The sequence below is a fragment of the Lysobacter sp. ISL-50 genome, assembly GCF_018612875.1.
Classification (GTDB): Bacteria; Pseudomonadota; Gammaproteobacteria; order Xanthomonadales; family Xanthomonadaceae; genus Lysobacter.
Map to the genome: position 1 here is coordinate 1 of NZ_JAGGRI010000007.1, position 114393 is coordinate 114393.

The 114393-nt window shown below is 67.4% G+C and carries 100 protein-coding genes (1 of these 100 only partly in view); 51 read left to right on the forward strand and 49 right to left on the reverse strand.

Annotated features, from left to right (window positions below; all coding sequences use genetic code 11):
- Positions 1–301 precede the first annotated feature (301 nt).
- Positions 302–1093 carry a class III extradiol ring-cleavage dioxygenase gene (locus tag J7J50_RS04600; protein ID WP_215056309.1) on the reverse strand — a complete coding sequence of 264 codons (792 nt, stop codon included), beginning with the start codon at positions 1091–1093 and terminating at the stop codon, positions 302–304.
- A 231-nt stretch (positions 1094–1324) separates the two neighbouring features.
- Between J7J50_RS04600 and J7J50_RS04605 the strand changes: the two genes are divergently transcribed.
- The 6 genes from J7J50_RS04605 (at position 1325) to J7J50_RS04630 (ending at position 8418) form a co-directional block, all read left to right on the forward strand.
- Positions 1325–2782 (forward strand): bifunctional 2-methylcitrate dehydratase/aconitate hydratase, encoded by a 1458-nt coding sequence (locus J7J50_RS04605; protein ID WP_215056310.1) that lies wholly within the window; start codon positions 1325–1327, stop codon positions 2780–2782.
- 246 nt (positions 2783–3028) lie between these two features.
- Entirely contained in the window at positions 3029–4108 is a 1080-nt protein-coding gene (locus tag J7J50_RS04610; protein ID WP_215056311.1) for an OmpA family protein, read from the forward strand.
- A 412-nt stretch (positions 4109–4520) separates the two neighbouring features.
- Positions 4521–5600, forward strand: a complete 1080-nt coding sequence (locus tag J7J50_RS04615; RefSeq protein ID WP_215056312.1) for an OmpA family protein — start codon at positions 4521–4523, stop codon at positions 5598–5600.
- Positions 5601–5874: 274 nt separating this feature from the next.
- Positions 5875–6399: a hypothetical protein gene (locus J7J50_RS04620; RefSeq protein ID WP_215056313.1), complete on the forward strand. Its 525-nt coding sequence runs from the start codon at positions 5875–5877 to the stop codon at positions 6397–6399.
- 324 nt (positions 6400–6723) lie between these two features.
- Entirely contained in the window at positions 6724–7527 is an 804-nt protein-coding gene (locus tag J7J50_RS04625) for a pseudouridine synthase (protein WP_215056314.1), read from the forward strand.
- Positions 7528–7947: 420 nt separating this feature from the next.
- Positions 7948–8418 carry a hypothetical protein gene (locus tag J7J50_RS04630; RefSeq protein ID WP_215056315.1) on the forward strand — a complete coding sequence of 157 codons (471 nt, stop codon included), beginning with the start codon at positions 7948–7950 and terminating at the stop codon, positions 8416–8418.
- Between the two features lie 132 nt (positions 8419–8550).
- On the opposite strand, the gene kbl is transcribed toward J7J50_RS04630, so the two are convergent.
- From kbl to tdh, 3 genes are all read right to left on the reverse strand, one after another.
- On the reverse strand, positions 8551–9756 hold the full coding sequence (gene kbl, locus J7J50_RS04635; RefSeq protein WP_215056316.1) for a glycine C-acetyltransferase: 1206 nt from the start codon (positions 9754–9756) through the stop codon (positions 8551–8553).
- Positions 9757–9846: 90 nt separating this feature from the next.
- Positions 9847–10905: a hypothetical protein gene (locus J7J50_RS04640; RefSeq protein ID WP_215056317.1), complete on the reverse strand. Its 1059-nt coding sequence runs from the start codon at positions 10903–10905 to the stop codon at positions 9847–9849.
- Between the two features lie 129 nt (positions 10906–11034).
- Positions 11035–12069 carry an L-threonine 3-dehydrogenase gene (gene tdh, locus J7J50_RS04645; protein ID WP_187313142.1) on the reverse strand — a complete coding sequence of 345 codons (1035 nt, stop codon included), beginning with the start codon at positions 12067–12069 and terminating at the stop codon, positions 11035–11037.
- A gap of 132 nt (positions 12070–12201) precedes the next feature.
- Between tdh and J7J50_RS04650 the strand changes: the two genes are divergently transcribed.
- The 3 genes from J7J50_RS04650 (at position 12202) to J7J50_RS04660 (ending at position 19361) form a co-directional block, all read left to right on the forward strand.
- Positions 12202–14361 carry a S46 family peptidase gene (locus tag J7J50_RS04650; protein ID WP_215056318.1) on the forward strand — a complete coding sequence of 720 codons (2160 nt, stop codon included), beginning with the start codon at positions 12202–12204 and terminating at the stop codon, positions 14359–14361.
- Between the two features lie 352 nt (positions 14362–14713).
- On the forward strand, positions 14714–16804 hold the full coding sequence (locus J7J50_RS04655; protein ID WP_215056564.1) for a S46 family peptidase: 2091 nt from the start codon (positions 14714–14716) through the stop codon (positions 16802–16804).
- 439 nt (positions 16805–17243) lie between these two features.
- Entirely contained in the window at positions 17244–19361 is a 2118-nt protein-coding gene (locus J7J50_RS04660; protein ID WP_215056565.1) for a S46 family peptidase, read from the forward strand.
- 253 nt (positions 19362–19614) lie between these two features.
- Here the strand turns inward: J7J50_RS04660 and J7J50_RS04665 are convergent, their stop codons facing one another.
- Together J7J50_RS04665 and J7J50_RS04670 are read right to left on the reverse strand one after the other, a co-directional pair.
- Positions 19615–19848: a DUF6289 family protein gene (locus J7J50_RS04665; protein ID WP_215056319.1), complete on the reverse strand. Its 234-nt coding sequence runs from the start codon at positions 19846–19848 to the stop codon at positions 19615–19617.
- A gap of 330 nt (positions 19849–20178) precedes the next feature.
- Positions 20179–20406, reverse strand: coding sequence for a DUF6289 family protein (locus J7J50_RS04670; protein ID WP_215056320.1), 228 nt, complete (start codon positions 20404–20406; stop codon positions 20179–20181).
- Positions 20407–20853: 447 nt separating this feature from the next.
- Here J7J50_RS04670 and serA point away from each other — a divergent pair, with 447 nt between their 5' ends.
- The 10 genes from serA to J7J50_RS04720 all read left to right on the forward strand — a co-directional run bounded on the left by serA (position 20854) and on the right by J7J50_RS04720 (position 34369).
- Positions 20854–22416, forward strand: coding sequence for a phosphoglycerate dehydrogenase (gene serA / locus J7J50_RS04675; protein WP_215056321.1), 1563 nt, complete (start codon positions 20854–20856; stop codon positions 22414–22416).
- 2 nt (positions 22417–22418) lie between these two features.
- Complete coding sequence (locus J7J50_RS04680) at positions 22419–23063, forward strand: histidine phosphatase family protein (protein ID WP_057942064.1); 645 nt, start codon at positions 22419–22421, stop codon at positions 23061–23063.
- Positions 23064–23196: 133 nt separating this feature from the next.
- Entirely contained in the window at positions 23197–24159 is a 963-nt protein-coding gene (locus tag J7J50_RS04685; protein ID WP_215056322.1) for an energy transducer TonB, read from the forward strand.
- Between the two features lie 60 nt (positions 24160–24219).
- The gene (gene folC, locus J7J50_RS04690) at positions 24220–25509 is read left to right on the forward strand and encodes a bifunctional tetrahydrofolate synthase/dihydrofolate synthase (RefSeq protein WP_215056323.1); all 1290 of its coding nucleotides are present in this window, start codon (positions 24220–24222) and stop codon (positions 25507–25509) included.
- A 234-nt stretch (positions 25510–25743) separates the two neighbouring features.
- Positions 25744–26862, forward strand: coding sequence for an SPOR domain-containing protein (locus J7J50_RS04695; RefSeq protein ID WP_215056324.1), 1119 nt, complete (start codon positions 25744–25746; stop codon positions 26860–26862).
- A gap of 68 nt (positions 26863–26930) precedes the next feature.
- On the forward strand, positions 26931–27788 hold the full coding sequence (locus tag J7J50_RS04700; RefSeq protein ID WP_215056325.1) for a CvpA family protein: 858 nt from the start codon (positions 26931–26933) through the stop codon (positions 27786–27788).
- A gap of 212 nt (positions 27789–28000) precedes the next feature.
- Entirely contained in the window at positions 28001–29470 is a 1470-nt protein-coding gene (purF, locus tag J7J50_RS04705; RefSeq protein WP_215056326.1) for an amidophosphoribosyltransferase, read from the forward strand.
- A 16-nt stretch (positions 29471–29486) separates the two neighbouring features.
- Positions 29487–30302: a ferritin-like domain-containing protein gene (locus J7J50_RS04710; RefSeq protein WP_215056327.1), complete on the forward strand. Its 816-nt coding sequence runs from the start codon at positions 29487–29489 to the stop codon at positions 30300–30302.
- Between the two features lie 358 nt (positions 30303–30660).
- Positions 30661–32940, forward strand: a complete 2280-nt coding sequence (locus J7J50_RS04715) for a TonB-dependent receptor (protein ID WP_215056328.1) — start codon at positions 30661–30663, stop codon at positions 32938–32940.
- 157 nt (positions 32941–33097) lie between these two features.
- Positions 33098–34369, forward strand: coding sequence for a hypothetical protein (locus tag J7J50_RS04720; protein WP_215056329.1), 1272 nt, complete (start codon positions 33098–33100; stop codon positions 34367–34369).
- Between the two features lie 51 nt (positions 34370–34420).
- On the opposite strand, the gene lpxH is transcribed toward J7J50_RS04720, so the two are convergent.
- The gene (lpxH, locus tag J7J50_RS04725; protein ID WP_215056330.1) at positions 34421–35155 is read right to left on the reverse strand and encodes a UDP-2,3-diacylglucosamine diphosphatase; all 735 of its coding nucleotides are present in this window, start codon (positions 35153–35155) and stop codon (positions 34421–34423) included.
- Positions 35156–35519: 364 nt separating this feature from the next.
- Between lpxH and gltX the strand changes: the two genes are divergently transcribed.
- Positions 35520–36917 (forward strand): glutamate--tRNA ligase, encoded by a 1398-nt coding sequence (gene gltX / locus J7J50_RS04730; protein ID WP_215056331.1) that lies wholly within the window; start codon positions 35520–35522, stop codon positions 36915–36917.
- A 60-nt stretch (positions 36918–36977) separates the two neighbouring features.
- A complete protein-coding gene (locus J7J50_RS04735; RefSeq protein WP_057942075.1) occupies positions 36978–37472 on the forward strand; it encodes a transcriptional repressor in 495 nt (164 codons plus the stop codon).
- Positions 37473–37625: 153 nt separating this feature from the next.
- Here J7J50_RS04735 and J7J50_RS04740 read toward each other — a convergent pair whose 3' ends face one another.
- From J7J50_RS04740 to J7J50_RS04750, 3 genes are all read right to left on the reverse strand, one after another.
- A complete protein-coding gene (locus tag J7J50_RS04740) occupies positions 37626–38876 on the reverse strand; it encodes an MFS transporter (RefSeq protein ID WP_215056332.1) in 1251 nt (416 codons plus the stop codon).
- A gap of 655 nt (positions 38877–39531) precedes the next feature.
- Positions 39532–40014: a MarR family winged helix-turn-helix transcriptional regulator gene (locus J7J50_RS04745; protein ID WP_215056333.1), complete on the reverse strand. Its 483-nt coding sequence runs from the start codon at positions 40012–40014 to the stop codon at positions 39532–39534.
- Positions 40015–40193: 179 nt separating this feature from the next.
- Positions 40194–42236 carry a TonB-dependent receptor gene (locus J7J50_RS04750; protein WP_215056334.1) on the reverse strand — a complete coding sequence of 681 codons (2043 nt, stop codon included), beginning with the start codon at positions 42234–42236 and terminating at the stop codon, positions 40194–40196.
- A 91-nt stretch (positions 42237–42327) separates the two neighbouring features.
- Here J7J50_RS04750 and J7J50_RS04755 point away from each other — a divergent pair, with 91 nt between their 5' ends.
- From J7J50_RS04755 to J7J50_RS04765, 3 genes are all read left to right on the forward strand, one after another.
- Complete coding sequence (locus J7J50_RS04755) at positions 42328–42735, forward strand: MerC domain-containing protein (protein WP_215056335.1); 408 nt, start codon at positions 42328–42330, stop codon at positions 42733–42735.
- Positions 42736–42905: 170 nt separating this feature from the next.
- The gene (locus J7J50_RS04760; RefSeq protein WP_057942080.1) at positions 42906–43094 is read left to right on the forward strand and encodes a 30S ribosomal protein THX; all 189 of its coding nucleotides are present in this window, start codon (positions 42906–42908) and stop codon (positions 43092–43094) included.
- A 285-nt stretch (positions 43095–43379) separates the two neighbouring features.
- Positions 43380–44027, forward strand: coding sequence for a hypothetical protein (locus tag J7J50_RS04765; RefSeq protein WP_215056336.1), 648 nt, complete (start codon positions 43380–43382; stop codon positions 44025–44027).
- Between the two features lie 103 nt (positions 44028–44130).
- Here the strand turns inward: J7J50_RS04765 and J7J50_RS04770 are convergent, their stop codons facing one another.
- From J7J50_RS04770 to hutI, 3 genes are all read right to left on the reverse strand, one after another.
- Entirely contained in the window at positions 44131–44961 is an 831-nt protein-coding gene (locus J7J50_RS04770) for a DUF6348 family protein (protein WP_215056337.1), read from the reverse strand.
- Positions 44958–46163, reverse strand: coding sequence for a dipeptidase (locus J7J50_RS04775; protein ID WP_215056338.1), 1206 nt, complete (start codon positions 46161–46163; stop codon positions 44958–44960). The genes J7J50_RS04770 and J7J50_RS04775 overlap by 4 nt, the downstream gene beginning before the upstream one ends.
- Positions 46164–46491: 328 nt before the next feature.
- Complete coding sequence (hutI, locus tag J7J50_RS04780; protein ID WP_215056339.1) at positions 46492–47760, reverse strand: imidazolonepropionase; 1269 nt, start codon at positions 47758–47760, stop codon at positions 46492–46494.
- Positions 47761–47850: 90 nt separating this feature from the next.
- Here hutI and J7J50_RS04785 point away from each other — a divergent pair, with 90 nt between their 5' ends.
- Positions 47851–49128: a formimidoylglutamate deiminase gene (locus J7J50_RS04785; protein WP_215056340.1), complete on the forward strand. Its 1278-nt coding sequence runs from the start codon at positions 47851–47853 to the stop codon at positions 49126–49128.
- A 126-nt stretch (positions 49129–49254) separates the two neighbouring features.
- On the opposite strand, the gene J7J50_RS04790 is transcribed toward J7J50_RS04785, so the two are convergent.
- From J7J50_RS04790 to J7J50_RS04805, 4 genes are all read right to left on the reverse strand, one after another.
- Positions 49255–49797 carry a methylated-DNA--[protein]-cysteine S-methyltransferase gene (locus tag J7J50_RS04790; RefSeq protein WP_215056341.1) on the reverse strand — a complete coding sequence of 181 codons (543 nt, stop codon included), beginning with the start codon at positions 49795–49797 and terminating at the stop codon, positions 49255–49257.
- On the reverse strand, positions 49794–51383 hold the full coding sequence (locus J7J50_RS04795) for a DNA-3-methyladenine glycosylase 2 (RefSeq protein ID WP_215056342.1): 1590 nt from the start codon (positions 51381–51383) through the stop codon (positions 49794–49796). Before J7J50_RS04795 ends, J7J50_RS04790 begins: the two co-directional genes overlap by 4 nt.
- A gap of 198 nt (positions 51384–51581) precedes the next feature.
- Positions 51582–53738, reverse strand: a complete 2157-nt coding sequence (locus tag J7J50_RS04800; RefSeq protein WP_215056343.1) for a DUF4082 domain-containing protein — start codon at positions 53736–53738, stop codon at positions 51582–51584.
- 458 nt (positions 53739–54196) lie between these two features.
- Positions 54197–55459: an ectonucleotide pyrophosphatase/phosphodiesterase gene (locus J7J50_RS04805; RefSeq protein ID WP_215056344.1), complete on the reverse strand. Its 1263-nt coding sequence runs from the start codon at positions 55457–55459 to the stop codon at positions 54197–54199.
- Positions 55460–55617: 158 nt separating this feature from the next.
- Here J7J50_RS04805 and J7J50_RS24665 point away from each other — a divergent pair, with 158 nt between their 5' ends.
- Positions 55618–56319: a hypothetical protein gene (locus J7J50_RS24665; RefSeq protein ID WP_251044184.1), complete on the forward strand. Its 702-nt coding sequence runs from the start codon at positions 55618–55620 to the stop codon at positions 56317–56319.
- Positions 56320–56417: 98 nt separating this feature from the next.
- On the forward strand, positions 56418–56762 hold the full coding sequence (locus tag J7J50_RS04815) for a hypothetical protein (protein ID WP_215056345.1): 345 nt from the start codon (positions 56418–56420) through the stop codon (positions 56760–56762).
- A 200-nt stretch (positions 56763–56962) separates the two neighbouring features.
- On the opposite strand, the gene msrA is transcribed toward J7J50_RS04815, so the two are convergent.
- Positions 56963–57469, reverse strand: coding sequence for a peptide-methionine (S)-S-oxide reductase MsrA (gene msrA / locus J7J50_RS04820; protein ID WP_215056346.1), 507 nt, complete (start codon positions 57467–57469; stop codon positions 56963–56965).
- A gap of 170 nt (positions 57470–57639) precedes the next feature.
- Positions 57640–58221 (reverse strand): TetR/AcrR family transcriptional regulator, encoded by a 582-nt coding sequence (locus J7J50_RS04825; RefSeq protein ID WP_057942094.1) that lies wholly within the window; start codon positions 58219–58221, stop codon positions 57640–57642.
- A 144-nt stretch (positions 58222–58365) separates the two neighbouring features.
- Between J7J50_RS04825 and hutU the strand changes: the two genes are divergently transcribed.
- Positions 58366–60036: a urocanate hydratase gene (hutU, locus tag J7J50_RS04830; protein WP_215056347.1), complete on the forward strand. Its 1671-nt coding sequence runs from the start codon at positions 58366–58368 to the stop codon at positions 60034–60036.
- 243 nt (positions 60037–60279) lie between these two features.
- On the opposite strand, the gene J7J50_RS04835 is transcribed toward hutU, so the two are convergent.
- The gene (locus tag J7J50_RS04835; protein WP_215056348.1) at positions 60280–60726 is read right to left on the reverse strand and encodes an SRPBCC family protein; all 447 of its coding nucleotides are present in this window, start codon (positions 60724–60726) and stop codon (positions 60280–60282) included.
- A gap of 254 nt (positions 60727–60980) precedes the next feature.
- On the opposite strand from J7J50_RS04835, the gene J7J50_RS04840 reads away from it, so the two are divergent.
- A complete protein-coding gene (locus J7J50_RS04840) occupies positions 60981–62405 on the forward strand; it encodes an MATE family efflux transporter (protein ID WP_215056349.1) in 1425 nt (474 codons plus the stop codon).
- A 10-nt stretch (positions 62406–62415) separates the two neighbouring features.
- Here the strand turns inward: J7J50_RS04840 and J7J50_RS04845 are convergent, their stop codons facing one another.
- The 4 genes from J7J50_RS04845 to J7J50_RS04860 form a co-directional block, all read right to left on the reverse strand.
- On the reverse strand, positions 62416–62859 hold the full coding sequence (locus tag J7J50_RS04845) for a hypothetical protein (protein WP_215056350.1): 444 nt from the start codon (positions 62857–62859) through the stop codon (positions 62416–62418).
- 24 nt (positions 62860–62883) lie between these two features.
- The gene (locus J7J50_RS04850) at positions 62884–63114 is read right to left on the reverse strand and encodes a hypothetical protein (protein WP_215056351.1); all 231 of its coding nucleotides are present in this window, start codon (positions 63112–63114) and stop codon (positions 62884–62886) included.
- A 64-nt stretch (positions 63115–63178) separates the two neighbouring features.
- Complete coding sequence (locus tag J7J50_RS04855) at positions 63179–63529, reverse strand: VOC family protein (protein ID WP_215056352.1); 351 nt, start codon at positions 63527–63529, stop codon at positions 63179–63181.
- A 199-nt stretch (positions 63530–63728) separates the two neighbouring features.
- Positions 63729–64694: a CsgG/HfaB family protein gene (locus J7J50_RS04860; RefSeq protein WP_215056353.1), complete on the reverse strand. Its 966-nt coding sequence runs from the start codon at positions 64692–64694 to the stop codon at positions 63729–63731.
- 346 nt (positions 64695–65040) lie between these two features.
- Here J7J50_RS04860 and J7J50_RS04865 point away from each other — a divergent pair, with 346 nt between their 5' ends.
- Positions 65041–66201 (forward strand): AAA family ATPase, encoded by a 1161-nt coding sequence (locus J7J50_RS04865; RefSeq protein ID WP_215056567.1) that lies wholly within the window; start codon positions 65041–65043, stop codon positions 66199–66201.
- A 166-nt stretch (positions 66202–66367) separates the two neighbouring features.
- On the opposite strand, the gene J7J50_RS04870 is transcribed toward J7J50_RS04865, so the two are convergent.
- Complete coding sequence (locus J7J50_RS04870) at positions 66368–67300, reverse strand: LysR family transcriptional regulator (RefSeq protein ID WP_251044188.1); 933 nt, start codon at positions 67298–67300, stop codon at positions 66368–66370.
- Between the two features lie 150 nt (positions 67301–67450).
- On the opposite strand from J7J50_RS04870, the gene J7J50_RS04875 reads away from it, so the two are divergent.
- From J7J50_RS04875 to J7J50_RS04890, 4 genes are all read left to right on the forward strand, one after another.
- Positions 67451–68467 carry an NAD(P)-dependent alcohol dehydrogenase gene (locus J7J50_RS04875; protein WP_215056355.1) on the forward strand — a complete coding sequence of 339 codons (1017 nt, stop codon included), beginning with the start codon at positions 67451–67453 and terminating at the stop codon, positions 68465–68467.
- 117 nt (positions 68468–68584) lie between these two features.
- A complete protein-coding gene (locus J7J50_RS04880) occupies positions 68585–69142 on the forward strand; it encodes a GNAT family N-acetyltransferase (protein ID WP_215056356.1) in 558 nt (185 codons plus the stop codon).
- A complete protein-coding gene (locus J7J50_RS04885; RefSeq protein WP_215056358.1) occupies positions 69139–69681 on the forward strand; it encodes a GNAT family N-acetyltransferase in 543 nt (180 codons plus the stop codon). The genes J7J50_RS04880 and J7J50_RS04885 overlap by 4 nt, the downstream gene beginning before the upstream one ends.
- 225 nt (positions 69682–69906) lie before the next feature.
- Entirely contained in the window at positions 69907–70626 is a 720-nt protein-coding gene (locus J7J50_RS04890) for a glycoside hydrolase family 75 protein (protein WP_215056359.1), read from the forward strand.
- 164 nt (positions 70627–70790) lie between these two features.
- Here the strand turns inward: J7J50_RS04890 and J7J50_RS04895 are convergent, their stop codons facing one another.
- The 4 genes from J7J50_RS04895 to J7J50_RS04910 all read right to left on the reverse strand — a co-directional run bounded on the left by J7J50_RS04895 (position 70791) and on the right by J7J50_RS04910 (position 75735).
- Positions 70791–71846 (reverse strand): DNA methyltransferase, encoded by a 1056-nt coding sequence (locus J7J50_RS04895; RefSeq protein WP_215056360.1) that lies wholly within the window; start codon positions 71844–71846, stop codon positions 70791–70793.
- Positions 71839–73005 (reverse strand): hypothetical protein, encoded by a 1167-nt coding sequence (locus J7J50_RS04900; protein ID WP_215056361.1) that lies wholly within the window; start codon positions 73003–73005, stop codon positions 71839–71841. Before J7J50_RS04900 ends, J7J50_RS04895 begins: the two co-directional genes overlap by 8 nt.
- Before the next feature lie 174 nt (positions 73006–73179).
- A complete protein-coding gene (locus J7J50_RS04905; RefSeq protein WP_215056362.1) occupies positions 73180–74604 on the reverse strand; it encodes a nicotinate phosphoribosyltransferase in 1425 nt (474 codons plus the stop codon).
- Between the two features lie 75 nt (positions 74605–74679).
- Positions 74680–75735, reverse strand: a complete 1056-nt coding sequence (locus tag J7J50_RS04910; RefSeq protein ID WP_215056363.1) for a bifunctional nicotinamide-nucleotide adenylyltransferase/Nudix hydroxylase — start codon at positions 75733–75735, stop codon at positions 74680–74682.
- Positions 75736–75942: 207 nt separating this feature from the next.
- Here J7J50_RS04910 and J7J50_RS04915 point away from each other — a divergent pair, with 207 nt between their 5' ends.
- Entirely contained in the window at positions 75943–76938 is a 996-nt protein-coding gene (locus tag J7J50_RS04915; protein ID WP_251044190.1) for a hypothetical protein, read from the forward strand.
- A 65-nt stretch (positions 76939–77003) separates the two neighbouring features.
- Here the strand turns inward: J7J50_RS04915 and J7J50_RS04920 are convergent, their stop codons facing one another.
- A complete protein-coding gene (locus J7J50_RS04920; RefSeq protein WP_215056364.1) occupies positions 77004–77228 on the reverse strand; it encodes an RNA-binding S4 domain-containing protein in 225 nt (74 codons plus the stop codon).
- A gap of 165 nt (positions 77229–77393) precedes the next feature.
- Here J7J50_RS04920 and J7J50_RS04925 point away from each other — a divergent pair, with 165 nt between their 5' ends.
- Together J7J50_RS04925 and J7J50_RS04930 are read left to right on the forward strand one after the other, a co-directional pair.
- Positions 77394–78386 (forward strand): zinc-dependent alcohol dehydrogenase family protein, encoded by a 993-nt coding sequence (locus tag J7J50_RS04925; protein ID WP_251044192.1) that lies wholly within the window; start codon positions 77394–77396, stop codon positions 78384–78386.
- Positions 78387–78704: 318 nt separating this feature from the next.
- Positions 78705–79094, forward strand: coding sequence for an MAPEG family protein (locus J7J50_RS04930; protein WP_215056366.1), 390 nt, complete (start codon positions 78705–78707; stop codon positions 79092–79094).
- A gap of 2 nt (positions 79095–79096) precedes the next feature.
- Here the strand turns inward: J7J50_RS04930 and J7J50_RS04935 are convergent, their stop codons facing one another.
- Positions 79097–79420, reverse strand: coding sequence for a GIY-YIG nuclease family protein (locus J7J50_RS04935; RefSeq protein WP_215056367.1), 324 nt, complete (start codon positions 79418–79420; stop codon positions 79097–79099).
- A gap of 155 nt (positions 79421–79575) precedes the next feature.
- On the opposite strand from J7J50_RS04935, the gene J7J50_RS04940 reads away from it, so the two are divergent.
- Positions 79576–80595, forward strand: a complete 1020-nt coding sequence (locus J7J50_RS04940; RefSeq protein WP_215056368.1) for a fatty acid desaturase — start codon at positions 79576–79578, stop codon at positions 80593–80595.
- Between the two features lie 283 nt (positions 80596–80878).
- Positions 80879–81193, forward strand: coding sequence for a metalloregulator ArsR/SmtB family transcription factor (locus J7J50_RS04945; RefSeq protein ID WP_215056369.1), 315 nt, complete (start codon positions 80879–80881; stop codon positions 81191–81193).
- A gap of 18 nt (positions 81194–81211) precedes the next feature.
- On the opposite strand, the gene J7J50_RS04950 is transcribed toward J7J50_RS04945, so the two are convergent.
- The 4 genes from J7J50_RS04950 to J7J50_RS04965 all read right to left on the reverse strand — a co-directional run bounded on the left by J7J50_RS04950 (position 81212) and on the right by J7J50_RS04965 (position 84676).
- The gene (locus J7J50_RS04950; RefSeq protein WP_215056371.1) at positions 81212–82297 is read right to left on the reverse strand and encodes an SRPBCC family protein; all 1086 of its coding nucleotides are present in this window, start codon (positions 82295–82297) and stop codon (positions 81212–81214) included.
- Positions 82294–83280, reverse strand: a complete 987-nt coding sequence (locus J7J50_RS04955; protein WP_215056372.1) for an acyl-CoA desaturase — start codon at positions 83278–83280, stop codon at positions 82294–82296. The genes J7J50_RS04950 and J7J50_RS04955 overlap by 4 nt, the downstream gene beginning before the upstream one ends.
- A 240-nt stretch (positions 83281–83520) precedes the next feature.
- Positions 83521–84006, reverse strand: a complete 486-nt coding sequence (locus J7J50_RS25255) for a GreA/GreB family elongation factor (protein ID WP_215056373.1) — start codon at positions 84004–84006, stop codon at positions 83521–83523.
- A 100-nt stretch (positions 84007–84106) separates the two neighbouring features.
- On the reverse strand, positions 84107–84676 hold the full coding sequence (locus J7J50_RS04965; RefSeq protein ID WP_215056375.1) for a hypothetical protein: 570 nt from the start codon (positions 84674–84676) through the stop codon (positions 84107–84109).
- Between the two features lie 208 nt (positions 84677–84884).
- Between J7J50_RS04965 and dbpA the strand changes: the two genes are divergently transcribed.
- Positions 84885–86285 (forward strand): ATP-dependent RNA helicase DbpA, encoded by a 1401-nt coding sequence (dbpA, locus tag J7J50_RS04970; RefSeq protein WP_215056376.1) that lies wholly within the window; start codon positions 84885–84887, stop codon positions 86283–86285.
- A 75-nt stretch (positions 86286–86360) separates the two neighbouring features.
- Here the strand turns inward: dbpA and J7J50_RS04975 are convergent, their stop codons facing one another.
- Entirely contained in the window at positions 86361–86513 is a 153-nt protein-coding gene (locus tag J7J50_RS04975) for a hypothetical protein (RefSeq protein ID WP_215056377.1), read from the reverse strand.
- A gap of 15 nt (positions 86514–86528) precedes the next feature.
- Between J7J50_RS04975 and J7J50_RS04980 the strand changes: the two genes are divergently transcribed.
- Positions 86529–87440 (forward strand): SGNH/GDSL hydrolase family protein, encoded by a 912-nt coding sequence (locus J7J50_RS04980; protein WP_215056379.1) that lies wholly within the window; start codon positions 86529–86531, stop codon positions 87438–87440.
- A 248-nt stretch (positions 87441–87688) separates the two neighbouring features.
- On the opposite strand, the gene J7J50_RS04985 is transcribed toward J7J50_RS04980, so the two are convergent.
- The gene (locus J7J50_RS04985) at positions 87689–88084 is read right to left on the reverse strand and encodes a DoxX family protein (RefSeq protein WP_215056380.1); all 396 of its coding nucleotides are present in this window, start codon (positions 88082–88084) and stop codon (positions 87689–87691) included.
- Positions 88085–88276: 192 nt separating this feature from the next.
- Complete coding sequence (locus J7J50_RS04990) at positions 88277–89476, reverse strand: glycoside hydrolase family 64 protein (RefSeq protein ID WP_215056382.1); 1200 nt, start codon at positions 89474–89476, stop codon at positions 88277–88279.
- 561 nt (positions 89477–90037) lie between these two features.
- Here J7J50_RS04990 and J7J50_RS04995 point away from each other — a divergent pair.
- The 3 genes from J7J50_RS04995 to J7J50_RS05005 all read left to right on the forward strand — a co-directional run bounded on the left by J7J50_RS04995 (position 90038) and on the right by J7J50_RS05005 (position 94715).
- The gene (locus tag J7J50_RS04995) at positions 90038–91447 is read left to right on the forward strand and encodes a M1 family metallopeptidase (protein WP_215056384.1); all 1410 of its coding nucleotides are present in this window, start codon (positions 90038–90040) and stop codon (positions 91445–91447) included.
- A 411-nt stretch (positions 91448–91858) separates the two neighbouring features.
- Positions 91859–94309 carry a TonB-dependent receptor gene (locus J7J50_RS05000; protein WP_215056386.1) on the forward strand — a complete coding sequence of 817 codons (2451 nt, stop codon included), beginning with the start codon at positions 91859–91861 and terminating at the stop codon, positions 94307–94309.
- A 28-nt stretch (positions 94310–94337) separates the two neighbouring features.
- Positions 94338–94715, forward strand: a complete 378-nt coding sequence (locus J7J50_RS05005; protein ID WP_215056387.1) for a TfoX/Sxy family protein — start codon at positions 94338–94340, stop codon at positions 94713–94715.
- A 233-nt stretch (positions 94716–94948) separates the two neighbouring features.
- Here the strand turns inward: J7J50_RS05005 and J7J50_RS05010 are convergent, their stop codons facing one another.
- Complete coding sequence (locus tag J7J50_RS05010) at positions 94949–95833, reverse strand: LysR substrate-binding domain-containing protein (protein WP_215056388.1); 885 nt, start codon at positions 95831–95833, stop codon at positions 94949–94951.
- Positions 95834–96256: 423 nt separating this feature from the next.
- Here J7J50_RS05010 and J7J50_RS05015 point away from each other — a divergent pair, with 423 nt between their 5' ends.
- Both J7J50_RS05015 and J7J50_RS05020 read left to right on the forward strand, forming a co-directional pair.
- Complete coding sequence (locus tag J7J50_RS05015; RefSeq protein WP_215056569.1) at positions 96257–97162, forward strand: DMT family transporter; 906 nt, start codon at positions 96257–96259, stop codon at positions 97160–97162.
- A 172-nt stretch (positions 97163–97334) separates the two neighbouring features.
- Positions 97335–98231 carry a cyclase family protein gene (locus J7J50_RS05020; protein ID WP_343222433.1) on the forward strand — a complete coding sequence of 299 codons (897 nt, stop codon included), beginning with the start codon at positions 97335–97337 and terminating at the stop codon, positions 98229–98231.
- A 132-nt stretch (positions 98232–98363) separates the two neighbouring features.
- Here J7J50_RS05020 and J7J50_RS05025 read toward each other — a convergent pair whose 3' ends face one another.
- Positions 98364–99266 (reverse strand): LysR family transcriptional regulator, encoded by a 903-nt coding sequence (locus J7J50_RS05025; RefSeq protein ID WP_215056389.1) that lies wholly within the window; start codon positions 99264–99266, stop codon positions 98364–98366.
- A gap of 82 nt (positions 99267–99348) precedes the next feature.
- Here J7J50_RS05025 and J7J50_RS05030 point away from each other — a divergent pair, with 82 nt between their 5' ends.
- Positions 99349–99999: an NAD(P)-dependent oxidoreductase gene (locus J7J50_RS05030; protein WP_215056390.1), complete on the forward strand. Its 651-nt coding sequence runs from the start codon at positions 99349–99351 to the stop codon at positions 99997–99999.
- 223 nt (positions 100000–100222) lie between these two features.
- Here the strand turns inward: J7J50_RS05030 and J7J50_RS05035 are convergent, their stop codons facing one another.
- From J7J50_RS05035 to J7J50_RS05045, 3 genes are all read right to left on the reverse strand, one after another.
- Entirely contained in the window at positions 100223–101194 is a 972-nt protein-coding gene (locus J7J50_RS05035) for an aldo/keto reductase (protein ID WP_251044195.1), read from the reverse strand.
- A gap of 133 nt (positions 101195–101327) precedes the next feature.
- Entirely contained in the window at positions 101328–102239 is a 912-nt protein-coding gene (locus tag J7J50_RS05040; RefSeq protein WP_215056391.1) for a DUF72 domain-containing protein, read from the reverse strand.
- Complete coding sequence (locus tag J7J50_RS05045) at positions 102236–102661, reverse strand: VOC family protein (RefSeq protein WP_215056392.1); 426 nt, start codon at positions 102659–102661, stop codon at positions 102236–102238. Before J7J50_RS05045 ends, J7J50_RS05040 begins: the two co-directional genes overlap by 4 nt.
- Positions 102662–102780: 119 nt before the next feature.
- On the opposite strand from J7J50_RS05045, the gene J7J50_RS05050 reads away from it, so the two are divergent.
- On the forward strand, positions 102781–103131 hold the full coding sequence (locus J7J50_RS05050; RefSeq protein ID WP_215056393.1) for a GFA family protein: 351 nt from the start codon (positions 102781–102783) through the stop codon (positions 103129–103131).
- Positions 103132–103165: 34 nt separating this feature from the next.
- On the opposite strand, the gene J7J50_RS05055 is transcribed toward J7J50_RS05050, so the two are convergent.
- The 5 genes from J7J50_RS05055 to J7J50_RS05075 form a co-directional block, all read right to left on the reverse strand.
- Entirely contained in the window at positions 103166–103390 is a 225-nt protein-coding gene (locus tag J7J50_RS05055) for a hypothetical protein (RefSeq protein ID WP_215056572.1), read from the reverse strand.
- A 13-nt stretch (positions 103391–103403) separates the two neighbouring features.
- Complete coding sequence (locus J7J50_RS05060; protein WP_215056394.1) at positions 103404–105755, reverse strand: FdhF/YdeP family oxidoreductase; 2352 nt, start codon at positions 105753–105755, stop codon at positions 103404–103406.
- On the reverse strand, positions 105752–106678 hold the full coding sequence (fdhD, locus tag J7J50_RS05065; RefSeq protein ID WP_215056395.1) for a formate dehydrogenase accessory sulfurtransferase FdhD: 927 nt from the start codon (positions 106676–106678) through the stop codon (positions 105752–105754). Before fdhD ends, J7J50_RS05060 begins: the two co-directional genes overlap by 4 nt.
- A 46-nt stretch (positions 106679–106724) precedes the next feature.
- Complete coding sequence (locus J7J50_RS05070; protein ID WP_215056396.1) at positions 106725–108407, reverse strand: OFA family MFS transporter; 1683 nt, start codon at positions 108405–108407, stop codon at positions 106725–106727.
- 261 nt (positions 108408–108668) lie between these two features.
- The gene (locus tag J7J50_RS05075) at positions 108669–108812 is read right to left on the reverse strand and encodes a hypothetical protein (protein ID WP_215056397.1); all 144 of its coding nucleotides are present in this window, start codon (positions 108810–108812) and stop codon (positions 108669–108671) included.
- 337 nt (positions 108813–109149) lie between these two features.
- Here J7J50_RS05075 and J7J50_RS05080 point away from each other — a divergent pair, with 337 nt between their 5' ends.
- The 3 genes from J7J50_RS05080 to J7J50_RS05090 all read left to right on the forward strand — a co-directional run bounded on the left by J7J50_RS05080 (position 109150) and on the right by J7J50_RS05090 (position 112494).
- Complete coding sequence (locus J7J50_RS05080) at positions 109150–110235, forward strand: substrate-binding domain-containing protein (RefSeq protein WP_215056398.1); 1086 nt, start codon at positions 109150–109152, stop codon at positions 110233–110235.
- Positions 110236–110450: 215 nt separating this feature from the next.
- Entirely contained in the window at positions 110451–111101 is a 651-nt protein-coding gene (locus tag J7J50_RS05085; protein WP_215056399.1) for a hypothetical protein, read from the forward strand.
- On the forward strand, positions 111091–112494 hold the full coding sequence (locus tag J7J50_RS05090; protein ID WP_215056400.1) for an XVIPCD domain-containing protein: 1404 nt from the start codon (positions 111091–111093) through the stop codon (positions 112492–112494). The genes J7J50_RS05085 and J7J50_RS05090 overlap by 11 nt, the downstream gene beginning before the upstream one ends.
- Before the next feature lie 377 nt (positions 112495–112871).
- Here the strand turns inward: J7J50_RS05090 and J7J50_RS05095 are convergent, their stop codons facing one another.
- Positions 112872–114393: the 3' portion of a DUF885 domain-containing protein gene (locus J7J50_RS05095; protein WP_215056401.1), read on the reverse strand. The gene runs 323 nt beyond the window's last position; the window shows 1522 of its 1845 coding nt (coding positions 324–1845); the start codon falls outside the window, past its right edge — the gene reads right to left on this strand; the stop codon is at positions 112872–112874.

Consider the following 114393-nt stretch of genomic DNA (forward strand, 5'->3'; position numbering starts at 1 on the left):
TCAAAAGCCACGAGTGCGTAGCCGACGCAGGCAGGTGCCACATTGGGCATCCTGCCCAAGGTGGCACCCGGCGCACGTCCATGTGCGCCGCCCTTCGGGTGTCCATCGGTCTCGCGAGTAACAAGCGGCGCCGGGCAACGGCTAAAAGCAAAGCCGGAGCAAAGCGAAGCAGAAGCAGAGCGAAGCGGAAGCAGAGCGAAGCCGAGGCCAAGCAAATTCGAAGCAGAGCCAAAGCTAAGCAAAGCCGAAGAAAAATCTCGGCAACGGCAACGGCAACGGCAACGGCAACGGCAACACCGCCTCAATCGAACGCGAACGCATCCAACGCCAACGACCCCATCTCATGCGAACGATGAATCGTGCGCGCGGTCGGCGCATCGCCCGCGGCGCCCAGCGCCACGAACAACGGCATCAGATGCTCGACAGTCGGATGCGCATGACGCGCGTTCGGAGCCCGGTCATGCCAGTCGAGCAAAGCCTCGCGATCGCCCGCTGACAACTTCTCGTGCATCCACGCGCTGAAATCGGCCGCCCACGACGGCATCGGCGCGTCGCGCTGGCTCCAGTCCAGATCGCCCAGGTTGTGCACGAAGCCGCCCGAGCCGATCACCAAGACCCCTTCGTCTCTCAGTGCCGCCAGCGCTTGCCCCACGGCATAGTGTTGAGCCGCCGTCCCATACGGCATCACCGACAAGGGCACCACCGGAATGTCCGCATGCGGATACATGCGCCGCAACGGCACCCACACGCCATGATCCAGACCGTGGTTGTCGCGCAGCTTGGCGTTGAGGCCGGCGTCGCTCAGGCGCGCGGCGATCTGTTCGGCCAGGCGCGGCTGGCCCGGCGCCGGGTACTGGATCTGGTACAGCGGCGGCGGAAAGCCGCCGAAGTCGTGCACGGTGTGCGGCTTGTGATGGCCGCCGACCATCGGCCGGTCGGTCATGAAGTGCGCCGAGGCGATCACGATCGCGCGCGGCCACGGCAATTGCTGGCCCAGCGAATCCAGGAAGCGCCCGGCGGGCGAATCCTCCAGCGCCAGCATCGGCGAGCCGTGGGAAAGGAACAGGGTCGGAAGACGGGTCGGGATGTCCATGCACTGAAGGGTGATCCTCGCCCGGACGATTTCCAAGTTGAGCCGGCGCGCAGGATCGTTCTGTTGTTGCGACTAATTCGCAACAACGGGGCTGATTGTTGAGTTTCGGGACGATGCGCCACGCAAGCTGAAATTTGCCTGCAAGCGCGCACCGGAAATCCGTCGTCCCGCCGCGAGCCCGCGGCCTGGCAAAATAGCGGGCTCACTCACCCGTCCGCAGGCCCCGTGCACATGAGCCACTTCGACATCCGTTCGACCGTCCGCCCCGATCCCGACAAGCCGATGGTCGATATCGCCGACTACGTCGCCGATTACCAGATCGATTCGAAGGAAGCCTTCGACACCGCCCGCTACATGCTGCTGGACTCGCTGGCCTGCGCCGCATTGGCGATGGACCATAAGGAATGCCTCAAGCACCTGGGCCCGCTGGTTCCGGGCGCGCAGATGAGCGGCGGCGCGCGCGTGCCGTACACCTCTTATGAGCTCGACCCGGTCCAGGCCGCGTACAACATCGGCGTGCAGATCCGTTGGCTCGACTTCAACGACACTTGGCTCGCGGCCGAATGGGGCCATCCGTCGGACAACCTCGGCGCCATCCTCGGCGTCGCCGACTACCTGGGCCGCAAGGCCGAGGCCGAAGGCGGCAAGGCCATGACCGTGCGCGACGTGCTCGGCCATGCGATCAAGGCGCACGAAATCCAGGGCGGCTACGCGCTCAAGAATTCGTTCAACCGGGTCGGCCTGGATCACGTGATCCTGGTGCGCCTGGCCTCGACCGCGGTCACCACCCAGATGCTGGGCGGCAACAAGGAAGCGATCGTGACCGCCGTGTCGCATTCGTGGATCGACAACGGCGTGCTGCGCACCTACCGCCACGCGCCGAACACCGGCCCGCGCAAGAGCTGGGCCGCCGGCGACGCCTGCCGCCGCGCCGTCACCCATGCCCTCAACGCCGTCAAGGGCGTGGTCGGCTACCCGAGCGCGCTGTCGGTCAAGACCTGGGGCTTCTACGACATCGCCTTCAAGGGCAAGCAGTTCGAGTTCGAGCGCCCGTTCGGCAGCTACGTGATGGAGAACGTGCTGTTCAAGATCAGCTTCCCGGCCGAGTTCCACGCCCAGACCGCGGTCGAGTGCGCGATGAAGCTGCACGGGCAGGTCAAGGACAAGCTGGACCAGATCGAGCGCGTCGAACTGGAAACGCAGGAAGCCGGCGTGCGCATCATCGACAAGACCGGCCCGCTGGCCAACTACGCCGACCGCGACCACTGCCTGCAGTACATGGTCGCCGTGCCGCTGATCTTCGGCCGCCTGACCGCCGACGACTACGTGGACGCCATCGCCGCCGACCCGCGTATCGACGCCCTGCGCGACAAGATGACGGTCAAGGAGAACGAGCAGTTCACCAAGGACTACTTCGACCCGGACAAGCGCTATATCGGCAACTCGGTGCAGGTGTTCTTCAAGGACGGCTCGTCCACCGAAAAGGTGTCCATCGACTTCCCGATCGGCCACCGCAAGCGCCGCGCCGAGGGCATCCCGGTGCTGATGGCCAAGTTCGAAGCCGCCGTCCGCGCCAAGCTGCCGGCCGCCCAGGCCGACCGCCTGCTGGCCCTGGCCAACAACCCGGCCGAGCTCGAAGCCCTGCCGGTGACCCAGTTCATGGCCCTGTTCGCCCAGCCGGCGAAGTAAACCGGCCGGTCATTCGCACTCGAGAAGTGCAGTTCGTTGCTGAACGGGCTGCCTTCTCAAACCTGAATGGATTGCGACTCAATCCCAGAATTCATGGAACCGAATCGAATGTTAGACGGTTGTTAACACCGCTTTCACGTTGGCAAACCTACTCTCTCGCTCGATGGCGTCATCCAGGCAGCCGTCCTGAACGGTAGAAACCTCGCAGACGCGGTTTCCATATTTTTAGAACCAGGAGCTACAACAATGAATAAGAAACTCCTCTGTGCCGCCTTGCTCGGTGGCCTGAGCATTGCGCAGGTCGCCAGCGCCCAGGATTTCGACGACCGTTGGTACATCACCGGCGCGGCCGGCATGAACATCCAGGACAACGATCGCGGCACCCGCAACGCTCCGTTCGGCGCCATCGGCCTGGGTAAGTTCCTGAACAAGAATTGGTCGCTCGACGGCGAGCTGAACTATCAGAACCCGAAGTTCGACGACAACCAGGACGCCAACTGGAGCCAGTACGGCATCTCGCTGGACCTGCGCCGCCACTTCGTGACCGACGGCCGCAACTGGAACCCCTACATCCTGATGGGCCTGGGCTACCAGCGTTCGGAAGAGGAATATCTGCTTCCGTCGGTGCTGTCGCCGGGCAACCGTAAGGACGGCAACCTTGCCGCCAAGGTCGGCGTGGGTATCCAGGGCGACCTGGGCCGCGTCGGCATCCGCACCGAGCTGGCCTACCGCGCCGACTTCGACGACAGCAGCGTCGCTGCTCCGAAGGAAGACTGGTTCGGCGACGTGCTGGCTTCGGTCGGCATCGTGATCCCGCTGGGTCCGGAACCCGTCGCTGCCGTAGCCCCGCCGCCGGCGGTGGAAGTCGGTTGCGCGGACAAGGACGACGACGGCGACGGCGTCAACAACTGCGACGACAAGTGCCCCGGTTCGCAGGCTGGCCAGACCATCGGTCCGGACGGCTGCGCGGTGCCGGTCACCATCGACCTGAAGGGCGTCAACTTCGACTTCGACAAGGCGACCCTGCGTCCTGACGCGGTGTCGATCCTCAACGAGGCCGCCGAGATCCTGAAGCGTTACCCCGACCTGAAGGTCGAAGTCGCCGGTCACACCGACCTGTGCGGTAAGGATGAGTACAACCAGAAGCTGTCGGAGCGTCGCGCCAAGGCTGCGTACGACTACCTGACCAGCAATGGCGTGGATGCCGGCCGCCTGACCGGTCCGGTCGGCTACGGCGAGAGCCGTCCGCTGGAATCGACCCCGCAGACCTTCCCGGCCTGCAAGAGCGAAAAGAACCGCCGCACCGAGCTCAACGTCCAGAACTGATCGGACGAGCGGCGAGTGCGGGCCGTTCGCGGTCCGCACTGCAACACACTTCAGAAGCCCGGTCTCGCGCCGGGCTTCTTTTTATGTTTCATGCGCGGTCGTAATCATTTTCGAAAATAAGACTTGCACCGCATTTTGTTTCCAAATATCGACCGTTCGTCGGGCCGAGTGAACCGCAGTGGGCGTATTGCGTGCGGACGCGTTACACACAAACCGACTTGCATTCGACTGAACTACGTTAAGTGGTATTAACAAACTTGCTGAGCGTGTATGATCCCCCCGCCAGTGACCGCGGTGCTAGGCCTTGCCAGTGCTGAAAGTGTCTCTGTCACAAGAGTCAGCGCCGCAGAAGACTGTCCCGATCACACAGTCCCGATCACCCCCCGTTCCGATCGATCTGAAGGAGTTACACATGAAGATTCGTATGTTGAGCACCGCCCTGTTGGCGGGCTTGGCTTTCTCGCAGGCTGCCAGCGCGCAGGATTTCGACGACCGCTGGTACGTCACCGGCGCCGTCGGCATGAACATCCAGGACAACGACCGCGGCACCCGCAACGCTCCGTTCGGTGCGATCGGCCTGGGCAAGTTCTTGAACAAGAACTGGTCGCTCGACGGTGAGCTGAACTATCAGAACCCGAAGTTCGACGACAACCAGGACGCCAACTGGAGCCAGTACGGCATCTCGCTGGACCTGCGTCGCCACTTCGTGACCGACGGCCGCAACTGGAACCCCTACATCCTGATGGGCCTGGGCTACCAGCGTTCGGAAGAGGAATACCTCCTGCCGTCGCTGCTGTCGCCGGGCAACCGTAAGGACGGCAACCTTGCCGCCAAGGTCGGCGTGGGTATCCAGGGCGACCTGGGCCGCGTTGGCATCCGCACCGAACTGGCGTACCGCGCCGACTTCGACGACAGCAGCGTCGCTGCTCCGCAGGAAGATTGGTTCGGCGACGTGCTGGCTTCGGTCGGCATCGTGATCCCGCTGGGTCCGGAACCCGTCGCTGCCGTGGCTCCGGCCCCGGTCGTGGAAGCTGGTTGCGCGGACAAGGATGACGACGGCGACGGCGTCAACAACTGCGACGACAAGTGCCCCGGTTCGCAGGCTGGCCAGACCATCGGTTCGGACGGCTGCCCGGTGCCGGTCTCGATCGACCTGAAGGGCGTGAACTTCGATTTCGACAAGGCGACGCTGCGTCCGGATTCGGTGGCCATCCTCAACGAGGCCGCTGAGATCCTGAAGCGCAACCCGAGCCTGCGCGTCGAAGTCGCCGGTCACACCGACCTGTGCGGTAAGGATGCGTACAACCAGAAGCTGTCGGAGCGTCGCGCCAAGGCCGTGTACGACTTCCTGACCAGCAATGGCGTCGATGCCGGCCGTCTGGCCGGTCCGATCGGCTACGGCGAGAGCCGTCCGCTCGAGTCGACCCCGCAGACCTTCCCGGCCTGCAAGAGCGAAAAGAACCGCCGCACCGAGCTCAACGCTCAGAACTAAGCGGCAAGCGCGGGCCGTTCGCGGCCCGCACTGCAAGACCTGGAAGCCCGGCCTCGTGCCGGGCTTCTTTTTGTGTCCGCCCGCGCGGGGCGACGGACGGTTGCGCAATCGCCGCGCGCGCTTGCGCCGCGCAATTGCGGCCGCGTCCAGGAAACGCCGATAAGCGCCTGATTTTGTGGGTTGTCCGATCCCGCCGCCGCGCCTACACTGGCGCGCATCGTACAAAACGCGCGTAGTGGCTTCGCCTTCGCGCCGAACCCGGAGAAAGAGCCCCATGCGCCGATTGCTTGCCGCCACGTCGTTGATCCTGATCGCCGGAGCGGCGCAGGCACAGAGCGCCGCCAACTGCGCATCGCTGACCGCCTCGCGCGCGCAGCCGGTGCAGCCCACGCTGATCGCGCCGATCGCGCCGGAACTGGTCGCGCCTTCGCATCAGCTCGGCGCGCCGACCGGCGTGCTCTCGCAGGCCTTGGACGAGGCGCTGTCGGTCGATCAGGTGCTGCTGCGCATTCGCCTGGACGGCTGCAACGTCGCCAAGGCCACGCCGGCGTCTTCCGGCATGCCCTCGGCCAACGATCCAGCCGCGTACAAGCCCAAGACCGAATTCGACAACACCCCGTGGCGCTTCGACATGAGCCAGGGCGGCAAGCGCATGACCGCCGATGAGTTCAGCGCCTGGATGAAGGCCAAGGGCGTGCGCGTGGCCAAGGGCAGCGGCACGGCCGCCGCCGCGCCGGCCCCGGCCGTCGAGCCCGTACCGGCGCCGGCGCCGGCCGACGACAAGAAGAAAAAGAAGTAAGCCTCGCCGGCGACGGCGGACACGGACGGTCGCGGGCCTTGCTCGCGGCCGTTTTGTTTTGTGGGGCGGCGGCGTCATTCGGTGGATCGGCGCGCGAGGCGGCTCTGCGGCCGCGGCGGCTGCGATAATGCCGTGGCGAGTTCGGTGTCGCCTTGCGTGGCCGCGGATGGCGCGCTGCGGTGCCGGCAGTCTGTGGGCAGCGGACATCGACGCGAATGGATGCCATCGCTCGGCGCGCATCGGATTCGAGCGATGCTTCGCCCTTTGATGATCGCGACCCGATAACGTCCCGCCTGGCCGGCACCGCGCGGACGCGATCGCCCGATGCTTCGGCAGCCGCCGCACACAACACCAAGCCACATCGCCTCAGGATCGCGCCGCTTGAACAAATCCCCGCCCCGATACGGCCTGGCCCGCGTGCTGTCCAAGCAGGGCCTGTGCTCGCGCAGCGAGGCGGCGAAGTGGATCGCGGCCGGGCGGGTGTCGGTGGACGGCCGGATCGTGCGCGACGCCGAATTCCCGATCGTGCAGGGCCGCCATCGCATCCGCGTGGACGAGCAGGCGCTGGACGCCGCGCCGCGGCTGTATCTGATGTTGAACAAGCCGCGCGGCCTGGTCACCACGGTCCAGGACGAACGCGGCCGCGACACCGTGTACCGCTGCCTGGACGAGGCCCGCATCGACGGCGCGCCGTTGCCGTGGCTGGCGCCGGTCGGACGGCTCGACAAGGCCAGCGAAGGCCTGCTGCTGTTCTGTAACGACCCGCAATGGGCCGCGCGCATCACCGACCCCGAACACGGCCCGGACAAGACCTATCACGTCCAGATCGACGCGATCCCGAGCCCCGGGCAACTGGCCGCGCTGCACGCGGGCATCAGCGAAGACGGCGAAGACGGCGAACTGCTGCGGGCCAAGTCCGCGACGGTGCTGCGCAGCGGCGAGAAGAACGCGTGGCTGCAGATCGTGCTGGATGAAGGCCGCAACCGGCAGATCCGGCGCCTGCTCGCCGGGTTCGACTTGAACGTGTTGCGGTTGATCCGGGTGGCGATCGGCGACCTGCAGTTGGGCGAATTGCCGAAAGGGCAGTGGCGTGTGCTGGACGATGAGGATTTGCAACGCCTGCAATGATCCGCCGGCCGCGCGCGCCCGCCGCGCGATGATCGCGACAGCCACGTGAAGATGCCCGCTTCGAACGGAGCCAGCCGCAACGAATTCCGCGACCTGCTTCCGCGCAGCGGAAATTCGACCGCGATAACGGTCGGCATCGGGGATGGGGTGTAGATTCGGCCGCGACCATCAGTCGCAATCGCCGGCGTGGACATTCCGCCGGCATGCAACACGGACGTGATTCGTTTCGACAAGGAGGTGCAGCGCCGGCCCGGGTTCGCCCGCGCGTGGAGGCCGACATCGAACATGCATACCACCACGGCGCCGCGTGCCCCGCGCGGCGACATCGTCTTGTTCAAATGGAGAAACACGATGTCTTATGGAACCGCGACTCTCACGACCCCGGCCCCGCGCGCTGACCGTATCGGCCTGATCGCAGGCATGAAGCTGCTGTTGTTGTCGCTGTTGATGATGTTCAGCAGCGGCGTATTGGCCGATCCGACCGCGGCCAGTCAGTCCTTGAGCATGGCCAAGCAACGCTTCGAAGTGGTCAAGCTCGATCACCAGATCGCCAAGCTGCAGCTGCAACAGGGCAATACGAACGCCGCCCGGACCAGCTTCATCATGGAACAGATCGAGGCGGCGGGGTTGACCGCGAACCTGATGCGGCTGTTGAACGACAACCAGGACACCTTCGATCGCGGCTTGTATCGCGACGGCAACAGCCAGCAGCGGGCGATCACCTTCACCTCCATCGCCAAGCAGCACTGCCAGGTGCTGGAAACCCAGCTGATGGTCCTGAGCATGCAGCCGACTTCGCAGATCGACCTGATCATGGCCGAGATGTCGATGACGCAGCTGACCCAGGATCTGCGCAACATCGAACAGGCGATGGCCGATGCGCAGCGATAAGCAGCGTAGCGACCGCCGTTTCGGCTGATCGCGGATACCGGCGCGCGCCGCACGGCTGCTGCCGCTGCGGCGCGCTTCGGTGATTCTGATCCGTTCGCATCGGCCGCATCCTTGCAGTCATCGACGCTGCGCTCAGGCCTTGATGACCCCAAGCTCGCGCCCGATCTTGATGAACGCCGCGATCGCGCGATCCAGGTGTTCGCGCGTATGCGCCGCCGACATCTGCGTGCGGATGCGCGCCTGGCCCTGCGGCACCACCGGGAAGAAGAAACCGATCGCGTAGATGCCTTCTTCGAGCAGGCGCGAAGCGAACTTCTGCGCCAGCGGGGCATCAAACAACATCACCGGGCTGATCGGGTGCACGCCGGGCTTCACGTCGAAGCCGGCCTTGCTCATCTGCTCGCGGAAATACGCGGTGTTCTGCGCCAACTGCTCGCGCAGATCGCCGGCGGCCGACAGCATTTCGAACGCCTTGATACCCGCGGCCACCACGTGCGGCGGCAACGAGTTCGAGAACAGATACGGACGCGAACGCTGACGCAGCAACTCGATCACTTCCTTCTTCGCCGTGGTGAAACCGCCGAGCGCGCCGCCCATGGCCTTGCCGAGGGTGCCGGTGAAGATGTCGATCTTGTCCATCACGCCCTTGACCTCGGCCGAACCGCGGCCGCTGGCACCGAGGAAACCGGTGGCGTGGCATTCGTCGATGTGCACCAGCGCGCCGTACTTTTTAGCCAGCGCGGTGATTTCGTCGAGCGGGGCGATGAAGCCGTCCATCGAGAACACGCCGTCGCTGGTGATCAGCTTGGTTTTGCAACCGGCGGCGTCGGCGGCCTGCAGCTGCTTTTCCAGGTCGGCCATGTCGCAGTTGGCGTAGCGGAAACGCTTGGCCTTGCACAGGCGCACGCCGTCGATGATCGAGGCGTGGTTGAGCGCGTCGGAGATGATCGCGTCGTTCTCGCCCAGCAGCGGCTCGAACAATCCGCCGTTGGCGTCGAAGCAGGCGGCGTAAAGAATCGTGTCTTCGGTTCCGAAGAAATCCGAGATGGTTTTTTCCAGCTGCTTGTGAAGGTCTTGCGTACCGCAGATGAAGCGCACCGAGGCCATGCCGAAGCCGTGCGTGTCGAGCGCGTCTTTCGCCGCCTGGATCACGTCGGGGTGATCGGCCAGGCCCAGATAGTTGTTGGCGCAGAAGTTCAGCACGGTGCGGCCGTCTTCGAGCGTGATTTCCGCCGACTGCGGGCTGGTGATGATGCGCTCGGACTTGAACAGGCCCTGGGCGCGGATTTCGTCCAGGGTGTCGGCGTAGTGCTGCGTGAGGCTCGGTGCGTCGGACACGGGCGGCATTCCGATGAGGGGAAGGCCGCCATTCTAGTCCAGTCGTCCGCGCGCGACTTTGCGCCGGCGCGGCGGCGCGGATTCAGGCGGTCACGGTTTGGCGCCGGCGCCGGGCCCGGGATAATGCTGCTGCAGCCACTGCGACCATTGCTTGTTCAATACCGGCAGGCTGGCGGGCAGGCCGTATTGCGCGCCGTCGCGGCCCAGCCAGTCTTCCAGGCTCTTGCCCGCGGCGAGGGATTCGGCCAGCGCCGTCAGCGTGCCGCGCTGGCTGTTTTCGCGCAGGAAATCGATCCAGACCTGGGTCTGCGCGTAATAGCCGGCCATGCGCAGGAACATCGGATTGCTGTCGATCGAGAAACTGATGCTGACCCGGTTGGCGTCGGAGCCGGAATTGAGCTCGTCGGGCAGGTTCGGTTCGGTCAGGCGCGGATGCGGCGCGTTCAAGAACGCATCCAGCGGCTGGACCTGCGCGTTCTTGAGTTCGCCAGCGGCCATCTGCGCGAACATGGCGCGGCGGCCTTCGGTCGTCGGCGCCGGTTCCATCAGCATCGCCACGCCCTCGTCGAGCCAGTCCGGCGCCGGGCCGCCGTAGCGCAGATGGTCGTGCGCGAACGATTCGCGCGGCCAGAACGCGGCGATGAACAGATGGTGGCCGACCTCGTGCTGGATGGTGCCGGAGGTATCGCCGGCGATGCGCTTGGCGAAGTCGTTGGCGTAGCCGCGCGAGGCGCTCACGCGGGCGTTGGGATGTTGCTTCTTGTACTGGCGATGGATCTGCTTCTGGATTTCCTGGCGCATGCTGGCGGCGCTGACCCAGGGCAGCACCCACAGCGCGCCGTGTTCGCGCAGCGCCGCGGTGGCATCGTCGGGCAGGGCCTGGTCGTAGTCCAGCGCGACGATCGCGCCGACGCTGGCCTTGCGCGAGAACACGCGTTCGAACTTGGCCGCCGCCTGGCGCGCGGCGTCGGCGAACATCGCCGCCTCGGCGTCGTCGCCGGCATAGAACCAGCCGTGTTCGGTGGCCACGCAGCGCAGGGTCTTGGGCAGGTTGTCCGGCAGCGCGGGGCAGGGCGGCGGGGCTTGCGCGAACACCGGCGAGACGGCGGCGAGCAGGGCGCAAAGCGGTAGCGACAGCGACAGGCGCATAACGATCCTTGTTGAGGTTCCGCGCGCAGCATGCCGCAATCCCGGGCCGGGATCACCCCTTGCCGCCGGCCAACGAAAAGGGCGGCCTCGCGGCCGCCCTGGTCGATCGTGCGATCGCGTCGCGAGCGGTCAGTTCCAGCTCAACACGACCTTGCCCGCCTTGCCCGCTTCCATCAGGTCGAAGCCCTTCTGGAAATCGTCGATCGGCAGCTGATGGGTCAGCACCTTGCCGAGCGGGAAACCGCCGAGCACCAGCTGGGTCATCTTGTACCAGGTCTCGTACATCTTGCGGCCGTAGATGCCGTGCAGGGTCAGGCCCTTGAAGATGATCTTGTCCCAGTCCGCGCCCGCGCCCTTGGGCATGATGCCGAGCATGGCGATCTTGCCGCCGTGGTACATGCAGTCGAGCATGTCGTTGAACGCGCGCGGGTTGCCGCTCATTTCCAGGCCGACGTCGAAGCCTTCCATGTGCAGGTCGGCCATCACGTCCTTGAGCGACTGGTTGGCGACGTTGACCACGCGGGTGGCGCCCATGTCGGCGGCCAGTTTCAGGCGGAAATCGTTTACGTCGGTGACGACCACGTTGCGCGCGCCGATGTGCTTGCAGATGCCGGCGGCGATGATGCCGATGGGGCCGGCGCCGGTGATCAGCACGTCTTCGCCGACCACGTCGAACTCCAGCGCGCAATGCGCGGCGTTGCCGTAGGGATCGAAGAACGCGGCCAGCTCGCTGGGGATCTGGTCCGGGATCGGCCACAGGTTGCTGGCCGGCATGACGATGTATTCGGCGAAGGCGCCGTTGCGGTTGACGCCGATGCCGGTGGTGTTCGGGCACAGGTGCTGGCGGCCGCCGCGGCAGTTGCGGCAATGGCCGCAGACGATATGGCCTTCGGCCGAAACGCGCTGGCCGGGACGGTAACCGACCACGCCGGGGCCGAGATCGACCACGCGGCCGACGAATTCATGCCCGATCACCAGGCCGGGCTTGATCGTGCGCTGGCTCCACTCGTCCCACAGGTAGATGTGCAGGTCGGTGCCGCAGATCGCGGTCTTTTCCAGCTTGATCAGCACCTCGTTCGGGCCGGGCACGGGCACCGGCACTTCTTCCAGCCAGATGCCCTTGCCGGCTTCGCGCTTGACCAGGGCCTTCATCATTTGCGTCATGGGACTCGATTACCTAGGGGCCGCGGCCGCGCCGGGCGGGAGGGAAGCGCGAATTATACGCCGCGACCCCGCCGGGGTTTGCCCGCGCCGGGCGGCTTGGCCTATCGTCGCGGCTTCCCGAATCCGTACGGAATGTCCATGCGCCCCCGTGTGTTAGCCCTGTCCCTGGCGCTGTGCGCCACCGCCGCCCAGGCCGATGAAGGCATGTGGATGCCTTCGCAATTGCCCGACATCGCGCGCCAGCTGCGCGCGGCCGGGTTCAAGGGCGATCCGAGCGATCTGGCCGAGCTGACCCGCGCGCCGATGAACGCGGTGGTCAAGGTCGGCGGCGCGACCGGTTCGTTCGTGTCGTCCGAGGGGCTGGTGCTGACCAACCACCACGTCGCCTTCGGCGTGATCCAGTACAACTCCAAGCCCGACCGCGACCTGATCGGCAACGGTTTCGTCGCCGCCGACCGCGCCGCCGAGCTGCCGGCCAATCCGGATTTCCGCGTGCTGGTGACGACCGGTTTCGACAAAGTCACCGATCGCATCCTCAAGGACGCGCGCGGCAAGCACGGCCGCGCCTACTTCGACGCGGTGGACGCGGCGACCAAGGCGGTGGTGGCCGAGTGCGAACGCGAAGCCGGTTATCGCTGCAGCGTCGCCAACATGTACTACGGCACCGATTTCTATCTGATCCGCCAGCTGGAGCTGCGCGATATCCGTCTGGTGTACGCGCCGCCCAACAGCATCGGCAACTACGGCGACGAGGTCGACAACTTCGTATGGCCGCGCCACAGCGGCGATTTCACCCTGCTGCGCGCCTACGTCGGCAAGGACGGCAAGCCGGCCGACTACTCGCCCGACAACGTGCCGTACACGCCGCCGGGGCATCTGCAGATTTCCACCGACCCGGTGCGCGAAGGCGACTACGCCATGCTGGCCGGTTATCCGGGCGTGACCTTCCGCCACCGCATGGCGTCGGAGTTCGCGCAGCAGATCCAATGGCAGCTACCGTCGCGGGTGGCGCTGTACGGCGACATGATCAAGACCATCGACGCGGCCAGCGCGAGCGATGCCGAGGCCAAGGTGCGCTACGCCGCGCAGGTCGCCGGTTTCAAGAACACGCTCAAGCGCGCCCAGGGCGAACTCGACGGCCTGCGCCGCAGCGACGCGGTGCGCGTGCGCGGCGCGGACGAGACGGCGATGCTGGCGTGGCTGGACACGCAGGCCGATGCGAAAGCGATCCGCGCCGATATCGACGCGGCGCAGAAGGTGCTCGATGCCGGCGCGGCGATGCGCGATCGCGATCAACTGCTCAGCGCGATCCGCGGCATGCCGCAGTTGCTCAACGCCGCGTTGACCGTACAGCGCCTGGCGCAGGAGCGCGCCCAGCCCGATGCGCAGCGCGAGTCGGGCTATCAGCAGCGCGACGAAGCGCTGATCGCCGGCAAGCTCAAGCAAGTGCAGCGCCGTTACGCGCCGCAGGTGGAAAAGGCGCTGCTGCTGGAGCTGCTGAGCCAGTACAAGGCGCTGCCGAAAGCGGCGCGAGTGGCCGAGTTCGACCGCGTGTTCGAAGGCGAGGATCGCGCCTCGCTGCAGCGCAACCTGGATGCCTTGTACGCCGGCACCAAACTCGGCGAGGAAGCCGCGCGCCTGCAGGCGATGAACGGCGACGCCAAGCAACTGCAGGCCAGCGACGACAGCCTGCTCAAGGCCGCCGCCGCGCTGCTGCCGGCGGTGCTGCGGATCGAAGAGGAAAACAAGAGCCGCGAAGGCGAGCTGCTGCGTCTGCGTCCGGCCTACATGCGCGCGCTGATCGCGTTCCGCAAATCGCAGGGCCGCGCGGTGTATCCCGATGCCAACTCGACTTTGCGCGTGAGCTTCGGCGCGGTCAGCGCCATGGACCCGCGCGACGGCGTGCGCTATCGCCCGCTGACCACGGTGCAGGGCATCGTCGAGAAACACACCGGCGTCAAACCCTTCGACGCGCCGCAGGCCTTGCGCGATGCGATCGCCAAGGGCGATTTCGGCAGCACCGTCGATGCCGAGCTCAAGACCCAGACCGTCGATTTCCTGACCAACCTCGACACCACCGGTGGCAATTCCGGCTCGCCCGTGCTCGACGCCAACGGCAAGCTGATCGGCCTGAACTTCGACAGCAACTGGGAAGCGGTCAGCGCCAGCTGGATGTTCGATCCGCGTTACAAGCGCGCGATCCACGTCGATATGCGCTATCTGCGCTGGCTGCTGGCCAAGGTCTATCCGGCGCCGCAGCTGCTGCGGGAAATGAAGCTGCCGGCGCAGTGAGCCCGTTCGCGGCGGCGGCCCGGGGACGGGTCGCCGCCGCGCGGATTTGTGATGCGCCGCACTCCCGAGCCGTATTCATCGCCGCGCCACGCCGCTTTTCGGCACGAAAGCCCTTTCTGATAAGGGCTTCGCGCCATCCGGGGGCAAGTGCGTTCGTGGCGGGGGCGGCATGATCGGGCTAGACTTTCCGGCCGATTTTGTTCGAGTCCAGGGCCGGGCCGATCCGTCCGAACCGATTCATCGCCATTCATTGGGTAAGGGGAACACGATGCGCTACACCGTATTAGCCGCCGCGGTCGCGGCAGGGACGCTGGCACTGGGCGTCGCGACCACGGCGCGCGCCGTCGAAGGCATGTGGGTGCCGCAGCAATTGCCGGAGATCTCCGCGCCGTTGAAGAAGGCCGGGCTCAAGCTCAACGCCAAGCAATTGGCCGACCTGACCGGCGATCCGATGGGCGCGGTGGTCTCGCTGGGCGGCTGCACTGCCAGCTTCGTGTCCCCGCGCGGCCTGGTGGTGACCAATCACCACTGCGCCTACGGCGCGATCCAGCTCAACTCGACCGCGCAGAAGAACCTGATGCGCGACGGCTTCAACGCCGCCACGCCCGGCGAAGAATTGTCCGCTGGCCCGTCCTCGCGCATCTATGTGCTCGACTCGATCCAGGACGTGACCGCGCAGGTCAAGAGCGCGATCGACGAAGTGGTCGAGCCGATCGACCGTACCCACGCGCTGGAGACGATTGAAAAGCGCCTGATCGCGTCGTGCGAAGCGCAGGCCGGCTACGGCTGCGAGCTGTACAGCTTCTTCGGCGGCACCACCTACCGCCTGTTCCGCCGCATCGAGATCAAGGACGTGCGCCTGGTCTACGCGCCGCCCGGCAGCGTCGGCAACTACGGCGGCGAAGTGGACAACTGGATGTGGCCGCGCCACACCGGCGACTTCTCGTTCTACCGCGCCTACGTCGGCAAGGACGGCAAGCCGGCCGAGTATTCCAAGGACAACGTCCCGTATCAGCCCAAGCGTTACCTCAAGCTCGCCGACAAGCCGCTGGGCGAAGGCGACTTCGTGATGGTCGCCGGTTACCCGGGCCGCACCAGCCGCTACGCGCTGGCCAGCGACTTCGACGCGACCGCGAACTGGACCTATCCGACCACCTCCGCGCACTACAGGAACCTGATCGCGCTGGTCGGGGAAACCGCGAAGAAAGATCCGGAAATCGGCGTGAAGTACGCCAGCTCCGTGCGCGGCTGGCAGAACACGATGAAGAACTACGACGGCCAGCTGGAAGGCTTCAAGCGCATCGGCGCGGCGCAGAAGAAGCGCGCCGACGAAGAGGCCGTGCTCGCATGGCTGCGCACGCGCGGCGCCCAGGGCGCGCCGGCGCTGGCCGCGCACGACAAGCTGGTGACGCTCGGCGAAAGCGCCATCGCCCATCGCCAGCGCGATTTCGTGTTCGGCCAGCTGCGCCGGGGCGGCGCGATCTCGGCGGCGAGCCAGCTGTATCGCTTCGCGCTGGAGCGCGACAAGCCCGATGCCGAGCGCGAGCCCGGTTATCAGCAGCGCGATCTGCCCTCGGTCAAGGCCTGGCTGGAGCAGATGGACCGCCGCTACGACCCGCGCATGGACCGCGAGCTGCAGGCGTACTGGCTGCGCGAATACGTGAAGCTGCCGGCCGGCGAGCGCGTGGCCGAACTCGATCGTTGGCTGGGCGGTTCCGACGAGAAGGCGATCAAGCGCGGCCTGGACAAGCTGGCCAAGACCAAGTTGGGCAACGCCAAGGAACGTCTGGCCCTGCTCGACGACAGCCGCGCGAGCCTGGACAAGAGCAAGGACCCGGCGATCCAGTTCGCCAAGGCCTTGATGCCGGCGGCGCTGCGCCTGGAGCAGGACGCGAAGATCATCGAAGGCGAGACCCTGACCGCGCGTCCGGCGTATCTGCAGGGCGTGATCGACTATCGCAAGAGCAAGAAGCAGTCGGTGTACCCGGATGCGAACTCGACCTTGCGCATCACCTTCGGCAACGTCAAGGCTTACACCAAACTCGACGGCAGCAAGCAGGCCGCGTTCACCAAGCTGGAAGAAGTCGCGGCCAAGGCCACCGGCCAGGAGCCGTTCGACGCGCCCGCGCCCTTGCTGGAAGCCATCGCCGACAAGCGTTACGGCGGCCTCGCCGACAAGCGTTTGAAGTCGGTGCCGGTGAATTTCCTCTCGGACCTGGACATCACCGGCGGCAACTCCGGCTCGCCCGTGCTCGACGGCGAAGGCAAGCTGGTGGGCCTGGCGTTCGACGGCAACTGGGAATCGGTGAGCTCGAACTGGCTGTTCGATCCGACCATGACCCGCATGATCTCGGTCGATCAGCGCTACATGCGCTGGATCATGCAGGAAGTGTCCCCGGCGCCGCAGCTGCTGACCGAACTGGGCGTGCCGGCGAAGAAGTAAGCGCCGCCGCATCGCGCGACAAGCGAACGCCAGCCGGATTTCCGGCTGGCGTTTTTGTTTGCGGACACCGGGTCGTTACTGCGCACAACAATCGCTCACGCCAATGCGTCCTCCATTTCACCGTGCTGTTCCCCCCCTTTGAAAAAGGGGGGCAGGGGGGATTCAGCTCTTCCTGCAAACGCTAACGAAATTTTAGCGTTACCCCTCCACACCCCCACAAAAACTGAGCGCAAGCTAAAACCCCACCCGCCATCCCCATGCCGATCCGGCCAGCTCTCGCTTCCGCCATGGCGTTCACAGATTTCAACGGGCTAGACTCGACCTCCCGCGGACCCAGGACGTTTTGATGCGATACACGGTGCTGGCCAGAGCCATGGCCATGACAGGGACGTTGCTGTGCGCGCTGGCCTGGCACGAGAGCGCGCAAGCGGTCGAAGGCATGTGGACACCCCAGCAATTGCCGGAACTGGCGTCCCAGCTCAAGCAGTCGGGCGCGCGCGCCACGCCCAAGCAACTGGCGCAATGGGCCGATCCGAAAGGCGATCCGCTCGGCGCGGTGGTGCCGCTGGGCGGCTGCACCGCCAGCTTCGTCTCGCCCAAGGGCCTGCTGCTGACCAACCACCATTGCGCGCTCGGCGCGATCGGGCTCAATTCCACCCCGCAACGCAATCTCTCGCGCGACGGCTTCAAGAGCGGCACCAACAACGAAGAAGTCTCGGCCGGGCCGAACGCGCGCATCTTCGTGCTCGACTCGGTCCAGGACGTCACCGCCAAAGTGCAGGCGGCGCTGAACACCGCCGCCGATCCGCTGGCGCGGATCGCCGCGCTGGACGCCTTGGAGCGGCAGTTGGTCGGCGATTGCGAAAAACAATCCGACTACGGCTGCCGCCTGTACAGCTACTCCGGCGGCAACCGCTACGAATTGCAGCGCAGCCTGGAAATCCGCGATCTGCGCCTGGTCTACGCGCCGCCGGAAGCGATCGGCAATTTCGGCGGCGAAAGCGAAAACTGGATGTGGCCGCGCCACAGCGGCGATTTCGCCTTCTACCGCGCCTACGTCGGCAAGGACGGCCGGCCGGCGCCGTATGCCATCGACAACGTGCCGTATCAGCCCAAGCGCTGGCTCAAGATCGCCGACAAGCCGCTCGGCGCGGGCGATTTCATCATGCTCGCCGGCTTTCCTTCGCTGACCAACCGCTACGCCATGGCCGACGATTTCCAGGCCAACGCCGAGTGGACGTATCCCACCGTCGCCGCGCACTACAAGCGACTGGCCGCGCTGATCGATGCGGAAAGCCGCAGGAATCCGCAGATCGCGAGCAAGTACGCCACCACCCTGCGCGGCTGGCAGGGCGCGGCGAAGAATTACGAAAGCCAGATCGAGAGCATTCGCCGCGCCGGCACCACCCAGATCAAGCGCAACGAAGAAACCGAGCTGCTGCAATGGCTGCGCGGCAAGGGCGCCGCCGGCCAGGCCGCGTTGGCCGCGCACGCGCGGCTGGTCGAGCTGGGCCAGCAGGCGCGCGAGCAACGCGATCGCGATCTGGTCCTGGGCCAGTTGTCGGCGACGGGTTCGCTGGCCGCGGCTTCGCAGTTGTATCGCTCGGCGATCGAACGCGCCAAGCCCGAGGCGCAGCGCGAGAACGGGTATCGCGACCGCGATCGCGTCGCCTTCGAAAACGGCCTCAAGCAGATGGACCGGCGCACCGATCCGCGCATGGACCGGCAGTTGCAGAATTACTGGCTGCACGAATACGTCAAGTTGCCGAAAGAGCATCGCGTCGCCGCGGTCGATACATGGCTGGAGGGCGACGACGAAAAGTCGATCAAGCGCGCGCTGGACCGCATCGCCAAATCGCGCTTGAACAATCCCGAGCAGCGCGCCAACTGGCTCAAGACCGATCGCGCCGGATTCGAGCAGAGCAAGGACGCGAGCAAGGACGGCGCGATTTCCTTCGCGGTCGCGATCATGCCGACCTTGCTGCAGATGGAGCAGGAAATCCGCGGCCGCGCCGGCGAGACCCTGCTGGTGCGGCCGGTGTACCTCAAGGCGCTGGCGGATTTCCGCAAGAGCGTGGGCAAGGTCGCCTATCCCGACGCCAACGGTTCCTTGCGCGTCAGCTACGGCACCGTCACCCCGTACACGAAGGACAACGGCGTGCGCCAACTGCCGTTCACCCGCGTGGATGAAATCGCCGCGCGCAACACCGGCGCCGCGCCGTTCAATGCGCCGCAGGCCTTGCTCGATGCGGTCGCGGCCAAGCGCTACAGCGCGGCGCTGCTGGACAAGCGACTCGAATCGGTGCCGGTGAATTTCCTCGCCGACCTGGACATCAGCGGCGGCAATTCCGGATCGCCGGTGCTGGACGGGCAGGGCAAGCTGGCCGGCATCGCGTTCGACAACAACTGGGAGTCGGTGAGTTCCAGCTGGCTGTTCGATCCGGCGGCGACCCGCACGATCTCGGTCGATCAACGCTATTTGCGCTGGATCTTGCAGGAGGTGTTTCCGGCGCCGCGGTTGCTGGCGGAGATGGGGGTGCCGGCTTCGGGGAAGTGATTGGCTTTTAGCGGGAAGTGAGGAGTGAGGAGTGAAGAACGAGGCGTGAGGAACGAGTTGCGACGCAGGCGACGAAGTCTCTTGTGGGAGGGGCTTCAGCCCCGATGCTTTTCGATCCGAGTTCTGAGCACCTTCCAGCCCTGAGCGAAAAGCATCGGGGCTGAAGCCCCTCCTACAAAAGACCTCGTGCAGCATTTATTCATCGCAAAAGATGGGCCGGCATTGCCGGCCCATTTTTTCTCGCGGGTTTCGATCAGTCGCGCGGCGGCGGGCAGATCATGTGGCCCGAGCTGTACTTGGCGGTGCGCACACCCGACTCGGTGAGCACGCCGGCGCAGCTCAGCTCGGCCTGGCCGACGACATTGCCGGCGGCGTCGTAGTAGAAATAAAACTCGCCGATTTCATCCGGGCCCGGCGGACGGGCGAGGGCGACGGTGGCGACGAGGGCGGCGGCGAAACCGATACCGATGGCGAAAGACTTACGCATGGCGAACTCCTGTCTCTAAGTGGCGAAAGCGGGATGTCCGTTGCGGCGAAGGCCGCGATGCGGACGGTGGCTGGTTCGATAGCGCGGCGCGGCTCGCGTCCGGCGTCGCTCACGTCGTGGCGAATCGCGCGGTGCGGCTATCGTTCAAGCCGGTGTTGCGTTTGCTGCTACGGCTGCATCGTGTGCATCAGGCGACGGGGCGTTGCGGACCGGTCTGGATCGTGCCGGACTGACCGGTGTCGCGACGCGCTCGAACGCGCGATGCGCGGAAGCGACATTTCGGACCGGCATCGCGCGCTGCGTCAGCAATGCGGCGCCGATCCGCGCCGATCACGGTTCCGGATCGCAGATGTAGTAGCCGACGCCGTAATTCTTGGTGGCCTTGCCCCAGAACTCGGTCGTGCCGTCGCAGTGGATGGAGGATTGTCCGACCACCGAACCGTTGGCGTCGTAGTACGTGTAGATCTGGCCCGGACCGGTGGGACCGATCGCGGCGACCGCGGCGCCGACCGCGGCGATCGCCGCCAAGCCGAGCGCCAGAGCGAGTTTCTTGCGCATGATGACGTTCTCTCTCTCGAAGGTGCCGGCAGATCGCCGGCGCCACGAAACTAGGACGCAGTGCGTGATTACTCAACGTGACAAGTAACACCTGAACGTATCTTTGTGACGACGTTCCGTCGCTGGCGTGACTGCATATTTGAGTTGCATGCGGCCGGCAATCGAAATCGCTCGATCGGGACAATCGCGACGCCGTCGTCGGCGCCGCCATCGCCGCTTGCCAAGCGCGACAGCGCTGCCTTAGTCTTCGCGGGCAGTCGCGGATTCCCATGCCAGCCGGCCCCGTCTCCCGACCCGTGTCAGATGCCGCTTCGACGCGGCGCCGCCCAAGGCGCTCCCGCCCCGTTCACCCTCCAGGTGCCCAGGCCGGAACGACCGCCAGGCGTTCTTACCCGCAGTGCCGGCCCGCAATGTCTCCCGTCTGATCCTTCACGACCTGGAGCTGCGATGAAAGTGCTGGCTTGCGATGGCATCCACGAAGACGGTCTGGCCCTGTTCCGCGATGCGGGCTGGGAAGTCGTCGTGTCCGACCCGATCAAGGAACCCGCCGCGCTCGCCGCCGCGCTCAAGGACGTGGACGCGATTTTGGTGCGTTCGGCGACCAAGGTGCCGGCCGAAGCGCTGACCGACGCCGCGCAACTGCGCGTGATCGGCCGCGCCGGCGCCGGCGTGGACACCATCGACGTCGATGCCGCCACGCAGCGCGGCATCGCGGTGATGAACGCGCCCGACGGCAACACCCTGGCCGCGGCCGAACACGCGATTTCGCTGCTGTTCGCGCTGGCCCGCCACATCCCGCGCGCCGACGCCGGCATGAAGGCCGGCGAATGGCCGAAGGCCGGGCTCACCGGATTCGAACTGGAAGGCAAGAAGCTCGGCGTGATCGGCCTGGGCCGCATCGGCGGCACGGTCGCGCGCAAGGCGCAGGGCATCGGCATGGAAGTGGCCGCGCACGATCCGTTCCTGCCCGCGTCCGCCGCCGGCAAGGGCAGCGTGCCGCTGAAGACGCTCGACGAACTGCTGGCCTGGGCCGACGTGGTCACCCTGCACATCCCGCGCACGAAGGAAACCACCAACCTGCTGTCGGAAACCAGCATGCGCGCGATGAAGAAGGGCGCGTACCTGATCAACGCCGCGCGCGGCGGTCTGGTCGATGAAGCCGCGTTGCTGGCGCTGATCGAAGAAGGCCATATCGCCGGCGCCGCGCTCGACACTTTCGTCACCGAGCCCTTGCCGGCCGACTCGGCGCTGCGCGGCAATCCTAAATTGATCCTGACCCCGCACCTGGGCGCATCCACCAGCGAAGCGCAGCAAGCGGTCAGCACGATCCTGGCGCGGCAGATCATCGATTTCGTCGCCACCGGCGCGGTCGCCGGCTGCGTCAATCTGCCGCCGCTGACCGCCGAAGCCGCGCGCGAAGTCGGCCCGTGGATTCCGCTGATGTCGTCGCTCGGCCGCCTCGCCGCGCGGCTGGTGCCGGCGCCCACGCGCCTGGACATCACTTACGCCGGCCGCACCGAAGCGCTGGACACGCGGCCGCTGTCGCGTTTGCTGGTCGCCGCGTTGCTGGGCACCGCATCGGGCCGCGTCACGCCGGTCAACGCCTTGCAGGAAGCGGCCGCGCGCGGTCTGGTGGTGTCGGAAACCCTCGGCGGCGACGGCGACGGTTTCGATCGCCTGCTCAGGCTGCGCGTGGTCGGCGAAGACCGCACCCGCGAGATCGAGGCCACCTTGCATCGCGGCCCGCGCGTGGTGCGCCTGGACGGCGTGGAAATCGAATTCGATCCGCAGGCGCACGTGCTGCTGCTGCGCAACGAAGACCGGCCCGGCATGATCGGTGTGGTCGGTTCGACTCTCGGCGCGGCCGGCGTCAACATCGTCAACTTCGCCCTGGGCGCGGCCGGCGACGGCCAGGCGCGCGCGGCGATCACGGTCGATCGTCCGGTCAACGACGAACAGCTCGCCGCGCTGCGCGCGACCCCGGGCATCCTTTCTCTGGCACAGGTGTAAGCATGCGAATTTTGTTAGCCCGTCACGGCGAGACGCCGTGGAATGCCGAAGGCCGTTATCAGGGCCAGGAAGACATCGCCCTGTCGCCGGTCGGCGAAACCCAGGCGCGCGCGCTCGGCGCGCGCCTGCGCGAAGTCTCGATCACCCGCGCGGTGGCCTCGCCGCTGTCGCGCGCGCGCCACACCGCCCAGTTCGCGCTCGGCGAAGAACGCGCATCGATGCTCAAGCTCGATCCGGGCCTGATGGAAATCGCCCACGGCACCTGGGAAGGCCTGCTGGCCAGCGAAATCCGCGAGCGCGACGGCGACCGCCTGCGCGCTTGGCGCGATACGCCGCACGAAGTGCTGATGCCCGGCGGCGAATCGATCGTGCACGTGCTCGATCGCGCCTGGCCGGCGTTCGCGCGCGCCTGCGAAGGCTTGCAGGCCGACGACACCTTGCTGGTGGTCGCGCACGACGCGGTCAACCGCGTGCTGCTGTGCAAGATCCTCGGCATTCCGCTGGCCAAGCTGTGGACGTTCCGGCAGGCGCCGACCACGTTGAATCTGCTCGAAGGCGACGATGTCGATCATCTGGACGTGGTGCGGCTCAACGATTGCAGCCATCACACGGCGTTGTTCGGCGAGGCGGTGCATCGGGCGTTGTGACAGGGGCTTGCGTGCAGACCGGTTTTAGTTCGGGGGTCGGCCGAAGCCGCGGCGTCTCGATTCGCGCCCTCACCCTGCACGGCCGCGCTTGTGGTGCAATACCCGCCGCCGCAGGACGCGGCGCAGAGCGGGGATGGCGGTGTTCGAATTCGCATGCAGGTCCGCGGTGTTGCTGGCCGCGCTGTTCGCCGCGCCGGTATCGGCGCAATCGATTCTTCCTGGCGGCGGCGTCGCGCCGATGCCGTCGGGCTGTCCGAGCGGTGGGCAGTCGATGCCGCCGCCGAAGTATCCGACCGAGATCTACGGCGCCACCGGCACGGTGACGCTGGTGTTGGATCTCGACCGCTGCGGCCAGGTCGATCAGCTCTGGGTCGAGACCGATTCGGGTTACCAGGCGCTCGACCGCGCCGCGATCGAGACCGCCGTGAAGTGGCGCCTGACGCCCGAGTTTCGCGACGGCGTCGCGGTGCCGTCGCGGGTGCGCATACCGGTCGAGTTCGCCCCGCCTTCGCCGCAGCAGATGGCCGACTATCTGGCCCGCGCGCAGGCCAAGTGGGACTTGGTCTGGCCCTTGGCCCAGGTGCCCGAAGTGGCCGCCGCGCGCGACGGCAGCGTCGATGGTTTCGTGCCCGACGCCTCGCCGATGGACGAGGGCAGCGCGACCGAGTTGCTGTCCCTGATGGACGGGGCGCGACGCGAAGGCCGCGAAGTGCCCGGCGGCGAGCTGGGCTGGCCGGCGGTGCGCGTCAGCAACGACCGCGGCGCGTTCCAGTGGCTGTTGATCGAGGACAGTCATCCGGCCGCGCCCTCGCTGATCCGCCAGCGTCTGGTCAGCGACGGCAAGAAGTCGTTCTACGCCAGCCGTATTTTGTGTGGCGCGGCCAAGCCATCGGCCTGCGCGAAGCTGGAGCGGATGGTGCGCAATTGGCCGCGCCAACAACCGGGCGATCCGCTGCCGCAGACGTGGTCCGCGCCGCTGTCGTTGCCGCCGCGGCGCACTCCGTCGCAGCATCCGCTCGGCCGCTCGCGGCTGGTTCCGGAAGATCCCAAGCACCCCACCGATCCGGCGGCGCGTCCAGTGTGGCAGCGCGGCTGAGGCTTGGTCCGCCCGCGCCGGCCGAGCAACAGTGCCGGCGTATCTGCGAGAATTCGCACCATGCAACGCACTCTCGCCGACTGGCTCTCCTACATCGAACGCATCCACCCCAAGTCCATCGACATGGGGCTGGAGCGCATCCGCATCGTCTGGCAACGCCTGGGGCTGCAACGCCCGGGCCGCGAGGTGATCACCGTCGGCGGCACCAACGGCAAGGGCTCGACGGTGGCCTTCATCGAGGCGATCGCGCGCGCCGGCGGCCGCACGGTCGGCGCCTACACCTCGCCGCACCTGCTGGCCTATAACGAACGCATCCGCATCGACGGGCGCGACGCCGCCGATGCCGACATCGTCGCCGCGTTCGACGCCATCGAAGCCGCGCGCCTGGGCGGCGGCGAGGATGCGCAGATCGCGCTGACGTATTTCGAATACGGCACCCTGGCCGCGCTGTGGCTGTTCGAACGCGCCGGGCTGGATCTGGCGATCCTGGAAGTCGGCCTGGGCGGGCGCCTGGACGCGACCAATATCGTCGATCCCGACGTGGCGGTGGTCACCACGGTCGATCTGGACCATCAGGATTACCTCGGCGACGACCGCGAAAGCATCGGCTTCGAGAAAGCCGGCATCGCCCGCGCGTTCAAGCCGCTGGTGCTGGGCGACGACGATCCGCCGTCGAGCGTGTTGCGCCATGCCTACGCGATCGGCGCCTCGGCGCTGCGCGCGGGCTGCGATTTCTTCTTCGAGGCCGACGACGACGGCGCGCATTGGCGCTGGCGCGAAGTCGGCTACGAAACGCAGCTGCCGATGCCGGCGCTGAGCGCGCCGGTGCAGTTGCGCAACGCCGCGGTCGCGATCGCCGCGCTGCGCGCGCTGGAGCGCGCGCCCAGCGACGAGGAAGTGGCCGCGGGCATGGCCGCGGCGCGGGTGGCCGGACGGTTGCAGCGTTTCGAACGCGGCGGGATCGAAATCCTGGTCGATGTCGGCCACAACCCGCAGGCCGCGCGCGCGCTGGCGGCGTGGCTGGCGGCGCAGCCGGCGCGGCGCACGCATGCGGTGTTCGCCGCGCTCGGCGACAAGGACGCGGCCGGCGTGGTCGCGGCGCTGGCCGGGCCGGTCGATGCCTGGCATCTGGCCGGTCTGGCCGACAGCGGCCCGCGCGGAGTGAGCGTGGAGGCTTTCGCCGAACGCCTGCGCGATACCGCGGCGGGCGAGGGCAGCCGTCATGCCGACGTCGGCTCGGCGCTGGCGGCGACTACCGCGCAGGCGCGGGCCGGCGAGCGCATCCTGGTGTTCGGCTCGTTCCACACCGCTGCCGCGGCGTTGGAGTGGCTGGCGGCGCATCCGGACTGAGTCATCGTCTGTGCGCTGGCGGAAGCGGCGCGAGCCGCAACCACGCCCAGCGTTTCGCGGCGTATCCGAGCGGCCGCGATCGCCGCTCGCGCCTGTCCTGCCTCGACGAATCGCAGCGCCGCAGCGCACCGATTTTCTGAACGCATCGCTCCGGCCCACCGGCGTACACCGGCTCGATGCCCGCGCGAGGGTATAATTCGCGCCGGTAACCGGCCTGCGAGTGATCGAGTAGCGATGGAACCTGCCCTGAAACAGCGATTGATCGGTGCGATGGTGCTGATCGCACTGGCGGTCATCTTCCTGCCCATGCTGATCAAGGGCCCCGCGCCGCAGAGTGGCGCGTCCGATGTTCCGCTGACCCTGCCCGACCAGCCGCAAGCCGGCGATATCGAAACCCGCGAACTGCCCCTGGTCACCCCCGGCGACGCGCCGCAGGGCGGCATGGTCGGCATGGAGCATCCGGCCCCGGCCGATGCCGGCGCGCCGCCGGCCGGCGACGGCCAGACGCTGCCGACGGTCGATACCGCGGCCGGACGTCAGGACACGATGATGCGTCCGTCCACCGCCGGCGGCGATTACGCGGTGAGTTTCGGCAGCTACGCCAGCTCCAGCGACGCCGACCGGGTGATCGCCGCGCTGCAGGCCGCGCGACTGCCGGGGTATCAGGAAACCGCCGCGGGCGCCAACGGCCGCACCGTGTACCGGGTGCGGATCGGGCCGTTCGCGACCCAGGCCGACGCCGAAGCCGCGCGCCTGAGCTCGACCAAGGTCCGCAACGACATCGGCGCCAAGGTCGTGGTGCTCAACGCCGACGCGGCCGATCTGGCTTCGCCGGCGGCCACGCCCAGCAAGCCCGCGACCCCGCCAGCCAAGCCGGAACCCACCAAGCCCGCGCCGCCCGTGGCCCAGGCCAGCAAGCCGGAGCCGATCAAGCCCGAGCCGACCAAGCCCACGCCCGTCAAGCCCGAACCGGCCAAACCCGCGCCGCCCGTCGCCCAGGCCCCCAAGCCCGCCGCGACCAAGCCGGTCAAGATCGAACCGCTGCCGGCCGAAACGCCCAAGCCGGCGCCGGTCGCGGCCAAACCGGCCGAGCCGGCCAAGCCCGCCGCCGCCGGCACCGGCTTCGCCGTCCAGCTCGGCGCGTTCGGCAACGTGGATGAGGCGAACAAATTACGCGACCGCGCGCGCGCGGCCGGTTTCAGCGCATTCGTCGAACAGGTCCGCACCGACAAGGGCACGCTCAACCGCGTGCGCATCGGTCCGGTGGTCAATCGTGCCGATGCCGACAAGCTCAAGGCCCAGGTCGCGGGCAAGCTCGGGATCGGCGACGCCCTGGTCAAACCGCATCCGTGAGCGCGGACGGCGGGTGCAGGCGGGGCTGCCAGTGAGCGGCGGCCGGACACACTAGGGAGCGGGGTGCTATGACGGCTGTGGATTGGGGATTGCTGATTATCGTCGGCCTGTCGGCGCTGCTGGGCATGGCCCGCGGTCTGATCGGCGTGGCGGTGTCGCTGGCGGCGTGGTTGCTGGCCGGCGTGGGCGCATTCCTGTTCGGCGGCGACGTCGGCCGCAGCCTGACCGACGGCCACCTGGGCTGGGGCGCCTACCTGGGCGGCTACGCGTTGAGCTTCGCGGTGATCTGGGTCGGCGTCGGCCTGATCGGCATGGTGATCCGGCGGGTCGCGCATTCCTACGGCCTGTCGGAGATGGACCGGCTGATGGGCCTGGGCCTCGGCGCGGTGCGCGGGGTGATCTTCGCCTGCATGGCGATGGTGTTCGCGGCCATGACCACGCTGCCGCGCGAACGCGCCTGGCGCGACTCGGGCCTGGCCGCGGTGCTGATGCCCGGCGCCCAGCTGATGCGCAGCGCCTTGCCCGACGCGATGGCGCGCAAGGTCGATCTGGAAGGCCGCGGCACCTCGCTGCAGGCCACGGTCCAGGCTCAGGCGCAGGATCTGGAAAAGAATCTGAAGAGCAAAGTCCCGGGCGGAGCGCTGCCGGGTGGTTTCACCGACGCCATGGCCGGCAGTCTGGGCGGCATGGGCCGCGGCAACGCGCACGGCAACGCCCAGGGCGATCCGCGCGAACCGATGGGCGTATTGCCCGAACCGGTCGATGAGCAGCAATCGGGCGACCTGTCCGGCCTGACCGGGCTGCTGCCCGGCGCGATGCGCGATTTGCTGCCCAAAACCGGGCAGAACCGCGCCGAAGGCAACCAGATCGAGGGCGATCCGGCCCAGGCCGACGACAAGCGGCGCGACGACAAGCAGGTGCATTGATCCGATCCAGCCATCGCCGCCGCCGCAACGCTACATCGCGCGCGGCGCCATCGAAATCCGGTTTCGCGCCCCGATACCGTCCGCTCACGACGGCGGCGCTACGTTCTCAAACGGCCCGCTGTCACCGCGGCCACTGCATTCCCGGTCCGCAGCGGCGATAATTCGCCGCCGCGGCCACGCGGCACTTTCGACACTCAGGCAGGACCAGCGCTATGTGCGGCATTCTCGGTATCGTCGGCAACACGGATGTCGCCGCTCAGCTCTACGACGGACTCACGGTGCTGCAGCATCGCGGCCAGGATGCGGCCGGCATCGCCACCGCCGACGGCGCGCGCCTGCGCGTGCACAAGGGCAACGGCCTGGTCAGCGACGTGTTCGACGAAAAGGCCATGCGCCTGCTCGAAGGCCGGGTCGGCATCGGCCACTGCCGCTACCCGACCGCGGGCAGCGAGGGCTCCGACGAGGCGCAGCCGTTCTACGTCAACTCGCCCTACGGCATCGCCCTGGCCCACAACGGCAACCTGATCAACACCGACACCTTGCGCCGCGAAGTGTTCGAACAGGATCGCCGCAACGTCAACACCGAGTCCGACTCGGAAGTGCTGCTCAACGTGTTCGCGCACGAGCTCGACCGCCAGCGCGTTCTGACCGCCGAGGCCGCGTTCGGCGCGATCGAAGGCGTCAATCGCCGCTGCATCGGCGGCTACGCGGTGGTCGCCACCGTGCTCGGCCTGGGCCTGATCGCGTTCCGCGACCCGCACGGCATCCGCCCGCTGGTGCTGGGCAAGCGCAACACCGGCGGCCAGGACGAGTACGCGGTCGCGTCCGAATCGGTGGCGCTGGACCTGCTCGGTTTCGAACGCCTGCGCGACGTGCGCCCGGGCGAGGGCATCGTGATCAACGCGCGCGGCGAGCTGTTCTCGCGCCAGTGCGCGCAACCGCGCCAGCACGCGCCGTGCATCTTCGAATACGTGTATTTCGCCCGTCCCGACTCGATGATGGACGACGTCTCCGTGCACAAGGCGCGCATGCGCATGGGCCAGACGCTCGGCGAGAAGATCCTGCGCCTGCGTCCGCAGCACGACATCGACGTGGTCATCCCGATTCCCGACACCTCGCGCGACTCGGCCCTGGAAATCGCCAACACCCTGGGCGTGAAGTACCGCGAAGGCTTCATCAAGAACCGCTACGTCGGCCGCACCTTCATCATGCCCGGGCAGGGCGAGCGGGCCAAGTCGGTGCGGCGCAAGCTCAATCCGATTCCGCTGGAATTCCGCAACCGCGTCGTGCTCCTGGTCGATGACTCGATCGTGCGCGGCACCACCTCGCGCCAGATCGTGCAGATGGCGCGCGACGCCGGCGCGCGCAAGGTGTACCTGGCCTCGGCCGCGCCGCCGGTGCGTTTCCCGAACATCTACGGCATCGACATGCCCTCCACCGACGAACTGGTCGCGCACGGCCGCACCGACGAGGAAGTGCAGACGCTGCTGGGTTGCGACTGGCTGATCTACCAGGACCTCGACGCGCTGGAACAGGCGGTGTCCGGTCCCAAGCACCGCATCGATCATTTCGATTCGTCGTGCTTCAACGGCGAATACGTCACCGGCGTGGAGTCGGGCTATTTCGAGCGCATCCAGCAACTGCGTTCGGACGAAGCCAAGAAGACCCGCCGCGCCTCGTAAGCGCGGGCGCGCGGCCATGTCGGATTCGAATTCGCTGTTCGACGCCGCGCGCGCCTGTCTCGATGCCGCCACGCCGCAGGCCAAGGTCGAACTGACCTTCGCCTGCGCGCAGGCCTACGCGCGCGGCGAGCTGGGTATTCCCGACGACGCGCCGGCGCCCGAACCCATCCGCATGCCCGGCCGCCCCGCGCGGCCGGCGCTGGTGCATCCGCGCGAGTTGCCCAAGCGCGGCTTCGGCACCGCCGAGGGCCGCGCCGCGTTCGTGCACGCGATCGCGCACATCGAATTCAACGCCATCGACCTGGGCTGGGACGCGGTCTATCGCTTCCGCGGCCTGCCGGCGCAGTTCTACGCCGACTGGGTCGGCGTCGCCAACGACGAAGCCCGCCACTTCAGCCTGTTGCGCGAGCGCCTGCGCGAACTGGGTTTCGACTACGGCGATTTCGATGCCCACAACGGGTTGTGGGAAATGGCCGAGAAGACCGCGCACGACGGCCTGGCGCGCATGGCCCTGGTGCCGCGCGTGCTGGAAGCGCGCGGGCTGGACGTGACGCCGGGGATGATCGTGAAACTGCGTTCGCTCGGCGACAGCGCCACGGTCGCGATCCTGGAAACGATCCTGCGCGAGGAAGTCGCTCACGTCGCCGCCGGTTCGCGTTGGTATCGCTGGTATTGCGAGCGCGCCGGCATCGACCCGGTGCCGCGTTTCCGCGAACTGTTGGCCGAATATGCGCGCGCGGTGTTGTACGGGCCGTTCAACTTCGAAGCGCGCAGCGCGGCGGGGTTCGACGATGAGGAACTGCGGATGCTTGAGGCGTTCGTGGCGCGCTGAAGGCGTGGCGGCGGAGGCAATCCCCCACGCGGTGGTTTCCCGGCTGTCTTGAGCTTGCGCAACGCGCCGCCCCCTTTTTCAAAGGGGGCGACATGACGCTGTGTTCCTGCAGATCGAACGCCGCCAGATCCCACCCCACAGCCTTTGCTGCTCCCCCCTTTGAAAAAGGGGGGCAGGGGGGATTTGCTCTTTCAGCCCCGCAAACCCCACCTCCCAGTCGATCAACTGACGCCGATCTGAAATACCCCTTTCACACGCCACCCACAGACTTCCGGGCTTCGCTCTCAAGCCGCCCAAGAGTGATTAAGCGCAGCGGATTCTGCATCGCACGCGGCGGCCACTCACCAATGGAAGTCCCATGACGACGAAGACGACGCTCCTCGCCGCCTCGATTTTGCTGTGCCTGCATGCCGGAAACGGCCTCGCCGCAGAACTCGCGCCCAACACTCCCGACGCCAGCGCCGCCGATGCGGGCGCCGCCACCGGCACCGCCGACGCCGCGCGCGACGCCACCACGCTCGACGTGGTCTCGGTCGTCGGCACCGGCCAGACCCGCCAGGTGCAGGCGCTGGGCAAGGCCGATCTGCAGCGCGAAGCCGCCGGCACCAGCCCGCTGAAGGTCATGGCCAAGCTGCCCGGCGTGCACTTCCAAAGCTCCGATCCCTGGGGCAACTACGAGTGGTCCAGCAAGCTCAGCATCCGCGGCTTCTCGCAGCAGCAACTCGGCTTCACCCTCGACGGCGTGCCGCTGGGCGACATGAGCTACGGCAACCACAACGGCCTGCACATCAGCCGCGCGATCACCGCCGAAAACCTGTCCGGCGCCGAACTCTCGCAAGGCAGCGGCGCCATCGACACCGCGTCCTCGGGCAACCTCGGCGGCACGCTGCGCTTCTTCAGCGCCGATCCGTCGGCCGATTTCGGCGTGCGCCTGGCCCAGACCATCGGCAGCGATTCCACCAGCCGCAGCTACGTGCGCATGGACACCGGCGATCACAACGGCTTCAGCGCCTACCTGAGCGGCGTGTTCCACACCACCGACAAGTGGAAGGGCGAAGGCCCGCAGCGCAATACCCAGTTCAACGGCAAGTTCATCTACGCCGGCGACGATTTCAAGATCACCGGCTACGCCGACTCCTCGCGTCGCCGCGAAACCGACTACGCCGATCTGTCGCTGGAATCGGCCAAGCGCCTGGGCATGGATTGGGACAACTACGCCAAGGACTGGCAGCGCGCCATCGACGCCGCCAACGGCATCTTCCGCGGCGGCGTGACCAGCCTGGACGATGCGTATTACATCGCCCGCGGCGTGCGCGACGACGATCTGGCGTACCTGAGCGGCGAATGGAACGTCAATCCGGACCTGACCCTGGCGGCGACGATCTACTACCACAACAACGAAGGCCAGGGCCATTGGGCGACGCCGTATTCGAAGTCGCCGACGGTTCCGATCCGCATGCGCACCACCGAGTACGACATCGAGCGCACCGGCTTCATGCCCAGCCTGAGCTGGCAGATCGGCAATCACCGCCTGCAGGCCGGCCTGTGGCTGGAGAAGAACGATCACGGCGTGCAACGCAACTTCTACGATCTCAGCGCGACCGAGCCGCCGGACGACATCTTCTTCTACCGCAATCCCAGCCAGCGCGTGTTCCGCCAGCGTTTCGACACCGACACGCGCATGTACTACGTGCTCGACCACATGGAGTTCATCGACGGCCGCCTGGCCATCGACGCCGGCTTCAAGGGCCTGAAGGTCGAGACCGACGGCAAGACGCTGATCGGCGGCGCCAGCCGCGCCAGCGGCAAGCTGGTGTCGGAAGACAACTTCCTGCCGCAACTGGGCGCGCGCTGGCAGCTCAGCGAGCATGAGGAAATCTTCGGCTCCTACAGCGAAAACCTGTCGGCGTTCCGCACCGGCGTCAACGGCCCGCATTCGACCTCGCAGGCGGCGTTCGACGCGGCGGTGAAGACGCTGGAACCGGAATCCTCCAAGACCCTGGAAGCCGGCCTGCGCACCAGCCGCGACCAGATCGAGGCATCGGTCGCGGTGTATCGGGTCAACTTCGAGAACCGCCTGCTCGCGATCGCGCGCTGCGCCGGAATCGTGGGCTGCGCGTCCAGCTTCGCCAACGTCGGCGACGTGGAAAGCCGCGGCGCGGAAGTCACCGTGCTGTGGAAGCCGATCGCCGGCCTGAGCTGGTACAACTCGCTGGCCTTCAACGATTCGCAGTACGAGTCCGATTACCTGGACGGCACCACCCTGGTTCGTACCAAGGGCAAGCAGGTGGTGGATGCGCCCAAGCGCCTGTATGCGACCGAGATCCGCTGGGAGCAGGGCGGCCTGTCGCTGCAGCTGGGCGCCAAGTACACCGACAAGCGCTACCTGACCTACCTCAACGATTCCAAGGTGTCCGGTTTCTGGGTGGTGGACGCGTCGGCTTCCTACGAGTGGAAGGATGTGTCCTGGGCCGATTCGTTCAAGCTGCAGTTGAACATGACGAATCTGTTCGACAAGGAATACTTCGGCAGCATCGGCACGAACGGTTTCGTCGCCTCCGATCCGCGCGGCTTGAACTACACCGTGCAGTCGGGCGCGCCGCGCCAGGCGTTCCTGACCGCGGAAGTGCGCTTCTGAGCCAGGCCGCGGGCACGCGCGCATGAGCGAACTCGCGAACGCCCGGGCCCGTGCCCGGGCGTTCGCGTATGCGGGTTTTGTGCCTTCGAACCCCCTCGTTCGGCAAGGCGCAAATCGCTAGCATGGACGCGGGGAAATTATCGGTGACGGGGCGACCATGGGTCTGGGCTTCCAAGTCAGCAGCACGCCGTGGAAGCGGCGCATGTGGGCCAAGCCGAGTCTGCGCGCGCTGGAGCGCGAGCTGCGCCGCACCTACCTGGACGCCTTGCCCGAAGGCGTGTTGCGCGAGCGCCTGAGCGTGTGGGAACGCGAGGGCGGGGTGACCGCGTCGTGGCATCCGGCCGAGGAAGGGCTGTCGATCGATCTGCATCCCGACGGGCGGATGACCGCCTGGGCCAAGACCAACACGGTCGGGCCGGGCTATCACGCGTTCCTGGTCGAGCTGCTGGACCTCATCGCCGCGCAATGGGGCGTGCGCTGGAACTGGGATGAAGCCGCCGCCGCCGCCGAAGGCGACGAATGCGGTTACGCGCTCGCTCGCGACGCGAAGCATCTGCAGGCGCAGATGGCGGGTTGGCTGCATACCGTTGCCGGCGTGCTGTTCGAACATCGCGACGCCGAGAATCTGTTCCTGTGCATGCCGATCGGGCCGCTGCCGCGCCTGCCGGGTTTCGTCGGTTCGCCGATGGGAATCTGGAGCGAATCGCGTTTACGCCAGATCGCCGAAAACCGCGACGCCGCGGCCGCGGCCGCGCCGGATTTCTTTCCCTGGTGGACGCCGGGTTTCGGCGCCGATTTCTGGAGCGGACTGGCGCGGGTGGGCGTGTGGTGCGACGTGGCCTGGGTCGGCCCGCGCGATCAGAACGAGCGCGACACGCTGCGCCGCGTGCTCGACTACGATCGCCGCGCGGCCGCGCTGGACCCGGCGCATGCGCTCGACGCCTCGCTGCGCGACGAACTGCATTGGCTGCTCGATCGCGGCGCCGAGATCGAACTGCCGCATCGCGAAGGCCCGGGCTACAAACGCCTGCCGACCCGCCATTCCCTTTACGGCGGGCCGTGGAGCGTGGAAGTGCCGGGGCATTTCATCGAGCATGTGCTCAACGACGGCAACAATCTGCAATACGTCGGCGACCGGCGCGCGGTCTATGTCAGTTCGCTGAGCATCACCTCGGCCGACGCGAGCCTGCCGCCGGCCGCCGAACTGCTGGAAACCGCCGGCCGCGGCGAACCGGCCGACCTGAGCTGGACCCAGGACACGATCATCGCCAGCGCGCGCTGGGAAGACGATCCCGCCGATTCGGCGCGGCATCTGTACGCGGCCTTCGCCGTCGATGGGCAACTGTTGTTGCTGACCATCAGCAACGAGATCGGCGCGCCGCGCGATTGGGCCGAAGCGGTGGCGCGATCGGTGCGGCGGCCGGAATAGCGCGGGGTGTCGGAAGGCCGCGCGCGGGCAGCGAGCGCGCGGCCGCCGGCCTCAACTCAGGTTCTGCAACTGCATCGCGTCGCGATCGACCCGCAACACCGAGCCTTGTTCGTACCAGTCGCCGAGCACGATGCGCTTGCGCGCGCGGCCGCCGACCTCCAGCGTGTGCACCGCCGGGCGATGGGTGTGGCCGTGGACGATCGTGTCGATGCCGTAGCGGGCGAAGGTCTCCGCGACCGTGGCCGGCGCGACATCGGTGATGGTTTCCATGCGCCCCTGATCCTTGAGCCCGGCCTGATGCGCCTTGCTCGCCGCGCGTGCCTGCTGCGCGAAGGCCAGCCGCGCCGCCAGCGGCTGGGCGAGGAATTGCGCCTGCCACAGCGGATGCCGGGTCTGGGCGCGGAATTGCTGGTAGGCGACATCGTCCGTGCACAGCAGATCGCCGTGGCCGATCAGCACCGGCTGGCCGTACAGCGAAATCACCGACGGATCGGCCAGCACGCGCATGCCGGCGCGCGCGGCGTAATCGGCGCCGAGCAGGAAATCGCGATTGCCGCGGATGAAGTACACCGGCACGCCGCTGTCGGCCAGCGCCTTGAGCTCGCGCGCGACGAAGGCGCCGGTCTCGGACGGATCGTCGTCGCCGACCCAGGCCTCGAACAGATCGCCCAGGACGTAGAGCGCATCGGCGCCGCGCGCTTCATCGCGCACGAAACGGCCGAACAGCTCGGTGATCTGCGGGCGCTCGGCGTCGAGGTGGAGATCGGAGATGAAGAGGGTCGTCATGGGGATAGTTTAGGACAATCGAATAGGCCGAATCCCACGGAACCGGCCGGGGCGAGCAAGCCCGCTGACAAAGGCTGCTAGGTGACGGGAGCGCTTGTTGAGCCCCTCTCCCGCTTGCGGGAGAGGGGTTGGGTGAGAGTGCGCGGCAAGTGGTGAGGTTTCGTGTAGGAGCATTCGCGCCTATGGCGCTCATCCCCTCACCCCAGCCCTCTCCCGCGAGCGGGAGAGGGAGCGAAACGGTTGTTTTGGCTACTCATAGGACCCGGGTCGTTTCGCTCGCACACACCCCGCCTCGGCTCGTTTCCCGCCATCCCCACGGCCACTCCGCTAAAATGCCCGATTCCCCGATCCACCCGAGCCCCGCATGACCCGCACCCGCTTCGCCCCCAGCCCCACCGGATACCTGCACATCGGCGGCGCGCGCACCGCGCTGTACTGCTGGCTGGAAGCGCGCCGCGCGGGCGGGCAGTTCATCCTGCGCATCGAGGACACCGACCGCGAGCGCAGCACCCAGGCGGCGATAGACGCGATCCTGGAGGCGATGGACTGGCTCGGCCTGAGCTACGACGAAGGCCCGATCTACCAGACCCAGCGCCTGGAGCGTTACCGCGAGGTCGCCGAGCAGATGGTCGCGGCCGGCACGGCCTACTACGCCTACGAGACCCGCGAAGAACTGGCCGCCGCGCGCGACGCGGCCCTGGCGGCGAAAGAGAAGCCGCGTTACAACGGCGCCTATCGCGATCGCAACGAGCCTTACCGGGACGATCCGAACCGGGTCATCCGCTTCAAGAATCCGCTCGACGGCACCGTGGTGTTCGAGGACAAGGTCAAGGGCCGGATCGAGATCGCCAACAGCGAGTTGGACGATCTGGTGATCTTCCGCGCCGACGGCTATCCGACCTACAACTTCGCCGTCGTCGTCGATGATCTGGACATGCGCATCACCGATGTCGTGCGCGGCGACGATCACGTCAACAACACTCCGCGCCAGATCAACATCTATGCAGCGCTGGGCGCGCCGGTGCCGCATTTCGCCCATCTGCCGATGATTCTCGACTCCGAGGGCGCCAAGCTGTCCAAGCGCACTGGCGCGGCCGACGTCATGCAGTACCGCGACGAGGGCTATCTGCCGCACGCGCTGCTGAACTATCTGGTCCGCCTGGGCTGGTCGCACGGCGATCAGGAAATTTTCTCGATCGAGGAAATGACCCGGCTGTTCCAACTGGTGGACGTCAACTCCAGCGCCTCGCGCCTGGACGCGGCCAAGCTGGGCTGGATGAACCAGCAATACCTCAAGAGCGACGATCCGGCCGAGGTCGGCAAGCACCTGGAATGGCATCTGCGCCAGCAGGGCCTGGACCTGGCCGCCGGCCCGGCGCCGGCCGACGTGGTGATCGCGCTGCGCGACCGCGTGCAGACCCTGAAGGACATGGCCGAGCGCGCGGCGGTCTGGTATCGCCCGCTGCAGACTTACGACGAGGCCGCAGTCGCCAAGCACCTGAACGCCGCCGCGCAGGCGCCGCTGAGCGAGGCGCGCGCGCGTCTGGCCGCGCTGGCGGTGTGGAGCGCCGACAGCGTCTCCGCGGCCCTGCACGAGGCCGCCGAAGCGCTGGGACTGGGCATGGGCAAGGTCGCCCAGCCGCTGCGCGTGGCCATCACCGGCACCCAGGTCAGCCCGGATATCTCGCATACGGTCTACCTGGCCGGGCAGGCCCAGGCCTTGCAACGTATCGACGCCGCCCTTACTAAGATCCCTGCGTAGGGGGTTTCGCGCCGGCCCCGTGCCGGCGCCAGGACCCGCGCCGCGAACGAGGAGCCCGCCATGAGCACCAGCCACGCCTGCACCGACCCCCAGCACCACGTCCACGACGGCACCGCCTTCGTGCAGGAAGTGGAGCGGGCCTGCGAGCAGCGCGGCCTGCGCCTGACGCCGATCCGCGCGCACGCATTGCGCCTGATCGCCGACGCCGGCCGGCCGATGAAGGCCTACGATCTGCTCGATCAGATGAAAGCCACCCACGACGCCGCGGCGCCGCCGACCATCTACCGCGCCCTGGATTTCCTGCTCGAACACGGCTTCATCCACAAGCTGGCGTCGATCAACGCCTTCGTCGGTTGCCATCATCCCGGCGGCGCGCAGCACGCGGTGCCGTTCCTGATCTGCGATTCGTGCCAGTCGGCGACCGAGCTGGAGGACGAGCGCATCGTCGATCTGCTCGAAGCGCGCGCGCGCGCGCTCGGCTTCGTGCCGCAGGCGCAGACATTGGAAGTCCATGGCATGTGCGCGGATTGCGTTCAGGCCAAGGCGAACGCTTAGCCGCTCGCGAAATCTGCAGAGCTGTTGTGGGAGGGGCTTCAGCCCCGATGCTTTTCTTTCAGATCGCATCGCCGGAACGAACAGCATCGGGGCCGAAGCCCCTCCTACAAAAAAACCCGCGTTTTCGCGGGTTTTTGTTTGGAGCCGGATGCCTCAAGCCGGCGCCAGCGCCGCGCGCGGCACGCGCGCCTCGCGGATCGGCAGATTCGCCGCCGCGGCCAACAGCGCCAGCGCGATGTCGGCGTACCACATCCAGGTGTAATCGCCGAAGTTGGCCATCGCCAGACCGCCGAGCCAGGCGCCGAAGAAGCCGCCGATCTGATGCGAGAGCAAGGTGAAACCGAACAGCGTGCCCAGATAGCGCGGCCCGAACAATTTGCCGACCAGTCCCGCGGTCGGCGGCACCGTCGCCAGCCAGGTCACGCCCAGTCCGGCGGCGAACAAGTAGAACGTCAGCGGCGTCGGCGGCGACATCAGATAAATGCCGATCAGCGCCGCGCGGCTGGCATACATCAACGCGAGCAGATGCTTCATCCGATAGCGCTGCCCGAGCCAGCCCGCGGCCAGACTGCCGCCGATATTGAACAGGCCGATCAGCGCCAGCGCCATCGCCGAAACATTGTCCGACAGCCCGCACAGAGCGATTTCGCTGGGCAGGTGAGTGACCAGGAACGCGATGTGGAAGCCGCAGGTGAAGAAGCCCAGGTGCAGCATCCAGTAACTGGGCTCGCGCACCGCGATGCGCAACTGCTCGCGCAGGCCGATCCCGGGCGGCGCGGCCGCGACCGCGGCGCCGGTGGGCGTCGCCGATACGCGCCGGCGCAGCGGCCACGCCAGCGGCAAGGTCGCCAGCGCCGCTGCCGCCAGCGTCCACATCGCCGCCATCCACCCCGCCGCGGCGATCACCGCCTGCACCAGCGGCGCGAACAGGAACTGCCCGAGCGAACCGCCGGCGTTGATCATGCCCGCCGCCATCGAGCGTTTTTCCGCCGGCAAGCTTTGCGCGGTCGCGCCGATCAGGATCGAAAAACTGCCCGCGCCCGCGCCGGCGGCGCCGAGAATGCCGAGGGTGACCATCAAGCCCCATTGCGACGACACGAACGGCGTCAGGCCCATGCCGGCCATCAGCAAAACGCCGCCGAACACCAGCACGCGCCCCGGCCCGCGCTGATCGGCGAGCGCGCCGAACACCGGCTGCACCGCGCCCCACACGAACTGGCCGATCGCCAGGGCGAAACTGATTTCGGCGATGCCCAATCCGGTGCTGTGGCCGATCGGCTTGATCAGCAGCCCCTGCGATTGGCGGATGCCCATGGTGATCATCAGCATCGCGGTCGCGGCGAGCAGCAACGGCCAGTAAGAGACGGGTTTTGGGCCGGGTAACGCGGTGGCGGTGACGCTCATTGGAGTCTCGGCGGCAAGTGGGGCGGCGGGAGGGGAGGGAGTTCGGTGATGCGGTCGATCGGAGAGCGGTTATCCACGTGCGGCGTTGGACTGCACTGACTGCGGCGAATGCGGATGCCCCATGTCGTCATTCCCGCGAACGCGGGAATCCAGCGACCTTCGTGCGAAAGATTTCGAAGCCGCAACGCTCCTGCTCTTGCCGTCATTCCCGCGAACGCGGGAATCCAGGGCTCTTCGCGCGAAAGACTTTGAAGCCGCAGCGCTCCCGCTCTTGCCGTCATTCCCGCGAACGCGGGAATCCAGCGGCTTTCGTCTACATGCGACAGACGACGGTGTGAGCCTGCACTCCCCCACCAAAGCGAGGGCATAAAACCTCAAGCGTTCTCGCTCGAAAGTCCCTGGATTCCCGCGTTCGCGGGAATGACGGTAACCAGGCGGCGACGCCATCGGATTGGCCAGTGCGATCATCGCGGACCCCGCTGGAACTGCGAAGCAGCAGCGCTCCCGCTTTTGCCGTCATTCCCGCGAAGGCGGGAATCCAGGGCTTTTCGTGCGAAAGAATACGAAGTCGCAGCGCTCCTGCTCTTGCCGTCATCCCCGCGTTCGCTGAAACGACGGCACCCAAACACCGACGCCATCGCAGCGTCCAACACCATCACCGCGAACCCCGCTGCGCCGACGCCGCATCCGCCTGCAACTGCACGATCGCCCGATCCAACTGCGCATGCAGCGCCTCGATCCCGTCGTGTCCCAGACCTCGATCGATCTCGTCCTGCACCACCCGCCACAGCGGCTGGGCGCGTTCGATGACGGCGCGGCCGCTGTCGGTGATGCGCAGGCGGCGCTGACGCGCGTCGGCGCCGGGTACCGATTCGATCCAGCCCGATGCGACCAGCGACTTGAGGTCGCGGCTCAGGGTGCTGCGGTCCATACCCAACTCGTGCGCGACCTCGCCCAACGGGCGGCCGCGGCCGCCGGTGCGTCGCAGGATCGAGTACTGGTTGAGGTTGACCCCGGCCGGCGCCAGCGCCTGGTCGTAGCGCTGGGTCATCAGCCGCGCGAGCTTGCGCATGCGAAAACAGGTGCACACGCTCGGCACGGCGTTCTCGGCGCGGATGGTTTCGTTGATCGTGCTCATTGTGTGTATATACACCTATTTCGTCCGCAACCGCAAACGCCGGCGCGAAGGCCGGCGTCTGGGGCCGCGGGGAGGGCGCTACCGGTCGACTTGGAGAGAGTCGGAACAACCCCGCGTGCAATCGGTGGGCGGCACGGAAACGATGGGGCCGGGCGAGGCGCCGCCCGACCCCGCGCGGATCAGAAGAACACCCGCACGCCGAAGTCCACGCCGCGGCCGGGCAGCACCACGGTGTCCTTGAGGAACGAGGTGTGCACGCGCGCGGTCTGGTCGGTGAGGTTGGTGCCGTCCAGGAACAACTCGTAACCCAGGTTGCCCGAGTCCCAGTGATAGGCCAGGTGCGCATCGACCAGGGTGTAGCCGTCGGTGGGGGTTTCGTTGACCGCGACCTTGTCCTGCTTCATGTAGCGCGTCGCGCCCAGCGAAGCGCGCCAGCTGTCGGCGTCCCAGCGCAGCTCGCCGCCGATCCGGCCCGGCGCGATCCGCGGCAGATTGCCGCCGCCGTTGTCGAGCTTGGCGCGCACGGTGTCGCCGAACACGCGCACGTCGAACTTGCCGGCGGCGCCGTCGAACAGATGCGCGATCGCTTCGCCCTCGAACCCGGTGAACTTGGCATCGGCCTGGCTCCACTGGCGCACCGGGTTGTCCTCGACCGTGGCGCCGGTATCGACCAGATAGATGAAGCCGTCGAACTGGGTCTGGTACGCGGCCAGCTTCGCCTCGAACATCGAGCCGTGGTAGTGCAGGCCGACTTCGAACTGGTTGGCGCGCTCCTTGCGCAGATTCGCGTCGCCGATCTCGAACGACGCCGTCGCCGCGTGCAGGCCGTTGGCGAACAGTTCTTCCTCCGCCGGCGCGCGTTCGGCGCGATCGACGTTGAAGGTCAGGCGCCAGGCGTCGCTGAACTTCCACAACACGCCGGCCGACAGGCTCAGCGGGCTGAAGCTGCGCTTGGCCTCGCCCTGCGGCGAGCTTTCCACGCGATCCACGCGCGCGCCCAGTTCGAGCTGCAGCTGATCCCACTTGCGCTGTTCGGTCAGGAACAGGCCGGCGGCGCGGGTCTTGGTCTTGGGAATGAAGGCTTCTTCGCCGATCGCCTGGAACGTGCGCTCGAAACCCTGCACGCCCAGCGCGCCGACCCAGCCGCCCAGCGGCTTGTGGGTGAGCTCGAAACGGCCTTCGGTGGCGTCGTTGAGGAAACGCGTGCCGACCTCGCTGCCTTCGAATTCGGTGTGTTCGTACTCGGTGTTGGCCAGGCTCGCGCGCAGGCCGCTGAAGATGCCGAATTCCTGGTTGATGCCGCCCTTGAGCTCGAAGCGGTTCTGGCGCATGTCGATATGCACCGGCGATTCGCCTTCTTCTGCATTGCCCGGCTCGCCGGGATTGCCGTACTTGTCTTCGTAGCGCGCGGCGGAGAAGCCCAGGAAGCCCATATCGCCGACCAGCGAGGCACCGAGCGCGCCGGTCTTGGTATCGACGAAGCTGTTGCGCTGGCGGCCGAGCGGGGTTTCGTAGTCATCGTTGTTGCGGTACACGCCGTCGGCATGCAGCACCAGCGCGCCGTCGGCGCCGCTGGCATCGACGCGGGCCATGCCGGTGACGCCGTCGCTGACCGTGCTGCGGCGCACTTCGGCGCGGCCGGAGACGGTTTCCTCCAGCGGCTTCTCGGCGATGCGGCCGTCGACGATGTTGACCACGCCGCCGATCGCGCCGCTGCCGTAAAGCAAGGTGGCCGGGCCCTTGAGCACTTCGATCTGGTCGGCCAGGAACGGCTCGACCGCGACGTTGTGGTCCTGGCTGACGGTGGACACGTCCTGGCTGGCGAGGCCGCCGGTCATCACCCCCACGCGCGGGCCTTCCATGCCGCGGATGATCGGCCGGCCGACGCCGGCGCCGAAATTGGAGCTCTGCACGCCGGGCAATTTGCCGACGGTTTCGCCCAGGGTGGCGCCGCGCGCTTCGTCGAGCTTTTCGCCCGACAGCACTTCCACCGGCTGGGCCAGTTCTTCCGCGCTGGACTGCAGGGGCGTGGCCGTGACGACGACCGCGTCCAGGCTGGTAGCCTTGTCGTGCCGGGTGTCGCTGGGGTTGCCGGGAGAGGTGCCCTGGGCGGCGGGGGGCGCGTCCTGCGCGGCGGCCTGGGCGAACGGCAGGGCGAGGGTCAATGCGATGGCGAGCGCGCTACGGCGGACACGACGGGAGTTGGCGATGGGCTTGGGCATGTCGAATTGGCAGATTCTGAACTGGCGGGGGCGGTTGAAATGTTATAGAGTAACAATACCTGATTGACAACCGTCCCAGAAGTCATCCCCCATGCCTTCATTCCTACGTGGCCTGCTCGACCGTATCGGCGCCTTCGGCTCGCTGGCCTGCGCCGTGCATTGCGCTGCCCTGCCGTTGCTGATCGCCGTGCTGCCCTCGCTGGGCATCGCCGTATGGTTCGGCGACGGCTTCGAAATGGGCTTCGTGATGTTCGCGACCCTGCTGGGCAGCTTCAGCGTGATTTCCGGCTATCGCCGCCACCACGCCATGCGCGCGCTGTCCCTGCTGATTCCGGGCCTGGGCCTGCTGTGGGTCGGCGTGCTGTACGCGCCGCTGCACCACGCGCTGCTGCCCCACGCCATCACCATGTCCTGCGGCGGCGTGCTGGTCGGGCTGGCGCATCTGACCAACCTGCGCCTCAACCACGGCCATATCCACGACGCCAGCTGCGCCCACTGAGCGCCGGCCTTCGGCCGCCGAACGCCTAAACGTAACGCTTGTGCTAGGCTTCGCAGCCTCGCGCGCGGCCCTGCTGCGCCGGAAACCGGGCTTCGCGCCCTCCCGCCGCCCCGCTGGCGGCCTGGGCCGACCTTCATTCGAAACACGTTCAACCGATTAGGAGCACGACCATGGGTAAAGGCGACCGCAAGACCGCCAAGGGCAAGCGCTACAACTCCAGCTACGGCAACGCCCGCAGCAAGGCCGTGACCAAGGCCGCCGGCACCGCCGCGGCGCCGGCCGCCAAGAAGACCGCCAAGACCGCCGTCGCCAAGGCGCCGGCCAAGAAGGTCGTGGCGAAGAAGGCCACCAAGGAATAAGACGCACGCCGACAGGCGCCCGATCCGACCGCTGCCCCGGCAGCCGGTCGCGGCACGGGCCCGGTCAGCAAAGAAAGCCCCGCATCGCGGGGCTTTTCTTTGCGCGGACGGTTTGTGGATGCGGTGTGCCATGCGGCTGTTGTCGCTACGGATTGGGTGTAGGCAAAGCGCACATTTGCATGACGGCCGTCGAGATTTTGGCGACAAGGTGTAATTTTTTCATTAAGATGCGCGCCGTTCCCGCGGACGGGAACGTCATTACCAAATCTAAGGGACAAGGAAATTATGAAGAAGCAACTCGCGCTGGCCCTGTTGCTGGCGACGGCGTCCTCGGCGGCCGCCGCTGCCGACGGTCTGAGCCACACCTACGTCGAAGCTGGTTTCGTGCGTCACCAGGCCGAACTGCCGGTCGTGGCCGGCCAGGGCGTCTCGATCGACGACATGAAGGCCGACGGCGGCTACATCGCCGGTTCGTTCGAAGTGATGGACAGCCTTTACCTGTTCGGCGGTTACCACAAGGGCAACGACGACGTCGGCGTGAGCGTCGATGGCATCGGCGAAGTCGGCGAGTTCGATGCCGACGTGCAGCAGGGTCACATCGGCCTGGGCTACCACCACACGCTCAGCGACCGCGTCGAGTGGACCGGTGAGTTGAGCTACGTCAACACCCGTGTGGAGCTGAAGGTCGAAGACTTCAAGGAACGCCTGAAAGGCGACGACTACCGCGCCTCGGTCGGTCTGCGCGGCGATCTGGCCGCCAACTTCGAAGGCTGGATCAAGGCCAACTACACCGACGGCGACGTCTACGACGGCGAGTTCAGCGGCACGCTCGGCGTGCTGGTGAAGTTCAACAAGATGTGGGGCATCGTCGGCGAAGCCGAAGTCGGCTCCGACGACCGCCAGTTCCGCCTCGGCGTGCGCGCGAGCTTCTAAGCCCGCGCGACACCATCGAGGGTGCGACAGTCAAAGCCCGGCGCGAGCCGGGCTTTGTTTTTTTGGCGGTCGTCATGTCGGTCGCAGGCAGCGATCGCGCGCTTCACTGCGGCGCGTTCTGCACGATCACGTACTGCTTGCGGTATTCCAGTCCCGCCGCCGCCGGCCACCTCGCCGCGTAGGCGCGCAACGCATCCAATCCCTGCGGCCACTCTTCGCCGTTGACCCGGCAATCGGCCTGGCATTCGCCGCCGGCGTTGTCGTGCGAGGCGAACAGGCGCAGGCCGTAGACCTGATCGGTGCGCAGCAGCGGCTCGAATGCGTCGATGGATTTGGTGAACAGACAGCACGGGCAGAAGTCTTCTTCGGTCGCGTCTTCGGCCGCATCGGCGTCGCGCTGCGGTTGGCCGACGTGCTCGACCGGCCCGAACAACAGCCGCCGCTTGCGCGCCGGGAGTCCGTCCTGCGCCGGCAGTTCCATGCTCATGGTCATGCACGACTGCGGTTCCGCGCTCGCCGCGTCCAGCAGCACCAGCAGATCCGTGCGCGCCCACTTGCGGAAACCCGAGGTCACCGCTTCGTCGAAGGTTTCGGCGATCGCGTACTGGTATTCGAACAAGCCCTGCGGCAGCCACTGCGGCTGATTGCACTGGATCGTCGTGGCGGTGCCGATCAGTTCGTCGTCGCGCACGTGGAATTCGATGAACTGCGGCAGCAGATGCAGGCCGCTTTCGGTCAGCTCCAGCCAGCCGTCTTCGTGCATGAGCGTGGCGTGGCCGAGCTCGCGTAGCACGTTGGCGGCCAGTTCGGGCAGGTCGAAGGGTTCCAGCCATTCCTCGCCGTCGGCGCCGGTGAAGCGCAGATGGCCGTGGGTGTCGGTGCCCGGATTCTCCGCCAGCACGTCGAACGCGTGCACCGATGTTTCCTCACTCATTGCTGCGCCGCCTTGGCTTCGACCGCGCTCCACACCCGCAGCAGATTGCCGCCGAGCACCTTGCGGATGGTTTCGTCGGAATGCCCGCGCGCCTTCATGCCTTCGATCAGGTTCGGATAATCGGCGACCGATTTCAGGCCGTCGGGCAAGGCGCCGCTGACGCCGTCGAAATCCGAGCCGATGCCGATGTGATCGGCGCCGACCAGCTTGATGCCGTAGTCGATCTGGTTCAGCACCGCATCGATCTTGACCGGAAGCGGCGGATGCGCGGCTTCCCATTCCTTGTCGAAGGCCTCGGACGACTTCGGCGTTTCACCGCGCGCGCGCGCCGCGGCCTGTTCCTGTTCGAACTTGGCGCTGGCGACGAAATAGGCCTGGGTGACCGCGGCCGACGCCGGATCGACGAAGGCATTGCCGAACACGACCTGGATCACGCCGCCCTTGGCCGCGACCGCCTTGGCCAGTTCGTCGCTGATATTGCGCTCGAAGCCCGGAGTGAAATGGCGCAGGCCGGAATGGCTGGCGATCACCGGCGCCTTGCTGCGCGCGAGCACATCGCGCGTGGCGTCGTCGGACAGATGCGAGACATCGACCATGATGCCGAGCCGGTTCATTTCATCGACGACTTTCTCGCCGAACGGGCTCAGGCCCTTCCAGGTGTGCTTGCGGCTGTAGGACGAATCGCTGATGCGGTTGTCCTCGCTGTGGGCGAGGGTGATGTAGCGCACGCCGCGCGCGTGGAACAGCGTGAGCCGCGACAGGTCGTCGCCGATCGGCGCGCCGTTCTCCATGCCCAGCGCCAGCAGCACGCGCTGGCCGTGCGCGTGCAGGCGCTCGAAATCCTTCGGCGAACGCAGCAGCGCGAACTGCTCCGGGCGGCGGCCGATCATCGCCTCGACCGCGTCGATCTGGGTGTGCGCGATCTGGGTCGCTTCGCCGGCCTGGTCTTCGCCGGGCGAGGTGTAGATCGACATGAAGGCGACATCCAGCCCGCCCTGGCGCGCGCGCGGGTAGTCGAACTCGACCTTGGGCGTGTCCACGCCCAGATCGGCCCAATGGCGCAGCAGCAGGCTGGGTGCGTCGATGTGGGTATCGACGATGGTCGCGTCCTGAGCGAAGCGCTGACCGGCGCTGAGAGGCTGGTCGGCCTGCGCGGCGAGCGGCAGCAGGGCAAGGGCTAGGGCGAGAGCGGCGATACGCACGTGACCTCCAAACGATGGGAATGCGCGTGAGCCAACGCGCCGGGCGCCCAGCGTACAACAGCGAGTGCGGGCTGCCTTGCCGCGTTGCAGCGTTTGCGGGCGGTGGATCGGTGTGGTTCCGCGCAGCTGAAGCGCCGGCAATGTCTAAGCGCGGCGGCTGTTCCCCCCTTTGAAAAAAGGGGGCAGGGGGGATTCCGCTTTTGCTTCGACGCACAGCAAAAGCAAATCCCCCGCGCGAATGCGCCATGTACCAGCTTCGTACCACGCTGGCGCCGCCCCCTTTTTCAAAGGGGGCAATGTGGCGGTGTCGGGGATATGAGGCGAGCCGTCAGCGATCCGCCTGATCGACCAGAACCCGCCCCGCGCTGACCACCCGCCGCGCCAGGCGCCCGCCGAGCCAATAGCACAGCTCGGACGGATGACCGATATCCCACTGCACGAAGTCGGCCCGCGCCCCCACCCGCAACACGCCCGCATCGTTCAGGCCCAATGCGCGGGCCGCGTGCACGGTCGCGCCGCGCAAGGCTTCTTCCGGGGTCAGGCGGAAATGCGTGCACGACAGCTGCATGGCCTGACGCAGCGACAGCAGTGGCGAGGTGCCCGGGTTGCAGTCGGTCGCCACCGCCATCGCCACGCCGTGTTCGCGAAACGCATCCAGCGGCGGCAGCTTGGTTTCGCGCAGCACGTGAAACGCGCCCGGCAGCAATACCGCGACCGTGCCGTGCGCGGCCATCGCCTTCACGCTGTCCACCGAGGTGTGTTCGACATGGTCGGCCGACAAGCCGTCGAAGGCGGCCGCGAGCGCGCCGCCGCCCAGGTCGCTGAGCTGATCGGCATGCAGTTTGACCGGCAGCCCCAACGCGCGCGCGGTTTCGAACACGCGCCGGGTCTGCAGCGGACTGAAGCCGATGCCTTCGCAGAACGCATCGACCGCGTCGATCAGGCCCTGCGCATGCAAGCGCGGCATCCATTCGCAGACCGCGTCGATGTAATCGTCGGCGCGGCCCTGATACTCCGGCGGCAAGGCGTGCGCGCCCAGGTAGGTGGTGCGCACCTGCACGCCCAGCGCGTCGCCGACCTGGCGCGCGACCCGCAGCATCTTGCGTTCGTTGTCGAAATCCAGGCCGTAGCCGGATTTGATTTCCACAGTGGTCGCGCCGTCGCCGAGCAAGGCGCGCGCGCGCGGCAGCGACTGGCGCAGCAACTCGGCTTCGTCGGCGGCGCGGGTGGCGCGCACGCTGGAGACGATGCCGCCGCCGGCGCGGGCGATCTCTTCGTAGCTCGCGCCCTTCAAGCGCAGCTCGAACTCGCGCGCGCGGTCGCCGGCGAAGACCAGGTGGGTGTGGCAGTCGATCAGGCCCGGGGTGATCCAGCCCTGGGCCTGGATCACGGTTTCGGCCACGTCGGCGGGCGCGCCGGGCAGGTCGGCGCGCGGGCCGAGCCAGGCGATGCGGCCGTCGCGCCAGGCCAGCGCGGCGTCGGCGATGTCGCCGTAACCGTCGGCGCAGTCCAGGGTCGCGAGCGAGGCGCCGAGGATCAGGCCGTCGTAGAGGCGGCCGTCGGGCCGGCGATGAGGGGCGTCGGAGGCGGTGTTCATGCGCCGATTCTAGTCGCTGCGCCGTCCCGCGGCCGCGTCGCCGCCGCGGCCAAGGTCGCGTTGCGCGCGCGCGCAGGCGAGAATGCGCGCATGACCTCTTCGACTCCGACCCGCGTGTGGACCCCGGACGGCTGGCGCGGCGACGCCGCCGGTGAACGTATCGTGCCGGGCATCGCCAACCTGCATTCGCACGCGTTCCAGCGCGCGATGGCGGGCATGGCCGAGCGCCAGACCAACCCTGCCGACAGCTTCTGGACTTGGCGCGAAACCATGTACCGCTTCGCCGAGCGCTTCACGCCCGAGGCGCTGCATGCGGTCGCGACCCAGCTGTACGTGGAAATGCTCGAAGCCGGCTACACCAGCGTGTGCGAGTTCCACTATCTGCACCACGCGCCCGACGGCCGCCCGTATGCCGATCCGGCGGAAATGTCGCGCGCGCTGATCGCGGCCGCGCGCGACACCGGCATCCGCATGACCCTGCTGCCGGTGCTTTACATGACCGGCGGTTTCGACGAACGACCGCTGAGCGAGCGCCAGCGCCGCTTCGGGCATACGGTCGATGCTTATCTGCGCCTGCTCGACGGCCTGCGCGCGGAATCCGACGAACTGCTGCGCGTGGGCTGCTGCCTGCACAGCCTGCGCGCGGTGCCGCCGGCGCCGATGCGCGAGGTGCTGGCGGCGCTGCCGACCGACAGCCGCGTGCACGTGCATATCGCCGAACAGGTCGCCGAAGTCGAAGACTGCCTGGCGCTGCGCCATGCGCGGCCGGTGGAGTGGTTGCTGGCCAATGCGCAGGTGGATCAGCGCTGGACCCTGGTCCATGCCACCCATTTGAACGAGGCCGAAGTGCGGGGCATCGCCGCCAGCGGCGCGACGGTGGCGATCTGCACCACCACCGAGGCCAATCTGGGCGACGGGTTTTTCCCGCTGCGCGATTATCTCGATGCCGGCGGGTATTGGGGCGTGGGATCGGATTCGCATATCTCGATTTCGCCGGTCGAGGAACTGCGCTGGCTGGAGTATGGGCAGCGCTTGCTCACGCGGCGGCGAAACATTGCGGTCGGCGCGGGCAGCAGCAGCGTCGGCGAGACCTTGCTGCAGGGCGCGCATGCGAGCGCGGAGCGTTCGACCGGCCATTGCGCCGCGAGTCTGGCCGGCGATACGCTGGTGCTGGATCGCGACGCGCCGGTGTTCGCCGGTGCGAGCGATGAGGATTACGTCGATCGCTGGTTGTTCAGCGGTAATCGCAATCTGGTGCGCGAGGTGCGCGTGGGTGGGACGCAGGTCGTGGCCGATGGGCGCCATCGCGATCGCGAGGCGATCGCGGCGCGGTATGGGCGGACTTTGCGGGGGTTGCTTGCGGATTGAGGTTCTGGTGATCTGAGCGAAGAGCATCGGGGCTGAAGCCCCTCCCACAACAGACCTCGTTGCGGCGCAATCTTTTGTGGGAGGGGCTTCAGCCCCGATGCTTTCGGCTCAGATCGCCCAACAACCTCACACCGCGAACAAATCATCGATCGGCACGCGCCTGGGCAGCGCGCCTTCCAGATTCAACAGGAATTCCTTGGTCGGCAACCCGCCGCCGAATCCGGTAAGGCTGCCGTCGGCGCCGATCACCCGATGGCAGGGCAACACGATCGGCAACGGATTGCGGCCGTTGGCGGCGCCGACCGCGCGGGTCGCGGTCGGCTGGCCCAGATGCCGCGCCATCTGCCCGTAGCTCCAGGTTTCGCCCCACCGGATCAGAGCCAGCGTGTGCCAGCACTGCAGTTGGAACGGCGTGCCGTGCGGCGCCAGCGGCAGATCGAATTCCTGCCGGATGCCGTCGAAGTATTCGTTCAACTGCTTGCGCGTTTCCAACAACACGCCGTTGTCGCCTTCGCGCCAGTCGCCGTCCATCGCCACCGGATGCCACGGCGCCTGGAATTCGATCAGGCGCAATCCGTCCTCGCCGCTGGCCAACAGCAGCCGGCCGACCGGGCTGTCGATGTGCTGGAACGTGACCGCGCCGCTTTTAAGGCGGATGTGCTTGCTCATGCGGCTTTCCTCGATTTCTTCGCCGCGCCCGCGCCGGCCGGCGCGTCGCCCGGCTTGGCGGCTTGGGCGATCGGCACCGGCATGCTGTCGCGCCAGACCTGGATCACCCCGTAGGCGCGCCACGGCCGCCACGCTTCGGCGCGCGCGTTGAGCGCCTTCGCGCTCATGCGCACGCCGTCTTCGGGCATGGCCTTTTGCAGTACCAGATCGTCGGCCGGGAACGCATCGGGATGGCCGAGCGCGCGCAGAGCGACGTAATGCGCGGTCCACGGGCCGATGCCGGGCAAGGCCACCCAACGCGCGACGAAATCGTCGAGCGTGCGTTCGGCGCGGAAATCCACCCGCCCGTCGAGCAGGGCGCGCGCGACCGTGCGCACGGTGTCGGCGCGCGCGCGGGTCAGGCCGACTTCGGCCAGATCCGCATCGGCCAGCGCTTCGGGCGTGGGGAACAGATGTTCCAGTCCGGGCCCGAACGGCTTCGGCAAGGCCTGGCCGAAACGCTGCGCCACGCGCGCGGCCAAGGTGCGCGCGGCGGCGACGCTGACCTGTTGGCCGAGAATCGCCCGCACCGAAATCTCGAAGCCGTCCCAACCGCTGGGCAGGCGCAGTCCGGGACGTTTCGCGAACAAGGCCTTCAGGCGCGGATCGACCGACAAGGCCGTGGCGATCGCGTTCGGATCGGCGTCCAGGTCGAACATGCGGCGCAGGCGATTGATGATTTCCAGCAACCGCGCCGGCGCCGGGCCGTGCAGTTCCAGTTTCAGCGCGTGCGGGTTGTCGTCGGCTTTGCGCTTGTCGCTGGGCCACGCGCTCACGCGCAGCCAGCCCGGCGATTCAATCGGGCCGATGACGCGGCTGTAGCTGTGCGCGTCGACGACTTCCACGCCGGGCAGGGCGCGGCCGCGCAGGAAATCCAGCATCGCGGTGAAATCGTACGGCGGGCGATAACCCAGCCGCAGCACCAGACTGTCGCCGTCGCCGTTCGGGGTTTCGTTCGGGCGCCGGCGCAGATCGCGCGGTGCCATGCGGTAGGCCTCGCGGAAAGTCGTGTTGAAGCGGCGCAAGCTGCCGAAACCGGCGGCCATCGCGACTTCGGTGATCGGCAAGCGGGTTTCGGTCAGCAATTGCTTGGCGAACAACAGCCGGCGCGTGCCGTGCACGCCGATCGGCGGCGCGCCCAGACGCTCGACGAACAAGCGCCGCAGCTGGCGTTCGCCCAGACCGACGCGTTGCGCGAGCGCGGCCAGCGGTTGCTCGGCGAGCAGGCCTTCGTCGATGAGTTTCAAGGCGCGCGCGACCGCGGCATCGCCGCGGCGCCATGCGCCTTCGGCGGGGGACAACTCCGGGCGACAACGCAGGCAGGGGCGGAAACCGGCGGCTTCGGCCGCGGCGGCGTGGCCGAAATACTTGACGTTTTCGCGCTTGGCCGCGGGCGCGGGGCAGACCGGCCGGCAGTAGATGCCGGTGCTGGTCACGGCGGTGAAGAACAGACCGTCGAAACGCGGATCGCGGCTGATGCGGGCTTGTTCGCAAACCCGCCAGTGCGGCAGCGAGGCGTCCGGTGCGGGAGTGGCGATGGCGTCCATGGCCTTAGGCTAGCACCGGCGGCGGGTTCGGACTCGCCGGATTCGGACATCAATACCGGATGGGGTTTACCGCTTCTGTAGGAGGGGCTTCAGCCCCGATGCTTTTCGTTCCGGTCGCGGCGATCTGAACGAAAAGCATCGGGGCTGAAGCCCCTCCCACAAAAGCAGCGAAGCCCTCACACATCTGTGTCTGGCTGCTTATTGACAACCCGGCAGCGGCGTACCGTCGCTCCAGGCGTTGCGCAGCCACTTGATGCCTTCGCGGCCGTTGTACGGCACGGTCGGCGAATGGCTGGCCGGATCGTTCTGGCCGAGATAGCACGCGCTGCCCCATTGCGAGTCGCGCACGAAGCGGGTGTCGCTGACTTCGATCACCACGCCCGAGCCCAGGCCGGAATCGTACGGGGCCAAAGTGTAGCCGCCGCCGGCGAGCCGGCTTTCGCGAATGGTCAGCGTCGATCCGGCGCCCGGGCGATCGGCCCAGAAAATCGCCGCGTTGCCGTAACCGGAGGAGTTGACCGGACGCGCGTCGATATCGCTGTGGATGACGCTGACGTGGCCGACTTGCCCCGGCGAATAGAACTGCAGCGCGTCGAGATGATCGTCGGGATAGAAACAGGTGTTGTGAATCAGGCTGTCCTGGATCACCACCGGTTCGCCGCCGCCGGCGATCAGCATGTCGTCGCCGTTGTGATGCAGATGCGCGCGGATCAGCGTGTAGCCGTTGTCGCCGTTGATCAGGCGGCGGCCGCCGTTGTTGGCCGCGGGGCAGCGGTCCGGGCCGAGATCGACATCCTTCAGCACCAGGTTGCGATGGGTCCGATGATCGACGAAGCCTTTGATGCGGCTGTTGCTGACGGTGACGTTGTCGTGGCGAACGACCAGATCGCCGGTGATCAGCAAGGCGTTGATGACCTGGCCGTCGCGACTGGTGCTGTAGTCGCCGGCGATGGTGGTCAGGCTCTGGCCGGCCGGAACGCCGGTGCAGGCTTCGTTCGGGAACGCCGGGAACGGCGGGCAGGCGCGCGCGCTGCCCAGCGGCGGCGTGGTCGCGCTGACCGGTTCGGAACGCGCCGATTCGTTGCCGGCCGCATCGAGCGCGCTGACCCGATAGGTGTAGTTCGTCTCCGGTTGCGCGGTGTCGTGGACGTAGCCGGTGAGTTCGGTCTCGGTCAAGGCGAGCGGCGTGCCGTCGATGTAGACGCGGTAACGCACCGCGCTGGTGTCGTCGCTGCTGGCGGTCCAGTGCAGGCCGACGGTGCTGGCGTCGGATACGGTCGCCGACAAGCCGGTCGGCACGCTCGGCGGCGCGGTGTCGCCGCTCAGCGGCGCGAATTCGACATCGACCCAGTAATTGGCCGAGCGCCAGGTCGAATTCGGGAATCCACTCTGCGCGGCGTAACGGTAGTTGCCGTTGCCGCCGTCGCTGCCGTCGCGCAAGGCGCGCAGCGGGCCGTTGGCGTAGTCGGCCGCGGAGAAGTAATCCAGATCCGCCGAGTAGCGGCCGTTGGGCGCGTAATAGGACACGACATACGTGGTGTCGGCGGCGATGCGCACCGGTGTGGCGAACGCGACGCGCTGCCAGCCCGATGCGGTTTCGTTCGCGAATTGCGCGCGCGCCAGCAAGGTCCCGTCCGCGCTCCACAGATTGCCGAGATGGACGCCGGTGTTGGCGGCCGACTTGTAGAAACGCACGCCCTTGATCCAGCCCGGCTGGGTGCTGCGGAAACGCAGGCCCAGTTCGACGCCTTCCGGATCGGTCGAATCCACCAGCGTCGGCAGCGCGCTGTCGTTCCACAGGCTTTGATTGCCGGCCTGGAATACGCGCACTTCGCGGATGTTGGTCCAGTACGAACTGTTCTGGGTGCAATGCAGCTTGCCGGTCACGCGCACCGCGCGCACCTCGCGCGGCGCGCCGCGGAAGCTGTAGACCACGCCGGCGGTTTGCGAGGAGTCGTAGGCGTATTGCGGTTCCACCGCCCAGCCGCTGTCGCGCCAGTCGCCGCGCGCGCTGTTGGAGAACTGCAGGCTGAGTCCGTCGCAGAACGCGCCGTCGCCGCTGCTGTTCCAACTGCCGTGGACGATCTCGACCCGGTCGATGGTGCGCGGCCCGTCGCTCCATAACACGCCGGCGGCTTCGTAGTTGTCGCTGGGCTCGGCCTGGCCGCCGCTGAGATCGACATCGACCGCGTCGTCGCCGTCGTTGAGCAGCGGCGCGGCGACGCGCACGCTGGTCGGCTCGGTTTCGCTGCGGCCGTCGGCGCCGGGCGTGAAGCCGTGGGCCCAGCGGTAGGCGGTGCCCACCGGAGCGATGTTCTGCGCGAAAGCCGCGGAAGAAAACAGAAATACGGCCACGATCGCGATCGACCGCAGGTCACGCGAACGAGCTGAACGACCCGCGCGAAGACGCGCAGGACCAAGGCCTGGTTCGGTATGCATGGTTGGGTCCGGTGCGTGGAAGTGCGCGAGTGCGCGGGCACGCCCAAGGAACGGCGGACCGTTCCTTGGGCGGTGTTGCGGGGGAGGAGGTCCCTGGATTCCCGGAGCTAAGCTAGCGTCAGTGATCGGCGAAAAATCAGGGCCGGCGTCACCAAAATCCAGATCGATGACAAACGTCAGGGCCGGGCCCTGTCATCGGCGCGTTGGCGCATGACAAATTGCAGGGATCGGGCATTGACGCGCGCGAAGTCGTCATCGCCGGCCTGTGATTCCAGACACGGCGCAAACGGCATCGGCGCCGGCTTTGCGCGAACCGTGCCGATTGCGGACCGATCCGGGCCGGGCCGGTCGCGACCCGGACCGACGGTGCGGATTCAGGGCGCGGCGCTGTCGCGCAGCGCCGGCAACAGCGGCGCGATGTCGCCGTCGTTCTTCGCAGGAACGATGCCGATCAACCGCGCCAACAGCGGATACACATCGACGTTGTCGAACGGCGCCAGGGTCTCGCCGCGCTTGAACGCCGGACCGCGCGCGACGAAGATCGCGCGCATCGACGCCAGCGCCGGGTCGTAACCGTGCGAGCCGCGGGTTTCGTCCTTGCGCGCGGTCTTGAGTTTTTCCGCCTCGATCGCGTCCCAGCCTTCGTGCATCTGGCAGACGATCGGCGGCACCCGCGGATGGGTGCCGTAGTGCCAGCGCGCCGGCAGTTCGCTCTTGCGCCAGCAGTCGTAGGTGTCGTGCGCGCCGAGCAGGCGTTTTTCGACTTCGGCCTCGTGTCCGGGATTGGGCGCGATGCCGATCGACTGGCCGACCGAGGTCACCACCGCCTGTTCCACCGTGACCATGTCTTCCACGGCGATGCGGTGGCCGGGCGCGACTTCGGCCATGCCGTGATCGGACACCACGATCAGATTGACCTGCTCAAGTTGGCCGCGCGCGGCCAGGCCGTCGAGCAGGCGGCCGATCGCCGCGTCGATGCGTTGCAGGGCCACCCGCACTTCGGCCGAGTCCGGGCCGTGGTCGTGGCCTTCGTGATCGAGCGCGTCGAAGTACAAGGTGGCCACGTGCGGGCGCGTGCCGGCGGCCGGTTCGCCCAGCCAGCCCAGCACTTCGTCCACGCGCGCGTTTTCGTCGATCTTGGCGTCGAACAGGCGCCAGCGATTGGGGCGCAGGCCGTGGATCGGCGCTTCGCTGCCGGGCCAGAACAAGGTCGCGCTGCGCAGGCCGGCTTTCTGCGCGCCGATCCAGATCGGCTCGCCGCCGTTCCACCAGCGCGTATCGCCGACGGCATCGCGGTCGGCGATCTTGAACTTGCCGATGGCGGCGTCGCTCATGCTGTTGTGGATCACCCCGTGATGATCCGGGCGCAGGCCGGTGACCAGGGTGTAGTGATTGGGGAAGGTCAGCGACGGATACGAGGGCGACATCCATCGCGCGCGCACGCCGTCGCGTGCCATCCGTTCCAGGTTCGGGGTCAGGCCCAGCTCGAAATAGCTGGCGCGAAAACCGTCGATGGAAATCAGCAGCACGGGCGTGTCGGCCGGCGGCGGTTCGCGGCGGTTCGCGGCGGCGCAGGCGCTGAGGAGGAAGACGAGGGCGAGCAGGGCGGCGCGGGCCGCAAGGATGGTCGAACGCATCCGGGCATAGTAATGGCACGCGGTTGCCAGCCGATGTCAGCCGTCGCCGATGCCGGCCGCGCGGCGAGCCGCCAAGGTCGGCACGGCCATGACTTCAGTCGCTGGCGCCGCGCCGGCGCGCGGGGCGATAGTGAAGCCCTGTCATCGCGAGTTCCGCCATGCGCCCGATCGCCGCCGCCGTGTGCTTGTCCATGTCGTTGTTGGCCGGGGTTTCGGCGCAGGCCGCATTTGCGGGCGAATCCGCCGCTGCGAGCCAGGCAGATTCGAACCAGGCCGATCCGAAGCGGGCCGATCCGAAGCGGGCCGATACGCAGGTGGGCGAGGCCAGGCCCGCGGAGCCGAGGCCCGCCGATTCGAAGCCGGCCGATCACAAGCCAGCCGATCGCAAGCCCGCCGAGCCCGTCGAACTGAGCGCGGAGGAATGCGCGGTCTGGGCCCGCGAACTCAGCTTCGCCCGCTCGATCGCCGAACACGACGGCAAGGCCTTCGCCGCGCATCTGCATCCGCAGGCGGCGTTCGGCGCCGGCCGGCCGCAGCCCAGCCGCGGGCGCGACAAGATCGCCGCGGAGTGGGCCGGGCTGATCGAAGGCAAGCAACTGCGCCTGCGCTGGTATCCGGTGCGGGTCACCATCGGCGGCGTCGGAGATGTCGCCTGGTCCACCGGGCCGGCGCTGTACCAACGGCTCGATCCGGGCGCGCAGCCGCGTTATCTGATCGGCGCCTACCAATCGGTCTGGCACCGCGACGCCGACGGCGTATGGCGAATCGTGTTCGACGACGGCCTGACTCCGCGCCCGGCCACCGAAGCCGAGGCGATGGCGTTCGAACACGGCCGCCGCGAGACCTGCCCGCGACGCTGACGACTGCCTAAACGGCGGGTGCCGCGCGGGCGCCGGGACGGTGCCGGAAGCGTAGGCTGGATCAGTCCAATCGCGTTCCTGATTTCAGGAGGTGTCCCATGAAACGTCTATTGCTCGCCGCCGCGCTGAGCCTGAGCGCGTTCGCCGCCTTCGCGCAGACCGCCGCGGTCGATGCGCGCGTGCAGGCCAGCGCCAACGCCACGGCGCTGGATTCGGCCGATGCGCAGGCGCAGGCGCGGGTGCAGGCCGATTCCAAGTCCGTCGCCGCAACGAAAAACCGCTACGACCCCAATTGCGTGAGCCAGACCGGCACGCGCCTGCAGCCGCGCCATCGCAGCAACTGCATCGCCAACGGCCGCAGCTACACCCGCGAGGATCTGGACCGCACCGGTCAAGTCGACGTCGGCGAGGCGCTGCGCAAACTCGATCCGCGCCTGTACTGAGCGCGCAAGCATCGGTTCCGGTCCGGACCTGGTTCGGACCGTCCTCACGCCCGGCCTCGTGCCGGGCGTTTTTTATGCGCGCAGGTTCGCTGCGCGTCTCGTGTGCGCGTTGGCGGACATCGTCGTCATCCGGACGGTTTTCGAAATCCGCCAACCGGGCGGCATCATTTCCGCCAGCCGATCCAACCCGGCGTCGCCGGTCACTGCCGCTTGGGCAGCTTCCAGTCCGGTCGGATGAAGTGGCAGGTGTAGCCGGACGGGTAACGCTCCAGATAGTCCTGATGCTCCGGCTCGGCTTCCCAGAACGGCCCGGCCGCCTCGATCTGCGTCACCGCCTTGCCCGGCCACAAGCCGGAGGCATCGACATCGGCCAGGGTGTCCTGCGCGACCGCTTTTTGTTCGGCGTCGGTGTAGAAGATGGCCGAGCGGTAACTGGTGCCGATGTCGTTGCCCTGGCGGTTGGCGGTGGTGGGGTCGTGGATCTGGAAGAAGAATTCCAGGATCTGCCGATAGCTGATCCGGGCCGGATCGAACACGATCTCGATCGCCTCGGCATGCGAGCCGTGATTGCGATAGGTCGCGTTGGCGACGTCGCCGCCGCTATAGCCCACGCGGGTGGATACGACGCCGGGCATGCGCCGGATCAGCTCCTGCATGCCCCAGAAGCAGCCGCCGGCCAGGATCGCGGTTCGGGTTTGTGTCGTCATGATCGATTCTCCACAGCAGCCTGGATGGTGCGCGATGGCGGCCGGCGCGTCGAGCCCGCCGCAGGGTTTCATTCATCGGCCTTGCGTGCGCCGCGATGAGCGGCAAATAAACGAAGTGAGAGCCGGCCGCATGAATCCGGGCCTCATGCGCGTGCGTCGTCCGCCGATACTCAGCTCGCGATACCGTCGAGCAAGCGCCGCAGCGAGTCTTTATAGAAACGGCGGAACTCGCTTTCGCCGTAGCTGAAACGGCCGGCGCGGTACAGCACGATCAGGCCGTGGGTATGCGCCCACAAGGTCATCGCGATGTCCCAGGCATCGCCCGCGCGCAGGCGGCCGGCCTGCTGCGCTTCGATCACCACGTCGGCGACCACGTTCAAGGTCGGCGAGCGGCGCGCGCGGAAATCTTCCGGAAAGCGCCGCGCGCGTTCGCGCGGCATCGAGAACGCGTGATCGAACAAATGCGGATGGGCCAGCGCGTAGTCCAGGTAGATCTGCTGGATCGCCAACAGCCGCGCGATCACGTCGCCGCCTTCGTTGCGCGCGCTCCAGTGATGGGAGATCTCCTGGAAGCTGTCGTCGCTGATGCGTTGCAGCAGCGCTTCGCGATTGGGGAAGTGACGGTAGATCGCCATCGGCGTCAGCCCGATGCTGTCGGCGATGCGGCGCATGCTCACCGCCTGCGCGCCGCCGCGTTCGAACAAGGCGCGGGCGGCGCGGACGATGCGGTCGGCGGTGGCGGGCGCAGTCATGTATACAGCGTATACATTTTGCCGCCGCGACGGCAAATTCGGGCGCAAACGTCGCATTGTCCGACCGTCCGGGCCGGTTCCGCGCTGGCGGGCGCTTGAAGCGCGGCGCGATAATTCGCGTCTCTCACGAACACCGGAGTCGCCGTGTCCGCCACCGATCGCAACGATCCCTCTCGCGTCATCCGCGCCCCGCGCGGCAGCGAAAAGAGCTGCAAGTCCTGGCTCAGCGAAGCCGCGTTCCGCATGATCCAGAACAACCTGGACCCGGACGTGGCGGAAAACCCGGCCGAGCTGGTGGTCTACGGCGGCATCGGTCGCGCCGCGCGCGACTGGGCATCGTTCGACGCCATCCTCAAGTCGCTGCGCGATCTGGAAGACAACGAGACCTTGCTGATCCAGTCGGGCAAGCCGGTCGGCGTATTCCCCACCCACGCCGACGCGCCGCGGGTGTTGCTGGCGAACTCGAATCTGGTCCCGCACTGGGCCACCTGGGAGCACTTCAACGAGCTCGATAAGAAGGGCCTGATGATGTACGGCCAGATGACCGCCGGCAGCTGGATCTACATCGGCTCGCAGGGCATCGTCCAGGGCACGTACGAAACCTTCGTCGAGATGGGCCGCCAGCACTACGGCGGCAGCCTGAGCGGCAAGTGGATTCTCACCGCCGGCCTGGGCGGCATGGGCGGCGCGCAACCGCTGGCGGCGTCGCTGGCCGGTGCGTGCTCGCTCACTATCGAATGCAAGCAGAGCAGCATCGACATGCGTCTGCGTACGCGTTACGTCGATGAGCAGGCCAGCGACCTGGACGACGCGCTGGCGCGCATCGCCAAGTACACCGCGGCCGGCGAAGCCAAGTCGATCGCGCTGCTGGGCAACGCCGCCGAAGTGCTGCCGGAACTGGTGCGCCGCGGCGTGCGTCCGGACGCGGTCACCGACCAGACCAGCGCGCACGATCCGGTGCACGGCTATCTGCCGATCGGCTGGACCGTGGAGCGCTGGCTGGCCGAGCAGAAGAGCGACCCGCAAGGCGTGCGCGACGCGGCCAAGAAATCCATGCGCGTGCATGTCGAGGCGATGCTGGCGTTTCAGCAGCAGGGCATCCCGACCTTCGATTACGGCAACAACATCCGCCAGATGGCGCAGGACGAAGGCTGCAAGAACGCCTTCGATTTCCCCGGTTTCGTGCCGGCCTACGTGCGCCCGCTGTTCTGCCGCGGCGTCGGCCCGTTCCGCTGGGTCGCGCTCAGCGGCGATCCGGAAGACATCTACAAGACCGACGCCAAGGTCAAGGAAATCATCGCCGACGATGCGCATCTGCATCGCTGGCTGGACATGGCCAAGGAGCGCATCAGCTTCCAGGGCCTGCCGGCGCGTATCTGCTGGGTCGGCCTGGGCCTGCGCCACAAGCTCGGCCTGGCCTTCAACGAAATGGTGCGCACCGGCGAGTTGAAGGCGCCGGTCGTGATCGGCCGCGATCACCTGGACAGCGGCTCGGTCGCCTCGCCCAATCGCGAAACCGAAAGCATGCGCGACGGCAGCGACGCGGTCAGCGACTGGCCGCTGCTCAACGCCATGCTCAACGTCGCCGGCGGCGCGACCTGGGTGTCGCTGCATCACGGCGGCGGCGTCGGCATGGGCTATTCGCAGCATTCCGGCGTGGTCATCGTCTGCGACGGCAGCGAGGAAGCCGACAAGCGCATCGCGCGGGTGCTGTGGAACGATCCCGGCACGGGCGTGATGCGGCACGCCGATGCGGGTTACGAGATCGCGCAGCAGTGTGCGAAAGAGCAGGGCTTGAAGTTGCCGATGCTCTGAGGAAGTCGCGGCTCGCGCTGCGTCTGCAGGCGGGCCGTGCGCCTCATGGCAGCGACTGGCGAAGCCGCTCCTCTCCCTCTCCCGCTTGCGGGAGAGGGCTGGGGTGAGGGGTGAGCGCCGTAGGCGCGAATGCTCTTGCTTGGAGTTCCACGACTGCTCGGGCCCTCACCCCAACCCCTCTCCCGCAAGCGGGAGAGGGGCTAAATCGGTGCTCCCGGCGTTCGTTCGATCCAACCCGACCGATCAATCCGGAATCGTCGGCCCGACCAACCGGTCCAGCAGCGCCAGCGAATCCTGCCAGCCCAGATAGCACTGCTCGGTAGGGATCACCTCGGGAATACCCTCCTGGACCACCTCCACCTCGGTGCCGCAGGACACCTCGCGGAAAGTGATGGTGGTGATCATGGTGCCGGGCAGGTTGGGATCGTCGAAGCGGTCGTCGTGGACGATGCGCTCGTTCGGCACCAGTTCCAGATAGGTGCCGCCGAAGCTGTGGCCGTTGCCGGTGCTGAAGTTGGTGAACGTCATCCGGTAGCGGCCGCCGGCCCGCGCTTCCAGTTCGTGCACGGTGCAGGTGAAGCCGTCCGGCGGCAGCCATTTGGACAGCGCGGCGGCATCGAGGAAGGCGCGGTAGACGCGCTCGGGCGGTGCGGACAGGACGCGGTGCAGGCGGACGGTGCCGGTGGTCATGGGTGGTCTCCGTAGCGAGGTGAAGCCCTCACTGTGTCTGACGAATGGAAGGGACGCGAATCGACAGCCTTCCGTGAATACATTCTCGCAACAGTTTCCGCGATCGGTTCCTGCCAGGGTAGGCGCGCGACGCCGGCGGCGGCGCGACGCGGCGGATGTCGATCCGCAGTCCCGTGATTCGTCGTACGAATATCACTGGTGAATCGGGCCGCCGGCCCGGATCATGCACCGGTGCGACCCAGACGGAGCATGCGATGAGCCACCAGCCCCCGGCCACCCACGACACGCCGCCCCCGCATTCGCTGTGGAGCGACCTGCGCGACGCCATCCGCGGCACCGATGCCGACTACACCAAGATCCCGCTGCGGCGCGCGGTGTTCCTGCTGGCCGTGCCGATGGTGCTGGAGCTGGTGCTGGAATCGACCTTCGCCGTGGTCGATATCTTCTTCGTCGCCAAGCTGGGACCGTCGGCGGTGGCGACGGTGGGCCTGACCGAGAGTTATCTGTTCCTGCTGTACGCGCTGGCCATGGGCCTGGCGATGGCGGTGACCGCGGTGGTGGCGCGGCGCGTCGGCGAGGGCAAGCGCGAGGACGCGGCGATCACCGCGGTGCAGGCGATCTTCATCGCCTTGCTGGTGGCGGTGCTGCCGGCCCTGGCCGGCATCTTCTATGCGCAGGACCTGTTGCGGTTGATGGGCGCCGATGCCTGGAGCATCGAGCACGGCTACCGCTACACGCAATGGATGCTCGGCGGCAACGCGGTGATCATGCTGTTGTTCGTGATCAATGCGATCTTCCGCGGCGCCGGCGACGCGGCCATCGCGATGCGGGTGCTGTGGTTGTCCAACGGTCTGAATATTCTGCTGTGCCCGTTGCTGATCTTCGGCCTCGGGCCGGTGCCGGCGCTGGGCATCGAGGGCGCGGCCATCGCGACCAACATCGGCCGCGGCATCGGTGTGGCGTTCCAGCTGTGGGTGCTGTTCCACGGCGGCAAGCACATCCGGGTGACGCTGGCGCAGTTCGTCTGGCGCGGGGCGATGCTATGGAACATCGTGCGCACCTCGCTCGGCGGCGTGGGCCAGATGATCGTGGCGATGACCTCGTGGATTTTCCTGATGCGCATCCTGGCCAGCATCGGCAGCGAAGCCGTGGCCGGCGCCACCATCGCCATTCGCATCATGATGTTCACGATGATGCCGGCCTGGGGCATGTCCAACGCCGCCGCGACCCTGGTCGGGCAGAACCTCGGCGCCGGTCATCCCGAGCGCGCCGAGGCCTCGGTGTGGCGCATCGGCTGGTACAACATGGCCTATCTGGTCGTGGTGTCGGTGCTGTTCTTCGCCTTCCCGCATCAACTGGTGGCGTTCTTCACCGACGATGCGAAGGTGGTCGCGATCGGCGCGCAGTGGCTGCGCATCCTGTCGTACTCGTTCTTCATCTACGGCTGGTGGATGGTGACGGTGCAGGCCTTCAACGGCGCCGGCGACACGATGACGCCGACCAAGATCAACGTGGTGTTCTTCTGGCTGATCCAGATTCCGCTGTCCTACGTGCTGGCCGTCACCCTGAACTGGCAACACTCGGGCGTGTTCTGGGGCGTGTTCGTGTCCGAGACGTCCGTGGGCGTGTTCACGCTATGGCTGTTCACGCGCGGGCGGTGGAAGTCGGCGCAGGTGTAGACGCGCCGGGCTATTCCGGCGCGCTGTCCGGCGACTGCGACCATTCCACTTCGAGCTGGCGGAACTGGCCGGGGAACAACTCGCCGGGCACCGATGCGATCCGAAACTGTCCGTGCCGCAAAATGGCCTGCGCGCCGAGCCGGCCGATGCCGGTATCGACCAGCGCTTCCAGTTCGGTATAGCGCGGGTCGTAGTGGCCGTGCCGGGGATGCGATTCGGGGCTCTGCCGTCCGGCCTTGGCCTCGGCTTCCCAGCGCTGCCAGATCGCCCAGTGCTCGCGCGCCCAGGCGAAGGTCTCCGCATCGAGCGGGGTCAGGGTGAAGACCTCGGCGTATTCGAGATGCTCCGGATCGAAGGCGCAGACGAAGTAATGCGGCCGGCCGGCGTGATCGGCGATGCCCGTGCGGGGGCCGTCGTCGTAGTCCCAGGTCATGTGGATGGGTTCGTAGGCCATGAGCTCGAAGGTCGGGGGAGGGGATCAGGCGACCGGGCCGGGATGCCCGATCGCGACGGCGAACGCCACCAGTATCCAAAAACCGATGCCGACCACCAAGCACAGATCGTCGTTGGGCGGGGTGCGCCGATAGAACGGCCACAGCACCACGCGGCCGGTGCCGTACATCAACCACTCGACGATCAGCTCGAACGCCATGCGCGCGACGAATCGCAACGCGGCGCCGGCCAGTTCCACTACGGCATCCAATGCCATCTTGCCTCCTGTACTCAAAACCCGCGGCGCGAGCGGCCGTGAACCGGCCGATGTTCCCGCGGAATCAGCGATCGGTCCACACCGCCAGTTCATGGCCGCTGGGATCGGTGAAATGGAAGCGCCGACCGCCCGGGAATTCCAGTTGAGCGGTGATCGCGCCGCCGGCGGCTTCGACGCGGCGCTGCGCGTCGGCCAGGTCGTCGGCGTAGATCACCACCAGCGCGCCGCCCGGGCGCGGAGCGCTTTGGCGGTGGAAGCCGCCCTTCATGCGGCCGTCGTTGAATTCGCAGTAGTCCGGGCCGTAATCGGTGAAGGTCCAGCCGAACGCGGCGCCGTAGAAGGCCTTGGTCGCGGCGATGTCGGCGACGGCGAATTCGAGGTAGTCCAGGCGCAGATTGCGGTCGGAAGCGGTCATGCGGGAATCCTTGAGCGGATGCGGAATGCCGGGATCGGAACGGATACGGTCAGCGCCGCGGCCGGCGGGATCGGGATCGCCGGCGGCGGACGCGAGCGCGGGCCGAAGCGAACATGCCGGCGATGATAGCGACGGGCGCGAACGAAAAGGGCCGCCGTCGCCGGCAGCCCTTTCGCGCGTTGCTACCCGCGGCGATGGATTACTTCGACAACTCCAGCGCCAGCGAAGACACCCAGCCCTTGTTGCCGAGTTCGTCCTCGACTTCCCACATTGCGCCATGCTTGTTGCCGGTGGGGTAGAGCATCATGCCCGGGTCGAGCGGACGTACCACCTTGCCGGCGCCGTTGGAATTGGCGAACAGACGCGCGGATTTGACCACCGTGACCGCCTGTTGCGAATTCGACGCCGACGGGTTGTCCGACAGGCCGCCGAGTTGGCCGACCAGATCGGTGTAGGCCTGCAGATAGGCCATCGTGATGACCTGGCCGACTTCGGTGTTGGCGTAACCCGACACGCCCGCGCTGCCCAGGCCGCTGCTGCCCCACAACGCGCCGCTGCCGCCGAAGCCGATGTCGGTCTTCTTGGCGCTGCCTTCGGCCATCGCGACCTGCTCGGAGGAGCGCACGTCGGTCACGGTCAGCACGACGTCGGCGGTCTTCTTGTTGAAGTTGAGATTGCCGGCGACCTGGCCGGCCTTGCCGCCGATCAGACCGCCGAGCAGGCCGCCGATCGCGTTGCCGCCGGCGTTGCTGTTCTTGGAGATCAGGTCGGGCACCAGCACGTAGTCGGCGGCGCGGATCTGGCCCTTGCCGATGTTCGACTTGTTGCGCAGCTGGCCGCCAGAGGACAGTTCGCGTTCGCGCATCGCCATGTCCATGCCGGCGCCGCGGTCGACCAGGGTGAAGCAGCGCGACTTCTGCACGAACACCTTGATCAGCTTGCTCGGCGCGGGCAGTTGCTGGCCGCTCCACCAGTTCACGGAGTCTTCCGGCTCGATCACCGAGATCGCGCCCAGATTCTTGGAGCAGGTCGGGATCTGGGTCATCTTCTCGGCGCGCAGGTCTTGAGCGCTCTTGCGCTGGGCCCAGCTCGGCGCGGCGCTCAGCGCCAGCCCTAAACCGATCATGCAGGCCGTGGCCTGAATTCCCCTAATTGCGGTCTTCATCGTCAGTTCGTTCCTTCAAACAGCTTTCCTGAAAGCCGCGGCCGTTGCGGGCGCGGCGCCTGTCGGAGTCCGTCGTCTACTGCGGCCTCGCTGCACAGGACAGCGGGAGGTCGGCCGAAGCTCCCCAGACGGATTCAGGCCGGTTGCGCTGGCCTGAGAGTGGACTCACTGCGCAATAATAACGTGATAGAAGTCATTTTCAGGACGCTTGCTGGCATTACAGACCGACGGCGGCGGTCCCGGCGCGGTCGCCGGCGCCGCCGAGGCCGATCCGGTCGCCGGCGCAGCACCTGCGACCGGCCTGCGCGATCCTGGCGACCCGCTCCAGCCCAGCCGACCGACGCCCATGCTCACCACCCTGGCCATCGCCAACTACCGTTCCCTGCGCGAGCTGGTCGTGCCGATGGCGCGGCTCAACGTGGTCACCGGCGCCAACGGCAGCGGCAAGTCCAACCTCTACCGCGCCCTGCGCCTGCTGGCGGAAACCGCGCAGGGTGGGGTGGTGCCGGCATTGGCGCGCGAGGGCGGGCTGCAATCGACGCTGTGGGCCGGGCCGGAGACGATCAGCGCGCGCATGAAGCGCGGCGAAGTGCCGATCCAGGGCGGCCCGCGCAACGAGCCGATGGCCTTGCGCCTGGGTTTCGCCGGCGACGAGTACGGTTACGCGATCGATCTGGGCCTGCCGACGCCGAGCCGGTCGATGTTCGGCGACGATCCGCAGATCAAGCGCGAGGCGATCTGGAGCGGCCCGTTCCTGCGCAGTTCCAATCTGCTGGTGGATCGGCGCGGGGCGATGGCGCGGGTGCGCGACGGCCGTAGCTGGCGCGTCGCCGCCGAGCATCTGAGTTCGTTCGAGAGCCTGTTCGCGCAGCTCGCCGACCCGCGCGCGGCGCCGGAAGTGCTGAGCCTGCGCGAAACCATCCGCGGCTGGCGTTTTTACGATCACTTCCGCAGCGACACGCGGGCGCCGGCGCGCCAGCCGCAGTTGGGCACGCGCACGCCGGTGCTGAGCCACGACGGCCGCGATCTGGCGGCGGCGTGGCAGACCATCGTCGAGATCGGCGACCCGCGCGCGCTGGCCGCGGCGGTGGACGACGCGTTCCCCGGCGCGCAGGTCGCGGTGATCGGCGAAGGCGGGCGCTTCGCCCTGGAGTTCTCCCAGCACGGCTTGTTGCGGCCGTTGTCGGCGGCGGAATTGTCCGACGGCACCTTGCGTTATCTGTTGTGGATCGCCGCCCTGCACACGCCGCGGCCGCCGCCGCTGATGGTGCTCAACGAACCCGAGACCAGCCTGCATCCGGATCTGTTGCCGGCGCTGGCGCGATTGATCGCCCACGCCTCCAGGCGCAGCCAGGTGTGGGTGGTGTCGCATGCCTCGCGGTTGATTTCGGCGTTGGAAGAGGAGCCGGAGTGCAACAGCGTGCATCTGCACAAGGAATTCAGCCAGACCGCGATTGTCGGGCAGGGGATGCTGGATGCGCCGGCGTGGTATTGGCCGGAGCGGTGAGTTGGGCAGCTGCGCCGCGACATGCAGTTCCCCCCTTTGAAAAAGGGGGCTAGGGGGGATTTGCTGTTGCTCTTGATCGGACGCGTTGAATCGTCGACTGCGTGAAAAGCGAATCCCCCCTAGCCCCCTTTTTCAAAGGGGGGAACAGTTGCGTGGCTCAGCTAGCTCAAGCCGCCTCGCGCAACCGCACCCCATCCAACCCCACCAGCGCCGGAATCCGCTCCACCAGCAGATCGATCGCCGCGCGCGTGCGCAGCGGCAAGTAATGGGTGTGCGGCCAGATCGCGCTGATGCGGCTGCCGACGACGCGATCGGCGTGCATGACCATCTGCAATTCACCGCTGCGCACGTAACGGCTCAGCAGCCAGCACGGCAGCATCGCCAGGCCGGCGCCGGCGATGGCGGCGTCGGCGATCGCCTGCAAGTCGTCGAAGCGCAGCCGCGCCTGCACGTCGGGTTCGCGCACCTCGCCGTTGGCGTCGCGCAGGCGCCAGGACACGTTCTGGCCGTGACGGCCGTAGATCACCGCGTCGTGGCCGCGGAAATCGTCCACATCGCGCGGCAGTCCGCACCGCGCCAGATACTCGGGCGCGGCGCAGATGCCCAGGTTCTCTTCGGTGAGCCGGCGCGCGGCCAGGGTGGCGCTGTCGGGCAGGCGGCCGATGCGGATGCCCAGGTCGTAGCCTTCCTCGACCAGATCCACCACGCGGTCGTTGAACGACAGGTCGATGTCGAGCTTGGGATGACGGCGCGCCAATTCCAGGATCACCGGCGCCACGCAGTGCCGGCCGAACAACACCGGTGCGCTGATCCGCAGCCGCCCGCTGGGCTCGCGCCGGCTGGTGTCGAGCGCGGCTTCGGCGGCGTCGAGTTCGGCCAGCGCTTTGACGCAGCGTTCGTAATAGGCCTGACCGTCGTCGGTCAGGCTCTGACGGCGCGTGCTGCGATGGAACAGGCGCGCGCCGAGTTGCTGTTCGAGCCGGGCGATGCGCTTGCCGATCGCCGAACGGGTCACGCCCAGGCGGTCGGCGGCGACGGCGAAGCTGCCGGCTTCGGCGGACTGGACGAAGGCGACGATACCGAGCAGGCGATCGTTCATGGCCATATTGGTTCCTGAGGCGCTACAAAGAGTGGATTGAATATAGCCACTAACGAATCTGTGGCGACGATATCTTAGCGCCACTCGCCCGGGGCGGCGCTACCCCTCGCCGCCCGGGGCCCGTCCTCATCGTTTGTCCAGGAGATTCCCATGAAGGCTTTTCGTATCCGCAGCGGCGCAGGCATCGGCACGCTGGCGTTGTCAGAGTCCCCGTCCGCGGCGCTGGCGCCGGGCCAGGTGCGGGTGAAAGTGCGCGCGGCGTCGTTGAACTTCCGCGATCTGATGATCGCCGAAGGCAGCTACCCGGCCGATGCCGAGAATCCGGCGATCCCGGGCTCCGACGCGGTCGGCGAAATCGTCGAAGTCGGGCCGGCGGCCAGCCGCTGGCGCGTCGGCGACCGCGTCGCCACCAGTTTCTTCCCGTACTGGCACCACGGCGCGGCGACGCCGCACAACACCCGCGACGCGCTCGGCGCGGTCGCCGATGGCGTGCTGGCGGAGGAAATCGTGATCTCGCAGGATTCCGTGTTCGCCGTGCCCGAGCACCTGGACGACGCCCAGGCCGCGACCCTGTCCTGCGCCGGCGTGACCGCCTGGAACGCGTTGTTCGTGGAAGCCAGACTGCAGCCGGGCCAGAGCGTGCTGCTGCTGGGCACCGGCGGCGTGTCGATCTGGGGACTGCAACTGGCCAAGGCCGCCGGCCTGGAAACCATCATCACTTCCTCAAGCGACGACAAGCTCGAACGCGCCAAGGCCCTGGGCGCCAGCGCCACCGTCAACTACCGCACCCATCCGCAATGGCAGGACGAAGTGCGCAAGCTCAGCGGCGGCCGCGGCGTGGACGCGGTGCTGGAAGTCGGCGGCAAGGGCACCTTGCAGCGCTCGATCGACGCGGCGGCGATGAACGGCACCATCGCCATCATCGGCGGCGTCAGCGGTTTCGCCGGCGAATTCAACCCCTTCGCGCTGATCACCGGCGCCAAGCGCCTGTCGGGCATCTTCGTCGGCAGCCGCGGCATGGGCGAGGATCTGTCGCGCTTCGTCGGCGTGAACAAGATCGCGCCGGTGGTGGACCGGGTGTTCGATTTCGAACAAACGCCGGCCGCGTACGAGTACCTCAAGAGCGGCGCGCACTTCGGCAAGGTGGTGATCCGGGTCGCGCGCTGAGGGTTCGGCGCCGCGCATCGCGTCATGGCCGCCGTGCGACTTTCCGACGATGTCGCCGACCGCCGAGTCGTGCGATCTTGCCGCGATAGCCTCCGAACCCGCATCGAGCCCGCCGCAATGAACGCCCCCCGCACCGTCGCCACCGATCTGCCCACCCGTATCCGCCGCGCCGAGCCGTCCGATGTCGGCGCCCTCGCGCTGGCCGGCGCGGCCACGTTCCTGGAATCCTTCGCCGGCATTCTCGACGGCCGCGACATCGTCGAGCACTGCCGCCTGCAACACGCGCCGTCGGTGTACGCCGACTGGCTGGCCGACGGCGCGGTCGCCGCGTGGCTGGCCGAAACCGTCTCGCCCCCGGCGCCGGTGGGCTATGCGGTGATCGCGCCGCCCAGGCTGCCCTTGGACGATCTGAGCGAGACCGACCTGGAGCTCAAGCGCATCTACCTGCTGTCGCGATTCCACGGCGGCGGCGTCGGCCGCGAACTGATGAACCACGCCATCGCCGAATCGCGCGCCCGCGGCGCGCGCCGCCTGCTGCTGGGCGTGTACTCGGGCAATGCGCGCGCGCTGGCGTTCTACGCGCGCAACGGCTTCGTCAAGGTCGGCGACCGCCGTTTCCAGGTCGGCGGCAATATCTACGACGACGACGTGCTGGCCCTGGACCTGCGCGCGTGAGCGTAGCGGTCGCGCCGTTGCGCGCCGCGCATCTGCAGGCCGCGCTGGCGTTCGACGCCAGCTTCCTGGTCGATTCGCGCCTGAGCCTGCACGCGCACGACGGCGCGATCGGTTTCGACATCGTGCCGGTGCCGCCTTACCGCAAGCGTTACGACGATGCCATCGGTGTCGAGGAACTGCGCGAATACCTCGACGGTGAAGAGTGCGCGGCGTTCGTCGCGCTCAACGCCGATGCGGTGATCGGCCGGCTGTTGCTGTCGCGCAGTTGGAACGGTTACGCGTTGATCGACGATATCGCCGTGGATGCCGGCGCGCGCCGCGCCGGCGCCGGCTCGGCCCTGATCGATCGCGCCGTGGCCTGGGCGCGTGAACAGGCCCTGCCCGCAGTGATGCTGGAAACGCAGGACAACAATGTCGCCGCGTGCCGTTTCTATCAGCGCAAGGGCTTCGTGCTGGGCGGGTTCGACCGCTTCCACTATGCGCATGATGCGGCGTTGGTTCATGAAACGGCGCTTTTTTGGTATCAGGTGATCACCTAAAGTCAGTAAGAAAATATCGGTGAACTGATCGCGCGCGCGATGCATGTGTTCAAGTTATGCATGACTTCGCTGTGATCCCTCCACGGCATTCGACAACACGCTGATAGAGCGAATACCGGGTGCGCAAAATCACGATGAATTGACATCGGTTTGTGCGCAATCCCGTTAGCTTGAAGCAAGGCGCGATAGCGATCGCGCCGTTCGACCACGGCTAAGGAGGGAGCCATGAGTATTTTGGTCGTCGATCGATGGATGGAATATCGGGGAACCGTCGTTCACAGCATCGATACAGGGGCACGACAGGCATACGCCTATTTGAGTCCGAACATCATCGTCACCGCCGACGGTGCGCCCGATGCGTACCACCCGGACAATCTGGGCACCGGCCATATCCGCAAGACCCATTGGCCCGACGGCGACTGGCGGCACGCGCTGGTCGCCGATCCGAGCCATCCGCGGCGTCCGCTGCAACAGTCCGGCGGACGCAACGCCGGTTACTTCGTCTCGATCACCGCCTTGAACGATCCGAGCCGACAGCGCACCGACCCGACGGCCTACGTCGATGCCGGCCGGATTCCGTATCTGGTGTTGCCGGCGCCGTTTCATGCCATCGACGGCAGCGGCGATCTGGGCGATTTCGTCGTCGCCTATCACCCGGTCACGCGCCGCTTCAGTTACGGGCTGATCGGCGGCATCGGCGCCGACCGGCCCCTGGGCGAGATTTCCATGCGCATGGCCAGCGATCTGTCCGGCCACCGCGCCGAGGCCAAGAGCGGGCAGGGCGTTCCGTCCGGCTCGATGCTGTGTCTGGTGTTCCCGAAATCGCGGATGACGCCGGCCTGGCCGATGCCGCCCGCGGCGATCCGCGCGCGTTGCGAACACTTGCTGAAGCGGCTGGGAGGGCAAACGCGTCTGCCGCAGTTGGCCGATGCGCTGGCGGAATGAGGTAACCGACGGAACTGCATCTACTCCCTCTCCCGCTCGCGGGAGAGGGCTGGGGTGAGGGGATGAGCGCCGCAGGCGCGAATGCTTTCGCCCGGATTTCTGCGGTTGTCCGGGCTCTCACAGATGGACTCAATCGGTGCCCTTAATGACGATCAGCGCACGCGTCAAGCCGATGGACCCAAACACAAATCCAGCCGCACCAGCCGCCCTAGCCGGTCGCGGCGCTGCGCGCGCAGATACCAATGCGCGCGCAGACGTTCGAGCGGCACCGGCGGCAGCACCGCCTCGCCCCACAACGTGAGTTCGTAATTGCGCGCGTGCAGCCAGTGCAGCAGCGCATCGAATCGCGCCTGATCGTCGGGCAACAGCAGATCGGCATCGCCCGGCGGGCGCGGCGCGGTGTCGTCGTCGCGCGACAGCCAGGACGCGAAGCTGCCGAACACTTCGAAGGCGAAGCCGGCCTGCGCCATCGCCCGCAGTTCGGCGCGGGTGCTGGCGATGCACGGGGTTTCGCGGGTTTTCTGAAAGATCAGCGCGTACTCGTGGCTGCGATTGCTGTGCGTGGCGCCGGCCGGCAGCGCTTGCGCGTCGCGTGGATAGCACAGCAGGCGCTCCTCGCGCGCCACGAACAAGCCGCGCAGCACGCCGGCCAGATCCCAGGCCAGCGGCAGCATCCGCTCCTGGATCGTCACGTTCTCGACCATGGCGATACAGAAGCCGTCCTCGGGCAGGGCGCCGCGCACAGCGTGGAAGATGTCGCGCAGGCGCTGCAGGTAGGCGGCGTAGTCGTTTTCCAGATAAAGCTGGTCTTCGGCGGGCGTGTCCTCGTCGGTTGGCCAGCGGCAGCCGAAGTAGGGCACGTTGGTCAGGCACAGGTCGATCGCGTGCGGGATCGCGGTGCGCGGCAGGCTGCCGACCGCGATCGGCGCATCCACGCCGTGGCGGCGCAGGCGTTCGCGTGCTAGCTCGGCGCGGGGGGCGTCGATCTCGATTCCGCAACCCGCGCGGCCTTCCAGCGCGGCGGCGAGCAAGGTGGTGCCGAATCCGCAGAACGGATCGAACACGCAGTGGCCGGGCCGGCTGAAATGGCGCACGAACGGACGCATCTGCGCGACCCAGCCGCAATCGCGGCCGCCGAAGCGGTCGCGTGCGCGCAGGTCGGCCGGCAGGTCGTGTTCGGGCGGATCGGGCTGCAACGCCAGCCAGCTGCGGCTATCCATGCGCGCGCTCCGCGTCCGCCGGTTGCGCGGATGAGGATGCAAGCGGCCACAGCACGTCGCGATCGGGTTGCCAACCCGCGCACAGCCGGCCGTCGGCATGGAACACCAGCTTGTAGATGTCGCCGCTGGCGTGGCGGCGATGCATGGCGCTGTAGTCGGAGGATTCGAACATCACGTCCAAGCCGCTGGTTTCGTCGCGCAGGCGCAGGTTCCAGAAGTAATAGCCTTCGGTGATCCGCAGCGGCGTCATCCGCGGCCACCACGGCGCGGCCATGCAGTCGCCGAGCACCTGCTCGATCGCCACGCGTTCGCTTTCGACATAGCGGCGCGTGCCGTTGTCGCGGTAGCCCTCGCCCAGGCGCGAAAACTCGCGGAAGATCACCGTGCCGGCGCCGCAATGCCGCGCCCAGTCCAGATAGGCGGCGACGCCGTCCGCGTCGTCCACACCGCCGTGTTGCAGGATGCAGACCTGGCGCAGCGGTATCGCTTGCGCGATCGAACGCGCGACCGTTTCGAACGCCGCGTTGCCGGCGACAGGCTCGCCGTCGCGGAAACGCATGATGCGCTGGTTGCGCAACGCATCGGGATGATGGCGCGACAGTTCGACCCAGGACAGGCCGAAGCGCGTCAGTGCCGCGATCAGTTCAGCGCCGCGACCGCGGGCGAAGCCGGCGCCGTTGCTGTAGAGCACGCGGTCCCCGGCGACGACGCCGCCGCGTTCGGCCTGCTGCAGGGTGCTCAGCAGGTGCAGGAACCAGTCTTCGTCGTCGCTGGATTCCAGGCCCGACAGCGACCACGACAGCGGCAGGCCGCGCAGTTGCGCCAGCGCCTGGGTCAGCGTCGCGAAATAGTCCGGCCCGGGCCGCAGCGTTTGCGCCATCGCGCCGCGCTCGACGGGCTGCAGGGTTTCCGAGCAGAAGCGGCAGCGCGCCGAACACGGGCGCACCGAGGCGTAAGGGGTGAAGGTGATCGGCTGGGCGAAGCGATAGCGCCGGCCGCCGATGCTGTGCGCATGCCAGCGGGTGGCGTCGTGTTCGACCGGGGCGCGGCGCGCGAGTTGCGGCGTGCTGGCGCGCAGGCGTTCGAACAGGGAGGAGGCTGCGCTGAGGGGCAGGGTCGCCGGGTCTGCGGCGGCGAGCCCTTCGATGGGGGCTTGCATGGTGGGTTCCGGTTTGTTGGTTTGGTGGCGCGGGAGAGCTGAAGCGTTCGCGCCTTCGGCGCTCATGCCCTCACCCTAGCCCTCTCCCGCAAGCGGGAGAGGGAACGGTTCCGTGGCTGTCTGAAGCCCCTCTCCCGCTTGCGGGAGAGGGGTTGGGGTGAGGGCCGTCAGCGCTCAAAGCCGCGTAGCGTCAGCCAACTCGCGCACCTGCGCGAACGTCCAGTCGTTGACGATCCTGCCGTCCTCCCACACCGTCACCATCGCATCGTCGAAGCCCAGCGGCTTCACCGCTTCTTCCAGCGACGCCGCTTCCGGCGGCACCGGCACGGTCTTGAAGTGGCCGTATTCGCGATGGCGCAGCAAGGTCATGCGGCCGCGCTTGCTCGACTTGCCCTTGTCGGTGACTGGGTCCTTGTAGACGTCGATCCACTCGCCGTTGACCCGCGCCGCGGAACACTTCAGCGCGAACTTCTGCGTATCGCGATCCAGTCGCTGCAACAGCGCGCCGCCCATGCCGAAGGCGAGGTTGTCGGTGGCGTAGCCGTAACTGGTGATGCGTTCCAGGATCGCGCGGATGCTGGTCGGGTTGATGCCGTCGCCCTGGATCACCCGCACGTGGTTGAGCACCTTGTAACCCTTGCTGTTGACGGTATGGCCGAAGGCCTCGTCGAGCATGGTCACGCATTGGTGCACGACATCGACCGGATCGCCCGAGTCCGGACGCACCACCAAGGTCGCGCCCGAAGCGATCACTTCCTCGCGCAAGGTCTTGCCCCAATGCTCGCGGATCGCATGGAAGATGTCGTAGCTGTCCGACACCACCGCGACGATCGCGCCGGGCTTGCCGAACTGGGTCAGCATGTTGCGGTACGCGCCCACCTCGTGGTCGCGTCCCCAACTGGTGATGGTGCTGTGCTCGGCGGCCGGAATGGAGAAGCCGGCCATCGGTTCGTGATAGTAGCGGCGCGCCAGCAACAGGCCGGACACCGTGTCGGTGCCGAGGAAATTCACCAGATGCGCGGCGCCGCCGAACGCCGCCGATTCGGTGCTGGATACGCCGCGCGCGCCGAAGTCGTGCAGCTTGAACGGCAACTGGCCTTCCGGATCGTCGCTGGTGCGTTCCAGGAACTGGCGGATGGTCTGCTTGGCATGCCAGCTGATCGTCGCCACCGTCACCGGGTACCACAGGCGCAGCAGCAGCGTTTCCAGGTAGGACGGCACCCAGTACGCGTTCGGGTCGGTGGATTCGATCGTCACCAGGGCCTGATGCGTCGGCACCACCGTGCCTTCGGGCACGGCGCGAATCCGGATCGGCATCAGCCCGCCGTGATGATCGACGATGTAGCGCCAGCCGGCCTCGTTGAACGGTTCGCCGTGCGCGGCGAACAGGTCGCGCGCTTCGTCGATGTCGGCGTGGGTGATCGGCTTGGCCAGATACTCTTTCAAGATGGCCTGCAGGCCGAAGAACACGGTGCGATCGTGCACGCCGCCGCGCGATTCGACGTAGAAAAACGTCGCATCGGTGCCGGGCGGGTATTGCAGCCAGTGGCTGGCTTTATAGCTGTCGGTGTTGAGCAGCAGGTTGTCGAGGCATTGCATGACGGAAGCTCCTTCGCGTCTGGGAGTAGCCGGCGGTCTGTCCACCGGCGCGTGCGGCCGGGCGGTCCTTGTGGACTAACCGCGGCCGAGAAAGAATTCGAGGATGTGCAGGTGGTCTTCGAACAATTGCGGGCTCATCTCCAGCGCTTCGCTGACCGCGATCCAGCGCGCTTTGTCGGCGTCGTCGCCGCCGCGCACGGCGGGCAGTTCGCCGGCCGGGAATTCGAAGTGGAAGGCGTGGGTGATGGTGCGGCCGCGCGCGCTGCGTTCGGGATGGTCGAACACGTGTTCGCCCTTGATCGAACCCTTGAGCACCGGCAGCGGCAGCTTGAGCCGGGTTTCCTCGCGCAGCTCGCGCAGGCAGGCGTCGAGCACGGTCTCGTCCTGGCCGACGAAGCCGCCCGGCAGCGCCCACAGGCCCTTGCCCGGTTCGGCGCGGCGGCGCACCAGCAGCACATGGCCGGAATGCACGATCACCGCATCGGTGGTGACGAAGGTCGGCGCATACGGCGCATCGGCCCAGGCGGCGCGGTATTGCTCGATGAACCGATACTCGGCGACCAGTTGGGTGAACGCCGGAGAGCTTTTGCGGAAGGCTTCGAGCATGTCGAACACCGGGCCGGGCACGTTGGCGCGGATCAGCATCAGGCCGCCGTGGCTGTCGATCTGGTTGGCTTCGAACAGATAGCGGCGCAGCTCGGTCGCCGACAGCGTGGCGGTGTGGCTGACATCGACCAGCGGCCACTGCGGGAATTCGCGCAGGTAGTAGCTGGAGGCGTCCTTGTCCATGCCGATCAGGCCGATGCGCGCGTCGGCATCGCCGCCGTCGGCGCGCACCGCCTCGGCGACGCTGCGCTGCACGTCGGCGATCCACAGGCTCTCGTTATAGAGGTGATCGCGCAGCGGGCGCACGATCAATCGGCCGTCGGCGTCGTTGAGCGCGGCCTGGATCATCACCGCGCGCTCGGCGACGGTGAAAGGGTTCTTGATGGTGCGGGGGGTGTCGGCGGAACCGACCAGGAAGATGACTTTGGCGGCCTTGCCCAGCGCGTGGCGGGCGACGGCGGCGTGACCGTTGTGGAAAGGCTCGAAACGGCCGATGAAAACCAGGTAATCGTATTCGTGTGCCATGAGAATCCCTCACGGAGTTGATGTCGCCATCGGTCTGTCCGTTGGCGTATGGGAGATGCTACGCCTGTGGTTTGTGTCGTCAAGTGCCTGGGGCAGGGCGAGGAGGAACGAGTTCAGAGGAGTGAGGAGTGAGTGGATTGCACCTGACTTACTCGCTCCTCTCAACTCGTTCCTCGCATACTGCTTCGGACACAGGGGAGCAAGCGGATGGCGATGATAGTTCCGGAGTACTGGGCGGAAGGCCGGGTCGGCGAGCAGTTCGGGCGAGGGCATGTCTCCGGGCGGTATTCGCTTACGGTGCGTCGCTTCGGTTGGTCCGATTCCAGCCTGGCCGAAGCGCAGGCGATGGCCGATGCGCGCGCCCGCGCCGCGTTCGACCGCATCCTGGCCGGCGAATCGCTGGCCAAGCGCGAGCCGCGGGTGCCTTACGACGCCGAGGGCCTGCCGATTCGCGAGCCCATCGTCGAGCGCGACGGCGATGTGGTCATCACCCGCAACAGTTACGGCGCGCGTTGCTTGAATTCGCCGAACGTGTTGTTCGCCGATATCGATTTCGCCGCGCCGCCTTCGGGCTGGCGCGCGGCGTACTTCTGGATATCGCTCGCGGTCGGCGCGGCGACCGGATTCTGGATCAAGCCGTGGATCGGCGTGCTGTCGCTGCTCGCGCTGCTGTGGCTGTTTGCGTGGATCGCCCGCGCCGCCGCGGCGCGGCGCCATCGCACCGACGGCGGCGGCCTGGAAGCGCGCGCGATGGCGCCGGTGCGGGCTTTCGTCGCGGCGAATCTGGACTGGCATCTGCGGGTCTATCGCACGCCCAACGGTTTTCGCCTGTTGGCCATGCATCGCGTATTCGATCCGTTGGACCCGACCGTGCCGGATTTCTTCAAGGCCATCGGCGCCGATTCGTATTACGCCTTGCTGTGCCAGCGCCAGCATTGCTTCCGCGCGCGGGTCAGCCCGAAGCCCTGGCGCATCGGCATCCGCGAACGCATGCCGCCGCGCACCGGCGTGTGGCCGATCGCGCCCGAGCGCATGCCCGAACGCCAGCGCTGGGTCGCCGAGTACGAGCGCAAGTCCGATGCGTATGCCTCGTGCCGCTTCGTTGAAGCGTTGGGCAGCCGCGATTACGTGTCGCAAACGCAAGGGGTGCAGCGGATGCACGATGCGATGTGCCGGGCCGATCGCGATCTGCCGTTGGCCTGAGCCGCGCGCCCGGAGTCCTTGATTGCTTGAAGAACGGTGGCGCAGCGGCGTCTGCGCGAATCGGCTCAGCCGGAGACGACGAGGATCTTCGTCCCTTCGCACTCCACCGCCTGCCCCGCGCGGATCTTGCAGGTCTTGCGCAGCTCGACCTGGCCGTCCACCCGCACCACGCCGCTGGCGACCATGGCCTTGCCGGCGCCGCCGCTGTCGCACAGGCCGACCAGCTTGAGCAACTGGTTGAGTTCGACATGGTCGTGGCTGGGGTCGAGTTCGAAACGGATCGGTTGCATGAGGCCGGCAGCTCGTAAGGCAGGGCAGGGTCGCAGCGCTGAGACTTGGACGCAAGACGTTTGCACTGGCGCGGGCGTACTCTCGCGTATGTGCGCGGGGCGGACGGGTCGATCGCGATCCGTCCGCCCCGCCGGTTCGACTCCACTACCCCAGAGAGGATGGCGATGAAGAAGGCCCAGTACGAGCAGCGCGGTCCGGTGCCGCAGGACGTGATCCAGGCGGTGGAGTTCCAGACGCCGCCCCTGGCCGCCGGGCAGGTGCTGATCGAGGTGCTGGCCTCGCCGATCAATCCCTCCGACGTGCTGACCCTGACCGGCGAATACGGCCTGCTGCCGCCGCTGCCCGCGGTCGGCGGCAACGAGGGCGTGGGCCGGATCGCCGAGGTCGGGCCGGAGGTGACGAATCTGAAACCCGGCCAGACCGTGCTGCTGCCGATCCAGGGCGGCACCTGGGCCACGCACATGGTCGCCCCGGCCAAGCATCTGATCGCGCTGCCCGACGGCGCCGATCCCAAGCAGCTGGCGATGATCACGATCAATCCGCCGACCGCGCTGCTGATGCTCAGCGACATCGTCGAGCTGCAGCCGGGCGATTGGGTGATCCAGAACGCGGCCAATTCGGCGGTCGGCACCTATCTGATCCAGCTGGCCAAGCTGCGCGGGCTGCGCACGATCAACGTGGTGCGGCGCGAATCGGCGGTGGAGGCGGTGCGCGCGGCCGGCGCGGACGTGGTCCTGGTCGATGGCGAGGACCTGGGCAAGCGCGCGAGAGAGGCGGCGCAGAAGGCGCCGATCAAGCTCGGCATCGACGCGGTCGGCGGGCTGGCGACCCAGCACATCGCGCAATCGCTGGCCGAGGGCGGAGTGGTGGTCAACTACGGCGCGATGAGCGGCGAGGCCTGTCAGATTTCGCCGGCCTCGTTCGTGTTCCGCGATGTCAGCCTGCGCGGGTTCTGGCTGTCGCGCTGGTTCCAGACCGCGGCCCCGGCGCGGCGCGCGGACGTGTTCGGCGAGATCACGAAGCTGATCGCCACCGGCAAGCTGCAGGCGCGGGTGCAGGCCACCTACGGCCTGGACCAGATCAAGGAGGCGGTGATCGCCGCCGCGGCCGGCGAACGCGACGGCAAGATCCTGGTCCTGCCGAACGGCCCGGTGTGAAGACAAGACTTTTGTGGGAGGACTCTTGTAGGAGGGGCTTCAGCCCCGATGCCTTTCGATCCGTCGCGGTGATCTGGCCGAAAAGCATCGGGGCTGAAGCCCCTCCCACAAAAGACCTCATGGCGGCGCTCGGCGGGAGTGATCGGTTAGCGCGCCGGATGAGATTCATCGCGCGCGGTCGCTTGCCGAATGCTGGAAGTTTGTTGTGGGAGGGGCTTCAGCCCCGATGCCCTTCGCTCAGATCGCACCGCATCCGGTGCGCGCCGACCGCAAGGCTTTCGACATAGAAAGCCACCCGAAAGGGAGGATCACCACCCCATGACCACCGAACTGCAAATGCTGGCCTGGTCGATCGCCCTGGGCATCGCCCAGTTGCTGATCGCCGCCGCCTTCATGACCGCCCAGCGCGGCGTGCACTGGAACACCGGCGCCCGCGACGGCACGCCCGAGCCCTTGACCGGCGTGGCCGCGCGCCTGGACCGGGCCTGGCGCAACTTCATGGAGACCTTCCCGTTCTTCGCCGCCGCGGTGTTGGCGGTGAGCCTGAGCGGGCGCGGCAACGACGCCACCGCGCTCGGCGCGCAGGTGTATTTCTGGGCGCGACTGGCCTATGTGCCGGTGTACGCGGCGGGAATTCCCTACCTGCGCACCGCGATCTGGGTCGCGGCGCTGTGGGGCGTGCTGCAAATGCTGTGGGCGTTGCTCTAGGTTCAGACGCAGGCGGTGTCCGCCTGGACCGGATCGGCGGGCGCGTCCGTGCTCGCCTCGGTGGCCGCCTCGGCGGCCGCCGCGCCGGCGCACAAGGCTCGTTTGGCCGACGCCGTCAGTTGCTTGATCGCATACTCGGCGCGCAGGGCCGAAGACCGGTCGGGGTGGGGGAATCGGGCAAGAAGCTGTGCCGGCGGGTGTGAGCGCGTGTAACGCGCGCCCTTGCCGGCGACGTGTTCGGCGTAACGGCGCTCCACATCGACGGCAATGCCGGTGTAGAGACTGCCGTCGCGGCATTCGATGACATAGACGAACCAGGGCGACATGGCGCTAGCCTAGCGGCTGAACGCCCTCGGCGCAGCGTGGTCCGGAAGGTGGCGCTTGTCGCGAATCCGCCGTTCATCACAACCATACGCCCACGAACGTCATTGCCTAGTCTTGTTGGGCTCACCACAATGAGCCTCCTTCCAGGAGTTGCCGCTTGAACGCCGACGCCGAACCGCAAACCTCCGTTGCCAACCTGCGTCAGCTTTGCGCGCGTTTCGCCAAGCCTCAACTCGGACGGGCCGTCTGGCAGCTCATCAACACGCTGGTTCCGTTCGCGGCGATGTGGGCGCTGATGGCCTGGAGCGTGATCGGCCATTGGGGTTACGGCTGGACCTTGCTGATGGCGCTGCCGACCGCCGGCCTGTACGTGCGCACCTTCATCATCCAGCACGACTGCGGACACGGCTCGTTCTTCGCCAGCAGCCGCGCCAACGACATGGTCGGGCGCTGCCTGGGCCTGGTGACCTTGTTCCCGTACGGCTACTGGAAGAAGACCCACGCCATCCACCACGGTACCTCCGGCAACCTCGACCGCCGCGAGATGGGCGACATCGAGACCCTGACCGTCGCCGAATACCGCGCGCGCTCCTGGCTCGGCCGCCTGAGCTATCGCCTGTACCGCAGCATCCCGGTGCTGCTGGGCGTCGGCCCGGTGTACCAGTTCGTGATCAAGCATCGCTTCCCGTTCGACCTGCCCTTCACCTGGAAGCGCGAGTGGGCGAGCGTGCTGTTCAACAACCTCGCGCTGGCGGTGACCATCCTGGCGATGGGCTTCGCGATCGGCTGGCATACGGTGTTCATGGTGCATCTGCCGATCGTGCTGTTCGCCGGCGCCGCCGGCGTGTGGCTGTTCTATGTGCAGCACACCTTCGAAGACGCCTACTGGACCCGCAAGGGCGAATGGGACTCGCACGAGGCGGCGATCGCCGGCAGCTCCTACTACGACCTGCCGGGCATCGTGCATTGGTTCACCGGCAACATCGGCTACCACCACATCCACCATCTGGCCAGCCGCATTCCCAACTACCGTCTGCGCGAGGCCTTCGAGTCCAGCCCGCTGCTGCAGGCCGCGCCGCGGCTGACCCTGTGGTCCAGCCTCAAGTGCGCGCGCATGAAGCTGTGGGATGAGGAATTGCAGCGGATGGTGGGTTTCCCGAAGCGGGCCCGCGCCTGACCCTCGATTCCCCCTCTCCCGCTGGTGGGGTGAGCGGACGCGGCTTGCGAGCCATCGGCTCGCGCGTCCGCGAACGCCCAAACGCTATGCGTTTGGGCCGGGAGGGCGAGGTACTCCGAGCCATTGACGGCCTTGCAGTCGCCTGAATGTCGCCGGCTCGCTACCCTAATTACGTCCGGCCGTCACCCGTCCCGCACGACAATTAGCATTTTAGTTAAATAAGCATCACTATACCCGCACCCGCGCCGATCCTCGGCGCCCAGCCCGACCGCGGCGGTGCCCCATGATGCAGGACAAGATCTTCGAAGCCCTGGCTTCCTCGCCGCGACGGCAGATCCTGGCCTTCCTGTCCGAACGCGAGCTCAGCGCCGGCGACATCGCCGCGCGCTTCGACATGAGCGCGCCGGCGATCTCGCGCCATCTGTCGGTGCTGGTCAACGCCGGCCTGATCAGCAGCGAGCGCCGCGGCCAGTTCGTGGTCTACAAGCTGGTGCCGGACAACCTGGTCAACACCCTGAGCCAGTTCGCCTTCGAGATCTGCCCGGTCGGCGGCCCGCTCAAGCGCGAAAGCCGGCGCGCCAAGAAGGCGGCCGGCTGATTCGCTCGCCGCGCGCGCTCAGCCGGCCGACGCCGGCGCCTCGGCGCGGTGGCGATAGAACTGCAGGATCACCTCGCTGAAATTCCCGATCAGCCCATCCGCCAGCGGCACCGTGTACCAGTTGAAGCCGGTGCTGACCCGATAGTCCATGCGGATGCTCAACTCGGTGGCGTCGCCGCGCGGCGTCAGGGTGTAGCGCGTGTCGAGCAGATCGAAGTAGTCGCCGCCGATGCGGACGTGATCGTCGAGCGCGCCGGCCGGCACCGAATCTTCCTCGAACTTGTATTGCCAGTGCACGTAGCGCTGCGGGCGCCAGTCGGCCGACATCTGCCGGAAGTGGATGCCCTTGCCCATGCGCACCTCGCGGACCAGGCCGGTCGGGGTTTCGTGGGTGAGCCCGGCCAGCGGGGTGGGCACGCCGATGCGGTACATCCAGGCGCGATCGACCTCGTCCGCGCGGATGTGGTCGGCGTCGAGCAGCACCTTCCACACCGCCGCCGCCGGCGCCTGGATCAGCACCTTGCGTTCCACATGCTCGAAGCGCCGCGGCTCGTCCTGGCCGACGCCGAGCAGGGCCAGCACGATGGGCAGGGCGACGAAGCTGTAGACCGTCGGCGTCTTCGACCAGCCGGCGGCGCGGCAGATCACGCCCATGACGATGCCGCCGACCGCGCTCATCACCGCGAACACCGGCGCGATCAGCAGCACGCAGATCGCGCCTTCCAGCATCGCGACCATGCTGCCGAGCAGGCACAGGCAGACGCTGAGCATCGGCATGAAGAAGTGGTACGCGGTGCTGCGCGCGCGGATTCGTTCGGCCAGATAGACCGTGGCCGCGCCGACCGCGAACGGCGCGAGCAGGATGAAGATCCACAGCATGGTCGCGAACGTGGTGCCGGGATTGCCGTCGAAGGCCAGGCGCAGCGCCAAGCCGATCAGGCCGCCGCCGACGACCGGCACGGCGCCGATCAGGGCCGCGCGCAGCACGCTGGTGAGCGGCGCAGGCGGCGGCTGTTGCTGCGAGGGTTGCGGTGCGACGGATCGCGGCTGCGCCGACGGCGGCAGCGGCGGCGGAATCGAAGGATCGAACGGCGTCTGGCTCATGGGGCGGCACGCGTGAGTAGCGGATGAGAAGCGGCCGCGCGCGCGGGCGGCGCGTGCGGGTCGAGCCGATGCAGTTCCTCGCGCGGCGGCAGATCTTCCGGCAAGCGCAGATCGCGCACCAGGCCGAGCCGTTCGCAACCGCGCAGAAACCACCAGCCCGGATCCCATTCGCCCGCATACAGACCGAGCCTGGACGAACCGGGAAAGGCATGATGATTGTTATGCCAGCACTCGCCCATGGTCAGCAACGACATGAAGCGCACGTTGCGGCCCTGCACCGCGGCGCCGCGCACTTCATGATGCATGCCGCCGTGGTTATGGGCGAAGTAGCCGACCAGCCAATGCCCGAACACGCCCGCGGTCACCCGTGCGCACACGCCCCAGAACACCCAGCCCCAGCCGCCGATGGCGAAGAACGCCAGCGCCCACGGCAGGTGCTGCAGCATCCAGGTGCGTTGCAGGAAACGATAGAAACGGTCGTCGGCGATGCGCGCTTCGATGCGGATTTGCGGCGGATCGAGCAGATGCAACCGGCAGTGCAGTTGCCACCACGCGTCGACCGCGAACGGCCGGCGATGGCTGAGGTAGTCGTGGCAGGCGGGCAGGCGCTGGGCGTAATCGCGCAGATCGTGAGTGCGCACCAGCCCGATCGGCCCGGCCAGGCCGACCTGCACGCCGCAATACACCAGCAGGTATTCCAGCCACTTCGGGCAGGCGAAGCTGTCGTGGATCAGCTTGCGGTGCATGCCGACCGAATGGCCGAGCAGCAGCACCAGCGCGGTGGAGACCGCGAACAGCGCGAACGCCGCCCAGGTGAAGGTCAGCGCGCCGCCGACGCTCGCGCCGAGCGCCATGCCGCTCAACCACAGCGAGCGCACCGGTTCCCAAGCGACCAGACCGTGGCTGACGCTGCGCACCGACGCCGCCTGATCGGCCAGGGACTGGACGCGATGCGACTTCAGGCTTTCGGGTAATGCGTTCATGACCTCTCCCTGGTGGCGGGCCCGCGAGCGGCGTATTGCCGCGATCCGTATGTATTCAGCAATTAACTAATTTGCTAAATAATTCGGCCGATGGCGCCCGCGCGTCAAGCCTGGGCCGACGAGCGGTCGGCGTCGAGGCATGACGCGGATTCGTTCGGAGGCAGATGGCGACGCGGGCGCGGTCGGCGCGCCGGCCGTTTGCGCGCGCGGCCCATCGACCGCCGCGGCGCCATCGCGCGATCAGCCGTACTCGATCGCCAGCACTTCCACGCTCAAATCGCCGGCCGGCCGTTTCCACAGCGCGCTGTCGCCCACGCGCGCGCCGTGCAGCGCGCGCGCCAGCGGCGAGACCCAGCTGATCAGGCCGTGCTCGGGATCGGCCTCGTCCTCGCCGACCACGCGATAGCGATACTCCCGGCCGTCGTCATCGACCAGTTCGACCCGCGCGCCGAAGGCGACGCGGTCGGCCGGCTGGCGTTCGGGCGCGATGGTGATCGCGCCGAGGATGCGCGCCTGCAACCAGCGCATCTCGCGTTCGATATGGGCGCGTTCGAGCCGGGCGTCGGCATCCAGCGCGCCGACGCGGCGGACCGCGTCGTCCAGGCGCGAACGCAGCAAGGCCATGCCGCGCGGCGTCACGTAGTTGGGGTGCTCGCTGATCGGCAACTCCGGCAGGTCGCCGGCGTTCTCGTCGCCGTCGCCTTCCTTGACGAAAGCGCGGCTCACGCAGGGGCAGTGTGATCGGGCATCCGACCAATGTAGGACAAACGGCGTTGCCGGCGAGTGAGCGCAGCCGCGCCGTTACTGTGCGCAACTTGGCCGCAACTCATTCGACGAAATCGTACAGCCGGTAGATCCACGACAACTGATACACCACGCTGGCGGCGACGAAGCCTTTGTGGAAGCGCTCCGAGCGGGTGCGCATGGCGATCAGGCACAGCGTCACGTAGGCCAGATTGCGCAGCGGATACTCCAGGCCGAAGGCTTCGAAATAGCGCTTGCCCTTGATCAGCGTATCGCCGAAATCGATCACGTAGGACAGGGCCATGATCCCGAAGAACCAGCCGCGCCGCGACAGGAAATAATCGCGCCAGCCCTCGTAATCGCCGATGTCGTCCGGGAACAGCAAGGTGCACAGCAGGAACAGCACCACCACGTACACGATCAAGAAGGCGAAGGCGACGAAGCTCCACTGGCTCAGATGGACCAGGCGGAATTCCCACCACCAGAAGTGCGCGAGCAAGGTGAACATCGACAGCGCCCAGCCGATATGCACCCAGTACACCCGATCGCGGCCGGGGTGCTGGACGAAGCGGGCCAGGCCCTTGAGCAAGGTGGTGATGGCCAGTCCCAGCACGATGCCGAGCAGGACGCGGATATGCAGGAACTGCTCCATGACGGTCTCCCTGCGGATGCGGTGAGGCGGCTTGGCGACGGTACCGCGACAGCATAGGGCGAGCGCGGGGCGCCGCGCTCGCGGGCGAAGGATCGACGCAGCGCGAGCGGCTGCGGCGGCCATGCGCGAGGGCTTCGCCGGCGCGGGAATCGGCCGCGCCGGCCAGTGCTTCCCGTGTGCCCGTGCCCCGAAGCTGCGATCATGGCGCATGAATCTGCCCACGACCCCGGCCGGCACCGCCGCATTCGACACCCTTTCCCTGAGTCCCGCCCTGCTGCAGGGCGTGGCCGCGCTCGGCTACACGGTCATGACCCCGGTGCAGGCGCGCGCGCTGCCGGCGATCCTGGACGGCCGCGACCTGATCGCGCAGGCGCCGACCGGCAGCGGCAAGACCGCCGCCTTCGGCCTGGGCCTGCTGCAGGCGCTGGACCCGGCCGCGATCCGCACCCAGGCCCTGGTGCTGTGCCCGACCCGCGAGCTGGCCGATCAGGTCGGCAACCAGCTGCGCAAGCTGGCCTTCGCGATCCCGAATCTGAAAGTCTCCGTGCTGTGCGGCGGCATGGCCCTGGGGCCGCAGCTGGCGTCGCTGGAACACGCGCCGCACGTCGTGGTCGGCACGCCCGGCCGCCTGCAGGAGTTGCTGCGCAAGAAAGCGTTGAAGCTCGACGGCGTGCGCACGCTGGTGTTCGACGAAGCCGACCGCATGCTCGACATGGGCTTCGAAGAACCCATGCGCGAAATCGTCGCCAAGACGCCGAAGAACCGCCAGAGCCTGCTGTTCTCGGCGACCTTCCCCGACGCGATCCGCGAACTGGCCCGCGCCGCGATGCGCGAACCGGTCGAGGTCACGGTCGAAGGCCAGAGCAGCGCGCCGCGGATCGAGCAGTACTTCTACGAAGTCGATCCGGCCAAGAAAACCCCGCTGCTGGGCGCGCTGCTGCTCGAATACCGGCCCGATTCGTGCGTGGTGTTCTGCAACATGCGCAAGGACACCGAGGAAGTGGTCGGCTCGCTCAGCCACTACGGCTTCACCGCGCTGGCCCTGCACGGCGAAATGGAACAGCGCGATCGCGACGAAGTGCTGGTGCGTTTCGCCAACCGCAGCTGCAACGTGCTGGTCGCCAGCGACGTGGCCGCGCGCGGACTCGATGTGGAAGACCTCGGCGCGGTGGTCAACTACGACCTGCCGACCGATCCGGACGTCTACGTGCACCGCATCGGCCGCACCGGCCGCGCCGGCCGCGGCGGCGTCGCGCTGAGCCTGTGCGGTCCGCGCGAAACCGGCCGCGCCCAGCAGATCGAGCAAATGCAGGGCGCGCCGCTGCAATGGCGGCGCGCCGAACCGCTGAGCGGCAAAGCCAGGAACGCCCCGGCCGCGCCGATGGCGACCTTGCGCATCGACGCGGGCAAGACCGACAAACTGCGTCCCGGCGACATCCTCGGCGCGCTGACCGGCGACGCCGGCCTCAAGGCCGACGCGGTCGGCAAGATCAACGTCTACGCCACGCGTTCCTACGTCGCCGTCGCGACCTCCCAGGCCGCGGCGGCGCTGGCGCGTTTGCGCGAAGGCAAGATCAAGGGACGCAAGTTCCGGGTCAATCGGGTCTGAATCACGCCTCGCGCTTGCGAGGCGTTCGATGCGCCCGATGTGGTTGTCGTGCGCATCGCATAAACATCGCGTGCATCAAAAGAACTCAAGCGTTGCGTAGCGACGCTTAGCAGCGTCCGCGCCGCGCTTGACGGCGGTTACGCGCATCCAGAATATCCGCCGACGATCTTCGCGGCGGGCGCCGCCGCGCACGCATCGTGCGACGGCGATGCGGATCATCGTCGCCATCACCGGGGCCGTGAGATGCGCAGAGCGATACGTTTGAAGGAATGGGGCATCGGGATCGATGTGCAGCGCACGCCCGACGCAGGCGCGATCGAACGATCGGACCCGACGCTCGGCGCCGACACCGTGCGTTTCCGCACCGATGCCGATGGCTTCATCGCCAGCGGTTTCGAGCATGCGCCCGGCGATGACGACATCATCGTGCTGGGCGACAGCGTCGTGGAATGCATGTTCCTGCAGGAAGGCCGCCGCCTGAGCGATCGCTGCGAACTCGCGCTGCGCCGTCGCGGCATCGTCGCCCGGGTCCGCAACGGCGGCGCGTCGGGGACGACCAGCCTGCATCTGCTGAACATGATCCTGGCCAAGATCGTGCCGCTGCGGCCGCGCGCGCTGGTGATTCTCAATGGCGTGATCGACATCGACGTGTCGTTGAAATCCGGCGGATTCTGGTCGCGCGATGCTTATCTGAACCCGCTGAAGTGCGAACCCGAGCCGCCGCCGGGCGCGGTCGAGCCCTTGGTCGCGATGGATTTGTCCGACCGCACGCGCATGCTGGAACTGATCGGCGAGACCTGCGATCGCTTCGGCCTGCCGCTGGCGTTCGCGACGTTCGCGCACCGCGGCCGCGATGACTACGCGATCGCGCGCGGCACCTGGTTCGAGGAACTGTCGGCCAAACGCCGCGCGGTCAACGCCAACACCCGTAGCTATTGCGCAGCCGCCGGTCGGGCATGCATCGATCTTGAAAACGAATTCGCCGGGCGCGCCGATCTGTTCTACGACCAGTTTCATCTGAACCACGAAGGCGCGCGCGTGATCGGCGAGGCGCTGGCCGAGCGGCTGGCCGGGTTGTTTTTCGCATCGGTTCCGGAGCGATTGAATCCGCGCGACGCCTCGGCGCCGGCATCGCCGGCCGCGATTCGACCGTGAGAGAACGCAGCGTTCGAGCCGCCGCGACCCGGCGAGGTCTTTTGTAGGAGGGGCTTCAGCCCCGATGCCTTCCGATCAGATAACGAACGAAAGCCTCAAGCCGCCCGGCATCGCAAGGTCTTTTGTGGGAGGGGCTTCAGCCCCGACGCTCTTGGCTCGGATCGCGGTGAAATTTATCCGGCTCTGATCGAAAAGCATCGGGGCTGAAGCCCCTCCTACAAAATCCGGCGGAAGTTCCGCATCGGTTGTTACTTGCCGTTGAGGCCGTACCGCCCCGGCCCCAGCAGCGCGATGGCGACCGCGGTGCCCAGGAACATCGCCTGCAGCTCGATGGCCCAGCCGCCTTCCTTGTTGAGCTCGCCCAACTGACCCAGATGCACCAGCGCCAGCGCCACCAGCATGTTGCCGGCGATCAGCGCCGCGCCGACGCGCGCATGCCAGCCCAAAATCAGCAGCAGCGGCGCCAGCACTTCGCCGATCAGCACGCCGTAGCCGAGAAAGCCCGGCAGCCCGTGCGCCTGTACCAGGCCGACGATGGCCTCGGTGCCGCCGCGCAACTTGGACACGCCGTGCAGCAGGATCAGCGCGCCCAAGGTCAGGCGCAGCAGCAGCTTGCCCAGGTCCTGGTATCGGTCGGCGTTCATGGCGATTCCTGCGAAAGCGGGCGAGGCCTGCAGGATAAATCTTCGCCGCGAACACGCCCCGTGAAGCCGTCGCCGCCGGTCGGAACGCAGCCCGCGCCCGCCGGATCGGCGAGCCGGCGGACGCTGCGGAAGCGGCGGACGCGGCGGACGCGGCGGACGCGGCGGACGCGCCAGGCGCCCGCCGCGCGAACCTCAACGCAAGGCGCGCAAGGTGACCGTCAAGGTATCCGGATCGCCCGAACGTGCCGCGCCGCTGAAATCCTGGCCGCCGCTCGGCGCCACGTCGTCGTAGGGGAAGGCGTAGCCGCGATTGTCCGGCAGGCGCTCGTGCACCAGCCGCGCGTAGTGATTGGTCTGGGCGTTGCGATAGAACCGGCTGGCGACTTCGCCCTGCGGCTGGTTGGCATTGTCGAGCAGAGTGGTGCGGTTCAAGGCCGCGGCCAGGCGCGGGATGATCGCCTTGCGCACCTCGCTGGCGCCGGCCAGGCTGAAGGGACCGCTGTCGCAGCTGAGCACGTCGGCGGTGCTGGGACGGGCGAAGGTCTCGCCGTTGTTGAAGCGCAGCAGGCCGTCGCCGCCGACGCGCGCGGTCAGCACGCCGAAGCCCGACTGGGTATCCACGGTCAAAGTGTTGGAGGCGTATTTGCTCCAGACCGAGTTGATATAGCCGCTGAGATAATTCTGGAAGCGGCTGGCCTGATAGTGCGCGCTCATCGCACGCAGGTTGCGGCCGTCGCTGCCGCGCTGGATCAGCGAATCCCAGGCCGAACCTTCCTGCGAGGCCTGTTGCTGCAGCGAATAGCAGATCGGGTCCAGCGAGCCGGCCGGCAGCCCCGGAACCGTTTCGCTGCGGCCCGACAGCGAGCGCAGCGACAGGCTCAGCGGCGCGGCGACGAAATCGACGTAGCTGATGTTCGAGAACAGCTCGAACTCGTTGAAGGTGAATTCGGCGAAGGTCCAGTTCTTCTGGAAGTTGGTATCGCTGGTGTTGAGAAAGCTGGGATGAACCACGGCCGGGCCGGGATTCACGTAGAAATTGAGCTTGCTGCCGGTGACCAGGTAGATGCGCGCGCCGTACATGCGCGGCACCGACACCCGCGTGGTCGAGCCCTGCCCGCCGAGCGCGATCGCGCAGTCCTGACCCAACGGCGTCACCGGCGACGACGGCGAGGGCGGGAAATAGCTGCCGCCGTCGGCGCGCACGAAGAACGGCCGGTCGTTGGACAAACCGACCACGTAGGCATACGCGGTGTTCTGCCCCGAGGCGTTGACCAGGGCGAGGTTGAAACGCGCCGGCGTGGCCGCGAAGGCCTGGCGCGATATCAGCGGGCTGGCGACGCCGGCGGCGAGTGCGGCCGCGGAGGCGCCGAGAAAACTACGGCGAGTGACCATCGTTGAGCTCCTGAGCTGGGCAAGCGATGGCGATCCGTCAGGGCTTCGGACCGTGATGGTCCGGCGGCTTCGTGCCGCGGCAGGGCCTTGCAGAAGGCGACTGGCTTGCAGGGAAGGGCGTGAGCGCCCGCGCCGCGATCGTCCGCGCGCCGGCGTCCACGGCCCGCACCTTGTCCTATGTATGACAGCGCTGTCAGTGACCGTGGGCGCAGAACCGGCAGCGCCCGCGATGCTGCACTGCGGCGCGAAAAGCGCCTGAATGCGGCTTCGCGCGCGATCGCGCGCGCGCGGCGGGCCCGAACCCGCGCGCGGCCGCGGCGGAGCTTTACCCGATCTGCCGGTTCGCGCACGTCACACCCAACCTAGTACGAATGGCTGACAACGCGCGGGTTTCGGCCTGGGCGCCGGATCGGCGATCATCTGCGCATGGCCGGTCCGCTCGCGCGGATCACGCGCAGGCCGCGCACGCTTCGCCGGTTCCGGCGGTCGCGGCGGGACCGATCGTTACAGGAGCGCGTCGCGCGGCGCGTGGGGCAGGACGAATCACCGATGCATCAGCCGTTGAACCAATCCGCAGTTTCTTCGTTGCGCCGCCGCATCGCCGCCGCGGCGCTGGCGCTCGCGTGCGGCTGCGCGGCGGGTTCCGCGTTGGCGCAGGGCGCCGCGCGCGCCGGCGCCAATCTCGACGTGCTGCATTACACCGCGCGCATCGAACCGGACATCGGCGCCAAGAGCCTGCGCGGGCAGGTGTCGATCCGCCTGGCCTTGCGCAGCGACGGCGCGCAGCAGTTGGAGTTCGATGCCGGCGATCTGGACATCGAGCGGGTCGGCGAACGCGGGCAGGCGCTGAATTTCGAGAAGGTCGAGCAGCGTCTGCGCGTGCGACTGCCCAAGCCCGGCGCGGCCGGCGAGCGTCACGAGATCGACATCGCTTACCGCGGCGCACCGCGCTACGGCCTGGAATTCCATCCCGAGCGCGGCGAGGTCTACACGATCTTCTCCACCAGCCAATGGCTGGTGTGCATCGACGCGCCGTCCGAGCGCGCGAGCCTGGACCTGACCTTGACCGTGCCCAGCGGCCTCAAGGCGGTCGGCAACGGCCGGCTGGTGGCCAAGTCGGCGCTGGGCGGCCGCCGCGATTCGTATCGCTGGCGCCAGGACATGGCGATGCCGAGCTACGTCTACGGCTTCGCCGCCGGACGTTACGTCGAGGCCGGCGCCACCGGCGAAAACGGCGCCCTGCGGTTTCTCTCCGCCGATCTGCAGGCCGCGCAATTGCGCCGCGTGTTCGCCGACAGCGCCGACATGATGCGGTTCTTCGGCCGCCGCGCCGGCATCCGTTATCGCGGCGACTACACCCAGGCGCTGGTGGCGAAGACCATCGGCCAGGAACTCGACGGCTTCTCGCTGATGTCGGAAGCCTACGGCCGCGAAGTGCTGGAAAAGCCCGAGAACGAATCGCTGATCGCGCACGAGTTGGCGCATCAGTGGTGGGGCAACATGGTCACCAGCCGCGACTGGAGCCATTTCTGGCTCAACGAGGGCTTCGCCAATTTCATGGCGGCCGCGTACCTGCAGCATCGCTTCGGCGATGCGGCGTATCGCGAACGGGTGGACGCCTGGAAGCGGCGCGTGGACAAGTTGCGCGAAAGCGGCAAGGACCATGCGCTGGTATACGCGAGCTGGAACAAACCCAGCGCCGACGATCGCGCCGTGGTTTACCAGAAGGGCGCCTACGTGCTGCACGTGCTGCGCGAGGAACTGGGCGAGCGCGCGTTCTGGCGCGGCATTCGCGCTTACACCCGGGCTTATTACGGCCACTCGGTGGTGACCGCGGATTTCCGCGCGGCGATGGAGCGCGCGAGCGGGCGCGATCTGGGGAGCTTCTTCGCGCGTTGGGTGGAGTCGGCGGAGAACGTGCCGCTCAAGAGCGAGGCGGGGGCGGCGAAGGTGGATGTGCCGGCGAAGTAGCCGGTGCCGGTAGCTGTCGAAGTCTCATGCATTGCTTCTGCGCGCCCCATCGATAACGCCAGATAGCTTCACCCTTTGAAGCCCGACGTCTCCCCCCTTTGAAAAAGGGGGGCTGGGGGGATTCGCTCTTCGCTTGAATCCGCCACCGCAAAGCCAAAGCAAATCCCCCGCGCCGCGAGGTTCAATCTGGAACCATCTCGCGTCGGGCGCCCGCCCCCTTTTTCAAAGGGGGCAACGGTTCGCGAGAGCAAATCCCCCGCGCTTCCCCGCGCGCCGCGCCGTCCGGCCGCCCCCAGGACCGCCACCACCCGCACGCTTCCTTTCACAGTTCCGGTCCGGCCACTGTGCACGAACGGGTGTCTTGGCTTTAGGCTAGGGGGATCGCCCCGCCAGACCAGCAAGGATTCCGCTATGACCCAGCCCCGTCTCGCCCCCCGCGCCCGCCTGCACCGCGCCGGCTTGTTCCGCGCGGTCCATTGCGCGTTATGGCTCGGAGGCAGCCTGTTCGCCGGCAGCGCACTGGCCCAGGACGCCGCCCAGGACGCGGCGCCCGCGCCGGCGAGCGAGGCGCGCACGCTCGAGACGGTATCGGTGCTGGGTTCGCGCCGCAGCCAGCGCTCCTCGGACACCACCTCGATCTCGCCGGTCGATGTGCTGCCGATGGCCAAGACCGTGGAAGAGGGCGCGCAGTTCGACCTCGCCCAGTCGCTGCAATACACCGCGCCCGCGTTCAACTCCACCCGCCAGAGCGGCGCCGACGGCGCCGACCTGGTCGATTCGGCCGCGCTGCGCGGCCTGGGTTCGGACCAGACCCTGGTGCTGGTCAACGGCAAGCGCCACCACACCACCGCGCTGCTGAACCTGTTCGGCGCGCGCAACCGCGGCAACACCGGCACCGACCTCAACACCATTCCGCTGATGGCGATCGACAGCGTCGAGATCCTGCGCGACGGCGCCGCCGCGCAGTACGGCTCCGACGCCATCGCCGGGGTCATGAACATCTCGCTGAAGAAGCGCAAGGGTTGCGAAGCGGTCGCCGGCTACGGCCAGTACTCCAAGGGCGACGGCGAAAACTGGCTGGCCACCGCCTACTGCGGCTTCGGCCTGGGCAGCGACGGCAGCCTCGGCATCACCGGCGAATGGCAGGACCGCGGCCGCTCCGACCGCTCCGAGCCGGCCGGCAGCCCGCGCATCATCGGCGACTCCAAGATCCGCAACGAGACCTTGTTCCTCAACGGCGACAAGCCGCTGGCCGAGAACGTCGACCTGTACTTCACCCTCGGCGTGCAGCGCCGCGACGCGTCCTCGGCCGCGTTCGCGCGCGACGGCCTGGGCTCGGAAGACATCCCCTCGCGCAACTCGGCGGCGATGTATCCCGACGGCTTCGTGCCCTTCATCGACGGCGAGATCGACGACCGCTTCGGCATCCTCGGCCTGCGCTGGGCGATGGGCGAGTGGAACGCCGACCTGTCCTACACCTACGGCTACAACAAGTTGCGCTACACCATCAACAACACCCTCAACGCGTCCATCGCCAATCTCGACCTGCTGGGCGGCGGCAAGGGCGTGAGCGCGCGCAGCTTCGACGCCGGCGGTTTCTCGTTCGAGCAGAACACGATCAACTTCGACGTCAACCGTTTCTACGATCAGATATTCAAGGGCCTCAACGTCGCCTTCGGCCTGGAACGGCGCGACGAGAAGTACAAGATCTTCGCCGGCGAGCCGGGTTCCTACATCGACGCCGACGGCGTCGGCGAAGGCGGCAACGCCGGCAGCCAGGGCTTCCCGGGCTTCCAGCCGGCCGATGCCGGCGCTCACAGCCGCGACAGCTGGTCGGCCTACGCCGACGTGGAAGCCGACTTCACCGAGCGCTTCACCGCCGGCGTGGCGCTGCGCTACGAGGACTACAGCGACTTCGGCAAGACCACCACCGGCAAGCTCGCCGCCGGTTTCCGCGCTACCGATACGCTGATGTTCCGCGCCTCGGCCAGCACCGGTTTCCGCGCGCCGTCGCTGCAGCAGAAGTATTTCTCCTCGACCATCACCGACTTCGTCAACGGCGAACCGGTGGACGTGGTGATCGCGCCCAACGGCGGCACCATCGCCAACGCCGCCGGCCTGCCGCTGCTGACCAAGGAGAAGTCGCGCAACTACACCCTCGGCCTGACCTGGTCGCCGACCGCCGACACTTCGCTGACCCTGGACGCGTATCGCATCGACATCGACGACCGCATCGTGCTCAGCGGCCGCTTCGACACCACCGATCCGACCATCGGCTCGATCCTGGATTCGCTCGGCGTCGGCCAGGCGCAGTTCTTCGTCAATTCGGTCGATACCCGCACCGAAGGCGTGGACTTCACCTTCAACAACGAGCGCGAACTGGGCAACGACTTCAAGCTCGGCACCTTCTTCGCCTTGAACCTCAACCGCACCAAGGTCAACGCCATCCACGCGCCGCCGGCGCTGGTCGGCCGCGAAGACGTGTTGTTGTCCGAGCGCGAGCGTTTGTTCATCGAGCAGGGCGCGCCCAAGTCCAAGGCCGTGCTCGGCTTCGACCTGTCGCGCGGCGCCTGGGACGGCAACCTCAAGCTGATCTACTTCGGGCCGCAGACCCTGGGCACGTTCTCGGGCACCGCCGGCGGCGTGCCGAACGCGCACTACAAGGCCAAGAGCTCGGTCGATCTGAGCGTGACTTACGCCTTCAGCGACAACACCAAGCTGACCGTCGGCGGCGCCAACCTGCTCAACGTCAAGCCGACCCGGCAGAACCCGGACGAAACCGACAACGGCCATATCTTCGACAGCGTGCAGTTCGGCTTGAACGGTGCTTCGTATTTCGTGCGCCTGTGGCATAAGTTCTGATCGCGGCGATGGCGATACGATCGCGGCCATGAGCAACGACCTGATCGCCCATCTGCAGGATCTGGCTTCGGACTTCGGCGCGCTGAGCGCGCGCCGGATGTTCGGCGCTCATGGCGTCTACCACGACGGCGTGATAATCGGACTGGTGTCGGCCGAGGTGCTGTATCTGAAGACCGACGCGGACACGCAGGAACGGTTCCGCGCGGCCGGCAGCGGGCCTTTCATGTACACGCGGCGCGGCGAGACGGTGCCGACCAGTTATTGGTCGGTGCCGGAGGCGGCGATGGATTCGCCGCAGGATATGAAGCCGTGGCTCAGGTTGGCGTTCGAGGCGGCGTTGCGCAAGGCGAATGCGGCGCCGGTAAAGCGGCCGCGTTCGACCAAGCGGCGGGGTGGGGCGCGGTAAGCGGGCCCACGCAGCGACCCGAAGCCGAAATCCCTCCAGACCCCAAACCCACCCTCCAACCGCCTCCCCCCTTTGAAAAAGGGGGGCAGGGGGGATTCGCTTTTGCTTCAGTGCGAAGCAAAGCGAAGAGCAAATCCCCCGCGCTGCGGTTTAGTCGGAAGCCGATTCTCGCCGGGCGCCCGCCCCCTTTTTCAAAGGGGGCAAAGTTGGCGCGCAGGTCTCGGACTCGCAGATCAGCCCTTCTCCACCGCCAACAACCAATCCAGAAACGTCTGCGCCGTCGCCCGCAAACGCCGGTGCGACGGATAGATCGCGTAATACCCCCAGCGCGCCGGCATCGACGGCCCCGGCAGGCGGATCAACTGCCCCGAGCGCAGATACGGCCCCACGATCTGCTCGCGCGCCAACGCCACGCCGATGCCTTGCGCCGCCGCCATCATCGCGTCGGTGGTGTTGCTGAAGATGTAACGCTCTTCCAGCTTGCGCCCGTGCACGTCGGCGGCGCGGAACCAGTCGTGCCAACCCTGCCGGGCCTGATCGGCGATCAACGGCATCTCGGCGATCTGCGCCGGCTCGGTGATCTGCTCGACGCCCGGCAGGTTGGGCGAGGCCACCGGGAACAAGGCATCGTCCATCAGATGGTGCGCGGTCAGCCCCGGCCAATGGCCGGCGCCGTGGCGGATGCCGATGTCGGGGCCGCTGTCGTCGAAGCGGGTCAGCGCGATCTCGGTATCGACGCTGAGCTGGATTTGCGGGTGCGCACGGGTGAACTGGTTCAGGCGCGGCAACAGCCAGATGTAGGCCAGCGAATGCAGGGTGGTGATGCGCACGCGATCACGCTCTTCGCGCGCCAGACGCAGGCTGCGCAACACGCCGTCCATGTCGGCCAGGGCGGTGCCGGCGGCGTCGGCGAGCTGGCGGCCCTGGTCGGTCAACGCCACCCCGCGCGCATGTCGCTGGAACAGGCTCAGGCCGAGCCGGCTTTCGAGTTTGCGCACGTGATGGCTGATCGCGCTGGCGGTCAGATGCAGCTCTTCGGCGGCATGGGCGAAATTCTGGTGGCGCGCGGCGGCTTCGAACGCCGCCAGGGCCGGTAGCCAGTCTGCTCTGAGGGCCATGTCGAGCCTTAAATTAAATTTGTGGCTAGGTTCGAAAGTATGCGCTTGTCTGGGTTTGGCGGCCAGTCAGAATAGCGGGGAGGGAAAAGCCAGATTGTCGCTACGGGCCGTATCGCTGGCGTTCGCAGGCGGTCGCGGCGGTGTCGAAACGGCCTGTGGCCGGCCCGCGGCGACACGAGGCAAGCGCCATGCCCGGCGGACAGGAACGGATCGCGACAGGCCGCTTCACCGGCCCGGCGCGATGGATGAAATCCGCAAGCGGACGCGCCGGTTCGCGCATCCCGGGCCGGACCGGTTACGGATATTCCCGCCGCCCCGATCGCGGCATGCTGCACCCAGATTCGCCAGCCGGCGCCCCCACGCTCCGGTCGTTCCGCCACCGTCGCTCGCGAGGTCGAGATGAGTACGTCGCAAACGCTCCGCATGCCCGCCGAATCGCAACCCACCGCCACGCCTTCGAGCGAAACGGCGGCCGCACAGTCCTGGCGCACGCCGCTGGAGCTGACCATCCTCGGCGCGATCTGGGGCTCATCGTTCCTGTTCATGCGCGTGGCGGCGAAAGATTTCGGCGCGGTGCCGCTGGTGGAGATGCGCCTGGGCCTGGGCGCGCTGATCCTGCTGCCGTTCCTGTGGAAGGCGCGCGCTTCGTTCAAGGGCGCGATCTGGGCCAAGCTCGCGTTGATCGGCCTGATCAACTCGGCGATTCCCTTCATCCTGTTCGCCTGGGCCGCGCAGCGCGCGCCGGCCGGCATCGGCGCGATCACCAATTCGATGGCGGTGCTGTTCACCGCCCTGGTCGGGTTCCTGTTCTTCGGCGAGAAGATCGGCGGCAAGCGCGCGATCGCCTTGCTCGCCGGTTTCGCCGGCGTGGTGGTGCTGGCCAGCGGCAAGACCGCCGGCGCCAGCATCGGCTGGGCGGTCGCCGCCGGCTGTTCGGCCGCGTTCTTGTACGGCATCGGCGCCAACCTGGTGCGGCGCCAGCTCACCGGCCTGCCGGCGGCCGCGGTCGCGGCAGCGACGCTGGGCACCTCGGCGCTGCTGATCCTGCCGTTCGCGATCGCCCACTGGCCCGATCATGCGATCCCGGCCAAGTCGTGGTTCTCCGCGTCGATGCTGGGCGTGGTCTGCACCGGCATCGCCTTCGTCATGTACTACCGCCTGATCCAGCGCATCGGCGCCGCCCGCGCGGTCGCGGTGACTTATCTGGTGCCGCTGTTCGGCGTGGCCTGGGGCTGGATGCTGCTGGGCGAGCCGCTGACGGTGACGATGGTCGTCGCGGCGATGTTGATTTTGGGCAGCGTGGCGTTGAGTCAGCGGGCGGCCAAGTAGGCCTCTGCCGACGACGGCATCTTCATGGCATCAGGTGGATGCCGCTGTGCCGCGCCTTTTTCATTCGGCAATTCCCGCGTACCTCTCATTCCCGCGAACGCGGGCTCCGCCGAAGTGAAGCGGAGCCCGCGTTCGCGGGAATGACGGGCAAAAGCCTTACTCGGAGCCTCACGTGTCCCCCATCCAACACCGCGTCCAATTCGACTTCGACATCGAATTCAGCAACGGCGGCGGCCTGCAAGGCCAAGGCTTCCGCCTCGACATCGACGGCGACGACATCAGCGATGCCGAACTGATCGACTACATCGTGCGCGATCTTCGCCTGTTGATGGTCGGCCCGGCGCGCATCCTCAACAAGCGCATCCTGGTCGAAGCGCACAAGCGCAAGGCCGGTGCGATCGAAAGCGGCAGCATCCGCTATATCGATCTGAGCCATACCATCGAAGACGGGCTGGTCACCTATCCGGGCATGCCGCCGGCGCATATCTGCGATTACCTCAGCCGCGAACGCTCGCGCGACATTTACGAAGAGGGCACCGAGTTCCAGATCGGACGCATCGACATGGTCGCCAACACCGGCACCTACATCGACTGCCCTTCGCATCGCTACGCCGACGGCAAGGACTTGTCCGAAATCGGCGCGGAAGACTGCGCCGACCTCGATGCGATCGTGGTGCGGGTCGCGGCGGACGTGCGCGCGATCGACGACACCTATTTCCGCGATCTGGAGCTGCGCGGCCGCGCGGTGCTGGTGCATACCGGCTGGGACGTGCATTTCGCCACCGCGGTCTATGGCGTGGACCATCCGTTTCTGACCGAATCGGCGGCGGTGTGGCTGCGCGATTGCGGGGTCAAGCTGGTCGGGATCGATTCGGTGAATATCGACGACACGCGCGGCAAGAGCCGGCCGGTGCATTCGACCTTGCTCGGCGCCGGGATTCTGATCGTCGAACACTTGCGCAATCTGGCTGCATTGCCGGATGAGGGTTTCAGCTTCAGCGCGGTGCCGCCGAAGGTGAAGGGCATGGGGACGTTTCCGGTGCGGGCTTTGGCGAAGTTTGTCGGGTGATCTTTGGGGGCGCGTGGGTGCTGATCGAAGAGCATCGGGGCTGAAGCCCCTCCTACAATAAACCTCGTGGCCGCGAAGTCTTTTGTGGGAGGGGCTTCAGCCCCGATGCTTTTCGGTCAGATCATTCGAAACTCACCGCCGCAAATACTCCTGCAACGCCGCGATCGCCATCCTCACCTTCGCCGGCTGCGCATCGCGCTGCGCGGTCACCGCGAACACGCCCAGCGGCGGCATCGTCCAGTCCGGCAACACCAGCACGGCGCGGCCGTCGGCCAGCAACGGGGTCGCATCGGGCTCGGGCAGGCGCACGATGCCCAGGTCCTGCAGCATCATCTCCTTCACTGTGCGCGAGCTGTTGCTGACGATGCGTCCGCTCACGCGCACGCGCCGCGACGGTTCGCCGTCGCGATACAGCTCCACGTACTCGGGCTGATTGAGCACGCTGAGGATCAGCATCGGATGCTGCGACAACTCCTCCGGCGTCGCCGGCAGGCCGTGTTCGCGCGCGTAGGCCGCCGAGGCCACCAGCAGGTGCCGCCATTCGGCCATGCGCCGCGCGATCAGGTTGGAGTCCGACAGACGCCCGACCCGGATCGCCAGATCGATGCGCTCGGCGATCAGGTCGATCTGCCGGTCGTCGGCGAACACGCGCAGCGACAACTCCGGGTACGCGCGCAGCAACGGCGCCAGCGCCGGCGCGAGGTGCGAGGCGAAACCCACCGGCACCGCGACCCGCAATTCGCCGCGCGGCGTGTCGCGCAGATCGCCCAGGCGCCCGTCGGCGTTGCGCGCGGCGTGCAGCATCGCCGCGCAATCCTCGTAATAGGCCTGGCCGATCTCGGTGGTGGTCAGCTTGCGGGTGGATCGATGCAGCAGCACCACGCCGGTTTCGCTCTCCAGCTGGCGCAGTTGCTGGCTGACCGCCGAGGGGGTCATGTCCAGCTCGCGCGCGGCCGCGCTCATCGAGCCCAGCTCGACCACGCGGGCGAACAGGGCCATGCGCTTGAGGCGGTCTATCGTGAAGTCCAGCTTCATGGTTATAGCTTCCGTGGCCGGATTATCGCCGGGTCTTTAAGTGGGCAAACTATATCCCGTCCTCACCTCACTGGAGTCACCCATGAACATCGTCCTGATCGGCGCCACCGGCTACGTCGGCCGCGCCGTGCTCGAAGAAGCCCTGAGCCGTGGCCACCGCGTCACCGCCGTGGCCCGCGACACCGCCTCGCTGCCGGCCCACGCCGGCCTGACCGCCAAGACGGCGGCCATCGACGGCGGCGACCCGGCCAAGGTCGCCGAACTGGTGCGCGACCACGAGGCGGTGATCGCCTCGTTCAACGCCGGTGGCTGGAGCAACCCGAATCTCGGCGCCGATACGGTCGCCGGTTACGCGCAGATCGTCGCCGGCCTGAAGCAGGCCTCGGTGCCGCGCCTGTTGGTGGTCGGCGGCGCCGGCAGCCTGGAGGTCTCGCCCGGTCAGCAGGTGCTCGATCAGCCCGGTTTCCCGGAGCAATACCGCGGCGGCGCCGAAGCGATGCGCACGGTGTTGAACACGCTGCGCGGCGAGCGCGAACTGGACTGGAGCTTCCTGTCCCCGGCCGCGCACCTGGTGCCGGGCGAGCGCAGCGGCCGCTTCCGCATCGGCGGCGATCAACTGCTGGTCGATGACAAGGGCGAGAGCAATGTTTCGGTACAGGATTACGCGGTCGCGCTGATCGATGAGCTGGAGCAGCCGGCGCATTCGCGCAAGCGGTTTACCGTGGCGTATTGAGCGAAGGATTGATGGCGGCGGGCGGATAGCGCCCGCTGCCTGGTTCGGTTTTCGTTTCCTCTCCAGACCGTCATTCCCGCGAACGCGGGAATCCAGCGGCTTTCGAGCAAGTTGCGTCAAAGTCACTGGATTCCCGCGTTCGCGGGAATGACGGGCTTGGGGGTTGCGCGGGAGGAGTGCGGCTAAGCGGCAACACCGGCCCTTCCAAACTCTAAATCACCTCTCACCCCACCGCCGCAATCAACGCCTCACACTGCTTCGCATCCAGCATCGCCCCAACTCCTGCCTTGAGATTGTCGGTCTGATTCCTGGGCTTCGCCGTAGCCGGAATCACCACCGTCACCGCCGGCTGGCTGAGTACGAACTTCAAGAACAACTGCGCCCACGAATCGGCGCCGACTTCGCTCGCCCACGCCGGCAGCGGCTTGCCCTTGACCTGGGCGAACAGGCGGCCGTCCTCGAAGGCGCGGTTGATCATCACCGCGATGCCAAGCTCGCCCGCCAGCGGCAGGATCGCCCGCTCCGCGCCGCGCGATATCACCGAATAGTTGATCTGGATGAAATCCGGCTTGAGCGCGCGCATGTCGTCGGCCAACTGCGTGTGCGCGCTTTCCAGGTAATGGGTGAGGCCGACCAGCCGCACTTTTCCCTGCTGCTTGAGTTCGCGCGCCAAGGCCAGCTGCGTGCGGGTGTCGCGCAGGTTATGCACTTGCAGCAGGTCGATGCGATCGGTGCGCAGGCGTTGCAGCGAGCGCTGGAACTGCGCCAGCCCTTCGGCGCGGCCGTTGACGCCGGACAATTTGGTTGCCAGGAACAGACGATCGCGCAGTTGGGCCTGCGCGACCAGTTCGCCGAGCACATCCTCGGCGCTGGAATAGGTCGGCGCGGTATCGACCACGCGCGCGCCGGCATCGACGAAACGCTTGAGCACCTCGCGCAGCGGTTCGCGCGCGGCGGCATTCTCGCCGATTTCGAAATTGCCCGAGGTGCCCAGGCCGATCACCGGCACCCGTTCGCCGGTCGCGGGAATCTTGCGTTTGATCAGCGCGCCGGAGAACGGCGTTTCGGCTCGCTCGGCCGCCAGCGGCACCGCCGCTGCCGACGGCGCTTCGCCGCTGCAGGCGCTCAACGGCGCGAGGGCGAGGCCGGTGGCGACCACGGCAGTGGAACTGAGGAATTCGCGACGACTGGCCATGACGATGACTCGCGTTGGAATCGGTGCGGTTCGGTGCGGCTTCGATGCGCAGCCTCGCGCATTCCGGCGCCGCGCTCAAGCGCCGGGGTCGCCATCGCGTGCGAGCCGCGACGGCAACGCCACCACGGCGCGTTCAACGCGCGCCGATCATCTCCAGCAGCCGCATCGACGCCGCCGGATTGCGTTCCTTCGCCGCGCTGATGAAATACACGAACACCTCGCGCGGCGCGGCCTTGGCCAGCGCCGCGCCGACATGCGGCAGCTCCGGATTGTCCTCGCCGCGCGCCCAGGCCTGCGCGCGCCGCGCCCAGGCGTCGAGCTCGTCCTGCGGATAACCGGTGGCGATGTCGGCGCGCGCGCGCATCAACCGCGCATAGACGAAATCGCCGGTGACATCGGCCAGCGACGGGTATTCGTCGGAATCGGTGAACACCGTGGCGATGCGGCGCTCGCGCGCCAACCGCAGATAGGCCGGATCGAGAAAGCTCGCGTGGCGCACTTCCAGCACGTGCTTGAGCGCGCGGCCATCGAGCGTGCGCGGCAGGGCGTCGAGGAACGGCGCCAGATCGTCCGCATCGAAGCGGCGGCTGGGCGCCAGCTGCCACAGGATCGGCCCGAGCCGTTCGCCGAATTCGCCCAGGCCGCCGTCGATGAAGGCCTTCGCGCCCGACTGCGCCTTGGCCAGCGCGCCGGCCTGGGTGATGCGGCCGGGCGCCTTGAGCGAGAACATGAAATGCTCCGGCGTGTCCGCGGCCCATTTGGCGTAGGTCGCCGGCTTCTGCGCGCTGTAGAAGGTGCCGTTGATTTCGATGCTGCTGAGCTGGCGGCTGGCGTATTCCAGCTCGCGCCGCTGCACCAGGCCTTTCGGATAGAAATTGTCGCGCCACGGCACGAAGGTCCAGCCGCCGATGCCGCTGCGGATGCCGTCGATGGGCGCCACGCCATGGTTGCCGGCGAGCGGGTCCACGGCCGCGGGCTTGGCCGCGGCGGCGAACAGATCGCCGTCCGCGGAGGGATGATCGGACTTGCTCGGTTTGCGGTTCATAGGTTCCAGGGATTGTAAGTGCCGAACCACCACAGGCGGCCTTCGATGTCGCGGCAGGTGTAGGCGCGTCCGCCGTAGTCCTGGTCGGCGACCGCGACCACGATCTGCGCGCCGGCCGCGCGAGCGCGGGCGTAATGCTCGTCGGCGTCGCTGACGACGACCGAGCAGGCCTGAGTTTCGCGCCCTCCGATCTCATCGGGTTGGACGATGCGCTTGCTCCACTCGTTGTCGCCGTCATCGACGACCGAGCCGAGCATGATCATGCCCGGGCCGTAGGTCAGCTGGGCATGGTGGACGGTCTCGCCGTCCTGGTAGACCGCGTGTTTCTCGAAACCGAAGGCGCGGCACAGCCATTCGATCGCGGCGGGGGCGTTGCGGTAGCGCAGGGACGGGATGATGGTGCTTCCGGCGATGGGATCCATGGCAAGGCTCCTGAGACGGCGCGGATGGGCGGTCGCTGCGGCGACGGGTGACGTTCGTCAGGCGACGAGGATAGCGCGGCAACGTTATTCTCGCGTCTTCATCGGGACGGGGCGCGCGCATGAGCACTTACACCGGCAGTTGCCACTGCGGCAAGGTCGCGTATGAAGTCGAGGGCCAGATCGATCAGACGATCGACTGCAATTGTTCGATGTGCCAGCGTCGCGGCGGCCTGCTCTGGTTCGTGCCGCGCGCGGCCTTCAGCCTGAAAAGCGATCGGGCCGACGTGGGCACGTATCACTTCAACAAGCATTCGATCGATCACCACTTCTGCCGCAACTGCGGCATCGCGCCGTACAGCGAAGCCTCGATGCCCGACGGTACGCCGATGACGGCGATCAACGTGCGTTGCCTGGACGGGGTGGATTTGAAATCGCTGAAGATCGTGCCGATCGACGGGCGCTCGTACTGAGCCTCGCGCCGCGTCAGCAACGGGCGGCGCTGCCTTAGTTCGAAGTCTCGCCGGTGCGCAGACGCTCGCGTCCGCGCGCGGTAAGCACCGCCACGCTGCTCTCGCCGTGCGCTTCGACCCGCACCCAGCCCGGCGCGGGATGATCGCCGATCGCGTCTTCGCCGATCCACGCCAGCTCGCGCATCAGCACGCTCATGCGCACGCCCAGCCGCTTGCACAGGCGCGGCAGCGAGACGCCGCCGGCTTCGCCGGCCAGCATCGCCAGCAGCGGCTCAGTCAACTCGGACAAGGCCGATGTCCTTGGCCGACTGCAGGTTCTGCGCCGGCTGCGGCTGGTGCGGATGCACGATCACCGGAATCGATTTCGAGGTCGGCGTGCGCGCTTCGTCGGCGAAGCTCGACAGCGGCACCAGCGAATTGGTTTCCGGGTAGTACGCGGCCAGGCAGCCGCGCGGGATGTTGTATTCGACCAACATGAAGCGCTTGGCGACGCGCTTGACGCCGTCGTCGCACAGGCTTTCCAGGTCCACCCAATCGCCCGCGCTCATCCGCAGCGCGGCGATGTCCTCTTTGTGGATGAACAACACCCGGCGCTCGCCGAACACGCCGCGGTAGCGGTCGTTCATGCCGTAGATGGTGGTGTTGTATTGATCGTGCGAGCGCGTGGTCGCCAGCGTGAACACCGGTTGCGAGTTGCTGGCGCGGGCGCGGTGCACGGGCAGATCGGTCGGCACCGCGTGCGGCTTGAACAGCGCCTTGCCTTCGGGATTGAGCCAGCGCCGCTCGCTGGCCGAATTGGTCAGGTGGAAACCGCCAGGCACGCGCAGGCGCTGGTTGAAGTCGTGGAAATCGTCGAAGACCTCCTCGATCTTGTCGCGGATGCGGTCGTAATCGCCGATCAGCCACAGCCACGGCACCTTGCTGCGCGCGCCCAGGGTGGCGTGGGCCAGGCGCGCGACGATCGCCGGTTCCGACAACAGCATCGGATCGGCCGGCGCGTTGATGCCGGCCGACAGGTGGACCATGCTCATCGAATCCTCGACCGTGACGCCTTGCGGGCCGGTGTCCTGGATGTCGATTTCGGTGCGGCCCAGGCAGGGCAGGATGTAGGCGTCGCGGCCGTGCACCAGATGGCTGCGGTTGAGCTTGGTGGTCACGTGCACGGTCAGGTCGCAGCGGCGCAGCGCGCGATGGGTGGCCTCGGTGTCGGGCGTGGCGGTGGCGAAGTTGCCGCCCAGGCCGAAGAAGGTCTTGCAGCGACCGTCGAGCATGGCTTCGATCGCGCCGACGGTGTCGTGGCCGTGCGCGCGCGGCGGCTCGAAGCCGAACACCTCGCGCAGCCGGTCCAGGAACGCGGGCGCGGGTTTTTCGTAGATGCCCATCGTGCGGTCGCCCTGCACGTTGCTGTGTCCGCGCACCGGGCAGGGCCCGGCGCCGGGGCGGCCGATGTTGCCGCGCAGCAGCATCAGGTTGAGGATCATCTGGATCGTCGCCACCGAATGCTTGTGCTGGGTGATGCCCATGCCCCAGCAGCAGATCACCCGTTCGGCCTGCGCGTAGATGTCGCCGGCGCGTTCGAGTTCGGCGCGCGACAGGCCCGACTCGGCGACGATGGTGTCCCACGATTCGTTCGCCACCTCTATCGCGAACGCGTCGAAGCCGCGCGTGTGCTCGGCGATGAAGCTCACATCGATCACCCGCGCGCGGCCTTGCGCCTGCGCCAGCGCATCCAGCTCCAGGGTGCGCTTGATCATGCCCTTGAGCGCGGCCAGATCGCCGCCGATGCGCAACTGGAAATAATCCGAGGAGATGCGGGTCGAGCCGTTGTGCAGCATCTCCAGCTTGTCCTGCGGATCGGCGAATTTCTCCAGCCCGCGCTCGCGCAATGGGTTGAACGAGACGATCGCCGCGCCGCGCTTGGACGCCTGGCGCAATTCGCCGAGCATGCGCGGATGGTTGGTGCCGGGGTTCTGGCCGAAGATGAAGATCGCATCGGCCAGTTCGAAATCGCGCAACTGCACCGTGCCCTTGCCGATGCCGATCTGCGCCTTCATGGCGGTGCCGGAAGGCTCGTGGCACATGTTCGAGCAGTCGGGGAAGTTGTTCGTGCCGAACTCGCGCACGAACAGTTGGTACAGGAACGCGGCTTCGTTGCTGCAGCGGCCCGAGGTGTAGAACAGCGCCTGATCGGGCGAGGCCAGCGCGTTCAAATGCGCGCCGATGCGGGTGAAGGCCTCGTCCCAGGTGATCGGCAGATAGCGGTCGCTGGCCGGGTCCCAGCGCATCGGATGGGTCAGGCGGCCCTGGTTTTCCAGCCAGTGATCGCTGTAGCGGGCCAGCTCGGCGAGGGTGTAGTTGGCGAACAGCTCCGGCGTGGCGCGATGGCGGGTGGCTTCCGCGGCGACGGCCTTGGCGCCGTTTTCGCAGAACTCGAAGGTGGAGGTGTGGTCGCGATCGGGCCAGGCGCAGCCGGGACAGTCGAAGCCGTCGGGCTGGTTCGCCGACAACAAGGTGCGCGCGCCGAGCACCGGCACGTCCTGCTCCAGCAGATGGGTGGCGACGCTGCGCAGCGCGCCCCAGCCGCCGGCGGGGCCGTCGTAGGGGCGAATGGTTTTCTTGCTCATGAGTCCGATTCCGTCGCGTCGCGCTCTGCGTCGCGTTCGCGTGAGAGTTGCGCGGCGTCTTCGAGCCCGTCGCCTTCGAGCAGACGCTGCGCATGGGTGTAGACGGCGTGGCCGTCGTCGCGGGCGAAGCCGATCAGGGTCAGGTGCGCGGCCTGGGCCAGCGCGATCGCCAGCGCGGTCGGCGCCGAGATCGCCGCCAGCAGCGCGATGCCGGCCTGCGCGGTTTTCATCGCCATCTCGTAACTGGCGCGGCTGGTGACCACGGCGAAACCGCGCAGTGGATCGATGCCGGCGGCGGACATCGCGCCGATCAGTTTATCCAGGGCGTTGTGGCGGCCGACGTCCTCGCGCACCAGCAGCACGCGGCCGTGGACGTCGGCCCAGCCGGCGGCGTGGGTGGCGCCGGTCAGGGCATTGAGAGGTTGGCGTTGGCGCAACTCGCGCAGGGCGCGTTGCAGCGCGCGCGCGCGCACCGGCGCGCTGTCGCCCACGCGCGGCGGCGGACGCAGCACCGCCTCGATGCTTTCCGTGCCGCACACGCCGCAGCCGCTGCGGCCCTGCAGATTGCGCCGGCGTTGTTCGAGCGCGGCGGCGCGTTCGCCGGGAACGCTCAGGCGCAGGCTGATGCCTTCCAGCGAGGTCGCGATTTCCTCCACGCGCAATTCGCCGGCACCGGCGACGATGCCTTCGCTGAGGGAAAAGCCGAGGGCGAAATCGGCCAGATCCTCGGGCGTGGCCATCATCACCGCGAACGGCGTGTCGTTGTAGATCAGCGCGACCGGCACTTCGGCGGCGATGACGTCCAGCGCCTCGCGCACGTTCGCGCCGCGGCGGCGGCGCACCGTGCGCCGCACCGCGCCGGCGCGATCGGCTTCGGGTTCGGCGTCGCGTTCGCTGCCGGGCAATGGTCGCTGTGTACTCATGTCGATTCGGTGGCCGGACGGCGGTGGCGCCGTCCGGCCGCGGGCCTCAATGGAACAGCACGAAGGCCTTCTGCAAAGTCACCCACACGCCCCAGGCCATCGGAATGCCGATCGCGACCCAGGCGCCCAGCACCAGGGCCGGATTGCCGCCGTGGCCGACCAGGGCCATCTGTTCCGGCGTGTACAGCGCTTCGCCGTTGCTGCCGGTCTTCTCGTGGGCGAGGGCTTTTTCGCGCGCCAGTTCTTCCGGCGTCATGAAATGCTTCTGCGCGACCGGACGCACCATCAGGTTGCACAGCAGGCCCAGCACCAGCATCCCGGCCAGGATATACATGGTGGTGTTGTAGACCTGCGAAGGCGGCAGGCCCAGGCCCAACTGGTAGTCGCGCATGTAGGTGACCACCACCGGGCCGAGGATGCCGGCGGTGGCCCAGGCGGTGAGCAGGCGGCCGTGGATGGCGCCGACCATCTGGGTGCCGAACATGTCCGCCAGATAAGCCGGAATGGTGGCGAAGCCGCCGCCGTACATCGACAGGATCACGCAGAAGATCGCCACGAACACCGCGATGCTGCCCGACGAACCGGCCGCCGGCGCCGCCGCGTACAGGGCGAAGCCCAGCACGAAGAACACCACGTAGGTCATCTTGCGGCCGATGTAATCGGAGGTGGAGGCCCAGAAGAAGCGTCCGCCGATGTTGAACAGGCTCAGCAGGCCGGTGAAGCCGGCGGCGATGGTGGCGATCAGGCCCAACTGGGTCGCATCCAGACTCTTGATGCCGCCGTCCACGCCGATCAGTTTGCCGCCGAACACTTCCTGCAGCATCGGCGAAGCCATGCCGATCACGCCGATGCCGGCGGAGACGTTGAGGCACAGCACGCCCCACAACAGCCAGAACTGCGGGATGCCCCAGACCTTTTTCACGTGCACGTGCTGCTGGGTGATCATCGCGTTGTTGTTCGCCGCCGGCGGCGTCCAGCCGGCCGGTTTCCAGCCGCTGGGCGGAACGCGGTAGCCGAACGCGCCGGCCATCATGAACACGAAATACAGCGCGGCCATGGTCAGGAAGGTTTCGAACACGCCGACCGAGGTCGCGCTGGCGTAATGCTTCATCAGCATGTCGGCGAGCGGACTGCCGATCAGCGCGCCGCCGCCGAAGCCCATGATCGCCATGCCGGTGGCCATGCCGCGGCGGTCGGGAAACCATTTGATCAGGGTCGATACCGGCGAGATGTAACCCAGCCCGAGGCCGACGCCGCCGATCACGCCCGAGCCCAGCCACAGCATCCAGATCTGATGGGTTTTCACCCCGATCGCGGAGATCACCAGTCCGCCGCACCAGCACAGCGCCGAGACCACGCCGGCCTTGCGCGGGCCGGCGCGTTCCAGCCAGCCGCCCCAGATCGCCGCCGAGCAACCCAGCAGCACGAAGAACAAGGTGTACATCCAGCTCAGCTCGCTGACTTTCCAGTCGCAGCCGGTGGCGAACATGCGCGCGAACAGGCCCATCTCTTTCGGGCAGTCGATCGCTTGCGCGATGCCGACGGCCTTCGACAGCGGCAGCCAGAACACGCTGAAGCCGTAGGCCATGCCGATACACAGATGGATCGCCAGCGCCGCCGGCGGGACCAGCCAGCGGTTGAACCCCGGTTTGGCGACGATGCGTTCTTTCGACAACAACCCTTCGGCGGCCGACTGCGGTGCTGCGAGCACCGCGCTCTCACTGGACATGCTTGGACCCCTCCCGATGCTGCGGACTACGGATTCGTACGAAATAGGTTTTCCAGGACATAAAGGGGGGTCAGTCCTGAGGCGCTGAGCGAGGCTAACGTAGCTGTGGGTTGGCGTATATCCTCGGGTAGTCTAATAATCGGCTATCGATAGCCTATTGCAGCCGCTGGGCTGAGCCCAGGCCGGGCACGGCGGCTACTGGAAACGAGGACGGCGATGAAGACGATGCGGCCACCCGCGCGACCCCGATGCCGGCCCGGCTCAGGGCGCGCCGTCGTCGGGCATCAACAGCACCAGCGCCTTGCAGCGGCGATCGCGACAGCCCCGCTGGCGCACGCTGTCGCCGCGGCGCCAGCTGCCGGTGGTGTCGCAGACGCCGTGCATCTGCGCCGCGTCGATACGCACGATGCGGATGTCGGCGCGGCTTTCGCGCGCCGCGGCGATGCTTGGAGAAAAACACTCATGGGCGGGGAGTCCTAGCCGTGGTCGTAGCCGGATCGGCGCAGCGCGTCGTCGATCGCGCGATGCCGATGCATCCGTCCGCGGCGATGGACGGTGCAACCCATGCGCGACCGCGGCGATCGCGAAAGGTTTGCGTGCGTCCGATCGAATCTGCCTGCAACTCGCATCATTTCCAACCGCGACATCGCCGTTCGCTGCAGCAGGTCTCAGTTCGACGCGTCGATGCGCACGGCGTCGCGATCGCAACCGCGCGCGAGCGCCCCCACCGCGCGGAGCGGACATGTTCAAGGTATTGATCCAACCCAAGTGGACCCTGCACGCCGCCGACGGCCGGCCGCTGCCGCCCAAGCTGATCGATCTGCTGCTGGGCGTGCACGCGACCGGTTCGCTGGCGGCGGCGTGCCGCGATCTCGACCTGTCCTATCGCTATGCCTGGGGATTGTTGCAATCCTCGCGTTCGCTGTTCGGCGCGCCGCTGCTGCGCATGACCCGCGGCCGCGGCGCGACGCTCACCGCGCTCGGCGAAAGCCTGGTGTGGGCCGACCAGCGCATCGCCGCGCGCCTGGCGCCGACCCTGGACAGTCTGGCCTCGGAGGTCGAAGTCGAACTCGGCCGCGTGCTCAGCGCGCAGGCGGCGCCGCCGCGGCTGCACGCGGCGCACGGATTCGCGGTCGAGACATTGCGGCGGTTTCTCGATGAGGCCGGCGCCTCCGTCGATCTGAAATACCGCAGTCCCGGCGAAGCCCTGGCGGCGCTGCGCTCGGGCGATTGCGATCTGGCCGGCGTGCATCTGCCGATCGGCGAATTCGAACGCGACATTCTCAGCCACTACGCCGACCGCATCGATCCGGCCGGCGACCGCGCGCTGCATCTGGCGACGCGGCGGATCGGCCTGATCGTCGCGCCCGGCAACCCCAAGCGCATCCGCACGCTGGCCGATCTGCTGCGCGAGGACGTGCGCTTCATCCATCGACAACACGGTTCGGGCGCGCGCCTGCTGCTGGAGCGCATGCTGGCCAAGCAAGGCCATTCGATCCGCGACGTGCGCGGCTGCGGCATCGACGAACTTACCCATGCCGCGGTCGCGGCCTATGTCGCCAGCGGCATGGCCGACGCCGGCTTCGGCCTGGAAACGCCGGCGCGGCGCTACGGCCTGGAATTCCTGCCGATCGCCTCGGAGCACTACTTCTTCCTGGTGCGCGAACAGACGCTGACCGCGCCGGCCCTGGCCGAGGTGATGGCGATCCTGCACAGCGAGCGCTTCCGCCGGGAGTTGGGCCTGCTGCCGGGCTACGACGCCGATCGCTGCGGCACGGTGCAGGATTTGTTCGAGGCGTTTCCGTCGGCGCGGGCGGTGTTTGCTTGACGTCGTGAGTGGCCGCGGACGAGCCGGAGGGACTCGCGAAAAAGCCAGGTCACACTTTTCGCATTCGCAACGCACCGGCTTGATGTCCAATCGATCTGCGATTCGAAAAAATTTGATCGGGGCGGAAAATTTCGCGTACTCGATCGCCGGCGTCGGCTTGACCCCGGCACCTGCTCGCCCAACCATTGACGCATCGCAAGGCAACGGAGTTGGCCATGCCATCGACTTACCGCTGGACGTTCGTGCCGTTGCTGGTCTGCCTGGCCGCGAGCGCTTGCGCGCAAGGCGATCGCTCCGTCTTGCCGGCGGCGGCAGCGAAAGCGGATGACGCAGCGGGGAAGGGGACGATGAAAGGACCGACGTTGAGCCGGGAGCAGTATCAGGCGCTGGTGTTCAAGGTGATCGAGGGGATTACGCGGCGGGAAGAGCTGAGCCAGAGCCATCTGGAACGCATCACGGGGTTCACGCTCGCACCGGTTCCCGATGCGCCGGACATACGCGACATCGCCGGCCAGGGGGCCGACGGATGGTGGCGCTGGAACATGAATATCACGACCTATTCGCCCCGCGATGTAAGGCTTCAGATGTTGGCCGGGCCTTATGAGCGCGACAAGCTGGGCAACTCTCCCCAATGCACTCTTGATTACCCGGCCTTCCATCGGCGCATGAAAGAGATGGGATTCAACGACTCAGAGGGGTTTGGCCCCTTGGGCAAGGGAACGGCCTGGGAATACAGCCGTGGCAGTCAGTCGGTGGGGGTGAAGTTCTATTACACCGGCGAGCCTTTCGCTGAAACGGGCCGATGCATCGAATGGGTCAGTATGGACTTCGCCATGACGGACGAAGGGCCGCATCGTGGCCGATAAGGACGAACTCGACGCAGTCTTCGACGGGTTCGCGAAGCGCGGCGCCACCGAGCATCACTTGCGCATGCTGGAAGCGGCGATGCGCAGTTCACCCGAACTGAATCGCGCGATGACCGACGCCATCTTGAACGAACGGGTGCTGGGCCTGCATTTCCTGCCGCCGGAATCTCCCGCTTCGGCTTGGTACGCCCCAACGACGCGCGAAATAGGCTTCCAACGCGCGTTGCTTGATGTGCCGCTCCGCGCCGAACCTCTCGATCGTCTTGCTTACGCGTTTGGCCACGAAATTTCCCATGCTCAGCAAGATCCGGCGGCACGCAAGGCCGAACTGGCCATCGTTGCGGAGATTCGCGCGCTAGCCGAGAGCGGGGCGCGGCCCCGGGACTACACCGCATTGGTCGAGCGCTACGACGCGCTCCAACGCGATAACGAGGCTCGCGCCGAATTGAACGGAATCAATACGCTGGCGGACCGAATGAAGCACGAGGACGGAGGGCCGATCTCGGAAAAGGTGCTGGCCAAGCGTGCGCAGGAAATCAGTTCCTGTACCGAAGTTTCAAGCTTGGGCCGCGTGGCCTTCAAGCCCGGCCTCAGCTTCGACCCCAAAACCCAATCGCTCCCGGTCTCGCCGCAGAACATCGAAGCCGTCGCCGCCTGCTTCTACGACATCAAGCGCACGCGCGGCGGTTATCCCCAGGCCAGTCAGGCCGACGCGATCGGCTATGTCGCCGATGCCGAGTTCCAGGCGCGCCGGCTCGATCCGGATCGCCGTTTCAGCGATGTCCATATCGATCTGGCGAAGCTGAAACTGGACCCGGAGACCTTGCGGAAACAATCGGTAAACCTCGGCTTGTTTCGCGATGGTCCGTTCGAGTTCGTGGATACGGGCGGTCATCGGGTGGTGGAAGTGCGGCACACGGCCGGCGGGAACAACCATCCACTGACGACGCCTCCGTCCAACGCGGGCCCGGCCGATCCGCGCCATGCCGATCACGGCATGCTGGAACAAATCCGCGCCGGCCTGCGCGCCAACGCCGATCAGCTAGGCAGGCCCGATGAGCAAGCCGGGGAACGGCTCGGCCGCGCCGTCCTCGCTGCGTGCAAGGACAATCGCGAAATGCACCCGGGCCAGGAGGTTTCGCTCGCGGCCAATGCCCTGGGCCGGGTCGATCATGTGGTGGTGGCGAACGGCAATGTGTTCGCGATCGAGGGCCGGTTGGACGATCCCGAGCACAAGCGTGCGACGGTGAATATCGAACGGGCGCTCGGCACGCCGGTGGAGCAGTCGGATCAGAAGCTGCAGTCGGCGAATCAAGCCATCGCGCAAGAGCAGGAACGGGCGCGGCAGTTGAGCCAGCAGCAGACACGGAGCGGGCCGACCCTGATCCATTGAACGATCGCGGTGCGGCCGATCGGACCCGCGATTCGAGGCCGCCAGCGTGTGCGCGGGCGGCGAACGACGCATGTGGCCGGCGTCACATCGAAAACGCCGTGTTCATCCGCAATCCGGGCGGTGCCTGGATGTTCCCAACGGCGCGGCTACGCCGGAGACGCAGTTGCAGATATGGGATTGCAATGCGGGCAATGGGCAGCGGGTTCGGTTGCCTTGAGAGGGCGCTGACGGCCCTCACCCCAACCCCTCTCCGCAAGCGGGAGAGGGGCTCGACGCAGGCAATTGCTTTGCCTTCTCTCGCTAGCGGGAGAAGGTGCCCGACAGAGCCTGCCCCCGCGAAGGCGGGGGGCGGATGAGGGCCGCTTCGCCGCGTTTGCTCAGCGAATCGGCTCATCCAACATCAACTCACGCACGAACCGCACCGGCGGCGCGCCGTAAGACAGCACCTGATCGTGGTAAGTCTTGAGATCGAATTTCGCCCCCGACTGCGCCTCCACCGCCTTGCGCATGTCGAAATGCTCCTGCGCGCCGACGAAATACGTCGGCAGCTGCGCCGAGGTCAGCTGCGCGCGCACCCACTTGCCGGCGGCTTCGCGTTCCTGCTGGAAGGTCTGCCGGGTCATGAATTCCATGGCCTGCTCGCGGCTCCAGTCCTCGACCTGCACGCCCTGGTCCAGGATCGCGTTGCCCAACGTGCGCAGGTAGAACTTCAACTGCACCAGGCGGAACAGCGGATCGTTGTCGAGATAACCCGAGTCGGCCATCAGGTCTTCGGTGTAGACCGCCCAGCCTTCCGCGAACACGCCCGAACGCAGCACCGCGCGCAGGGTCGACGGCGCCTTGGCCGAATGCGCGCCTTCCAGGTAGTGGCCCGGCATCGCTTCGTGGATCGACAGCAGGTGCACCATGCGCGTGTTGTATTCGCGCAGGAAGGAATCGACCTGTTCGCGGCTCCAGTCGTCCGGGATCGGCGAGATCGCGTAATACGTGTCCAGGCCCTTGTCGAGCGGGCCGGGCGAATCGCAATACGCCAGCGCCACGCCGCGCTGGAATTCCGGCATCAGGATCACCTTGACCGGCGCGTCGGGCACGGTCACCAGATTCTTGGCGCGGGTGAAGGCGGTCGCATCGCTCAGGGTCTGCTTGGCGAAATCGACGATCTTGTCGCGCGGCGGCTTGTCGGCGTAGGCCAATTCCAGCGCCGCCTCGATCGCTTTTTGCTGCTGCTCGGGCGTGGGCTTGCCGGGCAGCGCCGGCGCGCCGGGCTTGTCCTTGAGTTCCTTCTGCGCGATCGCGTACATCTCGCCGCGCACGCGGATCAGCTCGGCCTGCGCGCGCTGCATGATCTGCGCGCGCGACAGCGATGAATTGAGCGAGAACTTCAGCTTTTCGTCGTACAGGGTCTGGCCGATGCGGAAGTTGCCCTTCGCGTTCGGCACCAGGGTCTTGTCCAGCCATTCCTGCTGCTCGGCCACGGCCTTGCGCAGGCCGGCGACGGCGGCGTCCAGGCGCTTGCGCTCGGCGCCCTTGAGCTGGCCGGCGTTGGGCGCGATGAAGGTGTCGATCAGGCTGAGCACGCCGGCGTTCTGCTTGGCCACGGTCTCGGCGTGGATTTTCGGAACCCGGGCCGGATCGAGGTTGGCGCGGGCCTGGGCGAAGATCTGCGGGATCTTCTCCATGCGCGCGGTCGCCGACTTCAGCCGTTGCGGCATCGGCGCGTATTCGCGCGCCATCAGGTTGTACAGCGCGTCGCCGGCCAGGCCGCTGTAGACCAGCGGGTCCCAGGCCCAGCTTTGCAGGGTCTGGATCGTCCATACGTCCGAGCGCAGGCGGTTGCGCAGGATCAGCGCATCGACCTGGTTCTCGCGCGACAGCCGGGTCGCGTCGATGGCGTCGAGT

Excerpts from the sequence above, each read along its gene's own strand:
- lpxH (WP_215056330.1), bottom strand. The coding sequence starts at position 35,155 with ATGACGACCCTCTTCATCTCCGATCTCCACCTCGACGCCGAGCGCCCG.
- J7J50_RS04975 (WP_215056377.1), bottom strand. The coding sequence starts at position 86,513 with ATGGCGACGATGATCCGCATCGCCGTCGCACGATGCGTGCGCGGCGGC.
- J7J50_RS04805 (WP_215056344.1), bottom strand. The coding sequence starts at position 55,459 with ATGCGTTCGACCATCCTTGCGGCCCGCGCCGCCCTGCTCGCCCTCGTC.
- J7J50_RS04790 (WP_215056341.1), bottom strand. The coding sequence starts at position 49,797 with ATGAGCAAGCACATCCGCCTTAAAAGCGGCGCGGTCACGTTCCAGCAC.
- J7J50_RS04980 (WP_215056379.1), top strand. The coding sequence starts at position 86,529 with ATGCGCAGAGCGATACGTTTGAAGGAATGGGGCATCGGGATCGATGTG.
- J7J50_RS04735 (WP_057942075.1), top strand. The coding sequence starts at position 36,978 with ATGAGCACCAGCCACGCCTGCACCGACCCCCAGCACCACGTCCACGAC.
- J7J50_RS04890 (WP_215056359.1), top strand. The coding sequence starts at position 69,907 with ATGAGTATTTTGGTCGTCGATCGATGGATGGAATATCGGGGAACCGTC.
- J7J50_RS04640 (WP_215056317.1), bottom strand. The coding sequence starts at position 10,905 with ATGCGCCTGTCGCTGTCGCTACCGCTTTGCGCCCTGCTCGCCGCCGTC.
- J7J50_RS04795 (WP_215056342.1), bottom strand. The coding sequence starts at position 51,383 with ATGGACGCCATCGCCACTCCCGCACCGGACGCCTCGCTGCCGCACTGG.
- J7J50_RS05040 (WP_215056391.1), bottom strand. The coding sequence starts at position 102,239 with ATGAACCGCAAACCGAGCAAGTCCGATCATCCCTCCGCGGACGGCGAT.
- J7J50_RS04930 (WP_215056366.1), top strand. The coding sequence starts at position 78,705 with ATGACCACCGAACTGCAAATGCTGGCCTGGTCGATCGCCCTGGGCATC.
- J7J50_RS04685 (WP_215056322.1), top strand. The coding sequence starts at position 23,197 with ATGGCGGTGTTCGAATTCGCATGCAGGTCCGCGGTGTTGCTGGCCGCG.
- J7J50_RS04905 (WP_215056362.1), bottom strand. The coding sequence starts at position 74,604 with ATGCAATGCCTCGACAACCTGCTGCTCAACACCGACAGCTATAAAGCC.
- J7J50_RS04915 (WP_251044190.1), top strand. The coding sequence starts at position 75,943 with ATGGCGATGATAGTTCCGGAGTACTGGGCGGAAGGCCGGGTCGGCGAG.
- J7J50_RS04600 (WP_215056309.1), bottom strand. The coding sequence starts at position 1,093 with ATGGACATCCCGACCCGTCTTCCGACCCTGTTCCTTTCCCACGGCTCG.
- J7J50_RS04760 (WP_057942080.1), top strand. The coding sequence starts at position 42,906 with ATGGGTAAAGGCGACCGCAAGACCGCCAAGGGCAAGCGCTACAACTCC.
- J7J50_RS04945 (WP_215056369.1), top strand. The coding sequence starts at position 80,879 with ATGATGCAGGACAAGATCTTCGAAGCCCTGGCTTCCTCGCCGCGACGG.
- J7J50_RS04720 (WP_215056329.1), top strand. The coding sequence starts at position 33,098 with ATGGGTCTGGGCTTCCAAGTCAGCAGCACGCCGTGGAAGCGGCGCATG.
- J7J50_RS04785 (WP_215056340.1), top strand. The coding sequence starts at position 47,851 with ATGACCTCTTCGACTCCGACCCGCGTGTGGACCCCGGACGGCTGGCGC.
- J7J50_RS04925 (WP_251044192.1), top strand. The coding sequence starts at position 77,394 with ATGAAGAAGGCCCAGTACGAGCAGCGCGGTCCGGTGCCGCAGGACGTG.
- J7J50_RS04680 (WP_057942064.1), top strand. The coding sequence starts at position 22,419 with ATGCGAATTTTGTTAGCCCGTCACGGCGAGACGCCGTGGAATGCCGAA.
- J7J50_RS04755 (WP_215056335.1), top strand. The coding sequence starts at position 42,328 with ATGCCTTCATTCCTACGTGGCCTGCTCGACCGTATCGGCGCCTTCGGC.
- J7J50_RS05005 (WP_215056387.1), top strand. The coding sequence starts at position 94,338 with ATGAGCAACGACCTGATCGCCCATCTGCAGGATCTGGCTTCGGACTTC.
- J7J50_RS05050 (WP_215056393.1), top strand. The coding sequence starts at position 102,781 with ATGAGCACTTACACCGGCAGTTGCCACTGCGGCAAGGTCGCGTATGAA.
- purF (WP_215056326.1), top strand. The coding sequence starts at position 28,001 with ATGTGCGGCATTCTCGGTATCGTCGGCAACACGGATGTCGCCGCTCAG.
- J7J50_RS04770 (WP_215056337.1), bottom strand. The coding sequence starts at position 44,961 with ATGAGTGAGGAAACATCGGTGCACGCGTTCGACGTGCTGGCGGAGAAT.
- hutI (WP_215056339.1), bottom strand. The coding sequence starts at position 47,760 with ATGAACACCGCCTCCGACGCCCCTCATCGCCGGCCCGACGGCCGCCTC.
- J7J50_RS05000 (WP_215056386.1), top strand. The coding sequence starts at position 91,859 with ATGACCCAGCCCCGTCTCGCCCCCCGCGCCCGCCTGCACCGCGCCGGC.
- J7J50_RS04710 (WP_215056327.1), top strand. The coding sequence starts at position 29,487 with ATGTCGGATTCGAATTCGCTGTTCGACGCCGCGCGCGCCTGTCTCGAT.
- J7J50_RS05025 (WP_215056389.1), bottom strand. The coding sequence starts at position 99,266 with ATGAAGCTGGACTTCACGATAGACCGCCTCAAGCGCATGGCCCTGTTC.
- J7J50_RS04610 (WP_215056311.1), top strand. The coding sequence starts at position 3,029 with ATGAATAAGAAACTCCTCTGTGCCGCCTTGCTCGGTGGCCTGAGCATT.
- serA (WP_215056321.1), top strand. The coding sequence starts at position 20,854 with ATGAAAGTGCTGGCTTGCGATGGCATCCACGAAGACGGTCTGGCCCTG.
- J7J50_RS04880 (WP_215056356.1), top strand. The coding sequence starts at position 68,585 with ATGAACGCCCCCCGCACCGTCGCCACCGATCTGCCCACCCGTATCCGC.
- J7J50_RS05080 (WP_215056398.1), top strand. The coding sequence starts at position 109,150 with ATGTTCAAGGTATTGATCCAACCCAAGTGGACCCTGCACGCCGCCGAC.
- J7J50_RS04985 (WP_215056380.1), bottom strand. The coding sequence starts at position 88,084 with ATGAACGCCGACCGATACCAGGACCTGGGCAAGCTGCTGCTGCGCCTG.
- J7J50_RS04765 (WP_215056336.1), top strand. The coding sequence starts at position 43,380 with ATGAAGAAGCAACTCGCGCTGGCCCTGTTGCTGGCGACGGCGTCCTCG.
- J7J50_RS04615 (WP_215056312.1), top strand. The coding sequence starts at position 4,521 with ATGAAGATTCGTATGTTGAGCACCGCCCTGTTGGCGGGCTTGGCTTTC.
- J7J50_RS04715 (WP_215056328.1), top strand. The coding sequence starts at position 30,661 with ATGACGACGAAGACGACGCTCCTCGCCGCCTCGATTTTGCTGTGCCTG.
- msrA (WP_215056346.1), bottom strand. The coding sequence starts at position 57,469 with ATGACGACACAAACCCGAACCGCGATCCTGGCCGGCGGCTGCTTCTGG.
- J7J50_RS05045 (WP_215056392.1), bottom strand. The coding sequence starts at position 102,661 with ATGGATCCCATCGCCGGAAGCACCATCATCCCGTCCCTGCGCTACCGC.
- J7J50_RS04855 (WP_215056352.1), bottom strand. The coding sequence starts at position 63,529 with ATGACCGCTTCCGACCGCAATCTGCGCCTGGACTACCTCGAATTCGCC.
- J7J50_RS04965 (WP_215056375.1), bottom strand. The coding sequence starts at position 84,676 with ATGGAGCAGTTCCTGCATATCCGCGTCCTGCTCGGCATCGTGCTGGGA.
- J7J50_RS04670 (WP_215056320.1), bottom strand. The coding sequence starts at position 20,406 with ATGCGCAAGAAACTCGCTCTGGCGCTCGGCTTGGCGGCGATCGCCGCG.
- J7J50_RS04875 (WP_215056355.1), top strand. The coding sequence starts at position 67,451 with ATGAAGGCTTTTCGTATCCGCAGCGGCGCAGGCATCGGCACGCTGGCG.
- J7J50_RS04845 (WP_215056350.1), bottom strand. The coding sequence starts at position 62,859 with ATGGCCTACGAACCCATCCACATGACCTGGGACTACGACGACGGCCCC.
- J7J50_RS05085 (WP_215056399.1), top strand. The coding sequence starts at position 110,451 with ATGCCATCGACTTACCGCTGGACGTTCGTGCCGTTGCTGGTCTGCCTG.
- J7J50_RS05060 (WP_215056394.1), bottom strand. The coding sequence starts at position 105,755 with ATGAGCAAGAAAACCATTCGCCCCTACGACGGCCCCGCCGGCGGCTGG.
- J7J50_RS04935 (WP_215056367.1), bottom strand. The coding sequence starts at position 79,420 with ATGTCGCCCTGGTTCGTCTATGTCATCGAATGCCGCGACGGCAGTCTC.
- J7J50_RS05030 (WP_215056390.1), top strand. The coding sequence starts at position 99,349 with ATGAACATCGTCCTGATCGGCGCCACCGGCTACGTCGGCCGCGCCGTG.
- J7J50_RS05055 (WP_215056572.1), bottom strand. The coding sequence starts at position 103,390 with ATGCTGGCCGGCGAAGCCGGCGGCGTCTCGCTGCCGCGCCTGTGCAAG.
- J7J50_RS05010 (WP_215056388.1), bottom strand. The coding sequence starts at position 95,833 with ATGGCCCTCAGAGCAGACTGGCTACCGGCCCTGGCGGCGTTCGAAGCC.
- J7J50_RS04665 (WP_215056319.1), bottom strand. The coding sequence starts at position 19,848 with ATGCGTAAGTCTTTCGCCATCGGTATCGGTTTCGCCGCCGCCCTCGTC.
- J7J50_RS04850 (WP_215056351.1), bottom strand. The coding sequence starts at position 63,114 with ATGGCATTGGATGCCGTAGTGGAACTGGCCGGCGCCGCGTTGCGATTC.
- fdhD (WP_215056395.1), bottom strand. The coding sequence starts at position 106,678 with ATGAGTACACAGCGACCATTGCCCGGCAGCGAACGCGACGCCGAACCC.
- J7J50_RS04950 (WP_215056371.1), bottom strand. The coding sequence starts at position 82,297 with ATGAGCCAGACGCCGTTCGATCCTTCGATTCCGCCGCCGCTGCCGCCG.
- folC (WP_215056323.1), top strand. The coding sequence starts at position 24,220 with ATGCAACGCACTCTCGCCGACTGGCTCTCCTACATCGAACGCATCCAC.
- J7J50_RS04900 (WP_215056361.1), bottom strand. The coding sequence starts at position 73,005 with ATGCAAGCCCCCATCGAAGGGCTCGCCGCCGCAGACCCGGCGACCCTG.
- J7J50_RS04955 (WP_215056372.1), bottom strand. The coding sequence starts at position 83,280 with ATGAACGCATTACCCGAAAGCCTGAAGTCGCATCGCGTCCAGTCCCTG.
- J7J50_RS04835 (WP_215056348.1), bottom strand. The coding sequence starts at position 60,726 with ATGACCACCGGCACCGTCCGCCTGCACCGCGTCCTGTCCGCACCGCCC.
- J7J50_RS05070 (WP_215056396.1), bottom strand. The coding sequence starts at position 108,407 with ATGTCCAGTGAGAGCGCGGTGCTCGCAGCACCGCAGTCGGCCGCCGAA.
- dbpA (WP_215056376.1), top strand. The coding sequence starts at position 84,885 with ATGAATCTGCCCACGACCCCGGCCGGCACCGCCGCATTCGACACCCTT.
- J7J50_RS04860 (WP_215056353.1), bottom strand. The coding sequence starts at position 64,694 with ATGAAGACCGCAATTAGGGGAATTCAGGCCACGGCCTGCATGATCGGT.
- J7J50_RS04625 (WP_215056314.1), top strand. The coding sequence starts at position 6,724 with ATGCTTCGGCAGCCGCCGCACACAACACCAAGCCACATCGCCTCAGGA.
- J7J50_RS04660 (WP_215056565.1), top strand. The coding sequence starts at position 17,244 with ATGTGGACACCCCAGCAATTGCCGGAACTGGCGTCCCAGCTCAAGCAG.
- J7J50_RS04655 (WP_215056564.1), top strand. The coding sequence starts at position 14,714 with ATGTGGGTGCCGCAGCAATTGCCGGAGATCTCCGCGCCGTTGAAGAAG.
- tdh (WP_187313142.1), bottom strand. The coding sequence starts at position 12,069 with ATGACGCAAATGATGAAGGCCCTGGTCAAGCGCGAAGCCGGCAAGGGC.
- J7J50_RS04920 (WP_215056364.1), bottom strand. The coding sequence starts at position 77,228 with ATGCAACCGATCCGTTTCGAACTCGACCCCAGCCACGACCATGTCGAA.
- J7J50_RS04700 (WP_215056325.1), top strand. The coding sequence starts at position 26,931 with ATGACGGCTGTGGATTGGGGATTGCTGATTATCGTCGGCCTGTCGGCG.
- J7J50_RS04990 (WP_215056382.1), bottom strand. The coding sequence starts at position 89,476 with ATGGTCACTCGCCGTAGTTTTCTCGGCGCCTCCGCGGCCGCACTCGCC.
- J7J50_RS04840 (WP_215056349.1), top strand. The coding sequence starts at position 60,981 with ATGAGCCACCAGCCCCCGGCCACCCACGACACGCCGCCCCCGCATTCG.
- J7J50_RS04605 (WP_215056310.1), top strand. The coding sequence starts at position 1,325 with ATGAGCCACTTCGACATCCGTTCGACCGTCCGCCCCGATCCCGACAAG.
- J7J50_RS04740 (WP_215056332.1), bottom strand. The coding sequence starts at position 38,876 with ATGAGCGTCACCGCCACCGCGTTACCCGGCCCAAAACCCGTCTCTTAC.
- J7J50_RS04910 (WP_215056363.1), bottom strand. The coding sequence starts at position 75,735 with ATGGCACACGAATACGATTACCTGGTTTTCATCGGCCGTTTCGAGCCT.
- J7J50_RS04745 (WP_215056333.1), bottom strand. The coding sequence starts at position 40,014 with ATGAGCACGATCAACGAAACCATCCGCGCCGAGAACGCCGTGCCGAGC.
- J7J50_RS04650 (WP_215056318.1), top strand. The coding sequence starts at position 12,202 with ATGTCCATGCGCCCCCGTGTGTTAGCCCTGTCCCTGGCGCTGTGCGCC.
- J7J50_RS04870 (WP_251044188.1), bottom strand. The coding sequence starts at position 67,300 with ATGAACGATCGCCTGCTCGGTATCGTCGCCTTCGTCCAGTCCGCCGAA.
- J7J50_RS04865 (WP_215056567.1), top strand. The coding sequence starts at position 65,041 with ATGCTCACCACCCTGGCCATCGCCAACTACCGTTCCCTGCGCGAGCTG.
- J7J50_RS04620 (WP_215056313.1), top strand. The coding sequence starts at position 5,875 with ATGCGCCGATTGCTTGCCGCCACGTCGTTGATCCTGATCGCCGGAGCG.
- J7J50_RS04895 (WP_215056360.1), bottom strand. The coding sequence starts at position 71,846 with ATGGATAGCCGCAGCTGGCTGGCGTTGCAGCCCGATCCGCCCGAACAC.
- J7J50_RS05015 (WP_215056569.1), top strand. The coding sequence starts at position 96,257 with ATGCCCGCCGAATCGCAACCCACCGCCACGCCTTCGAGCGAAACGGCG.
- gltX (WP_215056331.1), top strand. The coding sequence starts at position 35,520 with ATGACCCGCACCCGCTTCGCCCCCAGCCCCACCGGATACCTGCACATC.
- J7J50_RS04750 (WP_215056334.1), bottom strand. The coding sequence starts at position 42,236 with ATGCCCAAGCCCATCGCCAACTCCCGTCGTGTCCGCCGTAGCGCGCTC.
- J7J50_RS04630 (WP_215056315.1), top strand. The coding sequence starts at position 7,948 with ATGAAGCTGCTGTTGTTGTCGCTGTTGATGATGTTCAGCAGCGGCGTA.
- J7J50_RS04825 (WP_057942094.1), bottom strand. The coding sequence starts at position 58,221 with ATGACTGCGCCCGCCACCGCCGACCGCATCGTCCGCGCCGCCCGCGCC.
- J7J50_RS24665 (WP_251044184.1), top strand. The coding sequence starts at position 55,618 with ATGCGCCCGATCGCCGCCGCCGTGTGCTTGTCCATGTCGTTGTTGGCC.
- J7J50_RS05035 (WP_251044195.1), bottom strand. The coding sequence starts at position 101,194 with ATGGCCAGTCGTCGCGAATTCCTCAGTTCCACTGCCGTGGTCGCCACC.
- J7J50_RS04695 (WP_215056324.1), top strand. The coding sequence starts at position 25,744 with ATGGAACCTGCCCTGAAACAGCGATTGATCGGTGCGATGGTGCTGATC.
- J7J50_RS04815 (WP_215056345.1), top strand. The coding sequence starts at position 56,418 with ATGAAACGTCTATTGCTCGCCGCCGCGCTGAGCCTGAGCGCGTTCGCC.